The sequence below is a fragment of the Paenibacillus sp. UASWS1643 genome (assembly GCF_008693195.1).
GTDB lineage: Bacteria > Bacillota > Bacilli > Paenibacillales > Paenibacillaceae > Paenibacillus > Paenibacillus amylolyticus_B.
Genome location: NZ_VXKZ01000112.1, coordinates 115,343 through 230,685, shown reverse-complemented (window position 1 = coordinate 230,685; position 115,343 = coordinate 115,343). Strand labels below are relative to the sequence as shown.

Genomic DNA, 115,343 nt, shown 5'->3' with positions numbered 1-115,343 from the left:
ATTCGGAGCAGCCCCATCTGTAATAGATCTCGTCCTCCTCACTATCACATAGCCCTTGCTCTTTCATACTCGAAATGTGCCTAGCCAGGGATTCCTCGGTATTCACCGCCATAAACAGCGTTACCCAATCACTGTCCGTTCCAAATGCACAAGCATATACTTTCTCATGTTGCACCTCAGCCAGCGTCTGTTCCAGATCGGGCAGAAACCCGGCTAGAAATTGTTCTTCGAATTCATTTAAGAAACGGTCCATTCAGCTCGTCCTTTCATGTTTTATATAAATTGAATACCGAATAGTTACACTTGCCACTTCGCTGACAGAATAATCTTCCGATCACTGTTATCGTTCAAACCATTGCATTGTTTCAATTCTACTGCTTATTTGTTTCATATATGTAATCATTATGGTCTACTAAAATAATGAAAACAAGCGATGCTACGTTTCGGATCTTCCCTCAATTTATTGTTAACTCCCTTATTTTATGGTCCATTGCAGCAAAAAAGCCTTGCCCCATTCTTCATGACAAAGAATAGAGAAAGGCTTTCATGCTGCTACTTAATCCTAACTGTAATTCGCAACTAAATCTTCAGTTCTCCAAGCTTAATCAGCTCGACAACTGCCTGCGAACGACCCTTAACATTGAGTTTCTGCATCACATTTGAAATATGGTTTGAAACACACAAAAAAACTATAGCCTACCCAATACGGAATGGATCTCAACATTGTTTGATTTATCAACAGTGATATTCGAAACTAACTTTCGCAGAATCAGGTTTACTTGGTCTACTTCAGTAAATTGACTCAGATTAGACAATTCCTCAAGTGAAATGTTTATTGCATTAAATTGCTCATTGTCATTCAAAGCTCGTTCTAAATCAGTTTTCATCTTGGATAACTGTTCCTGTTTCTGTTTGATCTCTTGCTCATACTGTTCCTTCTCAAACTCATATTGCTCATCATCAATTTCATCGTTTAACTTTTGCTTTCGGATTTCAAAAAGCAATTTACGTGCATTCTGTATCTGCTTCTCATATTTAACGATTAACTTTCCGGTATCTTTTTTCGCTTTTTTAGTGAAGGTTACAGTCATCCCCGACTTTGTTTTACTTCTAAGTTTCTCGCTCAATCTTTCAATAAGAGCATCTTTGAAATCGTCGTATGGAATCCTATTGTGATTTTCACATCCAGTTTCACCCTGTCTTCTTCTTTTAGAACAAACTAAGTAACGATAGCTGTTCTTCTTGCCGTTTGATGTCACTATGTTTAATGATGATCCACAATGCTTACACTTGATTATACCAGCGAATACATTGACCTTGTTTCTTACCCCTCCACGCTTTCCACCGCCACGCTCTAACCGTATCTCCTGTGCCTTTCTAAATAGCTCCTCACTAACAATTGCTTCATGAGTCTGCTTACCGCTTTCTTCCCATTGCGCCTTGTCACGCTTAACCAACTTTCTAGATTTATCAGAGATATTGTTGATATCGTTATAAACCTTTACAACTGTAAATTTATTGAATATGTTTTTACCTGTATATATCTCATTCGTTAGTATACGCTCTACAGACGTTACTCCCCATTTCCCTCCTCTGTAAGAGGGAACTTTCTCTTTATTCAGATACTTTGTTATAGCTTTCTCACCCATCTTTTGATTGACATACATATCAAAAATGAGTTGAACGATCCTGGCACGTTCATTAGGTATAATGGTTTTCCTATCATCGACCTTTATTTTGTCATAGCCCAATGGTGCAATAGTACCTATATAATTTCCTTTCATTCCAGACTGACGTATACCTCTTCGTGATGATATGCTAATTTGCTCACTCAACTTTTGGTTAACTGCTGAGAATATTTGAAATTTAAACTCGTCATGATCAACTTGTGAATCATAGTTCTCGTCCAAGGATACAACCCTTAAACCAAGCTTATCCACAAGAATTCTCTTCAAACCTAACGAGTCATACGTATCACGAGAGAATCTAGATAAAGAAGAAAAGAGGATGGTTTTAAAGTAACCCTTACCTGCATCCTCAATTAGTGTCTGAATAGATGGTCTTCCAACAATGGATGTACCACTATCCCTGTCTACATATATGTACTCTTCACGAACCTTTAAACTTAGCTGTCTGGCTTTCTCTTCACAATCCATCCGTTGGTGTTCTGGACTGAACTTTTGTGACTCCTTTGTTGTGGATACCCTAACATATATTGCTGCATCCTCATATCTCATGTGACATTCCCCTCAGTCTGTAGATTTAATTGTGATATCATAGTCTGTAGCGGGGAAATTTTTGATCGCTCTTTGTACTACAGTATCAACTACAAATTGAATTGCTGCTTTTGCTTCTTCTTCGCTACGGTCATCATCTATAAAAATAAAGTTGAATGATTTAGATTTTTTCTGATTGTTTGTCTCCTTCATCCGTTGTACACCACCCGTATGACTTTCGTACGGATAATGTATGCGAATGCTGCTTGGACGAATGACAGACAATGTTTTTGCTGCACATTGGATATTCACTCACCTACTTACCTTGTATATTCGAGGTGATATAGTTGTCACCCTGATACCCCACGAGACTACTCAGTATTCAAAGGCATGTTCCATTTGTGTTTAGTGTAGCTTAGAGTGCAATGAATAGATGGATTACAATTGAGTCTAGAGATAACCTTACATGTTCTTTTGTTATGTATTTCTATTCTTAATCCTTCAACTTAATTTGCATTTGTTCAAAGGTAAACGGTTGATGCACATTGTATATTTGACCATCAATCTCTATCTGTCCTACTGGTATGTATCCTTTATACACTTTCTGTTCATTCTCATTACTGTTTACTTCAATGCTTTTTTGACCAGTCGTTGATTGCTCCGATTGATCAAAACTATTTTTCCATCTTGAGTGTTTTTAAAAACTCCAGTATCGTTTTCTAGCTTAGGTAAACCAAGTCTTTCTTTGCCTCTGTTATCGAATCATATCTTCTAAATGTGGGAATTACATTGGATTGCTTGTTTCTCATCTCAAATGCATAAACTGGCTTAGCCTGTGCCTTATATGAATTTTCCCCGAAAGTTAATATGGTAACACTGGGAATCCTTTGATTAGAAATGATTCCTACGTCTCTGATTCAGTCAACTTCGATAAGCTTAAGTGGGTAGTTGAATCCCCCTTCCTACATGGGAGAGTATTGAGAACCTTTATCCTCAGATGTTGAAAATGTACAATGAAGACTTGCTAGTTTTGAACAAATTGCAGAAGCCACTAAAACAGACTGGTGGACTATAAAACAAATGTATAAGGATAAGCGAACCATTTTGCTTACAACTAAAGAAAGAGGAGTAACAAGACGTGCTCGTAACTTTGAGAGGATATATGATTTGCACTTTGTTGATGGATTAGCTTTTACTCAAATTTATAAGGGATATGGATTAAGTCCAACTTACTGTAAACAGGTGCTCCGAGAAAACATACACAAGTTTAAAAAATGAAAAAAATACCCCTCAAGAGAATAATATCTCAAGAGGGGTTAAGTTTTACCTATATTTGTTATTTATTTATATTTGAGTGCTAAATTGCTTAACATTAGAACAGTTACAATTCCTCATCTCAAATTCATTCAGTGTATTATCAAGTTACTTATAAGTGTATTACCTATAATTTAACAAGTAAACATCATTAACTCCTTGTATTTATCACCATGCCATTATTCTATTATTAAAACGCCACCCAACCATTGGTAGGTGTCATATTAGAATGACTGGTTGTAAAAGAATAATATCTATGAGATGGCGTTGAAGCTTTAATATTTATTCCTAATGTATCGCTTATAAAGCCAGCAGCCCCTGTCGCTCTCATAGTCCAAGTGCCCGATGCATTGAAGTAGCCTTCAGAAATGAAACCAGGATTGTTGTTTGATGTTTCACTCAAAAGGTATAATGGGTTCTTATTCGTATGACCTTGTATGACTTGAAGAGGTTTTACTGCCACGCTTCCATTATGTTCCCAACTTACTGTCAGAGTGATAGTGGTTGTATCAATTCCGAAAACTGCTAATTTAACAGAGCGGCTAACTGATGCACGTTGGTTGGCTTGTGCAGCTAAAGCATTCGGTGAAAAATGATTTGATTGACTATCTTCTGTTGTGATAGTTTCAACATCAATAGAAATTTCCTTATACTTGTCTTCATATAATGAACCCTCCTTACCTGATAACATTTCGCCTACCGCATTTACATAATCTTCTGAAGCGATGAAGTTAAGGAAAGCGTTTTGTTTAGAGGGATCTAAGTTGGTAAATTGTTCTAGAGTCTCAGTTGCTCCTGTATCTCCCTCACTAATAAGTTGATTTAAATAATTTACATATTCCTCAACAGTGTATTCTACTGGTTCTGATGATGCATCTGCAAATGCTATAGATGCAAATAACATTGTTACAAGAAATAGTATGAGTGAACTTTTTGATAATTTCCTTAACATTGAATCAATTCCTTCAATTGGTTATATAGTAGTATAGGCAAGGTGATATTAATAAGTTGCCATTAATAAGGAATATTGAAACAAATATCCTAAAATATCTCAAAAAGGTGATGATAACTTGAAAAAAAATGGACTTATGTGGATTTTGATAGTTGTTGTAGCTATATTGGTCGTAATGGGAATTTTATATTTCTTCGTTGAATCCGCATAAACAATAAGGGAGACAGCTGAAAGACTATCTTTGGTCTCCCTTTGATTTTATAGTCTAAAGATAATTGTTAGTCATTTCACTCTAAGATATAGTTCTTTTATAAAATTACATTACCAAAGTATAAAAATGTACGTTGATTAATTTTTTTACTTGTCTTTGTCTTATTGAGAGATGGCTGATGGAGGGTTATTTTGTGTAGATCGATGGCAGCATGGTGAGTAAATTATTCATATTATTTTAATCATGCATTGTTAACCTTCGTGTCGAAGTGGAAGTGCTAGAGGTATATTTTATAAAATGGATACTATTTGAGATTTAAAATAGCCCCCACCAATTAATAGATCAGCTAATTCAACTTCATGAAACAATTACAAGTGCTACAGCACTATTTGGAAAATACCAGCTAATTTCAGGTGTAAATATACCCCATACATAATCAATCTCATATCTAAGATAATTCCCGAATCACAAAAAGCCTAAGCACATGACCTAGGCTAATGAATGTTCATATTCCTTTACCCTTCGATAGAATGTATTGGGCTTCATATCTAGTTCCTTCAACGTTCAGACTCAGCCATATATGATAAAAGTTCTAACACAATACTGCTTATAACCTTCTCTAATCCATTCTTGTATTGCCTTTTATCTAACAGTGGCATGTCAATTATGACAATGTGAGCACCTATGTTCTGGGCAATATCCTGCCATTCATTCTTTATCTCTTCTGCATTCCGTCCTAATCGATCCAGCTCTTTAACGAAGAGAATATCACCTTTACGAAGCACATTCTTCATAGCTTGATAATATGGTCTGTCGAAATTCTTTCCACTCTGTTTGGGACTAGATACTAAGCGCCTTAATCTGCTTCTCTGTGATGTCTACTGTAATTACAATTCCTCAGATTAGTATTTTTCCTATCACTGCACCCGTATCATTCTTTTGATTGTCCCTCTTGATGCATGGTTACAACCTACCCACATGTTATATATACTACTATTTAAAATAATATAGTCCTTCCGAATTATAGCATTTTTATTAGTAAACGCTCTCTTCATGTTATATAATATTTTGCTTTCATTCCTATTTTCCAGATATCCGTATAAATCAGTAAAAGTGCATATTGTTTGTGTCAGATTTATGCCGCTCAGTGTCATCCTTATTTAAGGTTTATTTACTCATTCTAACATTTGGACAATCCATCTGGACAATCACTATGATGAAAAGATAATTAAGCAAGATTGAAAGTTAACCTAATTAAGCCATTCAAAATGGAATTAGGACTTCAAAGGTTTCCCTTTGGTACTACAGCATGGATAAAAAGCGCGAGTCAAAGTGCTGAATTCGCCCCTGTAACCCGCGCCTTTTTATGCTTCTATACATCAATCACTGTCCTATTGAGTAAAAAATCAATTTATAACATCCATTAAGCTCTCATAGCCACATAATCAATGGACGTTGAAACTCCGCTCACTTTAAATGATACATTCGATACTTAGACATAAACTTTACAGATGGAGCGCTGAATTAGCAATGAGGACACCTATCAGCTTACTACGGGGTATGGTAAGAGCGGAAAATTCATGTCGGAAGGATCTTTACATACAGACTGCAATTAGTTAATTATTTCCTATAAAATCGTTATTATTCCATATATCAGGATTATTGATCGTTTGATTTTCTCCACGTACAGTGAAATCATAACTATCCTTTGCATTAGTATACCAGTCAACAATGACTAACTTTCCATTCGCACTTTGCACAAGAAATTCAGTAGGTTCAGCAAAACTGCCTACATCCTTTTTAACTTGTGCATCTAATTTAAGATAGAAAAAGTTCTTACCCTCTCCAACATACTTTACTTCTGCTGCATCAACATCAACGCCTGTCACCAAATTATGAGTAAGATTGTTCTTAAGGAACAAATCGTATTGAGAGGTGATTTTTTTTTGCGTATATTGTTTAAGGTTTTCGTTATCTATATAAGTATCCAATTCAATGTCAGAACCGTTCCAGATCGCCCTATAATATTCAGACAGAGCTTCCGTACACATTTTGTATGCTGTTTCAAAATCTGAAGCGGTTAGACCACTTTCGTCTTTCGCTAAAAAATAGGAGGAATCTTTTGATGAATTTCCTTTTGTTACAGGCGAAACTCTTGTGTTTTCAGCATTATTAATATCTCCAACAACGGGAACATTGTTATTTTCATTGTCACTAGTACTAGTCTGTTCGCATGCATTAAGAGTTAATAAAATCAATAATAACAGGTAAGCACGTTTCATTAAGTTTCCTCCTATGAAAATATTCTCGAACTACAGATAATTAAGGAGGAGAAATTAGTTTGATGCACAACGCCTCAAAAAACCAATGAAGTGTTGTGCATCTCCCCTCAAATTTTTCACTTGTAATAACCAGTCAATTTTATAACCCTTTTGCTATCACCAGGATAAATTTCCTCCGCCTTTTGGTTGTTGTTATAACTATTTTTACCAGAGCGTCCTGTAACCAATGCTCCAAGAACTGACATCGTATTAGTTTCGTAGTATTCAGTAATAATAGTCGAATGCCGCCAATTATTGTAAGATCCGCTCAAATAAAATTGCAATACATCTCCAATTTGATATGGATAGCCTGCACTAGCATTATATTTGAACGTTGAGTATGTAGTACCCGTCCCAGCCGGACCCTTCGTTGTGTTATTCACCAAAAAATTATACAGGTTTGGTACACCTGACCAGGATGAAGCTCGATTACTCAAACTTCTATAATACCAGCCTGTAGAGGCAATGCCTGTTCCATTAGTATCGTAAGTAATTGCACCACCAGCGAGTAATGCATGAGATACGAAGTTTGTACAGTCCCAATTTCCAGTTATTTGTGAGAAATCGTAGTAAGAAACATTCGAACCACCACTTGCAGGCTGATCTTTTGCTTTATTATTTTTCGCGTAATTTGCTATCGCTGTCTTATTTAATGAAGATAAGGTTGCAAAAGGCGTAATAACCTGATTAGATGATCCGTCATTTTCTAAACTATTGATTTGTACTGGAGCTTCGCGATCAACAGAAAAATAATCGGTGATTTTATCGTTTAATTCCTCTTGTCTTTTAGCGGTATAAGAGCTATCCAGCTTAGAGTTGATATTAACGAGATTACTTAAATGATCCCCTTCACCTCTAACATATTCATCATAATAGTCATATGGCATATACCAATCTGAAATAGTAAGCCCTGCATCTGTATTGCGAAATAACATTTTTGACACTTCGCCAAATCCAGACTCCACTTCCATACCCACGTAATTGAATGAGGCCTCAGTACCTATTGTCAAGAGGATGCCTTCTTCGGTAACTTCAGAGGACAGTAAATTGAATTTCAAGACGTAGTTTTCTTTTTGTGCATTTGCGGCATCTACCACAAATTGTTTTGTTTTCATTTTCTTTTCCAAGTAATCAGACAGTTCGGAATCAAGCAATTCTGTTCTGACAGTTGATTTGTTATCTAATTGCTTTGTTCCTAGATCGATATTTTCATAGTAATTCTTCAACAATTCTTTTGCAAGGGAATAACTAGTTGTCACGGCAGATAAGCTAATCGCTCTATCCTGAGTGTTCAATTCAATTTGTAATGGACTACTAGGTTCAACATACGAATCATCAAAATTATGGTCTGGTAGAATAATATCTTGAGTATCAATCTCAGATGGGTTACTTTGAGCCTGAGCAGCTGGAATATTCATGGAAAGTACAAGTGCACCTACAATCACATTGCTCATTATTTTTTTCAAAAAAAATCATTCCTCTCATCTCATTTGTATAAAAAAAAACAATACTACAAACATGAAATTAAAGTTTTTTTGCAATCACACCTCCTAGAACGATCATTAATAATAATCCTAACAATCGTTTCAATGAGCTATTTTTACGCCCTTGAAAAAAAAGTAAAAACATTACATTTTTTTTGAAATCTTTTCCAATATAAAATATCCCCTTAAATCTGTCAATTATAATAGAGAAAAACAATAATGTTATAGATTACAGTCCTTTAGCCTAAAGTAGAAGCCGCTGCTAAAAAGGAGAGCACTGTAGCAGAAAAAGTGGCGTATTACCAAAAGCAAATCAAGAAACTTAAACATTTGATCACTAAGGTACAAATCGAACGTAGTACAGAGGGTTAAAGGTTCAAAAGGTTATAGCAAGTCTTGAATTAGAAAGGAAATATATTAAGAAAAGTTTGTATTATTCAGAGAAAATTCTTGAACTTTATAATTAATCTGCAAGCACTCCATTGGGGTGGGGTGCTTCTATCGTTCCACTGTTGATTGTTTCGATGTCTATCATTGTGAGACAACTTAGTACATAATCTTCCCCGAAATGTTCGTGGAAGCTGTCCCTCAAATTTGAGGATCAGGTATGTGTACACTGAGTACACAGTTAAACTTGTCAGATTGTCATGTGGGTAGTATGGGAAATGGTTGATATGTATAGACTTATTCGGGGAATCCCGAAAAACTATGACAAACAGGAGGAATAGGTAAGGGGTGGAAAACTTTTCACAGGGTCAGAAAGGAATCGTCATATTGACGTATTGCATAATCGATAACTATTTCTTACGGGTACTTGAAGAGGGTACATAATATACTATGGAAAAGTTAATGTGTGACCCCCCTTTGTCTGATTCAAGTCATCATGGATCAGTGTTAACCAAGTTGGTTAGGACTCAACTTGCTTCGCTAAATCGCGATACGATAATCGAATTCAGACCTTCTGACTCCCTTCAATCTGACTGTGAAAAGTTGCGAAGTGAACGGGTTTACGTCACGTCAACCTGTAAAAATATACAACACACACGAACTCTTTTCCACCCGTTAATTCTGCCTATTTTATAAACAATTTCAAAATACATCACATTCGAAATATGGTTACGCACCGTTTTCTCGCTGATGAATAACTGCCCTGCGATGTCACGCGTTGTTTTGTCTTGAACCAGTAATTCGAATACTTCGCGTTCACGGTGGGTCAACAAAAATTTGCTTTTATGATCGATACCCTTCAATGTTCACCCCTCCTTGCTCGGGTTGTGTTGGTGTAACAAGGTTAAGGGGATACAGTCAACTCATCTTATGTCAGGTCAAGGGCGTTGGTTCAGTTTTATAAGAAAAATGGGCAGTAAACATGTGATTCATTGTCCAAAGAGAACGTATGCAATTGTATATGTATTGGATCATGTAAAACAAAACAAACATGCCTCTGCAGCGGATGTTACCATCTGCGCAAAGGCACCCTTGTTCATGTCTTAAAAAACTACCGATTCATTCTGTTCATCATGCCGCCATCATTGTGATTACGGTTCATCAGGCCATCGTCAAGGATGCCATCGCGGTGATTCATTCCTGTTCCGTTCGTTGGGAAAATGCGCTCCACCATCGATTGGAACGTATCGATCATGCCACTGACTGGCTTACCATCACGAATATCTGTGGCATAGTTCTCGACATGCTCCACAAATTCCGGATTGGCTGATACATATACATTCTCGATGTTTGGTGCAAACTGCTTGATTTTGGCTGAAATCTTACCCTTAATCTCAGCTGATGTGTTATCGTCCGTGCTATCTACACGTTGTCCTTCACTTTTCATACCATAATGCCCATCGTCCGTCCCACGTGCTTTGCCGCTGTTTGTCAGACCACGCATCATACCAATGGTGCCTGTGCCCATGGTTCCATAGATGCTGCGGTCATTCCCCATATGGCTGCGATCCGTAGCCGAATTTGTGTTCAGTCCTGGAGCAATTCCGCTAGTGCTGTATGGAGACATTGTGCCCGTACCACCATTCACACGCATACCACCCATATCGTGATTCATGTTGCCCCCACGCATGGTATCACTGGCACGATTACGCATTGTTCCATTCAGCATGCTCGTACGACCATTGGACTTGCTTTCCAACTTGCCTGCATGACCATCTGCCAAACGAACCGCCACATAAGCATTACTATCCGTTAACATGACACGGGCGGATTTAACTTCCTTCATCTCCGTGATGCGTTTTGCCAGCTCTTCACTGGATTTCAGGTCAGTAACATTGTGCATGCGATAACTTTTTGCACGGATGCCATCCATTCCATTTGTTTCCACACCATAACGGTTGATGCCGTTGGCTTGCTGACGAACACTTTGCGTATGCATATTGTTGGTATCCCGATTCGTGCCACAACCTGTCAAACCGGCCATTACAAAGATTGCAGTAGATAATGATAACGTAATAGCTGTTGCCTTTTTGACTGCTGGCATGTACTCATCCTCCAATGTTTGTTGGTTTTGGTCACAAAGATAGGATGCGCTTCTGTACGTACCGATATGCTGAAAGGATATGGTACCTTTCCCTGTAGATTCAGGTGTTTCTTCGCTATATAAAATAAAAAAAACAGTGCTGCGTTCGCAGCACTGCTCGAAATAATACTCGCATCTCAACACAATAATATCACTTATATTCCGCCCCGCTCATTTCCCGTCTGTTGATGGGGAAGTCGTTTTGTCATTTGCAGAACTCGATGACTCTTCTGAAGAAGTAGTTGATGCTTTAATTGTATCCGGGAATTTCTCGGCTTCCGTTAGACTTGTCGCATCCATGGCATATGCCCATTGACCATCCGGCGTAATGACCCAAATCTGATCCGGTTTGGATGGCACCGTAAGCCCCCGATACACATCTCGAACTTGTTGCCCATTTACCGTCTGTTCAACAGACAAGGTGAATCGTGGAACAGCACCTTTCAGCTTGGACGCTTTGCGCACATCATCTGCTGTTGACAGGTTTTTGATTTTACCGATTAGAGATACAGCATCTGTAGCTTCAATCGTTTTTCCATTCAGTGTCCAGGCCTGCTCTGCCGCATCGTTCTCCGATGGCGATGTTAACATCCAGGTAGCTGCTTCACCTTCCAACTCCAGAGACCCAACATTTGTCTCATCCATGTTAAAAGGTGTAGTGTCCAACAAATCACGACGAGACAAGGCTATGCTGGTAATCGCCTCTGTCTGCACGGCAACCACAGGGCCCGAATCAACACGCACATAACGTGCATCATCTGCTGGAAGCTGGCCGCCAATAGCCAGTTTGATCTCCCGATTATCTTTGAGTTTGATATCCATACGTGTAGCATCTGTCCCTAATCCGTACTTATTCAGATCCGCTGGCGCTTCTTCCACCACCAGTTCCTGATTCGCACCACTCAGAGCATCTAACCAACTGCTAACACTGTAACCGTTCAGAGGATAGGCTTTTGGCTCAACCATCTGCCATACACCATTTTCAAGCGTCAGGGTTGAAGATGCTGCTGTACCAGATGTCTCCTCCGTTGTGTCATGTATTGTGATAGATTGAATATCCCCGGATTGAATACCGAGCAACTTGGCTTGCACCGCTTCTTCTTCTCGAAAATAATTTTGACTGGCCGCGTACACCCAGCCCACAATCAGTACGATGACCACCAGAATTGTTGGGACCCATTTTCTCATACCCGTCTGCGCCTCCACCATAAGAGTACACCTATGATAACAAAGATGAGTGGGAATGCTACAATAGCCACGAAGAAAATCGTTCTGGCCTGTTCGCCATTCAGGTATGCCATCTCATACCCGGCTTGTACCCTTGGGCGAATCGTCAATCCATTTTCTTTCTCACTCAAATAGTTTACCGTATTCAAAATAAAGTCCCGATTGCCACCATTCGCAATTTCCGAATCCTGCATGAAAATGGACGAACCCAGAATAACCGCCTTCGGTTTGCCATCCGTCGTATCGGCTGCATATCCTAATTCAACGGGTCCCTGAATGTCCTCTTCGGCATCATTGGTTGTTTCATTCTGCAATAAGCCGCCGATATTCGTTTCCCCATAACTGTCATTCGAAGAATGCATTAACGGTGAGAGGGTATATTTATCCTGTTCTTTGCTGGTCAGCGCAATCGACAACGACAACATCGGATACAATTGGCTTGCAGCAAGTTTGTCCGTAATTGCATGTGTACCATACTCCGGCACCACCCATAGTGGCCCCATCGTACTGGCTTGCTGATTATCCACCATGACCGCATGCTCATCAACGACGCCATAGTCAGCCATGAGGGCATCGATGTTTTTCCAACTGGATTTCATATCTTCCACAAAGCCGAGGGATAATAACAGCTTGCCTCCATTACTCAGATATGTGCGAATGGCTTTCATTTCCGTATCACTGAGATCACGTTGTGGGCCAATAATGGCGAGTACATCTGCATCTTCCGGAACCTTCCCTGCTTGATTCAGCTGCAACTCTTCCGTCTGCACATTATTTTGTTCCAGGGAGGATTGCAGCGTAGTCATCTGAGCGAGACTCAGCTCTTCATGTCCAGTCAGAAAGACCATTTTATGCATCTCAGTGGATGACATATTCATGAGCGCCTGCGTAAGTTTTTCCTCACCTGTGAACTGATATGATCCGTCACTTCCGTCACCTGTCGCGGTGAACAAACTGGCGATATCGATCACTTTGTGTTGATCTCCCTGCTCCAGTACAATGGAGCTGCCTGTTATGCCGTATTTGGATGCAAGCGCAGGTTCCTGCGTCAGATTATATTGTTTTATTTTCAACTTGCTATTGCGTTTCGTGTATTCCTCGACCATATCCGTGACCTCACGGTTCAGGACGGTGTTGTTTGCATTTTCGACGGTTAACACCAGAATGTTGACGTCATCCTTCACATTTTTGATCGCAGTAAGAGACTGGTCTGATAACGTGTATTGTTTGTTCGAGGTCAGATCCAGCTGGAAGCCGCCAAGTGAATTCAGGAACAGTGTTAGCAAAATAAAGATGCCAATCACCGCTACGGACAACACGGTACTGTTGGTATGACTTAACCATTTTTTCATCTTCTCACCTCCACCGCTTCCGTTCCACAATTTGAATGCTTAACAGCAGAAACACACCCGAAAGGGTGACATAGTACAAGATATCCGGCCCACTAAGCACACCTTTCATGAAGCTGTCGAACCGGTTAGTCAGGGCAAACGGGTCGAGCCACTGCTGCAAAGCAGATCCTGTATTACCTGCGAATGAATCAAGCATCCACAAAACGAGCAAAATAATAAAACCCGCCACCGCAGACACCATCTGATGCTGGGATAATGTAGATGCGAACAGTCCAATCGCCATCATGCTTCCACCCAGGAAAAATAACCCTAGCGCAGACATCCATACCGTCGTCATATCCAATGTCCCATAGAACGACATGATGAATGGGTACACCAGACTGCACAGGATGAGTACGACAAGAATGGCCAGAGAAGCAAGATATTTGCCAAAAATAATTTCGGTTACGCGTGCGGGAGAAGTCAGCAACAATTCATCCGTGCCCTGTCTAAATTCCTCTGCAACCAGTCGCATCGTTAACAACGGCACAACAAACAGCAGCATGGACAACGTATCGCCCAACACGAGACGATAATCGACAATACTCGGCTGGTAATATACAAAGCTTGAATAGAACAGCAAACTGGTCATCAGTACATAGACGGCAAAAGCAAAATAGGACGTTGGTGACAGAAAATAAGCTTGCAGCTCTTTATTACATACCGCCATCATTCGTCTCATTTGGAGTCCTCCCCTTTGCGAGAATGGGGTGAAGCATCGGCTGCTGTACTAACTGATGTTCCCGATATACTCGACGAGTCGATGTCCGAAGTTACGTCCTGATCCATCTCTGACCCAGTAACCTTATCCACATCTGCCGAATTTGCGCCTGTGTCTGTTGCCTCGGTTGTGGTCAGCTTCAGGAAGATTTGCTCCAGACTCAGGTTCTCCTTCTTCATCTCCAGTATCGGTAATCCTGCACCTGACAAAAGGTAGAACAACTCCTCCCGGAAATCTTCCGAGTTATCTCCAGTAAGCAGCATTTTAACCGTTTCCGCTGAATCTGAAGTAGGTGAAGAATCTTTGCTGGTATTCACATCCGACGCTTGAATGACTTCACTCCGCACCTTCTCCCATGGTGTCAGCACATTATGTAATTGCTCAGCAGTGGCCTTCACTTCAATCGACACCTTGAACTGATCCCCCATTGCTGATCCGAAATGTTGAGGTGAACCATCCAGCACGAGCTGTCCCTGATTGATGATCAACATTCGATTACAGAGCGTGCTCACTTCAGGCAAAATATGCGTACTGAGCAGCACTGTATGGTTCTCCCCAAGTTCCCGAATCAGATCTCTAATCTCGATAATCTGATTTGGATCAAGGCCCGATGTTGGCTCATCCAGGACCAGCAGATCAGGCTTGTGAATAATGGCTCCTGCCAGCCCAAGGCGTTGCTTGTATCCTTTGGATAACCCACGTACCATTTGTCTTACCCGACCCTGAAGTCCCAGTCTGGTAACCATCTCACTGACCCGCAGCTTAACCTCACGTGCCGGGACATCTCGCAAATTGGCTACGAATTTAAGATAGGACTGCACCGTCATATCTGGATACAGTGGCGGCGTTTCAGGCAGGTACCCAATCTTCGAACGAACACGCTGGCCTTGCTCATGCACCGATACCCCATCCACCATAATGGAACCCGCGGTTGGATGCACATAGCCTGTAATCATACGCATCGTTGTTGTTTTTCCGGCACCATTGGGCCCGAGAAACCCAACAATCTCACCACGTTCCATGGTGAAATCCAGTTGATGTACGCCGCGCTGCCCTTCGTAAACTTTGCTGACCTGTTTCACTTCGAGCACATCATTCATCCTTTCCCGTTAAAATACCCGTGCACCATCGTTCGTTATATAAATTCAACTGAAAATATTTACACTTGCACTCCGATGGCAGAATAACCTTCCGATCACTGTTATCCCCAGATTTTTTTGATTCCTTCATTTCAGAAGGAAAAATCCGCTGATAAAGGTGAACGCTTCGCTTCTTCAAGTTATTTCTGCCCTCTCCGTTATCGTGTAAATGTTACGTTGAACTTATGTAATAGATGATAGACACGGGAAGTTCCTTGTATATTACGTGAGCTATCCTAGCCTCAGCTTAATGACACTTAAAAGACAGCTTAAAAATATTTGTCCAAAATGTGAACATTCTGACCAACACCCACACCCTGCGCTTAAAGCCAACGTAACATAGAGTACAGGAGAATGTGCTCCTGACCAAAAGTCAGAGGGTGAATCGTGTGAAAGTATTATTCACGTTTTATGTTCCAAGCGGTGGCGTGGATACGTTAAATCGACTGCGTACCGCTGTTCTGAAACGCCATGGCATTGAAGCGCACCTATTGTATCTCAACACAGGCTCGGGACTACAGAACAACAGTGATACGCCCATTTTCACCGCGTCCAGTGACGAGGATATTCATCATATCATTCATACTCATCATTATGATGCCATCATTGCCACTTCAGACATCGCTATGCCCGGACGCTTGAGAGGACTTGGTTATACCGGACGAATTATTTTTGAAGCGCAGGGACTCGGAACACGCGATCAAGCTCTGGAAACGATACAGATGGGTGTCCCCTACCTCCAAGCTCATTGTGATGCTGCCGTTATACCTCCCACAGATCACCTGCTGGATATGTTCATTCATATCTGTCCTTGGCTTCATCGGTTTGTTATTCCCAATATGCTGGATACGGACACCTTCTCACCAATCTTGGTGGATACCCCACCCTATCCGGTGCTGGCTTGGGTAGGACGACTTGAACACAACAAAAACTGGCGTGAATATTTAATCATATCGAGTGAAATCGTCAAAAAAAATCCGGAAGCCAGACTATGGTTATTCCACGATCCAACATTGGCTAATCCAGAAGATGAAGTCATGTTCCGGCACATGTTGGCAGAATACGGGCTTGAGGATCGGATTGGCATTTTTATCAATGTTCCTCATTCTCAGATGCCTGCATACTATTCCATGATTGCCGCTTCAGGGGGCATCATGTTATCCACTTCCCTGCTTGAAGGATTCGGTTATGCCGTCGCTGAAGCCATCAGTTGTGGCTGCCCGGTGCTCAGTACGGATTCGGATGGTGTGCGTTCATTTATCACACATAATAAGACTGGTAAGTTTTATCCAATTGGAAATGTAGAGGCCGCTGTAGCCGAAGCAAGGGACCTCATGAATAACAAGAAACTGCGTGAGTATATTCGCATTCAGGGCAGACAGCATATGAGCTTGTCTTTTTCACCAGATCGATATGCCATTTCTTTCCGTGAAATGATGACAGCACTGCGAATTTTCCATTGAGCATAGCAAAAAAGGCAGTTCAGCAAAAATTCTCTGAACTGCCTTTTAGTATGGCTTTTAAGAAATCTTAGTGTCCCATCATCATCGCGGGATCAGGCTTGTCGCCATTTTGAAGTTCTTCTTCCAGCATCGGCTTAGGTTTGCGCAAAATCAGACTGAGCAAACATCCGAACAATGCAATACAAGCGGCCAGGAAGAACGTATCATTGAAACCAGCCACCAAACCATGCACGATAGCGGTCGGCTCTGTACTCGTTGTATTGTCTGCGATTCTTGAAGTAAGGAAGCCTGTAAGCCCTGCAACCGCAAAGGACACAACCACTTGCTGTGCAGCGGCGGTGAGCGGTGTAACCCGTCCAACCAACTTGCGCGGTGCAGCATTTAATACATGTGTATTGAGTGGCATCATGGACAAGCCCATACCCAGACCCATCATGACCAGAGCCGTTATAATCAGGCCAAGACCTGTCTCTGCCGTAATGGAGGACAGAATAAACAATGCTCCCGAGATAATACCCAGACCCACGAAGGCCAAAGGTCTAGCACCGATTTTATCAAACAACCGACCACCAAGCGGCATACCTACTCCGGAAGCCAACGCCTGTGGCAGTAGAATCAATCCTGTTTCCAGTGCAGTGTATCCTTTGATCTGCTGCAAATAAAGCGGGATCAGGATCATCGCACCGAACAGCGCCACTTGTGACACCCATGCAAGAATAATTCCCCGTGAGAAATCAGATGATTTGAATACCCGGAGTTCAAGCAAAGGATTTTGATGACGAAGCTCCACAATAATGAACAAAATGAGCGCAACACCACCCACAATGACACCCGTCAAAGTTGTTGCAGACGTCCAGCTCGTTCCACCCTCACTCACACCGTAAGCGAGCATCGAGAATGCAATTGGCGCCAGAATCATGCCCAGCAGATCCAGTGCAGGCGTACGTCCACGGTCTGTATCGGGCAAAAACTTGATACATAGAATGAAAGCTGCAATACCAATGGGCAAGTTAATCAGGAAGATCCAGTGCCAGCTCAGTGATTCAATAAACCACCCGGACAACACCGGACCCAATGCAGGGGCAAGCAGCATCGGAATTCCCAGCATCCCCATGATGGAACCTCTTCGCTCAGGAGGAGCCAGACGAAAGACCATCGCCATACCAATAGGGGCAACCATGCCTCCACCAAGGCCTTGAATGATACGGTAAATGATCAATTGCTCAGGCGATTGGGCAATCGAGCATAATACAGAACCCAAGGTAAACATGGCAATCGTGAACAAGAACACTCTTTTGGCACCAAAGCGGTCCGTTAACCAGCCTGCCAGTGGAATAACTGCAGACAAAGCCAAGGTGTAACCCGTAACCGTCCATTGAATGGTCTTCAGGTCGGTCTCGAAATATTGAACGAGATTCGGAATGGCCACGTTCACCACCGTGCTGTCCAGAATAACCATAATCATTCCGACGATAATAGCCAGGAGTGGCAGTATAATCGTTTTGATTGAAAACTCTGCGGGCTCCTGGGATACTGCTGTTTGTTCTTTCACGTTCTCCACACTCTTTTCCAGCCAGGAGATCGCAGGCGTATCCATGCGTCTCACTCAGCCTATATTGACGACTAATTTCAAACTATCGTTTTAAATCGTCGTTTTAAACTTTCGTTTAATACTGATCTAATTCTAATGAAAATACCTTTGCTGTCAAGCTATTTTTTCAGACATTTCTACTATGGATGCACCACAAAAAAATGGAACAGGCACCTTCCCTGCTCCACACGTTGGTTAATCATGACTATGCAATGATGTCCATATCAATCTGCAAGCTTCATCATCTGATATTCTGACAGTATGCCCAATGTCTGACCGTGAATACTTCTGCAATATATTCGAATAACCAGATGCTTCGGTAAAGAGCTGTTGCTGATGATCCTCAGTTCATAAGGCTCGGATGACACATCCAGATTATGAATGACCTGATTACCGCACGCTCCCCCCGAATTTGACGTTAGGTGAAAAAGGTGTCGGTACAGTTCTCCGTGAATACTGGCTCCACCAACAAATACATCCGTCCCTTCCTCGCCGCCCACATAGGCCAACTCCACATCCATGTACTTGACGGGAACAAATGTCTGTAACAGATTCTCATGAATCTCAAGTAAATATACCGCCACTGTAGATCCCTCCTTCGGAGCACATGAACCTTCCTGTACATAGGATATGCTTCCTCTCGTCCATTGCCATTTGCATTCACCCATTTTCGACCAATTACACGGAAATGCCCGACCTTCCGGTCCTCTTTTTTCATAGAATAAAAGGATAGAAGCTCGGCCGGTGCAGGCCGTGACAAGGAGGTAGCTATGAAAGTTCTGCTCGTTACGTATTGGGAGCTTACACATATGGGAGGCATATGGACATATGTTAAACAACTGGCCGACAGGTTGATCACACTTGGTGTAGAGGTTGATATCATGGGCACAAATGGTGCCAATAACGAAGTATATGTTCGTAATCTGAACCGCGCTTTCTCCAAGGATAAGGTGTGGCCCATGCTGCAAGCCAAACTCAATCCGACTGATCTGCCACAATTCACTGCCGATCCTCTTCTCGCTTATTATGAACTGAATAGATATGCCTTCGAGATGGCAGCTGCTTATCTGGGGGTGGACCACTATGACGTTATTCATGCGCAAGATCCAGTAGCTGCCGTAGCCATAAAACGCATCTTGAACCGCAATATCCCACTGGTTACAAGCTATCATGGCGCTCTTGCACGCGAAGCCTTTTACGATGCACAAAATTCCAACCCACAGCTTACTCTCCCTTCATATTTGCAATCCAAGCGTGGACGTTATTTTCTCTCATTGGAAGAGCGAAGTGCAGCACAGTCCGAGCTCATTCTCGTGTCAAGCCACTGGATCAAGAGTACGCTTACAGAGCTTGCCGTTCCTGAATCAAAGTTCAGACAGATTCCCTATGCTGTAGATCTCCCAGCCTACCGTGCCTCAGCAGCTGTGAAGTTCCGCCAGCGACCACCTGCGGGCAAGAAAGTCATTGCCTTTACCGGACGACTTGAATACATCAAGGGCGTTCATGTGTTAATCAAGGCCTTAGCCAGTCTGAAAAACAAACGTTCCGATTGGGTCTGCTGGATCGCAGGAGAAGGCAATCTGACCGATGAATTGCGCTCACAGGCCGCGTCAACGGGTATTGGAGCCGATGTTGTGTTCTGGGGCAAGCTGGACAATATTCCTTCCTTCCTGCGCCATGCAGATATCTATGTCCAGCCCAGCCTGCAGGACACCCAGCCGTTCTCCGTTACCGAAGCGCAACTGGCGGGTGTACCTGTTATCGTCAGTGGTACAGCCGGCATGCCTGAGATGGTTGAACCTGGACGTACGGGATGGGTTGTTCCTCCGCAGGATGTCGACTCGCTCCGTGAACTGTTGGATGCACTGCTTGAGGATAATGTTACCCGGAGAACAGTGGGTGCGGCGGCGAAAGCCTGGGCTGAACAATATCGTTCACTGGAAGTGATGGGATTGCGTACATTTCAAGTCTACCAAGAAGCCATCTACAGAGGAGGACATACGATATGACGTTACTTGTACCGAGTGATCTGTACAATCGCTGGTTTTCGACTCCAGTTTCCACACCTCACATCGACGTGGATTACGCTGTAATGAATGAATTGATGAAGAAGCTGCCTAAAGGATATGTATTTCCCGATCCTGCATCCATGGCGATCATGAATTCAAAAGATTGAGTTGTCCAATGATATGCCTTCTTCATATAACATGCCGAAATATCAAACAAGGGGTGTCCCATCTGTCATATGAATGACTGAGGACACCCCTTGCTCGCTTCAAATGTGTTCTAACGGACCGAGAACACGCTATTACAGATCTCTCTAATCTGTCGCCAACTTGGAATACATATTCAGATCACTGAACGTTTCGCCTACCCTCTCGTATGCTCTGAGGGTACCTTCGCATGTGAAATTGAGCTTTTGTAATAGCTTGATAGAATTCACATTACCGGGATCAACCTTTGCTTCGATTCGATTCAGCTTCATAGTCGAGAATGCATGAGCTAACAAAGAAGAGATCGCTTCCGCAGCATATCCTTTCCCCCAGTGTGATCTGGCAATGTCATACCCGATTTCTGCTTTAAGATTGTCAAAATCCAGTGAATTATAACCACATGAACCTATGATTTCGTTGGACTCTTGCGCAAAGATAGAGAACCGAATGGCCTTATTTTCCTGAGAAAGATCATCCAGAAGATTAATCATGGCTATAGCTTGATTTTCATCCGTAAAATGAGTGATATTCATAAATCTAGTTACATCTGGATCAGACCAAATCTTAAACAAACTGGCCGAATCCGCTACATCCATTTTTCGCAAATATAACCGTTCTGTGTGTAACTCTGTAATCAATACTCTTACCTCCATTAGTTTATTAATAGTTGGGTTTAAGATATTGATATCTGCGCATAGTCCAGTCCCTTCCGTGTATGAATCATTTCATTATACAGAGACTTCAGCAATCGTTCACCTTTCTGTCCACGAATCTGTCCATAGAGCAAAAAAAGAGCTTACCACTTATAACACTTAAAAAATGTTTCATAAGGGTGCTCTCCTGTCCATTTAACATCTATTCCATTCAGCCATCATTGCCAAATCCATCTACTTCCAATACCCGCCAACCTGAAGCAAATTGAACAGAATCGGCCGATGCTTCGCCTGAACCCGTTTCATCTCGGCAACCAGTGCCTTGAAGTGACGTTTGGTTCCCATTGACTCATGCAATCGGTAGCACATCAGAGGTTCATTGTAGTAGAACAGCTCATACATTGGAAACAGCCTCATCCACATCTCATAGTCATGGGTGTAGCGAAAATCAGTGTCGAACAGTCCAAACCGCTCAAATGCTTCCATCTCTAACATGACAGTACAGCCGTTTATCGGACAACCTTCCAGCAGTACCTGCAACATTTCCAGACGACTTCCCACTTCCGGATGCACCGTATCCAACCATTCACTCTTCTCATTCACATAATGGTAGGCACCATGGCAGAATGAAGCCTTGACCTCTCGCATAAACTTCAGTTGTTTCTCTACCCGATCCAGCAGCATCACATCATCTGAGCTGAGCCAGACAAAGTAATCCCCTGTTGCATGCTTGATGCCCTCATTTAATGCTGTCGCTGTTCCACCGTTTTCTTTGTGAATATAGCGGATGGAATCCATGAATGGTTGTAGCTTCTCCACGTGCTCAGTTGACCCATCATCCACTACGATGACTTCGATATACGGATACGTCTGGTGAATGGCACTGTGAACAGCCTGCTCGATATAAGCACAATTGTAAAAAGGAATGACGATCGATACTTTTGGCTCCATTCGGGCCTTCCCCTCCTCTTACTGTCTTAGGTAAAATGCTGCGCAAAGAGGGCGTTAATCAGCCATCTTTTGGCTTTCATAACTGCCCTCCCTACGCTACCCGCCAAGCGTCGCTATTCGCTGCAACAGCGGTTCCCGATATCTGGACCATACCATGGATGCTTCTCTGCCGATGACATCCGCATGACGAACTGATCCCATTCCCCCATGCCACCGATAGGCAGTAAGCGGTTCGTTCAGGTATGGGAACCGATGACCATTCAGTACAATCCGCATCCAGAGATCCAGATCATGCGTGTAGGGCAGAAGCTCATCAAACAATCCCACTCCGCTGAACAGATCCTTGCGGATCATGACAGTACAACCGTTGACTGGATTGCCGTGGACAAACCGCCGCAGTAAGTCCAGATCCGACATCGGTTCAGGTCCACCATGCATTTTGGTAACGGCCGAATGCTCGTTGATATAGTGAAAGTTCGTATGAGAGACAAGCACATGCTCACGCTGCATAAACTCCAGCTGATGCCGGATTTTATCCGGGTACAGATAATCATCCGAACTGAGCCAGGCTACATAATCACCAGAGGCATGGCGGATGCCATGATTAAGTGCCGAAGCCGTCCCGCCATTGCTTTTGCCAAGCACATTAATATAAGGAAGATAGGGTTGAAGCAACTCTGCATGCCGGGTTGAACCGTCATTCACAACAACGATCTCCACATCGGGATACGTCTGGTTCAGTGCACTCTGAATTGCCTGAGGCACATAAGGACAGTTATAGAATGGAATGACAATGGATACTCTCGGATTCATCTTGTCGTCCTCCCTTGCTGGACACGAACATCACTCAGAATATCCTGAAGCGATGTGGCAAATGGAATCATCGGCTGCCAGCCAAGCTTGCGCAGCAGTGATAATTCCTCCTGTTTCCCCGAACCATCCGGACCAGAAGATGCCCCATCCCAGCGAACAGGGACTTCCGCTGCTGTCATGGACAATAGCAGATCTGCAATTTCACCAAGACTGCGCTCGACTCCAGACACCACCGGGTATACTGTACCGCTGGACCCGTGTATCAAAAGTGTCGCATACGCTCTGACGGCATCCCGCACATCCAGAAAGTCACGCGTATTGTCCCGTCCGGACAGACGGAATGCCTCGGTTTTGCCCGCCTGCTCACAGGCAACAACATGGCGTGCAAGCAGTGAACAGATGCCTGTGGAAGGACCCGCACCAATCAGATTGCCTGGCTCCGCCAGCATGATCTGTTGTCCGAAGAGCGACATCCACGACAAGGACACCATCTCTTCCAGCGCTTTACTGAGGCTGTATGGATGCGGAGGCTGGGGAATCCGCCCAGGTTCCGGCGTATATTTTAACCTCGATCCTACAATAACGGTTCGTGCTGTCGGACAACTGCGAAGCGCATCCAGCAGATACAGCACGGCCATCACATTGGTCTCCAGGACCAGTAGCGGATCAGACCACGAATCAGGCACTGAATTTTTGCCAGCGAGATGCAGCACATAGTCGGGCTGCACCTCGCCGATCAGATGACGCACTTGCTGTTTATCGTTCAGATCACAGACATGGACTTGTGCACCTTTACCAAATGAATACACATCCGGCCTCCGGACTACCGCCGCAACCACTGCACCAACTTCCCGAAAATAAGATACGGCATGTCGCCCGGTAAAACCGGAGGCGCCTGTAATCAGCACTTTCTTGCCTCTCAGCTCTGCTCCATCCATAATGCCAACTCCTTCAGCATTGTAGAATAATCCGGCAGGTCTGTCTTCACATCCTCGCGAGTGGACACCAGCGTACGGTCTTGCACTACACTGTCATCACGTACAATCGTCACATCCTGCTTATCCCAGGTCTGCTTGAATAACACAAGCAGGTCATGCTTGCTCACAGGTACCGGATGAGCTAGATGGATGAGACCACTAACGGGTGAAGCCAGGTAATGGTCTACCCATTTGGCCAGCTCAAGTGTGGTCACACCGTTCCAGAATACGCGGGTATACCCGCCGACTTCACCTGTGCTGGACATAAACCATTGCATCAGACCAATGCCGCCCTGCCGAATCTCGGGTCCAATGATGGACGTACGGATCGTCAGATGACCTTCATCCTGAACTTCGCCAAGTGCTTTGGTGATGGCGTAAGCTGAGGTCCCATCCGTAACATCATCTTCCCGGTATGCTCCCCGTTCCCCGCTGAACACACAGTCCGTGCTGATATGAATCAGGCGTGCACCAATCGTATCTGCAACCCGCCGCAGACGATGTGGCAGGAAACCGTTAATATGATATGCAGTAATTTTGTCCTCATCTGCGAAGTTGTTCAACACACCTACAGCATTAATAATCACATCCGGGTGCACAGCTTCTACCAATCGATCAACCATGAAGCTGTCGTTCACATCCAGGAGCAGACCATTGGGGTCCGTTACATCCCGAGATGTGTAGAAGACGCTGTGTACACCTTGACGGCGGAAATAGTCGACCAAAATATGGCCGGCCATTCCGTTTCCACCAAGTATCAGCAGTTTCATGACAAGAATCCTCCGCGCATCAGAATTTCACGAATCTCCTCTTTGGTCATGAGTTGGTGTTCAGAACTGAAACTGTTAAAGGAGACCGGGGGACAATTGGTATAATGTTCACGCAGACCCGGTATACCCAGGGTAGGCAGAATAACCAGGTACTGCTCATCGTAGACAACGGTGGTCATGCTCTCGAATTCACTCATCAATATTTCGTGGATTTTCTCTCCTGGACGAATGCCTCGTTCCACAATGCTCACATTCTCCACACCGGAATCCTCAATCAGCACTTCCGCGAGATCAACGATTTTGCAGGTAGGCATCGTCATGACAAAGATCTCTCCGCCGACACTTTCCACCGAAGCTTTGAACAGCAAGGTAATTGCATCCTTCAGCGTAAGAAAGAATCGAGTCATACTCATATCCGTGATGGAGACCTGCCCTTTCTGGCGGATCTGATTCTTGAACAGATGTACCACACTTCCATTTGTTCCTAGTACATTTCCGCCCCGTACCGTAACAAATTTGGTATCGCTGTGTAACAAGTTTGCATATACAATTAATTTCTCGCCGATCGCTTTTGTCATGCCATAGAAGTTGGACGGATTGGCAGCCTTGTCAGTCGAGATATAGATTACTTTTTCCACCTTGTTTTCAATAGCAGCCTCAATTACGTTTTGTGTACCAATCACATTGGTTTTGAGTGCTTCGTATGGTTGGTCTTCACACACCGGAACATGCTTGAGCGCAGCCAGATGAAATACATAGTCCACATGCTGGCAAGCCGCCGTCAAGGCGTCCTTGTCACGAATATCTCCAATCCGGAAATGAAGACGTGGGTCTTCAAATTCACGACTCATAGCCACTTGGCTGGACTCGTTCCGGGAATATACAATAATTTCTTTGGGCTGCTGGGGCAGTAGTTGAGCCACAAGTTCATAACCCCATGATCCCGTACCGCCAGTCACGAGTATACGCTTATTTTCAAACATGCATTTTCCCTCCAAGCAGAAATTTAACCACTTTACTGGATACATCTGTGGCTTTGTAACCTTGCGGGCAATCCCAGTCGCTAGACATCTTTGTCATGACTCTCACGCAATCAGCGATGCGCGCGGCATCCAGACCGGAGACTACATTGCTGCCGCAATCGACCGTTTCCGGCCGCTCGGTAGTTCGACGCATCGTTACGGTCGGCACGCCCATAATGCAACACTCCTCCTGCACGGTACCGCTATCCGTAAGTGCACAGCGTGCATGACGTTCAAGCATTACAAAGTCGAAGAATCCAAACGGCTCGTGAAACTCCACCAGCGGGTTCATCTCCAGTTGCAGATGCTCCGCAATCCGGATCGCGGTACGCGGATGAATACTGCAGATCACACGCAACCCGTGTTCCTCTGCGACCTGGTTCAGTCCTTTCATAATCTCCAGTAAATGAGGGGCATGATCCACATTCTCGGCTCGATGGGCAGTAACCAGGAAGTATTGCCCGGACTTCAGCTTGAGCTTTTTGAGTATTTTGCTGGAACTTACTTGCGCGTCGTAGTGCTGCATTACTTCATAGATGGGATTGCCCGTTAGCACGATGCGCCTGCTTGGTACCCCTTCGCTGACCAAATGTTTCTTGCTCTGTTCCGTGTAAGGCATATTAACGGTGGAGATGGCATCAATAACCTTACGATTTTTCTCTTCAGGCACATCCAGGTCGAAGCAACGATTGCCTGCTTCCATATGAATAACAGGAACACCCATGCGCTCAGCCAATACTGCACATAATGCGCTATTGGTATCGCCAAGCAGCAGCAATTTATCGGGTTTCTCCTGCAATATCAGATCTTCCATCTGCGTAAACATCGAGGATAGCTGTCGTCCCAGAGTGGCCGCTTCATCCTGAAGAACGTAATCCGGTGCGCGCAGGCCCATTTCCTTGAAAAAGAGACCGCTGAGACTTTCCGTGAAGTTCTGTCCCGTGTGCACCAGAATATGTTTGGACGCGTACTGGTCCAGCTTGGAGATGATCAGGCTGAGCCGTATGATCTCAGGTCTCGTACCCAGCACCGTCATGATCTTCATCGTAATCCCTGCCTTCATCTTGTATTGGAACCCTTGCGCCCTGCTCGGCTACGTCCTGCCTTGGCAGATTTGCGTCTGCGATTAGCCGATTTCCCCATATGTGGACGCGGTCCCTTCGTTGTACGGGTTCTCCCCTTACGTCTGCCAGTTCCGGAAGTACGTTTCAGCCCCTCACGGTCTCGGCGAGAATGAGGTGCAAGTGGCTTGCGACGACGTTTCCGCGTTTTGCCCCTCTGTTGAATCGGCTTTACAGCTGGGCCAGTACCTGAGGCAACAGGAGCATCGTGACCCAATGCGATTGGAGGTAATGAGGAATGTGGCAACGCCTGTATGACGGTCAGGGGGAATAATAGTGCCCGAACCGTAGTCGGCTCCAGAACCAGTACAGTGCGTAGTCCTCCCTCCCCATGGGTATACACAGGTCCATTCGGAGGTTGGATATAAGCAAACCATCCGGGAAAACGCAATAACCACTGTGTCACCATCGTATGCAGTTTCGTTCGGTAGGTTTCAACGCCGTAGAGCCTTTCCGCTTCTGTCCGATTGCGCCACCCCGTATTTGAGGCCAGCTCTGCATCATTCAGCAAGGTTGTTGCCAAGGTGACAAGCGCTTCGGTATCGCCCGGCGGGGCCAAAAATGCATCACTGCCTACGGATTCCATTAACTCCTTCAGTCCACCTTGGGCAAAAGCGATGACCGGTTTGGCAAAATAGAGACCCTCCAGTGCGGTCATGCCAAATCCTTCCTTGACCATGCTTGGGATGACCAGGATATCCATCGCGGTATACGCCAGAGATACGTTCTCTTCAAATGTGGTGAAGGTAAACCGGCGTGAATACCCGGATTTTCTCACCCGTGATACACACTCGTCGTAATACTTTTTATCCGATGGTGCCCCGATGATCCAGAAGCGACAGCGCGAATGCGTTTCACAGATCCTCAAGGCCATATCCACAAATGGTTTCAACCCTTTGGCATCATATATAAATGAAGAAATATAACCGATACAGGTCTGCGATGATTTGAAACCGAGCTCCTTACGCTTGCGTTCGCGCAGATGAACCCAGCGGTCCGGTGCAGGTAGTGCGGGTTCCCAAGTTGGGGAAATGATGGTTACTTTGTCAGCCATGCCGGCTTCTTGGAATGGGGCTACCGCTGTCTCGGATATACCGATAATCCAATCCGCGTAACGGCCAATCATCTGGATCGCCTCGGTTGTATGTTCATTCGTATGAATAATCTCGGTAATCTTCCAGATGACTGGAATCTGAAGGGACTTTGCCGCTACAGCCGGCATCACATTAACGCAGGTGTTCGTTAACACCATATCGGGAGCAGTCTCCCGTATGAGGGAGACCACTTCCTGATACGCTGGTGTATGACGAAGATGCTCCGCATCATCTGCAATGCCCAGGTAAGGTGTGTACACACCGTGAAGCATCGGCAAAGTGCATATTTTGACCTGAATGCCGAATCTCCGCGCAAGCCCCGCAAGCTTCCCCTCCTGAGGGGCTACGAGCACACATTCAAAGATCGCACCGATCTCTCTCATAAAATGAAGCAGCAGCTTCTCGGCGCCTGTAATGCTGCGAGTATTGCACACATGTGAAAATAACATCATCTTTGGTTTCGTTGCCATGGCCGCACGGACCCTGTACACGGGTATCGGATACAGGGTACTGTGCACACCTCCTCCCGGCCAGAATTAAGGGAATATGATGGTTAACATTTCATTAATTCTTTTGCCATACGTGTGGTCTTTCAGTGTACGTTCAAGTCCACGAAGTGCAATCTCACGGCGTTCCTTTTCATGAGTAAGATAATATTCCACTTTGTCGAGTAACTCCTGCGGCGAGGAATATGTCTCAATCTCCACACCCGGTTTGTAGAAACGAGCAATGTCATCCCGGGCGTCGGTCAGCTGTAGCGTCGTGGACGCGGCAATTTCAAACGTTCTCGGGTTCGGTGAAGCTGGCGCGATTTTGAGGTGATTATTATTGACGGAATCATCTTCGTGGGATCGATGCAGGTTGATGACAATTTTGGTTCCATTGTACACATCATTGGTCTCCGGCGGACTCATCCAGCGCCCAAGCTCAATCTTCTCTCCATAGGCAGTATAGTCAGGCAGACGGTCCCACCAGATTCCGTTAAATACCGTATTGTGTGACATCAACTGAGGCATGATCGGATTGAAGAAGTATACCCGGTTCCAGTAGGCCGAGCCGATAAAGCTGACATCCCGTTTTAACGGGGAAGGTGTTGTAATCGGAAAGTAATGATTAGTGAATGCGGCAAAAGGGAGGTAGTGAACTGACGCGCAGCCGATTTGTCGATATAGATCAATACAGTTCAGTTCCAACGTGAAGACATGGTCAAAATGTGTCACAATATCCAGCGTCATATCTGTATAATACGGGTCATCCGTGAGCCAGATCGCCGTCTGAATGCCCGCTTGGCGAATCGCATCGATATGCTCGATGGGGATATCCATTCCATCCAGCACAAGCACAAGATCAGGACGCGTCTGCAGCGCAATTTCAGAAACCGGTTGACGCGGATCAGAGAGGGTTACTTGAGCTACCATACCCTGTAGCGTGGCCATAATGGCCTCATCCAACGGGGAGTAAGGGAAGCCTTTACCCGAGGATACATACAGCACGTGAAGCTGTCGGAAAGGCAACGGTTCCTGTGCACAATTCACAATATAGTTGGCGCGACCGCGCAGATATCCTTCTTCCTTACCTGCGTCATATCCGGCATGTTGCCCATTTTTGCGTGCTTGATCAGCCAGGCTTAGTACGGGTGCATGGACCTTTTTGGTTTTACGGTGTTTGAGAGACATACCGCCACTCCTTTATTTTTTGGGATAGGGTTCTCGTTGGTGCTGCACTTCAGACGGGGATTACAAATGTTCCAGCAACTGACCGATCCGGCGAGTGAATGTATGCTGGTTCATCGTGGTGAGAAGTCCACGCCACGCCATCGCCTGTCGTTCTTCTTCATGCTTCAGATAATAGTGGATCTTGCGCTGAAGTTCTGCAGCGTTAGTGAACGTCTCGATGTCATATCCCGGCTTATAATAACGGGGTAAATCTGCACGTGCATCCGTAATCTGCATTGTGCCGCAGGCGCTGATCTCATACGTGCGTGGATTAATCGAGTGACCTTCAAGATGATGTGTGTTGCGATTGTCTTCCCCATTCTCGCAAGTCCGGTGAATGTTAATGACAATCTTGGCGCCATTGTAATAATCCACTGTCTCTCCAGGAGCAATCCATCCTTCGTGGATGAAACGGCCTAGTACATCAAAGCGTGCCAACCGATTCCACTGGCTACCCGCGATGAATACCTTTTTGTCCGCAAGAAAAGGGGCCAGCTCATCAAACAAGGCAATCCGGTTCCAGAATCCGGTACCGATAAAACAAATGTCGTGCTGATGCTGCGGTGCCGCGCGCCGCGGTTGAAACATGCCTGGATTCACCGCGAGTGGCATATAGATGACCTGGTTCGCTCCATGTGCCAGATAGAAGGGCACCGCGGCCTCTTCATGCGTGAACACGACATCATAGTGCTGGCAAAGGGACGTTGTATCTTCGGTGAAATACGGATCATCCACAAACCACACGGCAGTTCGGATACCGAGTGCACGTATGCCATTCACCTGCTCCACATGATCTGCGGGAAATACATGCAGACCATTCATGACGAGCACAACATCGGGCCGATGCTGACTGGCTTCCTGCAACATCGCTGCTGGCGATCCAACAACGCATTCACGTACAGATTGCTGCAGAGCCAAGGTGACACCTTCATCGATGGCATCGAATCCTTGCGGGATATATAACACTTTCATATCCCGCAGGGTCGGTTCAAACATCTGCACCCGCTCCATCATGGCTTGACAGCCGCCGAATCTGCGGCCTTCTGCATATCCGCCGCGGTAAGCCGTCTCCGCTTCGGTCAGCGGACGGTGCTTTCGTTTTGCCACATTCTTCACCCTGTCTTCCTTCAGGAGATCTCACTTCCAGACTCTCCCCGAGATTGGTCTTCCCTCTAAAGGATATGCCTCGGGGTCAGATGCATCATGGACGGGTGTCCTGCAAGGCGCAAAATTGGCGCTTGCCCTCCACATCCGCCTGTACGGGCATGTCCGCTTTTGCGGCGATGCAAATAACCCGGAGGGATCTGTCCCCCGGGCTAACTGCTAGACAGGTATCATTCCATGCAGAAATAATCCTGTCTACACGGTTACTGTGCTTTGTACGCCAGCTGATGTCCGTCCTCGAATCCCTTGGCGAAACCCGCGTTGAATCCCTCGTTGTACGCCTCGTTGTATCCCTGGCTGTACGCACCATCCGGGTTCGGATCGGTAGGGGTAGCCGGGACGACTGGTTGTACGGGCTTTGGACTCCGGTGCCGCCGTACCGCACGTTTCTTTTTTTTGAGCCACGCACTGCGTCCTTTAAGTGGGCGTTTGTGAAGAACACGTTTGGCTCTGAGCGCACGCAGTTTGCGAATTTTGCGCAGACGGGCTCCACGGATTAACAAAGCTCTTTTGGTTCTCAGTCGTATTTTCTTCTTCTTTAACATGTCAACATTCCTCCTGTATGTCCCGAACGATACGAATTGCACACCCGGGGTCTTTGAGCCACGGCAAGCCAGGCTCCCCATGCTGGATTCGGGCCAGCCTGATTCCCGTAACCATACGAGACATTTCTGCCTGATAACGACTCAGCAAACGAATGTTCTCTGCCAGACTGCGGGCAGATACTTCCGAATGAGCGGTTACACTGGCTACACTGTCCAGAATGCGTGCCAGCGCCTGCTGACTGTGTGCAATGGATTCAATGAGCGCCAGTTTGGCTTCCTGCTCACGCCGCATCAGACTCATTTTCCCATGTCTCCCAGATCCATGCCGCCAAACATGCCACCGTCCATACCGCCGCCATCTTCGCTATCGTTCTGCACCATCACCGCTTTGAGATTGTTGCACAGTCCGGTCTCCATCCGGGTTAATCCTTCCAGCAATTCCACCAGCTGATCATGCATTTTGAGCGGCTCGCCTACCTGATCCCCATGCGTCAGAAAGGTATCCCCATTCAAATGATTCAGCGTCCAGTTCCGTACCTTCTCGGCCTCAATCGCTTTTGCCTCCAGAATCAGGGCAATATTCCACTGCATTTTGGCTGCTGCGTCCAGCATCAGAATGAGGCTCTGTTCTCTACTCATGTTCCTTCACCCGCCTTCCGGGCTTATTCTTCTTCTTGAACCGCGATCTCCCGCATGACTTGGGTCAGCGTTTCGGCTACAGCCTCTTCCAGATCTGCAAGGCCCCCCAAGTAAGAGATAATGCTTTTGTTGATTTGCCCAGAGCTATCCAGCAGACCGTCAACGCCATCCAACTCCGGTTCGATATCTGGCAAATGATTGATGATTTCAGACATGCGTACAGCGACTTGGCGTTTGGCATCCAGCACACGTGCGATCTGCTGGTGAGAGTGTGCAATATGTGTGATAATTTCATCGATTTTGCTCTGCATGGTCCTCCTCCTTACCGTCACGGCCTGCTTCACCCATAGAAAAACCCGGCCTATCAGCATTTGCCTGTTACAGCATATGCCGGGCCGGGATCGTCAGTTACTACAGCTTGCGCCTATATCGTCAGATGACATAACTCCAGTCGGAAGAATATCGACTGAGGAATTGGCGAGTACGTTCCTGCTTGGGACGTACAAACACCTCTTCCGGGGTTCCTTCCTCCACAATGGAACCTCCATCCATGAAAACAACCCGATTGGCCACCTCACGGGCAAATCCCATTTCATGGGTGACTACAATCATGGTAATCCCCTCTTGAGCAATGGAGCGGATGACAGACAACACCTCACCCACAAGCTCGGGGTCCAGCGCTGATGTCGGTTCATCAAACAAAATCACTTCGGGATTCAGTGCCAATGCTCTGGCGATGCCCACCCGTTGCTGTTGCCCACCTGACAACATACTTGGATACTCATTGATTTTGGCGGACAGTCCGACTTGTTCAAGCACACGCAAGGCACGCGTGCGGGCATCGGCTTTGGACATTTTCTGGGCAATAATTAATCCCTCGGTGACGTTATCCAGCACCGTCTTGTGTTTGAACAGATTATAATGCTGGAACACCATCGCCGTTTTTCGTCTCAACTGCACAATGTCATGTTTGCGTGCATGCTTGCAATCGACGGTTAATCCACTGATCTGAACCTCGCCCTCATCGGCACGTTCCAGAAAATTAACGCAGCGCAGCAGCGTTGTTTTACCTGATCCGCTTGGTCCAAGGATCGCTACGACATCGCCCTGTTCCACGGTCAGATCAATTCCCTTCAATACTTCCTGCTTGCCAAAAGTTTTGTGTATGTTCGTTAGTGTAATCATGACACGCCTCCTTTGCTGTACACGGCAACCCGACGCTCAAGCAGAGCAGTGATCCGCTCCGCAATGATGGTCAGCCCCCAATAGATAAACGCTGCGGCGATAAAGGCCTCCAGAAACTTCAGACTGACGGATGCCACCACATCCGCTTTACCGAGGATGTCCATCTGAGACACGGTAAAAGCGAGTGTTGATCCATGCAGGAACCCAACAAACATACTGCACAGGTTAGGCAATACCGCCCCGATCGCTTGAGGGATGATGATACGCCTTAAAGCCTGGAATGTGCTCATGCCTACAGCGTGAGCCGCCTCCATCTGACCGATATCCACAGCAAGAATGCCTGAGCGGATAATCTCGGACATATAGGCGCCCGCAGTGAGCGAGAAAGCAATCAGTACAAATACGAGAATTGGAATCGACGAGGATTGGAAAGCCCAACCGTAACGTTCCGCCAGCTTATCGATAATCATCGGAATGCCGTAATAGATGAGGAATAGATGCATCAGCATCGGTGTTCCACGCAGAAATGAAACGTAGAAGTCAGCAATGCGGTGAATCCACCGCACGTGATATATACGGATCAGAGCCGTAGCCAGACCGATTCCGAAGCCTGCAATCAACGGCACAATCGTAATGACGAGTGTCAGTGGCAATGCCTTCAGGATTTGAAAAAAAGATGTATAGATAAACTGGAGATCAATCGACATATGCTCACCCCGCTATTCGTTTCAGGCGTTTGGCTCGAATTGCCGGTTTGTGTACAACCCTCTTGCGTTCATGACGCTGGAGTCTGCGTTCTGCAAAGGCAAATCCTTTTTCGAGTACAATGACAATGACATAATAGACCACAGACAGACTTATATACACTTCAAGTGCATGCGATGTAGCCGAAATTAACGTCTGCCCTCTGCCCACCATATCCATGACACCAATGGAGAAGGCCAGAGATGTATCTTTTAATGAACCGATTAACGTATTGGCCATGTTCGGAAAAGCAACAATCAGTGCCTGCGGAACAACAATCCGCCGAAAAGACTGGAATGTGGTCATACCCGCAGCATAGGCAGCTTCCGTCTGACCTTTATCCACACTGCGCACCGCTCCACGAAAGATCTCGGCAAAGGATGCCGCGTCACTAAGCGCATAGGTCACAATGACAAATAACAACGGGTCGGTTCTCGACAGGTCGATGCCAATGGGTTTGAGCAACTCGGGAAGTCCGTAATACACCAGGAACAATTTGATCAGGATCGGTGTGCCCCGCATGAATGAGACGTACAGGGTAGCCAACTGGCTTAGTACCGGAATCCGATACAGCCGGGGAATGGCCAGAAGCACGCCGCCCACCAGTCCGAGCACGATGGAACCACCCAGTACAATCAGTGTTATATGCAAATATCGTAGCAGTTCCGGGATGAAATCCAGAACCAATGACAGATCAAATGATTTTCCCATTACCGCTGCACACCTTTCTCAGACTACTCTTCAACCGTATAGTCAGCTCCAAGCCACTCTGTGCTCAGTTTGCCTAATGTTCCATCTTCCTTGATCGCTTTGAGCGCTTCGTCCACTTTGGTTTTGAGCTCCTGCTCATCTTTGTTCAGAATGAAGTACACTTTGGAGTTGGAGAGGGCATCGCCTACCGTTTTCAACTGGGCATCAACCGCCTTATTCTGATAATCAATGGCAAATTGGGTGCTGATCGTTGCATCCACCCTGCCTGTTTTGATCTGGGTAATGGTATCCTCACCTGCTCCGGAATAAACGATATCAATCCCGTTGCCGTTCGCTGCATTCCATTTCTCAGCAAGTACAGCCGCATTACTTGTTGCACCAACAATCAGTTTTTTCCCCTTCAGATCCTCAATCGATTTTACTTCCTCATTTTTCTGACTTACGACAATTTTATTTGGAAAAATATTATAGGCTTCATCATTAAACAGGAACTTGGCCTGTCTCTCATCATTCACTTCCATCTGGTGAGCGATCAGGTCAATTTTTTTCGTTTCGAGACTCAGCAGCAGATTTTTAAAATCCATCGTGCTGAATTCGAATTCATATTCAGGCAAACGTTTGTCGATCTCCCGGATCAGTTCCACATCATAACCTGTTAACTTGCCATTCTCATCAATGAAGCAGACATTTGGGAACTGTGTACCTGTTCCTACAATGATCTTTTTCACTTTGGTGTCGCCTGCTGCCGAAGCAGATTCTGAATCATTGCTTGCAGTTCCTGTGCTGCATCCAGCAAGTACCGCCAGCATTGTAATGAACAGCAGTGCTGTCCGGAATTTTTGAATCCCCCGTTTTTTAACCATTCCCAATCTCCTCCACAGGCTGTTATCACAGCGAATATGATGTGTACTCCTATTCCTCTAACCTATTAACAAACCATTCTTACTTGTATAGTCGGAATTAGGTTGAACAAAGAATATCACTACAAGTCATCTGAGGGCAATAACTAAACTAATAGGACATCCTGATATGGTTATAGGACTTCTCTATAGTACGAGAAAAAGCCATCCCCCATATCGATTGGTGGATGACTTCTTCTTGTATGACTCTCACTGATTATACCATTTTGGCGGTGCATCACTTGGTGTATACACTACTCATCTATCTGCGACTCGCCCATTTAATTTTACGTGCAACTTCCACTCGCTGTAATTGTAAGAGACCGATCCGTTCCTCGAACTTCTTGCGTTCATCCATGGAATGAGCGGCATGAATCTGGTGGCACAGACCTGTCAGTTTGCTGTTGATGTAATCAAACCGTGTCCATAATTCCTCTTCAGGTGTGCGTTGCTGCTCCGTCGCCGTCTGAAATATTTTGAGTTGGCGGATAAGGGATTGCTGCCATTCCTGATCCTGAATTTGGATGGCAAAATGCAAAAGATCCAGATAGTCATCGATTTGCAACGAAACGCCGCAATCAGGTTTAGTGTTCATCGTCGTCTCTCCTTATTTCAGTACTTGGCTGGAATCCATTACTTCTATCTTACAGGAACAAGCCCACTGAAAGCGAGTACTGAACGATTAAATTTTGGGAAATTTTTTATTTTTTTATGTTAAAAAAGCTTTACATTTCCATTAAGGTAAAATTCACATAACTTTGGTATTGATACATATTAAATCTGTGACGAAAAACCCGTATTAAGGAATCATTTCTTACCTTAACACGGGTTTTTCGTCATGTTTTATATAATATGCACACATGCAATGTCAGTTATTTTTTCCATCTCGCTGCTGTCTGGTCATCAGTAACATGATAAACGAGATGATGATAATAGAAACAGTCCACGCCCAGGCCATGGTCTGATTGCCCGAATCCACAGCGACATAGATTGCCGTAGGTACCGTTTGTGTTTTGCCCGGAATATTGCCTGCAATCATCAGTGTCGCACCAAATTCCCCGAGTGCACGGGCAAAGCCCAGGATGAAAGCGGTCATCAATGCTCTGCCTGCGAGCGGGAGGGAGATGTAACGAAAAACCTGCCACTCATTTGCCCCAATCGAACGGCCTGCATCTTCCAAATCCCGATCCACACCACTGAATCCCGATTTCATCGTCTGATACACAAGTGGAAAAGCAACCACCACCGAAGCAATCACCGCAGCCCACCAGGTGAAAATAACCGGTGCGGAGAATATGGCTTCAATCCATTGTCCAAACAGACTTTTACGCCCCAGTATGACAAGTAACAGAAATCCAACCACTGTCGGGGGAAGGACTAGCGGCAGCATAAATGCCGTTTCCAGCAGAATCTTTCCCCGAAATGAAGAACGTGACATCTTCCAGGCTATCGCGATTCCGAGCACAGTGGCCACCACGCTGGATAACAGCGCAACCTGAAGTGACAAGCGCACCGGTGACCAGAATACGGACCAGTCTATGGCTTTCACATTCATTCCGGAATTGTGAATCCGTATTTCGCGAAGATATCGAGCACTTCAGGGGTTTGTAAATACGCATAAAATTGTTCGGCCTCTGTACGGTGTTTGGTTCCTTCAATAATACCTATTGGATAATTGGCTGGTGTGTAGCTGTTCTTGTCCACCTCAAACGCAATTTTCACCTGATCCGAAGTAAGAGCATCTGTTTTATATACAAATCCTGCATCTGCATTACCTGTCTCTACATATTGAAGAACCTGTCTAACGTCTTTCCCCTGCACAAGTTTGCTTTCCAGTTCATCCCACAGCTTGGCATTGGTCAGAGCTTCCTTGGCATAGGTTCCCGCAGGAACACTTTCCGGAATCCCAATGGCTACCGTCTTGATGGAGTCGCTGGTGAGATCCTTTTCACTGGTTACTGTGTGGTTCCCATCTGCTGGCACTATGGCCACCAGTGAATTCTGTAGCAAATTCTTCTGATCACCCGATGCAATCAGGTTTTCATCTACTAGCGCATTCATATTTTTTGTTGCCGCCGATACAAAGACATCAGCCGGCGCACCCTGTTCAATCTGCTGTTGCAAGGCACCCGAGGCGCCAAAGTTAAAATTAAGTTCTATATAAGGATTAGCTAGCTCATAATTGGTTTCAATCTCTTTCATCGCATCGGTCAGACTGGCCGCCGCAGAGATCGTCAGATCTACTGTTTCCTGCGGATCGGTATTTCCTGCTGATGAACTTTCACCTGATGCCGCTGGCGTTGAGGTTGTTTGTTCTGCACCCGTGGATGTATCCGTAGTGCCCGTGCTTGCGCCGCAACCAGCCAATACAAGAGCCAATCCCAGTGACATACTTCCCAACACATATCCGATTCTCTTTCTCATTCATTTCTCCCCCAACGTTATCTTTGGTTATAACTAGTTATAATTGATTATATCTAATTATACACATGACAAAAAAAATGGGAAGGTGATTAAGATCACATTTGATTTTTGTTACCTGTCCTATGCGTTTATTGCGTGTTCTCAGGTTTATGGCATCCCTCAATTAATGATATAGTACAAGAAACATTCATAACAAAACCATAATTGCTCTATACCTTTGAAGGAGGATCTTCACTTATGACGGAGGAGCAATCCTACACAACCGAAGAAATATCCAAGCTGCTCAAAATATCGAAACTGACGGTCTATGACCTGATCAAAAAAGGAGACCTCGTCGCATACCGTGTAGGTAAACAAATGCGAATTGATGCAACCGATCTGGAAGCATATAAACGTCGCTCCAAGCAACTTCAGTCCTCAGGTCAGCGTATCCCGACTCCTCATCAGACCTCGGCATCAGAGACTCAGCCAGGTCAGGGTGATTTTCAGGGAACTTCCTTACTATCGACTACACCCGTTGGGTCTGCGCATGCGATTACTCCAGCGAGTTCTGCTCATGCAATAACTGCTGTACCACGGCATCTGGTCATAACGGGTCAGGACGTCAGTCTGGATATCCTAATGCGCCATATGGAAAAACAAACCCGGGACATCCGTCCGCTCCGCTCGTTCATGGGCAGTCTGGACGGGCTTATTTCGATGTATCGTGGTGAGTCCGATCTGGTCAGCACCCATCTGCTCGACGGAGATACCGGTGAGTATAATCTGCCGTATATTCGCAAAATTCTGACGGGGCGGTCCTATGTTGTGGTAAACCTGCTGTCACGTCCTGCCGGATTGTATGTACAGCGTGGCAATCCACAGAACTTACAGAATTGGACCGATCTGAGCAAGCCTGAACTTCGACTGGCTAACCGGGAGATAGGTTCTGGCGCACGAGTATTGCTGGATGAGCAACTTCGACTGCATGGAATTCCTGCCGCAGGTCTGATCGGATACGAAATGGAGGAAACCAGTCACATGGGCGTGGCTGCCAAAGTCAGTTCAGGTGAAGCTGATGTCGGAGTTGGCATTGAAAAGGCTGCACGACTTGTGGGTCAGGTTGATTTTGTCCCGCTCACTCAGGAGCGCTATGATCTAGTCATGCTGAGGAAACAAGATAATGAAGCCTGGGCCGAATTGGTCCTGCGGATTCTCCAATCGCCGGAGTTCAGGCAGGAACTGCAATCATTCGAGGGATATGATGTATCCCGGACAGGTGAAATTTTGTACGAAGCATAGGTATACGAAATGTAGACAATAACAGCCCATACTCAACGTGTATTCAACATTACATCATGCATATATAAAACGCCTTGCAATGGATGCAAGGCGTTTTTGGTGTTTCTTTCTATATATAACGCATGATATGGATGAATGAATTTCTTAATGTGGCAAATCGATCTCAAAAATGAACACACCATACGCGGGCATGTTGATCTCATTCTGAAGTGTTGTACCTGACAGTAACTCTTTTGCTTGCTTCTTAAGCTGAATGGGTACTTGTTGATCCGAGTAGTTGAGTAAAAATACATAAGCTTTATCCTTACCGGAACGGATACCAAGCTCAACCTCGGACGGTACCTCTACCAGGTCACCCACAGGTGAAGATAGCCCTATTTCATCTAGTAGAGCATCAACGACCGGTTCATTGTAAGCCGCTCCATAATACCATACTTGCCCCTGACCTACCGTAAGTTTGGTCAATGCAGGACTACCTGCATAATATTCGGATGTATACTCAGCGATGACCTGCACGTCAGCATGCTCCACATGAAGAACTTCGTTAAATCCGGTCGTTGACGTTCCCTCCTGAAGCCGCTCACTCGTCCCATTCCATTGCAGTTTGGCTGCTGGAATGGTTCCTTTGATTAAGGTAAAGTCCTCTACGGTTACACCACACAACTCAGCGACAGCCCCAGGGAAGGGTCTCATATAACAATGCCCCTTGAGATCCTTATATCCGGTGCGAGCACCGAAAAACAGAGTGCCTCCTTGACTGACATAGGCTTGGAGAAGTTCTGCTGTCTCGTCTGTCATGATGGCCGGGTGAGCATAGATGATCACCTTATATTCAGATAAATCCTCCAGTGTTGTCGTTGGTTGCAGTGTAACCATGTCCGTCGGAATATGACGATACTGGAGCTGCTTATACCAGGAGCGTACACTCTGTTGCTGAAGCGGACCGTGCCACTCGTCCAACTCCCCGTCCCAAAGGTTATCGTAATCCTGTAGGATCGCAACATCGGCTTGATATGTAGTGCCCGCAATAACACGCCCGATCTTGACAAACTCTTCCCCTACTTGTGCAACCTCGCGTACCCTTCTGTTGGGCTGATTATGGTAATCATTGATGCCATGCCAGTACATCTCGGTGCCAAATGTTGCCGTCCGCCAGCGGAAGTAGACGAGCAGATCCGTTCCGTGAAGAACAGATTGATACGACCATAATCGGATCTGTCCCGGTCTTGGCGTACCCATGCCTATACTGTCAACCCAGCCTCCTGGCCCAGACTGTTGTTCCATGACGCAGAAGTTCGGTGACATGTTACGAACGTTCGACAGTTTCATGCTCCAGGCCCGATCTTGTAATGAGTTATCATCTGTCCCAGGGAAGATCGTGGCAAACTGCGGATACGAATCATAAGAGAAGAAATCCAATAAATCCTCTGTCATTTCATGATTATCCAAGTGTCCAAACGTACCGTTTGTTGTGATCCAATGCTTCGGATCCAGTTCCCGAATGATGTCCACCTGAAGCTTGGCAAATGAAATGGTATTAGCTGAGATGAATCTCTTTTCATCTAGTGCCAAATGAGGATTTGGCGATTGGCTGACCATATTTCGGGTAAGGTGAACTTGCTCCCAGTCGGTATAGGTCTGACTCCAGAAAACGGTTCCCCAAGCCTGGTTCAGATTCTCCAACGATTCATAACGATTCTTAAGCCATTCACGGAAGGCGACATGGTCCGCCTCAGCATAGAAAACATCCATATGACAATTGAATTCGTTATCGATCTGCCATCCAATAAGAGCCGGATGATCTTTATAGGCAATCACCATATTGCGCACGATTTTTTCACATTGCTGTCTGTAGATTGGGCTGCTGTAATTGGTATGACGCCGCATACCGTGTTGATACAACACCCCGTCCTTATTTGCGTTTAATACTTCAGGATATTTTGATGTTAACCACGCTGGTGGAGTTGCTGTCGGTGTTCCCAAAATAACGCTCAAACCATATTGATGAGCCAGATCCAGTGCCTTCTGGAAAAAACTAAAATCAAACTGGTCTTCTTCCGATTCAAAGATGGACCATGCAAATTCAGCCATCCGAATAACTGTGATATTCATCTCTTTCATTCTACGGAAATCGTCCTCCCACAACGCTTCCGACCAGTGCTCAGGGTAATAACAGACCCCCATTTTTAATTCATCCATTTGGATTGATTTTGCCACCTTTAATTACCCCCTTAACCTGCCATATTGTCTCCATTCTATTGGAACCTTCACATATAATAAATGACAAGATTATGCGACTTATAATAAAATATTGTCATTGTTCAAGATTCAAATAACAGTAGACTGAATTGATTTTAGTTCACTACATAAAAATATTGCGTTCAAATGGAGGATGCACGTGAAAGAACACATCTTTCTCCCCAAGCCGATTTTCCCCAGACATGTATGTTTTCCCAATTTTATTGGAGGGTACAGTGACTTTCCGAAGCACCGTGTGCATCGAGAATATGGCACCACTGAAATTAACTTGGATCAATGCTACAATCTGCACCTTGTACTGAACGGCAAAGGATTCCTGGACACCGGAACCACACGATATGAGTTAATGCAAGGACAGGGTTTCCTCTATGGTCCCGGTCTCAGACAAACCTACTACTCCGATTTGGATGATCCTTGGAGTATTCGTTGGATTCACTTCTACGGCGTTCGTCTCGAAGAACTGTTAAATGGAAAAGGCGTTGACGAGCCCTGGCTGTTTCAATGTTCCAACTTCCCGGTGGTCACCGCGCTCATGGATCGAATACTGGAGCTCGGAAGAGGCTATCAAGTGGAGGACGAGCACAGTCTGGCAGCTACACTATATGAGCTTCTGACCCGATTGCAATCCGCAGCGAGCCAAATCAATGTTTCGTTGAATCACACTTCAGAGCGAATTCGTGAAGCAGGGAATTATATTCGTTCCCATAGTAACGAGCACATTACACTAGACCACGCTGCCGGGATTGCCGGATACAGTACAACATACTTTAGCCGAAAGTTCAGTCAGACGTTTGGAATCTCTTTCCCTGAATTCCTCTTGGAATCCAGGCTACTACATGCGAAACAGCTACTCGCAACAACCAACCTCTCCATTAAGCAGATTACGCTGGAAACGGGATTTTCACAGTCAAGCTACTTCATCCGCTGTTTTAAAACCCAGGAAAACGTAACACCTATGCAATTTCGAATGATGCACAATCATTCGTTATAGGCAGATGTTCCTTGAACAAGCTGACGCAAAAGAAGACTCTGCATACAACATGCAGAGTCTTCTTCGGTCATTTTTCACAAATGTTCATTTGTATCTTCGTCCTCGTCAGCCTTATATTCCAAAATATCTCCAGGCTGACAATCCAGTGCTTTACAGATGGCATCCAGAGTGGATAAACGGATCGCTTTTGCTTTTCCTGTTTTTAATATGGAAATATTGGCGATCGTGATCTCAACTCTCTCTGCAAGCTCGGTAACCGTCATTTTCCGCTTTGCCAACATCACATCAATATTGATTATAATGGCCATATATTCACCTCAGACCACTAGGTCATTTTCTGATTTGATATCAATCGCTTCCTGTAACAATCTTTGGAGCACAGCAGAAAACACTGCGATGACCAATGAAGCAAAAACAGGAATCATTCCCATTAGAATGAGGCCTGGGGCATCATCTTTCTCTGCTACAACATAAACAAAAGGCAACATCACAAAATAGAGACTACTGATTACAATAGCACAATATTTTATTGTTTTTAAGGATCTCACTGACATTAGAGAGAACGCTTCATTTTTGTCGATGTAGCTCAGCAGACGGAATGCCTGGTACAGTGCAACGATAAACGGAATAACTGACACATACATAATAATCACTATGGGGTATAGTGCACCTGCATAATTCGGATTTACCGGATTGTTCGCTAACCAGGGTATGCCGAATATACATAAGGCAAGAATGGGAACACCAATAAGCAACACGGCCAATTTTAAAAAGATGGTTGTACCTCGCTTCACAAAAAGCACCTCACTTGTTTTAAGTGATATGAATTTATCATAATATTTATCGTTTTACAATAAATTTTTATTGTAAAACATATTTTATTTATTCTTTTGCCCATTAAGGAAGGAAGATCAAAAGATCCCTCCTCTTTGCTTCAGTGATTCTTGGACACAAAAAAAGTCCAAAGATAGCCACTGAATGTGGTTATCTTTGAACTCGCTCACGTCCGCCAGAACAGCCCAGCCTCATCCCGCTCCACCTGCTCGAGCACATTTTCAAAATCGGAACAAGGTGTAATAACATCTACCGGATTCCAGCTGCTCTGTTCATCTCTGGCAAACACCTTCCACTGATTTTCTTCCCAGTAAAATCGGGCAATATGCATCTTCTCCCATTGATACCGTTCCTCGGCGGGTCTTTCTTCGGTCAGGATCAATTCATTATCATTCATCTCATATGTCAACTTCACCATCGTTCGCAGTGGCGCAGGAACCTTCTCGTGAATATAGCCATTCATCACCGATTGAATTCTTCGTAACGTAAACGAGTCCAACATGAAGATGCACACCCTTTCAGCAAAGTATCACCCCTTGATCATGTTACCAGCTGGATTTTGTTACACCAGGAATCTGTCCTTGATGTGCCAATTCACGGAACTTAATCCGAGATACCTTGAACTTGCGAAGATAACCCCGCGGGCGGCCTGTCACTTCACAACGGTTCTTCAAACGAGTCGGAGATGCATTCCGCGGCAATTTCTGCAATGCCTCGTAATCCCCTTTTTCCTTCAATTCCAGGCGCAGGTCCGCATATTTTGCCACGATCGCCTGACGTTGCTTCTCACGTACCACTTTAGATTTTTTAGCCATGAATTATAGCTCCTTTATCCATTGAATTTATGTTTATAAATTGAACTAAAGAATATTTACACTGCACACTCCGATGACAGAACAACCTTCCGATCGCTGTTATCCCCAGATTTTATTAATTCCTTTGATAAAGGGGAAATCCGGGGATAAAGGCGAAGCATATGCTTCCGATGCAGCTTTCTTTCAGAAAGCTTTTAGCTTCGCTTCTTCAGGTCCTTTCTGTCCTCTCTGACTTATACAGCTTCCACAGGCCATGGCAGTGGATTATCAAAATGGCCCCAGTCTGCCAGCATTTCTTCATCACTAAGCAGGCACTGGTCCAACTCATCTTCAATGCTCGCACGTTCCATGTCGATTCCGATCATGACAAGCTCCGTCTGGCGATCTCCCCACTGGGCATCCCATTTCTCCAGCACATCCGGTTCGTTACGTAAAATCTCTTCTTTGTCCGCTTCCGGCAACGCCGCGACCCAATGTCCTGCAGGACCAAATTGAATGGATGGTCCTGCCTGACTCAGGCTTGCAGCAACATCCCCTTCAGCCGCAAGCCATACTAAACCTTTGGCTCGTACCACTTCTTCCGGCCAGTAACTCATGAATTCAGCCAGACGGGAAGGATGGAACGGCTTTCTCCGGCGATAGACAAAGGAACCAATACCATATTCCTCCGTTTCCGGTGTATGCGACTCTTTCTCCAGCTCCTGAATCCACCCAGCGGACATGCTCACTTTCTCAAAATCAAAGCGGTTTGTATTCAGAATCTCGGACGGATTCACCTGTCCATTCTGGGTCCGAATGATCTTGGCGTTAGGCTGTAGCTTGCGGATGATGCCTTCGAGCTTGTTCAGCTCGGTGTCATCGACCAGATCACATTTGTTCAGCAGTAGCACATCACAGGTTTCGATCTGATCAATCAACAAGTCTACAACATCACGGGTGTCCTCATCTCCGGTCGCCTGGTTACGATCCAGAAGACTCTGTCCTGATCCAAAATCATGCCAGAATCGATTGGCATCCACCACCGTTACCAGACAATCCACTCGGGCCAGGCTAGTCAGGTCAATACCCGACTCCTCATCGGCATATGTAAAGGTCTGTGCAACTGGAACAGGTTCACTGATGCCAGTGGATTCGATCAAAATATAATCATACTTGCCTTCATTCACCAGCTTCTCAATCTCCTGCATCAGATCATCCCGCAAGGTGCAGCAGATGCAGCCATTCGATAACTCCACCAGCTTCTCTTCGGTTCGAGACAAGGTTGCCTCCCCCTTGACCAGCGCTGCATCAATATTGACCTCACTCATGTCGTTGACGATTACGGCAACCTTAAGCCCTTGTCTGTTGTTGAGCACGTGATTCAAAACCGTCGTTTTCCCTGAACCAAGGTAACCACTCAGTACGGTTACCGGAACTTGCTTTTGTGTCATAGAAATCTACTCCTTATATGTGCAGTCTGCGTGATTCAAACTTTAATAGTAATTATTACGATTAACAACAATGACTATAATCCTGTTGCACGGTCGTTGTCAAACTATTTTTACGAAATAGTCCAGAAAAATGGATAAGAAAAACATTTATCGACGTACTTTCACAAAAGGAAGACCGCGTTCAGTTGTAGTTTTTCTTGCGATAATCGAATTGTCCTGCTCCGCTGAAAACTTATAAATTCTAGATATAAAAAAGACTCATGATCTGTCTCCTTCAGCTTCGTATCCTGACGATACGTCCCGGAAAATTCAGTTCATGAGCCTTTACTTTACTATTCAGCTTGCTACCACAGATCTGGCCTTATTGCCCGCTTCCATCCGTTGCCTGAATATCAACACCAGAACCATCGCTGCAATAGAGAGCAACGTGCAGATCATAAACATGGTCGAATACGAACTTACCTGTACAATAAGCCCCATCGCCAGTCCGCCCAAAGAGAATCCAAGGTCATACGAGGACATGAAGATCCCCATGAGTACATATCTGGAATCTGCAGGCAACACAAAAGACAGGTATGTGGTTAATGTCGGGTACAACAGTGCCAAGGCAAAGCCGCTGAACACTGCGGAGAGATAAACCAACGGCCCGATGATCTCCATCAGGCTGAGCAACTGGGTCCCCAGTGCTGCACACAGCATTAGCCCTGCCATCAGCCAGGTATTCCAGCTACCATCGGACGGAATTTTTTTACGCAAAATAAACCTGCACAGGATCACAACCAATCCCTGTATCGTTAGAAATACCCCTGCACTCGCCAGTCCAGTGGATACCATATACAGGGGAAGAAAGGTCGCTGTCGCCCCAAAGACGCAGGACGCAAACAACATCACCACACTGCTGATCAGCAGTGGCGTACTGCGCCAAATGCCGCCGAATGAACGAAACATGTCACCCAAGGTGTACGATTTGTTCTGCACGGTACTCCGTGGCAGATCCACATTATATCCAATCAGAAGTGGCAAAGCCGCCAGTCCGATCATCAGCAGCGTAAACGCCAGATCACTGGCATTTTCCCAGATTTGTATGGCGAGGATCGGAATGACCAGAGAAGGAACCATCGTAAACAGGGTGTACATGGACAGCCCTTGTGCCCGGTCTTTGTCCTCCAGCTTTTCCACAATGCCTGCCTGCATCGTCATGGAGAAAAAGGCCGTAGCCACCCCTTGCAGGGCTCGCAACCACAGATACGTCTCCACACCAAAAACAACAAAAAGCAGCAACGTCCCGGCGTGTAAAAGCAATAGCCATTGCATCACACGAAGCGGCCCATGCTTACCCAGCAGCTGTGCTGCAAAAGGTCTCAATAGCATACAGGTGAACATATATGCCCCCATCATCAAACCAATCTCAGCCTGATTCAATCCCGCGGCTTCGCTTCTCAAAGGCAGAATAATCGTCAAAGCTGAATTTGCCGCAAAAAATAAAAAGGCCAGCATATAAAACCGGATAAACGAAAAGGATACCGGATTTAATTTTCCATTGGATGTTGCCGTCATTGAAGCCTTCAAACGTTCGTCACCACTTTCTCTTCTGGCAGTCAATTCATAGATGTACCTGTCACGGGTCTACGCCGTTCATAGGCAAAAACGATCATTACCGCTCCTAGGATAGCACAGATCATGTACATAAATGAATAGGAAGAGAAGTCAGCGACGGGTCCCATAATCACACCACCCAGAGAAATACCCAGATCCGCCATCGCAATAAATAGGCCGATCAGAACGTTCCGGTTCAGCTTAGGCAACACAAAAGATAAATAGGTCGTGAGTGTCGGATACAGGATCGCCTGACCGATTCCCATGAATACAGCGCCCACATAGAAAAAGACCACCCCGCCTGTCACGGCAAAACTGACACATTGCGCAGCTACGGCGAGTAGACACATGGTGCCCATCATGAAAGGAGAATGCCAACTGCCATCAGACGGAATCCTTTTCCTAAGCATGATTCGAGCCAGCACCACCGTCCCGGCCTGAAGCATCAGATACACACCCGCATTCCCATTTGGTACTTGACTCGCATACAGCGGGATAAAGGTGGTAATCGCACCAAATACAACGGAAGCGGCGAGCATTAACACACTGCATCGAAACAGAAACGGATTCTTCACCAACTGACCAAAGGATTCCCACATACTGACGTTCTGCTCCGAAAGATTCTCAGCAGGTTGCTCCTTGCTTGGTTCCATTTTGGCGGTATATCCGAAGACGCCGGTACAGACGGCAATGCCGATCAGAACAATTGTAAAATAATCCATACCACCCGTCTGCCAGATTCCTAACGCAATAACAGGCCCCACGATCCCCGGTATATAACTGAATAGCGAATAATACGAGATTCCCTGTGACCGATCTTTCTCCGGAAGTGCATCAATAATGCCAATCTGCAAAGCCATAGAAAAGAACGCTGTCGATACACCCTGCAAAATACGAGCAACCAAATAACCTCCGAGTCCCGTAAAGGTATATAAAATCAGCGCAAATCCATTGATGATTAGAATCAGACGCAATATTTTGATCGGACCATGCTTTTGAATAATCCGACCTGCCCATGGTCTGAAAAACATGGTTGTGAACATATAAGCGCCCATGATCAGTCCAATCGTTGTACCGCTCGCACCCAAAGACTCCCCTTGCAATGGGATGATCACGTTAAGAATGGCATTGGCACTGAAATATAGAAGAACCAGTATGTACAAGCGCAGAAAAGGCCAAGACATCGCTCCACTCACAATGGGTGTTCCCCCTGAAATGTAATTAAATGCTTCAATAATTTCTTCGCATAGTCTGACTGAACATCCTTTAGCTGCTCAATCGGAACGATCTCTTCAATCTGACCCTCTCTGAAAATGATCACCCTGTCACAGATATAGGCTGCCGCCTGTATATCATGCGTGATAAAGACGTAGCTCAGCTTGTAGATTTCCTTAAGCTCTTTCAACAGTTGCAGCACCTGAATCTGAACAGACACGTCCAGTGAGCTGATCGCTTCATCGAACACGATGCATTTGGGGGCGGTGGAGATGGCCCTGGCAATGCACACTCTCTGAGCCTCCCCGCCGGATAGTTCATGCGGATATTTGGATCTATAGGAAGGGTCCAGTCCAACTTGGTTGAGCAACAGATCCACCTTCGCTGAGTTACCCTGATCCTTTCGCAGCTTTTCCTGCGCTTGCATCGGTTCCATAATGGCAGCTTCCACATTAAGAAATGGATTGATCGAAGACGTATAATTTTGAAAAACGGCGCTGATGTTACCCATCCGTGCACGTCGATCCTGTACGTCTTTACCATCAAGCGAGATCGTTCCACGATCCGGCCGTTCAATGCCGAGAATCAGACGGCCCAATGTAGATTTACCGCTTCCGCTTTCACCAATGATGCCCAAACACTCGCTCTGCTGGCATTCAAAGGTAACTTGTTTCAATACCTGTTGTCTGTGCTTGGAGAACAGTCCGCCTTGGTTATATGATTTTTCAATACCTTCCACCTTTAGCATCTATAAGTCCCCCTGCATCAATGCCTTGAAATGATTGCTCAGCTCCAATCGGGTAGAGACCAGATACTGCGTATAGGCATGCTTCGGCTCTGTCAAAACAGAATGCATGCTGCCACGCTCGACGATCTTGCCGTCTTTCATGACCATCACGTCATCGGCAATCTTCTGCACGACGCCGAGATCATGGGAGATGAACATCATGGAACAGCCCATGCGTTCGCGTAATTGAATCATTTGCTCCACTACTTCATATTGGGAGATCGTATCCAGCGCCGTTGTCGGCTCATCCGCAATAATCAGATCGGGCTCAAGCACCAATGCCAGTGCAATCATGATTCGTTGCAGCATCCCACCGGACAGCTGATGTGGATATTGATTCAGAATCTCGCGCGGATGTCTGAGCATGACGCTTTCCATGGCATTGATGATTTTCCGCTCAATCTCGCGGGTGTTCCAGCCAAAATGCTGCTGAAGCGTCTCCCGAATATGAACACCAATGACACAGGAAGGATCAAATGCACTCATGCCATTCTGCAAAATCATGCATAGATGCTTGCCCCGCTTACGCCGCATCTCCGGTTCCGAAAGCTGGTTCAGATCTTCGCCCTGGAATAACATCTTGCCCGATTGGCGAATCCACGGCTTGTTCAGTCGCATGATGGCCCTGCACGTGACGGACTTGCCGCTACCACTTTCCCCCACGATGGCCATACAGCTTCCCTGCTTGACTTCGAATGAACTGTTATGAATGATCACTTTGTCTGTATTGGTGTCCCATACTTTCAAATGTTCAACCTCGACTATATTCATAAGCGGCCTTTCTCACCTCACTTTCGTAAGACTTGTCAGACTTACCTTGAGAGGTCATCAATTTGGGGTCCAGAGCCACTTGAAGGGCATCTGATAGAAAATTAAAAGCAGACACCACCACTACAATGGCCAGGCCTGGTGCCAACATCAATTCAGGTCTGGAGAACATGACTTCCCTCGCCTCATTAAGCATCATCCCCCACTCCGCATGCGGAGCCTGAATACCAAGCCCCAGGAAGGAAAGACCGGAGATCTGCAACATCATCGAACACATGGAACCGCTGGCAATGACAGCAATATCGGCAAAGGTAACCGGTACAATATGTTTGGTTATGATTCTCAGATTGGGCGTGCCGGAAGCTTTGGCGAATTTTACATAATCCATATCGGAGAATTGCATCACAGATGTTCGAATAACGCGGGCAAACCAGGCCCATTTCATCCACACAAAGGCAATCAAAATATTCTCCAGTCCTGCACCCAAAATGCCGACCACTGCCAGTGTCATCACATATCCTGGGAAAGATAGCATAATGTCACAGACTCTCATGATCCATGCATCCACTTTCCCCTTGAAGTAACCCGCGACGAATCCAACAATAGCCCCAATCAGAACAGACAGACTGAGCGCAACCAGAACCCATAACACACTTGGACGGATACCATAGATAAGCCGGGATAATACACATCTGCCCAGATGATCATTGCCTAATAAGTAATCCCAGGACGAGGAGGCATAACGAAGCTTCATATTCACCTGTCCCGGATCATGCGGTGCAATAAAAGGAGCGAAAACGCCCGCCATAATTGTGACGATAATCACCACCAAGGAGGTCATGGCAAGCTTGTCTTTGCTCAGATTTTTCAATATTCGCATCAGAATTCCTTTCTCAGACGGGGATTCATCGCCGCATTAATGATGTCGGATAACGTATTAAACAAGACAAAGGTGACAGCCAACATCAGAACATACGCCTGAATAATCGGAAAATCCCTGCTTAAAATGGATTTTACGCTGAGCCTTCCGAGCCCGGGCCAGGCAAATACATTTTCGATGACTACCGTACTGCCTAGCACAATCGGAATCGCCATACAAAAGATGGACACGGCCACCTGTAATGAATTTCTCAGAATATGCAAGGTGACTTTCTTCTCGCTCAGGCCGCTTGCCCTTGCATATAATACATAGTCCTCATTCATATTGCTCAGCATGGAACTTCGAACCGTTCGGAAGTAAATACCCGTATAACTCACCGTGATTACGATCACCGGTAGAATGTAGCTTCGATACGAGTCCATGCCACTAGTAGGTAACAGGTCCAGCTTGACGGAAAAATACCAGATCATCATGGCTGCAAGCCAGTAGGATGGCATGGCCGTAAGGAAAAAGGAAATGCCTCTGACCGATCGATCCAGCAGCTTGCCTTCTCTCATGGCACAGATCACACCCAGCAGAATGGACAGCGCAATAATGAATACCGATGAGACGAGCGTTAACTTCAATGTGTTCATAAAAGCCGGCCCCATCAATGACCATACGGGTTCACCAGATACATAAGAGTTGCCAAAGTCCAACTGCACAACAGCCATGATCCAGTTCACATACTGGATCATGAACGGCTGATCGAACCCCAATGCCTTGTTGGTCTGGGCAATTAATTCCTCTGTGATCTGTGGAACTTCCTGTGCCTGTAACACAACAACCGCCGGGTCCAAGGGAGATAGATTAATCAGAACGAACGTTATAAATGAAATAATAATCAGTAAAGGGATGGCTAACAGAATCCTTTTGACGATATAACTTCCCATATCCATCTCCGCTCTATTTAAAATTCATTTTTTCAAATGGCAGTTCATATTGGGTCTGCTTGAATGAGATTCCATCGAGATTCTCGGGAGCGACAACGGTGACACGTCCGTTGGTAATCGGAATGAACAACGCTTCATCATGGACGATCTTCATAATGTCGGCATACAGGGATTGGCGGGAAGCCTCATCCGTGGAGATCATGACCGCATCGATTTTCTTGTACAATTCATCCGCTTCGGCAATTCCGCTTGTCGTATGCTTGTATGCTGAATCTGACGTAAATGCAGCAATGGTACTCTGTGGATCATAGGCCAGTCCCCAGGTTTGATTAAAGAGCAGGTCATATTCCCCGGTGGCTCTCCGATTCGCAATGGAAGTGGACTCTTCGCCCAAGATTTCAAGCTGAATTCCCAATTCTTTCATGGAATACTGGATCAATTCGGCCTGTACTTTCTGTGAAGACGAATTGCTGTCATAGTATAATTTCATGGCTAAAGGCTGACCGTTCTTCGTTCTCACCCCTTTACCGTCTGCCAATGTCCAGCCAGCTTGGTCCAGAAGATTTTTAGCTAATTCCGGATCATACTCCCGTTTCTTAAGGTCTACCTTGGCGTAATTGACATTGGCCGAAAATAGCGTGTCCGCTACAGTCTGCGTTCCGTTGAAAATATCTTTACTGATCGTTTCGCGATCAATGGCATACCAAAGTGCTTCCCGCACTGCCGTTTCCTGAACCGGACTATTCTGGCGACTGCTGTTGGCTACGATCATATTGGTGTTCATCGCTTCACTTCGAACCACTTGATAATCACCAGATTCAGCCAATTGGTCCATGGCCTCGACATCGATACTATCTGCTCCCCGGTCATCGGTGAACACAAAGTTAATCTCTCCTTTTTGCAATGCCAGGAATGTTGTTTCTCCTGCCGGAAGAACCTTGGATGTGATCTTCTTGATTGCAGGTGCACCACCCCAATAGTCTTCATTGGCTTCAAACGTGGCGTTCTCTTCGACTTTATGAGCAGTAAGCTTGTAAGGTCCTGTACCGTGGAAACCACTTACCCCGTCTTTGGTTCCGTCATCTTTGAAATCCTTGGGTGATATGAAGACGTAAGGTCTTGTCATGGACAATTCCACCAGTGCCGGATAATAGGCTTCCGACAGCATCAGCTCCACCGTATGCTCATCGATAACTTTTACACTCGTGATTTTGGTAGACAGCTTGATCCAGGCATGTTTTTCGGCATTCGCCTGTACTGCATCGATATTTTGTTTAACCGCCTCTGCGTTGAACGGCTCTCCATCATGGAATTTCACATCTTGTCGCAGATGAAAGGTATAGGTCTTGCCATCCTCGGAGATATCCCATGATTCAGCCAGTAATGGCTTGATCCCATCAGGTGTGTTTTCCACCAGCGACTCATATACCATTCCTTGCGCAGGCATGGAACCTGTATACAGATGGGGGTTCATATCATTAATATCTTTGGCAGAAGCATAGATGAGTTCTGTTTGTACCTGGCTATTGGCAGGCTCCGTTTGGGCGCTCTCTTTCTCTTTTGGGCTCTGTCCGCATCCGGCGAGCAGCGCAATGGCAGACACCAGCAATAGTATGGATGTAAAAGTAAGACCCTTTTTCACAACATTTCCTCCTGATTAGTAAGCAAAACTAAAAATTTACACTTGCCACTTCGATGACAGAACAACCTTCCGATCGCTGTTATCCCCGAATTTCTTGAATCTATCTCCTAAAGGTAGTATTTCGGTGATAAAGGCGAGCGCTTCGCTTCTTCAGGTTTTTTCTGTCCTCTTCGTTATTGTGTAAAACTAAATTCAACTTACTTAAATTAATATAACTAGACCCAACTACTCGAAAGTCCGGTGCAGATCATGCGGATATCCTCGTCAAAGGATTGGATCACAAAGGCATCGGACAAGCGCTGATCTGGATGTGCGTCAGCCACTTCCTGAATCTTCGCCTCATACCTGGCGATAAATTGATCAATAGTTGGACAGCTCACTTCAAGATGTCTGGCTATGCCCTGAATGATTTTGATGCGGTAGTAATCTTCATTGGGCATACGGGGGATGTCCAGTTCCCCTTCGCGGTTCATGAACGTTTGACGGAATGGGACTGCTGAAAAGTCAAAATATTTGCCTTCCGAATCGGGTTCCGAGAATGGATCAATCAATAATGAGGTGTACCGTATGTATAATAAATACTCTTGATGAATGACCTGCAGCTGATTGAAATTCTCGATATCCTGGCGTGATATGCTCTCTAATCGAACCGGATAGTTGTCATCCGTCATGAATTGAAGCAGGTTCACTCCCGGGATATTGAGCCGTTCCGTAATATTCATAATCTCCTGCCACTGTGCCCGCATATCCCGTATCAAAACTTGAGTAATCGGACCTTCGGGATACATTTTATATACATATTTCTGAATATCCGATGCTCCAAAGATGGCCTCTAATGAGAAGTCATTCATGAACAAGGGTGGGTGCACATACAACGAAATATTTCTCGTTTCCGCCTCCAGTGGGGATCGCATCACTTCCAGCGCAATACCCAAACGCTCAAATACTTGGCATAGCTTACTCACCTGTTCAGACGGGTAAAGAGTGGAACCGATATAAACCTTTTTCTTCACCCCTGTAGTAATCACATGATTCGACGGATGTTCGTGCATCCAACGGGTATCTCCAAAGTAGGTAGAAAAACTGACCACTTCCGGCTCCGCATTCCGCTCTCTCATATAATGGGTCACAAGTCGATTCGACCCAAACGTTGGAGAAACCAAAATGATACATTTCAGTTGTTTGATGAATTCATTTTTCATTTGTTCCAATACATCGATATAAGCATCCGTTGTTACAGCCAAAATGAGTGTGTCCCACTCACCATCAATGGTGTCATATCCCTTGAACACATGATCAACGAAACATTCACCTGCGAGCGATTGATGTTTCTCATTTTGAATGCTGACCTGAATACGTTGATTGCTCTCTTCAAGGGCTGAAAAAATCGATGCTGAACGAACCGATTGTCTCCCCGCAATGCCTATACAGCAGTTGAGATGATCTTTGAGCGTTACCGCAAGCTGAATGGATGCAGGGCCGGTTCCGAGTATCAGAATTCGCTGAAGATTGCTCATATATGCCTCCTATATTCAAAGTTCAATCTGTAATCCCTTTGGACACACTTGGATGCACTTGCATACCTATGCTTTTTGGTACAACGCAATATCAAACACATCATCCGGGCGCAAGATCGTATCCACCAGCTTCCACTTGTTGCTGTCCGTCGCTTTCAGTGGATAATTGAACAAAGATTTCAACTGATCACCGTATCTCATGGCTACAACCACCTGTGTATTCGTCAGAGCATGCAGTTGATCGAGCAGCTCATATTTAGGGGCCACGGTCGAGCTGAAAATGATATGGGTTGCTTCCCTGGTATAATCCAGATTCTCCAGCAATGTTGACTCCAAACGAATCTTCAGACCCGTGCCCAGTGTCTCCACCACTTTTCGCCCGAGTGTGATGGATTCTTCATCAATATCGATCCCGACAACCTGTGCACCTGTTCGCTTGGCGATGAGTAATGGTGTCATTGGGAAGGAACCGGAGCCTACCAACAACACTCTGGAATCGGAGGTGACATGGAAGCTGCCGAATTCTTTATCGATACATTCTTCTATGTTTTTGAAATAATCGGCAATCTGCACATCCCCGTTCTCTAACTTCAATGCACGATATTTCTCCATGATCGCCACACACTGGGCGGATTTATTTCTTAACTGCCATACAAGCGAATCCAGTTCTTCCAACTCCGAATGCTCCAACTGTTCCCAGGCTGCCTTATTCTCCTGATTGGTCACAAAGCGGGAGTAGTCATTGATCACAGCTTCCAGCTCCGAACTATGCTGAATCGTATGATCATACTTGCTCGCGAGCTTATCGAATTTCTCTGCAAATTCACTCAAACATGTCTGAAAATGAACCAATGTGATCATTTCTTTTCCCCCAATACGTTGTCTCGATCATGTCATGTACCTCATGCGTTTATAACGCTCCATTCTGCTGGAGCATCTATGAAGGCTTTGCCTTGAGCCACGATGCCAACCGATCCTTCAATCGTAATACTCCCAAGTTCTGCGCCATCCCACTGGGCTACCACTTTGATCGCACCACCAGGCTGCTTGATGTACTGAGTAATTCCTCTCTGTTGGTTCCATGCGAGATAGGCTCCGACGGAGGCCGTACCGGATCCACATCCTCTCTCCCAGATCAGACTATCCAGCTCCGGAACATAGATGAGTGGGGCCATTTCTTCCAAGTGTGATTGATATAACAAGATACCGATCAGCTTATCTCCCAGGGTTAATCCCAGTAATCTTGCAAGGGTCTGTGCCCTCTTCTTCATCGTATCGTCAAAGTCATCGACTTCAATCACGATATGGATGAACTCAGCGTACCGGATGATCACCATATCGAGCTCGATGCCTTCATATCGAATTGTTCGCTGCTCGATCTGTTTGGGAACCGGCATGGTTACCTGACAGTTGTATTCATGCTGCTGCTTCTTCACATGGCACATGATCAATTGATCGGTTCCGGAAACCTCCAGCATGATATCCATAGACTCCTGTTGTGCCAGTCCTGCTTCAGATGCGTGGTGTGCTGCAAGTGCCATACAGGCATTGCCACAGAACTCTCCTCCGGCCATTTCCAGACGGGCCACAGCTTCCGGTCTCCTCGTTGGTTCAATGAATCCCACTTGTTCGGCGTAAACGTTATCATACGACATTAAACGGGTAGCAATATGATTGTATTTCTCTGCTGCATGATCCGTTTTAACCAGAATCGTCATGTTTTGGGTGGGACTGAACTTGATAAAATCGATCTCCTGTTTCATCGCAGCGACTACTCCTGTTCTTCTTTTTTATCTAATAGTAATTATTACGATTAAAGGTCGAGAAAAATATAGCACATCCTTTTGGGAAGCGTCAACAAATATTTCCATTAAAAAAAATAAAATTTAACAATACCTTTAGCAGCCCTTCCTATAAGAAAGCCCAAACAGAGCTGACGCTTCTCCGCCAGCCCTAGCCATAACTATACCGTCTGATAAGATTCAGCGAATCGTCGTTCCTACCCGCTCTCACTTAAAAAAGGGAATACGAAAAACGGCTGCCGTCGAACGGAACCGTTTCAATCTGGATATGATCCAGTGATTCACTATACTCATCACTCTTGATGTGCCTGCACATTGTGCAGTGCTTTCTCAGCCAGTGCAGCCAGAAGATGTGCTCCCAGCGGCAGCGCCTGTTCATCCACATCAAAGCCAGGGTGATGCCACTCATGCGGGCCAGAGGTGCCCAGGAAAAGGAACAGGCCGGGAGCTTCTTTTTGATAAAAAGAGAAGTCCTCACCTGCTGGAGAAGGTAGCGGTCTAACACTGTTTAATCCAATCTCACTTGCAACTTGCTCCGCCGCAGATGCCAGAGACTCATCGTTGACCACGGCAGGCGGTCCCTGAATCCAGCGAACCGTAGCCCGTGTGCCATAGGCTGCGGCCACACCGGCGACTACCTGATTGAAACGTTCGCGAATCCGTGCACGCACTTTCTCATCAAAGGTACGCACTGTGCCATCAAGGATCGCTTCATCGGGAATAACGTTCCAGGCTGTGCCGCTATGAAGCTTGGTGACGCTGATTACAGCACTCTCCTGTGCTCCCACATTGCGACTCACAATGGCCTGTAATGCCGTAACAATATGTGCGGCAACCACGATTGGATCAATGCCGGCTTCAGGCACGGCTGCATGGGTGCCTACACCTTCCACTTTGACAACAAAACCGTCTGCTGCTGCCATCAATGCGCCTTCCCGAATACCCACCGTACCTACCTGGAGATCAGGCTTGTTATGCAATCCAAATACGGCCCGAACATCGGACAATGCACCACTCTGGATCACTTGGCGTGCACCCGTTGCTTTTTCCTCCGACGGCTGGAATATCAACCGTACTTTTCCCGGCAAACTGGACTCGCGTTGTTTCAGTAATCGTGCAGCACCGATCAGAATTGCCGTGTGTGCGTCATGTCCGCAAGCGTGCATCTTTCCATCTACCTGGGAGGCAAATTCCAGCTTTGTCTCTTCCTGAATGGGCAGCGCATCAATATCTGCTCTTAGGGCAACCACAGGACCGTCCCCTTGACCCACTTCAGCGACAAGTCCTGTCCGCAGCCCATATTCGTCTGCAATACGGACGCCTTCCTCTTCCAGCCACCTGCGAATAGCTGCCGTCGTCTCCTTTTCCTCGCCGGACAATTCCGGGTTACGATGCATGTGCCGCCGAATGGTGATTAAACGTTCCGCGAATTCTTCCGCCCGTTCACCATGAAGTTCATGCTCGGGGCCCTGTACTTGTTGCTCAGCCTGCTGTTTAGGCTGTTCCAGATCACTTTTCATCACACGGCCTCCCATTCGTATATATTCACTGCTATATTCACTGTCTACTTCTATCCGATTGCTGCTTCTTCCTTGGATTCCAGTGCAAATTCGCTTAGTCCCTGCTCTACCAAAATTTCACGCAATAATTCGAATGAACGAATGCGCTTGGCAAAGTCCCGTGTAGCTGTAGTCACAATGAACTCTTCTATAGCAAACTCCTGCTGGAACTTCAGCAGTGCCTGACCTACGCTTTCCTTCGTACCCCGGGTCACACTTGGCTCCAAAATTTCGATCCGATAGGTTTCGTTTGATTGACGGCCGAATTCTTCTGCCTGTTCCACAGAACCAACCGTCAGCACCTTACCACTCTCCAAATGAATCTTCACCAGCATATGCTCGCTCGCAAGTCCTTCCGCTTCTTCCTCACTTTCGGCCACAATTAACGATATGGCTAGTGCAGGGTAAGGCTCTCGTCCTTGGGAACGATCGAATTGCTCACGATATACACGGATCGCTTGAAGTGCTACCTCTATATTACTGTTAATGAACAGTGAAAAGACATATGGAAGTCCCAGTTCTGCAGCCATGCCCGCACTATCAACACTGGCACCAAGTACGTACAGTTCCGCTGGAATGTCGGATAGAGGCGAAGCGCTGAGACCTGCAAGTGGATGCGATTGATCTTCAAGGGGCTCATTGTGGATGTATCGTTTCACCTGAACAATTTTCTCTTGAAGAGATGCGGCTTCCTGAATACCTTCCTGCAACGCCTGTGTCGAACGGGGCAACCCGCCTGGTGCACGACCGATTCCCAGGTCAACTCTTCCTGGTCCGAGCGCTGCGAGGATATTGAAATTCTCGGCGACTTTGTATGGGCTGTAATGCTGAAGCATTACTCCGCCCGACCCCAGACGAATCCGCTTCGTATGCGCAAGCAAGTGGGAGATGAGTACCTCCGGGGAGGAACCTGCAACATGCCCTGAATCATGGTGCTCCGATACCCAGAATCGATGGAATCCCAGCTGCTCTGCCCGCTGTGCCAGCTCAATCGTATGTCGAAAAGCATCTACTGCCGTTTCCCCTTCATAGATCGGGGTCTGATCCAAAATGCCAACACGAATACTCATATCCTTCTCCTCCTTGATTGTGCTGAACCGCTATTCTTGAATCACTATTAAGTTGAACTAGAGATGTTACACTTTATCACTTCGATTGCAGTACCATCTTCCGATCACTCTTATCCCCAGATTTTCTGTACTCCCTTGGTTCAAGGGAAAAATCTGTTGATAAATGCGCACGCTTCGCTTCTTCAGATTGGTTCTGCACTCTCCGTTTTGGTGTAAAAGTCAGATTCAACGTTAGACACTTTATAATTGCCGCAGCAGTTCCCCGAAGGGCTCTGCCAATGGCGAATATTCTTCTTTTAACGTGACGACGCTGATCTGCAACGATACACCTGCTACCTCATGTACCTGAATGGGGAACAGCTCCTGATTCTGCACTTCCTTCTTGACCGTGAGTCCCGGGAGAAAGGCAATGCCTGCCCCTTGCATAACCAGTTTCTTCGCCGTCTCCGAATTATCGACATGATATGTAATATTCGGCGGATGTTCCAGCGAGTCGAAAGCCCGGTGAATGCGAAGCCAGTCCAGTGAACCACATTCAAAAAAGACCAGCTGCTCATTCCGGATGGCTTCCATGCTGACATGCCCGCTCTCAATGAATGGATGCCCTTTGTACACATAGAGCTGGATCGGATCTTCATAAAAAGCAACCGTACGGATCGCAGGGTGCATGACCTTGCGCACAAAAGCAAGATCGATCTCCTGACCAAGCAGTTTGGCAATCAGCTGATCCGTCGTTGCTGTCGTCAGTTTGATATTAATTTCGGGGTAAGCATCCTTGATCTTGGGTAGAAAATCGGGAATCACATAATTGGATACCGATACTGTACTACCGAGCCGAAGAGCATCCGGTGTTGTCCTGCGCTGCTGAATCTTCTGCTTGCCCTTCTGAATCACTTGCAGCACTTGCTGCGCATACGGCAGGAATTTCCGACCTTCTTCTGTAAGCACGATTTGCTTGCCAAGCCGATCAAACAACTTGCAGCCCAGCTCCCTTTCCAGTGACTGAATGCGAGCTGTGACCGAAGGTTGGGACAGGAAGAGTACTTCGGCAGCCTTATTGAAGCTTCCATAATGATTGATATATACAAATGCTTCAATATTCTCGATATTCATGAGCGCCTCCGTATCCACGTCCGCAGACGTTTGATCTTATATCGATTTATCCAATACATTTACTTGGTTTTACGATATCGTAATCCCATCCTTTTCCAGTGTCAATAACAATTCATCCAGTGAGCGATCCAGACGTGTAATAATATCCGCAGAGAGCACAAATTTCCCATCATCCAGTCGTTCGATTCCCTGATCCACAGCATACACGCCACCCAGAATATGTCTTCCACCAAGGGCTGCCAGTACAGGCTTCAATGCATAATCAATGGCCAGCAGATGAGCAATGGAGCCACCGATGACGAGTGGGAGTATCAACTTACCCCGTAACCCTTCTTGCGGAATCAGATCCAGAAACAACTTGAGCACTCCTGAGTACGACGCCTTGTATACCGGCGTAGCCACAATAACTGCATCCGCCGCTTCCACGACAGCAAGTGCATCACGAATGAATGAGCTGTCAAACCGGGCTTGCACCAGATCCTCAGCGGGCAGATCCACAACGTGAATAACTTCGACGGTGATGCCTGCCTCCGTTAATTTTTGGCTGCTGTAATCCGTCAGACCTGTCAAACGCGAACGCTTGGAAGGTGATCCGGCAATAATGACAACATGTGACATGAATATCTCCTCCTTGGAATAGCGGTCAAGCCGCTCCTTTTACTTTGGGGTCCAGCCGATCGCGAATATCGTCTCCAATCAGATTAACCGCCAGTACAAACAAAGTGATCGCGAGACCCGGGAACGTACATATCCACCAGGCAACCGTCAGATAACCCCTACCTTGCGAGAGCAATGCGCCCCAATCCGGTATTTCCTTCAACACCCCAAGTCCCAGAAAACTGAGTCCGGAGCCGGTTAAAATTGATGTCCCTACGCCCAGCGTAGCCATGACCAGCAGGGGTGACAATGAATGTGGCAGTACATGTCTCCAGAAAATACGTGCATTGGAGCCGCCCAGTGAACGTGTCGCTGTAATGAAAGGCAGACCTTTAACTGATATGACCTGCCCACGCATCACCCGTGCGTAGCCGGGAATGGAGGAAACCGCAACAGCCAGTGCAATGTTCATCAGTCCTGGCCCGAGAGCAGCTGCAACAGACAATGCCAGGAGCACGCCGGGTACAGCCATCAGAATATCGACGGCCCGCATCGTGACGGTATCAACAACGCCTCCGGCATAACCGGAGATAATACCAAGCGCACTACCGACAATACCGCCCACAAGAACGGAAGCAAATCCAATGAGCAGCGAATCCCTGCTTCCATGCACAACCACACTGAAGATATCCCTGCCAAAATAGTCCGTCCCGAACAGATGCGCAGCAGAAGGAGCCTGCAGTATGGCATCCGTCATCATCTGAGTTGGATCATAGGGCGCAATCCAGCCCGGTACAATCGCACATGCCACGGTAAACACCACCACCAGCAATGCTGCATAAAAGAATAATCGGGATACCGCGAATGAGACGCGATAGCGCCAAGGGCGGCGATTCCACAGACGGATACGTCCTACACTGCCCGCCCATGCTTTTTTGTCACCAGCCAAAGGTTTCATGCTCATGAGCAACAACTCCTCCTTTCATACTCCGCGTCAGGACACTTCTGACTGTTCCATCCATGATTATGTGCGGACTGCACGCCGAACCCGTGGATCAATGTACGAATACGAGATATCCACCAGCAGGTTCAAGACAACGTAGATGATAGATGTAAAGAAAACCACACCTTGCACCACTGGAAGATCCTTGGCCATTAGCGCATCGGCAATAATTCGACCGATTCCTTGTCTGGAGAAGACAGTTTCCACCACAACGGTTCCCGCAAGCAGATCACCGATCAGCATGCCGATTACCGTTACTGCAGGAATAAGTGCATTACGCAGTGCATGACCATACATGATCGCACGTTCCGAAAGTCCTTTGGCCCGTAACGCCACGATAAACGGTTCATTGATCACTTCCAGCATGCTGTTCCGTACCATCCGTACGATAAATCCTGCACCCACGAGACCCAGTGTGGCAGCCGGAAGAACCAGTGAGCTGAATCCGTCGGAACCCATCGCCGGGAACCAGCCAAGCTGTACCGAGAATAACAGGATGAGCAGAATCCCCGTCCAGAAGGTTGGCATGGAAATGCCGAACAGTCCAACGAGCCGGGCGACGAAATCAATCACGCCATTGCGATGAATCGCAGACAGTACACCAAGTGTTATTCCAATCGTGATGGCAATGATTGAACTGAGTGCGGTCAGTGCCAGTGTCGCTGGAAAATGTTCTAGTATTTTTGGCAATACCGGATCCGAATTGATCATTGATTTACCGAAATCCCCACGCAGCATATCACCGAAATAGTTCGCAAACTGGATATAAAACGGTTGATCCAGTCCTAGCTGAACCCGCAGATTCTCGATCATCTCCGGGGTAGCCGAGGATGGGTCCAACATGAGCAGCACCGGATCACCCGGCAGAAGATACATGATGCAGTACACCAGCACCGAAGCTCCGAATATAACCAGAAGCGATGTTGCGAGTCGTGACAGTATCGTTTGAACCATACCGGGATATCTCCTTCCTGAATCTGGATTGGTCGTTCCTATAGTACGTGTTCAAAAAGACCAGTTTTCAGTACCGAGAAGATGGAATGAAGCTAGAAATGGAGTAGCGGAGCGTAGGAAACTACGTGAGCAACGGACATTTCGGCTGAATTTCATATTCGATGCTGATCATGCCATTAGGCATGACTCGTGATCAAAAGTGGACTTTTGAACAACCTCTGTTAAAGCTGAATACGAACATCATTAAAGAGTGGATAACCCAATGAATCAAACTTGATACCTTCGACCTTTTTGGATGCTGCGACGGTATACGGGAATACATAGATCGGTAGAATTACCGCTTGCTCAATCAGGTATTGCTGGATCTGATTGTATATCTCGACACGTTTATCGGGATCTGTCTCAACCGCTCCCTGCTCTAACAGTTCATCGATCTTTGGATCAGACAAACCGGACAATGTCGGACGCTCGCCCTTTGCACTCGTATGATAGAAAGCGTACAAGGCATTAGGATCAGAATTGACCTGACTGTTGCCATAGAGATCATAATCCCAGTTCTGATAGATGACTGTTGCGATATCTTTTGTAATCTCGACTTCAACGGCAATGCCAACCTGTTTCAACTGTTGTTGGATAATGGCAGCAATGTCATTGCGTTTCTCCCGATTGGGCGAACCATCAACATAACGCAGGGTCAGTTTCTGGCCGTCTTTGGCACGAATACCGTCAGCGCCTTTCACCCAGCCTTGTTCATCGAGCAGCTGATTGGCTTTGTTGATGTCCGGGTTAATGCTACCTTCCAGCGATGCATCATAACCCAGGATTCCAGGAGACAGTGCGGACCACGCACGTTCATAGTTGCCCAGATACAATGTTTTGACTATCGATTCCACATCTACGGCGGATTGTACCGCCTGCCTTACTTTCACATCATCCCAAGGGGCTTTGCGCAGATTGAAAAAGAGTGTGTACGGCAGTCCAACCGTATTGGCCTGTAACAATTGCTGGTTCGGATCGTTTTTTAATGCAGCGATATTTTGCGGTGGAACCGTCTCGGCAGCGAGTACCTGACTACTCTGTACACTTCCGATACGCGTTGCTTCTTCCGGTACAATTTTGAATGTGATCGTATCCACATGTGGTGCAGCTTTATTTTCAACCGTCTCAGGTCCCCATTTGTAATCCTTGTTTTTGGCAACGACGATGTCCGCATTTTCATCCCATTTCACAAAGGTGTACGGACCGGTGCCCACCGGATTTTTACCCAGCTGGTCGCCATATTTTTTGGCAGCTGTAGGGGATACGATCCCCAGAAGTGCCTGGCTCAAGTTGCCAAGAAAGGCTTGCGATGGTGATTCCAGATTTACCTTGATCGTATATTCATCAATGACTTCGGAGGAACTATAGGGTCTAATCAGGGCCAGAGAATTGGCAGCTTTGGTGGCTGGGTCGATCACCCGGTCCAGATTGTATTTCACGGCTTCCGCATTAAACGGTGTGCCATCGTGGAACTTCACGCCTTCACGCAACTTGAACGTATAACTCTTGCCGTCCTCAGATACGCTCCATTCCGTGGCAAGCCAAGGTTTGATGGAACCATCAGGCAGCTGCACGACCAGATTGTCGTAGATCGTTCGGATGGCACGCACCGTTACGGCAAGCCCACTGCGATGAGGGTCCAGCGTATCCGGTGAAGTTGCAAGTGCAAAAGTCAGGTTGCCTCCTTCCGCTTGCCCGGTCTGACCCCCGCCTGATGCCTGTGCCGTACTGTTCGCACTGCCTCCCGCTGCTCCGCAACCGGACAATACCATCACCAATACTGCTGCCAATGCCATATATTTCATCCATGAGATAGACCTGTTCATATCGCTTCCCCCTCTGTGTATACAGGTGTCATTAAATTGATGTTTATACCAATACTCTATATATCCTATGAGTTAAGTCGGTTTTAAGATGGTACGAAACGTAGTGTACATTGAATAGGGTTCATCTCAGTTATGCCAAATCAGATACAACTTGCTTCTTTGCAGCCGTGTAACGGTTAACCGGAATCTGTACCCCAAGATTCCCCCGCAAAGTATCGTGTTCATAGTCCGTACGATACAGACCGCGTTCTTGCAGAATCGGAACAACCAGTTCCACAAAATCAGACAATCCACTTGGCAGCTCCGAAGCAATAATGAAACCATCCGCGGCTTCCGTCTCAAACCATTCCTGAATCTTGTCAGCGACCTGCTCCGGTGTGCCCAGGAATTTGCTTCGTGGTGTTGCTGCCCGCAGAGCTACTTCACGCAAGGTCAATCCTTGCTCTTTGGCATCCTTCTTGATCTTGTCGGTTCCACTGCGGAAACTGTTGCTTCCAATGCCATTCAGCTCCGGGAATGGTTCATCCAGCGGATATTGGGAGAAATCATGATGTTCGAAGAAACGTCCCAGATAATCCAGCGCTTTATCAATGGTAACCAGGCTCGCGATCTCCTGATATTTCTGTTCAGCTTCCTCTTCGGTCTGTCCAACAATGGGATTGATGCCTGGCAGAATAACAATATCCTGTGAAGAACGTCCATAGGAAGCCGCACGTGTTTTGACATCCTTATAGAATGCCTGTGCATCTTCAATCGTATCGTGTCCGGTAAAGACAGCATCCGCTTCTTGCGCCGCCAGCGTTTTGCCATCTTCCGAAGAACCTGCCTGGAAAATCACCGGCTGTCCTTGCCGTGAACGGGCAATATTGAGCGGACCTTGTACGGAGAAAAACTCTCCTTCATGATTAAGCGTGTGCAGTTTGGATGGGTCGAAGAATACACCGCTCTCTTTGTCTCTTACAAAGGCATCATCCTCCCAAGAGTCCCACAACCCTTTGGTTACCTGTAAATATTCCGCGGCAATGCGATAACGTTCCGGATGCGAAGGGTGACTGCTCTTGCTATAGTTCTTCGCTGTACCTTCCAGCGGAGAAGTCACGACGTTCCAGCCTGCACGGCCATCACTGATCTGATCGAGGGAACCAAACTGTCTGGCTACGGTGAACGGATCACTATAGGATGTCGAGAGGGTACCCACCAGTCCAATGCGTGAAGTAACGGCAGCCAAAGCGGAGAGGATACTGATTGGTTCGAAGCGATTCAGGAAATGCGGAATGGATTTCTCGGTAATATACAGACCGTCTGCGATAAAAACAAGATCGAACTTGCCTTCCTCCGCTTTCAGTGCCTGACGTTTGTAGAATCCAAAGTTAACGCTGGCATCCGACAGAACCTCCGGGTGTCTCCATGTGGTGTTGCTTCCTCCAACCCCATGAATAATGGCTCCAAATTTCAAACTGCGTTTCGCTGTCATATGCACTCCGCCTTCCTTGGATTAGAATCTTCAAAAGAATGATCAAGGGCCAACTGAACTGATTACGTATGCGAAATAACTTAAAAGTTAACTATTCCTATGAGTTTGGTTTGTTTTAATTTCACAAATCTTATCACTGCCCCCCTAAAAGGGTCAACAGCGTGACTAATAGATTTTTTCTATATGAACATTGAAGATGTAAATAAGACCATTTACATCCCAAGTGAGCCTTAGGTTATGAACGTTCCGGCTGCTGTACAAATGCGATCTTGCATCATGCAGCAGCCGGAACGGCTTGCTCCAAAGGTATATATCAACTCCCGTTAGACTGCTGCCGCTTCGTCCGCTCGTGCCAGAAGTTCCGCCAGCTTCTCCAGATCAGGTTCCAGCAAGGCTTCAAACTTGCCGTCCCCTCCCACTTCAATGACAGGTACATGCCGAATGCCATATTTTGCTTCAAGCACATCACGCAGCACGTCATTACCCTGCACTTCAATGTTCTCAAAAGGCTGGTTTCGCTCTGTCAGAAATGCTTTCACTTCCCCGCAGAAATGACAGCCTGTTTTGCTCCACAGCACGACTTTTTTGGTTGATAATGACATCGACATACCTCCTGATTGTTTTTAAGATCAAGATCTGGGCGATTGAATATGAACGCCCTAGACCTTCAATTCCCATCCGTTAAATAAGAATTATGGCTCTAAATGTACTCCCGTGCCCTTCCTGCGTCAATGGATCTGCTAATAGAATAAACCTATAACCAAATAGAAAGATTAAATTATAAATTTGAAAGATGGCTTATTCTACAGGAATGAATCGCTATTGGCCCCTCCTAACCTGGTTAAAAGCTTGTTTTGCTAAATCAGTGTACAACTCGATCTGATCCGGACTTCGATCTATGGCCCACCTCAAGGTATCGAAAGCTTTCAATAACAACACATACCTGGCTTGATTCAGTTCACATTCTCGCTCTTGTGTACTTGTCCCATAGCCTTCTAAAAACGCTCTCAATTCTTCCTTGTCAGGACCCTCCCCCCTTAGCTGGCATTGCATGAGTTGAGTGATATCGCCATACGGCACGACGTTGACCTCCGCATTCCCCCAGTCCAGAAGGGTAATCTCACCCGTTGAACTTACGATTGTATTCTTCAAGGAGAGATCGCCATGGCATAAACCAAAGCGGAACTTTTGCAATTTCAATTGTTCGAACCATTGCCTTACGAACTGTGATTCCTTCATCGTCATCACACCAAGCTCGATCAGCGGGTCCTGCTCCGTCAGACTATTGATATTGTATTGCACATATCCTTGCCAACTTCCATCTGATCCTGCATGAGGGGGAGAGTAAAATTTGTTTTGTACGGGATCGTGCATTTCCCTTCCGAAACCTGCCACTGGGATGGATTGCATACGTTGTGTGTACTCACCGAGTTTCCTCCAAATCACGGACGGGGGCACTGTCGTATCCAATCCGTTATCCCCTTCCACAACCGTTTGAATCATATAGGCATGTTCAGCGTTGACCCCAACGGATAATGTCTGTGGCCCAGGAATACCGGCACTTGTTGCTCGTTCGATGCACCATTTTTCTTTCAAAAAGGTGGGATATGTATCTGGATTATTCATCCGTACAATCACTTTATGACTTGCCGTTTCCACCAGGCAGACCTGATTAACAAAACCTTTACCCACGATATGATGTGAGCATGTTACTTTTTCCAGCAAAAAATCACTGGCAATCTGTTCAGCTTGGTTAACTATAGAATTCTTCACCGTGCATCCTCCCTCAATCGCTATACTTTAAGTGGTCTATATAAGTTGAACTAATCATTTATACGATAACGAAGAGGACAGAAAAAAAACTGAAAAAGCGAAGCTACAAGCTTTCTGCAAGAAACCTGCCTCGGAAGCATACGCTCCCCCCGGATTTCCCCTTGAGAAAGGGGAATCGAAAAAATCTGGGGATAACAGCGATTGGAAGGTTATTCTGTCATCGTAGTGTCAGTATAAATAATCTTTAGTTCAACTTATATAGCTACCAACTCATATGTAATATTCGGATGCGGAATGAATCCGAGCGATTACACAGGGTACCGCCACATTTTCCATTCCGCATCATGCTGCTGATTCGTATAACTAGATCGCCTGAAATTACAGATCTGGGTTCAAGAGCTGAGGTGGGGCGATAATAGGCCAGCCTTCTTCCATCGAATTCAGTTGGTCCGCAGACACGCTGATAATATGCCCAGAATGTACACCCCAACGTTCTGCCGCATAGACCGATACAAATCGTCTCCGCTTGTCTCCGCTGATCTGATATCGAATCTCGGGTGCATCCACTGCAGCAACAATACTTCCTTCTGCCCAGCCATTGTGAGAACCATAAACCGCTGTCGTATGCACCTGTTGTGATTCCCTCGGCCATCCATGCAACTCCCCCGCTGATATCAGTGCTTCTCCGGCAGGAATGGCGAGCAGATCCGGCTTGGCAACCTGAACAGGAGATATTCCACGCGGTACAGGGATGTTCAGCTTACGCCGCCGACCGCCAGTTAAAGTATAGACATCTCCTTTGGCATCGGACAGGAACGAACCTTCCGGGTAGAAATCATAACTGTGTCTGAACTGTAATGCTGGATCTTGGCTGCCCTGCGTTGAGAATCGCTGACGCGGATCCATTGGGTTTGTGTCACCATCCTCTTGTTGACCGGATGGGGTACCAGAGGTTTGTTGTCTAGCCAAGCGGCAGGTTTCGGCAACCAGCGCATGGGGATCTCCCCACTTTTGGCTATAAAACTGCTCGTTATCCTTATTCACTACAGCAAAGTCTTGCTCACCCAAGGCTTTCATACTGACACTTCCGAAGTGGTGGATAAAAGCATCCCCGGCTACCGCAAGCTGGTATCCAGCCAGCTTCACCCGAATGATCCAGTCATCATCTTCGAAATTGCCCACCGCGTATCCTTCGTCCAGATAACCTACCCGTTCCAGCAGCTCCCGTGAGAACAGCCAGCAGAATCCGACCAGGCGATCGGTTATTCGATGTTTGTCTGCATCCGGACGATTATGTGTGGCGGCAAAAGACCACATCTCTTCTACCTCACGGTACGGAACCTCAATCTGCTGATCCCCGCCAATATAGTTGGTCACTGGACCCACCACACCAATCTTCGGATCACTTGCAAGACAAGTCATCATGTTATCCAGCCAGCCCGGAGTAACGAGCGTATCGTTGTTCAGCACGATGATATGTCGTCCTCTCGCCATCATCAGCCCATGATTGACACCTCCGGCTAACCCCCGGTTCTTATCGAGGGCAGCCACCCTCACCATACCACCTTTGCGGAGCATGGCCTCGGCAGTTCCATCCTTGGAGGCATTATCCACGACAATGATCTCGAAGGGGGCAGGGGTATGCTTTTCGATACTCGACACACATTGCAGCACATATTCCCGCTGATTGTACGTGGGGATAATGATGCTAACTCCTTCAAAAACAAGACCAAACGAGCTCTGTCCCTGGCGGACACCTTCGTTGTATCCTCTGGTATACCCCTGTTTGTAGAGCCTGGCGCCTTTGGCTGTGCGCCTGCTTTTGCCTTTACGTCTGGATTTCCGCATTGAGCGACGACCTGCTGCATGCAGGACTGCCATGGCAGGTCGCAAGACATCGTGCTGTGTGGCACGGCGGGCCACTTTTTTTTCGCTGCTCATGCTGCCATTCCGGTTGTTTTCACTGCGGCTGTTGTCACTGTGAGTGCTGATATTTGGAGTGATGTTGTGATGACTGTGGCCATTCCGACGGATGACGTTTCGAGCATTAACCTTGTTGTTACGACCATGACGTCCTTCCCCGCGCTGTTGATCGGGTGTGCTCATGTTGCTCCCTCCATTTCCACTTGTCCGTGAGGCTAACACGCACATGACCAGCCCCCGGACGGTCCACTAGAGTTGAAGCTCTCCTGTTACCAGTTTGTCAGCCAAATGTCCAAAATCCAGAGCGACCTTGCCGAGTTCACCTGCAATTCGCCGACACAGAATGACCGCCGGAATTCCCGCCGCCACCAAAGCGATATCAAAAGCATGTTCTGCGGTTTGCTGCATTACCCTCGGAATATCCATGACTCCCGCCACAGAACCAATGATACCTGTGACATGAATCCCCCGGTTATGCAGCAGTGCCGCAAGCTCTGGTGCCTGGCTGCCTATGAGCAGAACCCGCCGTCCTTGCAGCAAGGGCAACACCAGGCCGGACTGATGCAGACTGTAATTGATCGTGGAACTGGTCAATTTCAGCTGGGACCAGTCGATCCCGAAGTGGTGCAATACCGGAAATAACAGCCCCTGGAATGTCGGCGCCCGCGAGATCGGCACGCCAACCCAGTCGGCGGCCTGTATGGCTTCCGCAAGCATCGCGCGGATGTCTGGCGTTGAGCATGGCACCCCTGCATAGGGCAGAAACGGTGCCAGCTCCTGCACTTCCTGACCTGGCAGCACCGTATCGGCTGCCAGCGTGAGCAGTTCGCCATCTCCGAGGCGAACGACAGACAAGGGGCGCTGCGCATCCAGCGCCGCCATGATGTGTCCAGCCATCTCATGCGGGCTGGACAGCCGGGTCAGGCTGGGCGCATATTGGCGAAATCCCGCCGCGATCAGATCTGCCGCCGCCACGGCAGGCAGAATGTGATCCGGAGGGATGTGCTGCGCCACCAGCGCCTCCCCGCCGGCGAATACGCCGTCGCGGTAGCCCTCGGCGTAGCCGCCGGGCACGGCCTCCGCCTGCACTGCGTGTTCCGCGAGCTGTGCAGGCGCAGGCAAGCCCTTGGCGCTGCCCGCCTTCGCGCCAGCAGCGCCATCCCGCCCCGCGGGAGCGACACCCTTCGGATGTGTCGCCTGGCGCGGGGCGGGGCCAGCACCGCTGGCAGGCATCGCCTGTGGCGTGCTGGCTTGCGGTGCTGGCATGGGCGCACGGCGCATCGCCGTGCGCTGCTTGGCGCGGGCAGCGGCACGCCGGCCCCGCGCGGGTGCAGGCCTGCGCCAAGCATTGGCCTGGCGCAGGCCGGCTTTGCCTTTGCCGATGCGGCTGGCTCTTGCCGCTTTGCTCGCGCTCGCAGAGCCAGCTTTGCCTGCTCTGCCAACAACACTGCCCGTGTTGCTCGCTTTGCCTGCACGGACCTTATGCGCTGCGCCGGCAGATGTACCCGCTTTGGTCAGGGTACTGCGTTTCCCTGACTTCACACCTCTGACTCCAGCAGACCCTGTACCTGCTGCTACCGAAGTGCCACTGCCCATAAATACGGCCGGGTGGATGCCCCGGGGTTTACCCGACACGGAGGCCCTGGCGGCCCCGGTGCGTGTCACTACTCTCACGCCATTCCCTCCTTTGGCATGCACGAGGATTGTCGCTGCGCAAAGCGCCGGAGCATCCTTCCAGCTCCGGCGCAGAGTGTTCTGCTCCCATGGGGCACCGCACAGCGGCAGCATCAGTCGCATATATTTTAGGGCAATTGTCCTTTCATACGGACAGCTGCTTCCTGGAGCGATTCAAATGTACCTGCATCACTCCAGTATTTCTGCAAAATGTCGTATTCCAGTCCGCCAGCAGACGCGTAGTGATTATTCACATCCGTAATTTCAAGTTCTCCACGCGCAGACGGCGCAATGTTTCGAATCAGGTTAAATACATGATCATCATACATGTATATGCCCGTCACACAATAAGAGGTTTTCGGCTGGCTTGGCTTCTCCTCAATGTACGAGATTCGCTCTGGATGCTTTGGATCAAAAACAGGCACCCCGTAACGTCTTGCATCATCCACCTCTTTGAGCAGAACTCGCGCTGTACCAGCAGGTTGCTGCATGTAACGGTCCACATAAGGCTTCAGATCATCGCTGAAGAGATTATCACCGAGAAGCACTACAAATTTTTCGCCAGGAAGAATAAAGGAAGTTGCCAGATCCAATGCTTCCGCAATCCCGCCTGCCTTTTCCTGAATGCGATAAGTCAACTTCACCCCATGCTCCGCTCCTCCACCAAGATACTCTGTATATAACCCGGCGGAATGTTTGTTGATCACAATCAATAGTTCATCAATGCCTGCCTGGCGGAGCCTGTCGATGCCATACATAATCATCGGATGTTTACCGACTGGAAGCAGATGTTTGTTAATGAGCCGGGTCAGCGGATACAGTCTAGTTCCTGTTCCGCCGGCAAGAATTACACCTTTCATTCCACGTTCCCTCCTTCATCGGATATGTCCATATATTCAAGCGGATCGACATGCCATTTGTTCATAAAAATCGAACGATTACGCTCAAGCAGCTGTTTCCACGCTACCGGATCTGTCTTCTGGAAGCTGGCACTTCCCTGATGATGCACGAGAACATCTCCACATACCAGCAGGCGATATCCCTGCAATCTTGCTCTATAACAATAATCGTCATCCTCATAGTGTCCCGGTGAATATGCCTCGTCAAGCAGTCCAACCGATTCCACGACATCTCGTTTCATCAGCATGCACAGACCGACGATCCGGCGCACTTCTCTCCACCTTGAAGAATCCGCAATATTATTGGAATCGGCCAACTCCTGAAAATGTTCCATATCCCGAAACTGAAGTTCAATCTGCTGGATGCCGCTTGCATAATTCGTAACAGGACCCGTGATCCCAATACTTGCGTCACTGTACAGAGCCGTTCGCAGGTTCTCCAGCCAACGGGGCGTGACCGTAACATCATTGTTCAACAGCAACAGCTCATCCCCGCAAGCTGCACGAAGTCCAGCGTTACACGCTGCGGGAAACCCCCGATTGTCCGGGAACCTTACAAATCGAATTCGCTCCAGCGCACAATATTCAGCCGTTCCATCCGTCGAACCGTTATCTACCACGATAATTTCATATGACGCAGGATCGCCCGAGTATTGACGTATGGCATCGATGCAGGGCCTGATCAGATCCAGCCCATTGTAAGTTGGGATAATCATACTCGTCAGTGTCATTAGGCGTTCCTCCTGTAAGCCACTTCTACACGGGACAGTGTATGTGCCTGGGCTGGATTCCAACCTGTACCCAGCAATGTAGCCAGGGCCTCCAGATGATCTCCGATGATCAATTTGGCGACATCATTCCCACTTCCCGTGTTACCAGGACGCAACCGATTGGAACGAATAACATCCACCTGACTTGGTGCCGAGACGTTCATTCCATGCTGAATAGCTAGACTTTGTGCTTTAGGTGGAACGGCCAGTGATGCTGGCTTCACGGTCTGAATCATACGACGAGATAATGCATGAGGCACGGCTGTCATGGAGTTGGAACCAAGATCTGCCCTGCCTAATGTTCGGTTCAGATACGCTTTGATCCGGCTTACCTCATCCTGCCCGGCAAACGCAGGAAGCAAAGACGTCAGATTATTCAACGCCACATCCTGTCCCCGATCAACCGCGAACAGAAAGGGTGCAAGCTGTTCAGCCGAGACGACCATATCTCCATCCACAAAAAGTACCGTCTCCGCATCCGTCATCTTGACTCCAAGTGCCCGGCCCACATCATGTCCTGCCCTATCCGGTTCATAGATTACTGTAAGTCCCGGCTGCCTTAGTACCTGCTTCAAACTGTCATCTGTTGTTCCATTCAGTACCACAATAATATCCGTCAGAGGCAACCGCTTTAGTTGCAATAACACCTGCCCCAGCGTGTGTTCCTCATTACAGGCACAGACAACGGCAGCAGCCGAATGACGAAGAGGTAGCGGCAAGATCTGGAATGAATGCCCCGAGGCCTGAGCATAACCTTGCATAAATGCCTTACCTGCCTTCAGAGCTAGCTCGAAGTTGCTTAGCTCCGCAACGTTCGCCGCGTGTGCATTCCATACGAGACGTGCGTGCTTTTCTGATACTGTGTTGTTCGCCTTTGCCTCGCTTCCTGCAACTTGCCCCGCTTTCCACATCAAGTGCAGATCTACTTGGCCAGACTTTGATCGGCTTCTTTTCGTTTTTTTAATATCTAAATGTTTCTTGTTCCTAAGACGCTTGTTCATTACTGTTCTTCCTGCTGTCGTTTGTCTATTTGTTGTCCGCCTGCGGCGGACAACCCCTGAACGTCCTTTCATTTCCTCACCTCCAGCATGCTGCATCATCCGATGCGACATGCTTACCTCACCAGGTTGCGAACACGTTGCAGATCGGTATAACCTCCGCGGGGACCGAGCGTATCCGTAATCCACTTGATCGCTGCCATATGATCATTCAGTACCACTTGACTGAGCGGATCAGGTCCGCTTCGCTTCTTGATTCGTACTGCATTCATTCTACCCACAGGTACGTGATGAACAGCGCGTACCCGAAGTCCGCCGATCACTGCCTTCGCTTGTGCGAGTGGCGGAACTTCCAGTGAGGATATCCCCATGACCTCAAGTCCTTTTCGGCTTATTGCATGTGGAATAGCTGTCATGGATGCCCCCCGGAGATCGGATCTTGCGAGTATGCTGTTCAACATGTGTTTGGCCTCCACTACCGGATGAACGGGATGATGAGTGACCGGCCCATGGTAGTCGTTAAGCGCCACATCCGTTCCCTTCAGCACAGCCTTCACGTAAGGCGCAAGATGCTCTGCGGGAATTGCGATATCTGCATCAGTAAATAACAATACCTGACCGCGCGCCTCCGCTGCGCCTACTTTTCGCCCTCCATCATGCCCCAGCGCTTCTGCATACGTGAGCACTCGTGCTCCAGCCCGTTTGGCTGCGTTAGCCGTACCGTCTGTTGAACCATTCACAACGACAAGCACTTCAGCATCACGGCATATCCGCCGCGCTTCACGGACAACTGCACCAATCCTTTTCTCCTCATTCATGGCAGGAATAATGACCGAGAGCATCGGTCGCTGAGAAACATCCCTGTGTGAAGGAGCATCACTCATGCCATTTTCCGCTCCATTCTCTACTCTATCCTCAGCCTGTGACATCAGCTGTTTGGATGGAATAACGAACGTATAGGCCTTTGTACCCTTTTTGTGTCCAGACTTCCATCTTCGTTTCTTCAGCACTGTTTTTCTTCGTGTCACATTGGATCGGGTTGCATAACGTGCTGTGGTACGGGTTTTGCGCAACAGTTTCACCTCCCGCATTCGATCATCGGCATGCCAAGGGAGTACACGTTATTCTATGTATTCGTGGAGCAGTGGAAACGGCGTTTGTCCTTGCACTAAGCAGGTTCTCCCTGTGAACACGAGGGTACAGGCCTTGTTTTTAGACAAAATACGCCAAAATATGTAAAAAACGCTACCTCTCCCCTACTTCAGATACAATTTTAACAAAAATCTAAATTTGTATCTTTTCCAAAGTTTTACATTGTGATAATATACGTTCCAAGCAGTTTTATTTACAAAAATAACCTTGTGGTGAACATAAGTTCCCATATATTTTTTAAATCAATTTATTGACCTTAGGTTGATTAGATGATGAACTCATTCACAGAACCTGTTAAGCAGATACATTTTACTCTTGAGAGGAGTGATGCCGTTCAGAACACACTGCCTTTGTCATTTACGCAAACCCGGATTGAACACCCCAGTTTTCCGTGAAAGTATCTTCTACCTGCGCACTTGAACAACCCCCGGCTTTCTGAAAGAGGAACACAATAGACGATTAAACCTTCGGGCTGAACTGAATAAACGGTTATCCTTTTTGTTTGGTGTCGTGCTTAACACTTCCCGAGCTAAGGCCAAGCCGATTTTGTTCCAATCGTTTCTTGTCTTATTCCACGCTTCAGGTTCAGCCCCACGCTCCGCGCTGCCCAAGTTGCAGACGGAATTCCAACCGAGACTGGCATGAACATTTTCCAACCAAAAAATAAGTTTAAGAATGGGAGAGTTTACTATGAAATTCGCCAAAGTTATGCCAACAATTCTTGGAGGAGCTCTTTTGCTCGCTTCCGTATCCTCTGCTACTGCAGCTCCAGTGTCTGATCAATCCATTCCACTTCAGGCCCCTTATGCCTCTGAGGAGGGTATTCCATTGAACAGTGGAACAGATGACACCATCTTTAATTACCTTGGACAGCAGGAACAATTCCTGAATTCCGATGTGAAATCCCAACTCAAAATTGTCAAAAGAAACACAGATACATCTGGCGTAAGACACTTCCGCCTGAAACAGTATATTAAAGGTATCCCGGTTTATGGTGCAGAACAGACGGTCCACCTGGACAAAACCGGAGCCGTGAGCTCCGCACTTGGCGATCTTCCACCGATTGAAGAGCAGGCCATTCCGAATGATGGTGTAGCCGAGATCAGCGGAGAAGACGCGATCCGTATTGCAACCGAAGAAGCAACCTCCCGGATTGGAGAGCTTGGCGCCGCGGAAATCACGCCTCAAGCTGAATTGAACATCTACCATCATGAAGAAGATGGTCAGACGTATCTGGTTTACATTACGGAAGTAAACGTACTGGAACCTGCCCCTCTACGGACCAAATATTTCATTAACGCAGTGCATGGCAGTATCGTATCCCAGTTTGACCTCATTAACTTTGCCACTGGAACAGGTACAGGTGTGCTTGGAGATACCAAAACCCTGACAACCACCCAATCCGGCAGCACCTTCCAACTGAAAGACACCACTCGCGGCAATGGCATCCAAACGTACACGGCAAACAATGGCTCCTCACTGCCTGGTAGCTTGCTCACAGATTCGGATAATATATGGACTGATCGTGCAGGTGTAGATGCTCACGCTCATGCGGCTGCTACGTATGATTTCTACAAAAACAAATTCAACCGTAACGGTATTAATGGTAACGGATTGTTGATCAGATCAACCGTTCACTACGGCTCCAATTACAATAATGCCTTCTGGAACGGGGCACAGATTGTCTTTGGTGACGGAGACGGAACGACGTTCCGATCCCTGTCTGGTGACCTCGATGTTGTGGGTCATGAATTGACGCATGGTGTCATTGAGTACACAGCCAATCTGGAATATCGTAATGAACCAGGTGCACTCAACGAAGCCTTTGCCGATATTTTCGGTAATACGATCCAAAGCAAAAACTGGCTGCTCGGTGATGATATCTACACACCTAACATTCCAGGAGATGCGCTGCGCTCCCTCTCCAATCCTACATTGTATGGTCAACCTGACAAATACAGCGATCGCTACACAGGCACACAGGACAACGGCGGTGTCCATACCAACAGTGGTATCATCAACAAAGCTTACTACCTTGCTGCTCAAGGCGGAACACATAATGGTGTGACTGTCACCGGAATCGGCCGGGATAAAGCGATCCAGATTTTCTACAGCACACTGGTGAACTACCTGACACCAACGTCCAAATTTGCCGCTGCCAAAACAGCTACCATTCAAGCAGCCAAAGATCTGTACGGAGCAACTTCCGCTGAAGCTAATGCTATTACCAAAGCGTATCAAGCTGTAGGCCTGTAAAATCTTATTTTAATGAACTTATAATGTACTCATCATAAATGGTAACAAAACGTTCTGACACCCCTCACCGTCCGAACGGATTAAGCTTAGATCAACCAAAAGCGGTGTCCCGGACAACTCTGGACACCGCTTTTGTCATTTATTTATTACTGATACAATCCTGCACTATCCTTGCGAAGGTCCCGCAGCAATCCATGACAACAACCCGTACGTATGCTTGCAATCTGCTGTACGTGACACTTCAAGTACCGCTTCATCCTCACTCTGCGAGAGCAAGGAAATCTGGAATCCCCGATCATTACTCATGCCCACAATCACATAATGTTCTGAAGCAAATGACTCTTCAAAAACAACGGTTACCTCTGTGCTTCCTTCACTCTCTGGCAGTACAAAAGCTTCCATTCCGAATTGTTGTACAACCGGTTGCTTGCTTACGCTGCGAACGGGTTGGAAGGCCAGATGTTTGGCCTGAACTGCACCCGATTGCAACTGGCTGCTGCCCACGGCATCATTACACAGATGCTCTTGTGTAATCGATTGTTCACTCAACATAAACTCCGTAGTTCCAGCGAACTCCTGTGACCGTTCAAGCTGTGGTGGCTGAGCCTGATCTGCCTGCTCCGTCGTGAACAAAGCTGCCGATGGTTCGCCAAGCTGATCTGTTTGGGATATCAACTCTTGTTGTTGCTCCAGACCAGCACTCGGTAATGCCTCGACGATTACCTGCTGTGATTGCTGTACACCTTCATTTTCTGGTTGAAGCAATCCCTCTTGTCTTTTGATAGCTGCCAGTTGCTCCAGCGTTTCTCCACTGAACTGACGAATCGCATTCCATATCTCTTCGCTCAGATGCGCTGGACCTACAATCCCCGCATTCAAATGATTAGAGGTAATACTCTGCTCACTCAGTTTGCTGCCGTTCACGCTGCCATCGGCCAATTTGGCACTGGTGACAGACCCATTTTGCAGATGAACCCCGCTTACTGCTTCCTCTTCCAGATGAGTTGTGCGAATACTGCGCTCCTGAATATGATCAGCAAGGATCGTTCCATCCTGAATATGCCGAGATTGCACACTTTTGTCTGCCATATGGATAGCCGATACCGCACCCTCAAGCAATTTATTACCGTTTACACTGCCGTCAGCCATTTTGGCACTTGTTATGGAACCATTGTGCAGATGAATCGCACTTACCGATTCCGCTTTGAGGTGGGAGATCCCAATGCTTCGCTCTTGGATATGGTCAGCATGTATGGCTCTCTCTTGGATATGACGGGATTGCACACTTCCATTGGCAATATGGACATCCGACACCGCATCTTCAAGCAGTTTGCTGCTGCTCACACTGCCATCGGCCAGTTTGGCACCCGTTACGGACCCATTTTGCAGATGAATGGCACTTATTGCTTCTTCCTCCAGATGGGACGTACCAATGCTATGCTCCTGAATATGATCAGCAAGAATCGCTCCTGTCTGGATATGGCGAGTTTGCACACTTTCCGATGCGATATGGCTCCCCAATACAGTATCTTCGAGCAATTTGCTGCCGCTAATGCTACCGTCAGCCAATTTGGCACTTGTTACGGACCCATTTTGCAGATGAATCGCACTTACTGCTTCCTCTTCCAGATGGGCTGTGCCTATGCTTCGCTCCTGAATATGATCAGCTTGAATGGCTCCTGCCTGAATATGCCCGGATTGCACACTTTCCGATGCAATATGAATCCCGGATACCGTACCTTCGAGTAACTTGCTGCCTGTTATACTGCCATCAGACAGTTTAGCACTCGTTACAGATCCATTTTGCAAATGAATCGCACTTACCGACTCCTCTTCCAAATGTGCTGTGCCGATGCTCCGCTCTTGAATATGATCAGCATGAATGGCTCCTGCCTGAATCTTACTGGATTGCACACTATCGTCTGCAATGTGGATATCCGATACGGCTCCTTCAAGCAACTTGCTGCCGGTTACACTGCCGTCGGCCAACTTGGTACTTGTTACAGATCCATTTTGCAGATGAATGGCACTTACTGCTTCCTGTTCCAAGTGAAGCATGCCAATGCTGTGCTCCTGAATATGGTCAGCAAGGATTACTCCTGCCTGGATATGGCGGGATTGCACACTTTCAGAGGCGATATGGATTCCCGACACCGCATCTTCGATCAACTTACTGCCGGTTACACTGCCGTCGGCCAGTTTGGCACTGATGACAGACCCATTTTGCAGGTGAATCGCACTTACTGCTTCCTCCTCCAGATGGGTTGTGCCGATGCTGCGCTCCTGAATATGGTCAGCATGAATGGCCCCTGCCTGAATATGCCCGGTTTGCACACTTTCGGACGCAATATGAATCCCCGATACGGTTCCTTCAAGCAATTTGCTCCCGTTTATACTGCCATCCGCCAGTTTGGCACTTGTTACAGATCCATTTTGCAAATGAATCGCACTTACTGACTCCTCATCCAGATGAACTGAGCCAATACTGCACTCATGAATATGCTCAGCAAGGATTGCTCCTTCTTGGATATGACGGGTTTGCACACTTTCATTGGCAATGTGAGTAGCCGATACGCTTCCTGCGGCTAATTTGCTGCCATCCACACTACCCGTTGCTAGTTTGGAGCGTGTTACAGATTCATCCTGCAAAATAATCGTACTTACCGCTTCTTCTTCCAGATGAGACGTTCCGATGCTGCGTTCATGGATATGATGAGGAAGAATTTCACCATCTTGAATATGACGGGAATGCACAGCTCCTTGCTGCAGGTGAATAGCACTTGTCGACTCTGCCTGAAGATGCAAACCACTGATCAAACCTGGCTGAAGGTGAGCCGCTGTAATGGATAAAGGTGCCAGATGGTCTGTTTCGACAGCTCCAGGTGCCAAGTGATGCGATGTGACCACCTGTTCAGCAATATGCTCCTCATGAATGATGTCTGCCTTCAGATGCTGTGAGCTCACTACTTGAGTCCCCAAATGGTCAGATTTCACGCTGCCTTCAGCCAGATGGACGGATTGTACAACGGATGGCTGCAAGTGCTCGCTACCTACAGCAGCCTGTTGTAATTCTGTCCCGGATACCGAGTCTGCTGTCAAATGGTCCGCATTTATGGAGCCATGCCGAAGTTTGTTGCCGGTAATACTGCCATCAGCAAATAATTCCGGTGAGCGTATTTCTTCCGACAAATGTTCCAGTGAAACGGAATGCTGCTTCAGGTGATACCCACGAATGGTTCCTGCTGGAATATGTTTGGCGTTAATGCTTTCTGCCATAATCTTGGAAGAAGTCACGCTGCCGTCTGCCAGTTTAGCTGACGTGACAGCAAAATCCGCCAGTTTATCTGTTGCAACACTTTCTGGTGAGAGCTTGGGGGAGGTAACCGCATGATCTGTTAGATGAGGCGGAAAAATGGACCCACCCGCCAGCTGGGCTGAAGTTACACTATCAAGAGCCAATTTGTCAGTTGTGACCGCGGCCCGTGCAATTGCATCCGTTTCAACACTGCCCGGCTGGAGATGAGGTACACCTACGGCATGTTCTGTCAGGTGTTCCGATTTCACTGCATAAGGTCTCAGCGCCTCGGAACCCACGCTGCCTGGAGCCAGATGTGTACCCGTGACTCCACCACTCGCAAGATGCGAGGATATAACACTTCCCGGGGCAAGCGCTCTGCTACTTACCGATGCCGTTCCAAGCTTTTCTGTTGTCACACTTCCATCCGCGAGTTTAACGTCTGTAACGGCCGCATCCTGCAATTCATACGTACCCACGGCCGACTCTGCAAGATGTCGCTCACACACCACGTCGTCTGCAAGAGCGTCTCCGGACACACTTCCGGCAGATAGATGAGTTGCCTCGATGCTTCCACTTGCAATGTGAATGGAGTGAATTGCAGAATTGTCCACATGTACCGGTGTGATTCCCCGATTCGCAATGTGTTCCGCACGAATGGACCCCTTGGCAAGATGTTTACCTTGTACGGCTTCATCCGCAATTTTGGAAGAAATGACGCTCTGATCAGAGATCTTGGATGCCGTAATGGACTGCTCCAGCAATTTTGCTGTTCCCACAGACTGGTCTGCCAGTTTGCTGCTGGTTACTGCACCTTCCTTCAAATGCTCACTGCCCACTTCTCCATTGCCAATCTGCTCCTTGCCAACGGAATGAGCGCGAATCTGACTTGATCCGATTGAACCGTCCAGGAGATGTCTTCCAGTTAGTGAACCCTCAGCTAAATGTCTTGTTTGTATGGATCCATCCTCTATCTGGTCACTTCCAATACTGCCACTTAATAGTTGTGAACGACCGACAGACCCTTCTGCCAGATGTGTCTGTTTAACAGCACCTGCCTGAATGTGGTGAGACTCGATGGATAGTTCTTCGATTTTGCTGCCTGTGACTGCAGATTCCCGAATTTTGGAAGTAGTCACTGCATCGTCAGCCAATTTGGAGGTATTCACAGCTCCCCCCGTGAGATGTCTTGTATCCACCCCGCTAATCGCAATCTTGTCTCCAGTTACGGCATGATTCTTGATTAATTCTTCCGTTACCAGCATGCGGCTGAGATGCCTTGTGCCGATGGAACCGTCGGCAATTTTGGCCGAATCGATGACCTGATTGCCAAGCTTCTGAGAAGTAATACTGCCATCTCTGATTTTCTCACCGGCAATAGAAGCATTTCGTATTTTATGACCAGACACAGAGCCGTCAATCAGGTGCTCCTCAGATACAGACGCTTCCGCAAGTTTCGCCGAAACGATGGCCCCGTCGGCAATGTGAATGCTGGTCACCGCATAATCCTGCAATGCTTCACTGCCGACCGCATCTGGTTTCAGCTTGGAGGCATCCACAGAGAAAGGAGCCAACTTGCTCTCCGTAACAGCAAATTCACTCAAGTCGTCCGTGTAAATGTAGTGTCCGGTATGACCCGGCATCTGGTTTTGGTTCAGGATTTGCAGCCGATCCTTGTTTGTTATCTCCTGTTTGTTGATGTCCTGCTCTTCTTCCAGAGCAACCGGAGCCAAGCTGCTAACCTGAATCTGCTTTTCCGTGCTATCTTGTGTCTCAACTTCCTTGCTATCAGACTCTACGGGTTCCGGTTTGATTTTGGCTTCGATCTCTAGCTCTTCCAGCTCGTTTGTTGAAGCAGGTAGCTCCGTTGGTTCAAATAGGAATTCTTCCGACTCCTGAACAGCTCTCGAATCCCTTTTATTCGTATTCAAGCGTTCTTCCCTATTCACAGTGAAACCTGAGTTCATCTTGTCTGCCCGGCGATCGGTCAGTTCCAATTCCTTAAATTTCGGGCTCACATGCCGCAGTTTCGGCGTCGGAACCTTCTTTTTGCCATTTTTACTCATGCAGCTTGCTCCTTCCTCTAACGTTCGTCTCCGGCATCATATGCTTCCATATGGGCATCTGCCACTTCATTTATGACTTTTACGGATTCCAGAGCACGAATGTACAGGCGTCAAGACAGGAAGGTTCGATGATCTTCGTGGAAATAGGCGTGTCAGGGCAGCAGAGGAAAGGCGGCTGTCCACGCCCCCGTCCCAGTCATGTCATAGGATATTATATCTAGGTCGTGTCTGAAAACTCGCTGAAGTGCATCTTTCACCGTCTTTTCGCCCCCTGCTACGTCACTTTCCCTTGACGTGCCCCGGCACGCCTGCGGAAAACTTCCTTGCTTGGAACGAAAATTCGGCAAAACCTGCTTCCTTCGGAGTTTTAGACACGCTCTGAGCAAGCACTAGTGCTTGGCGATGCATCTTACACACCGGTCTGCGTTATCGCGATGTCTGAGCCATGCGGTGACAGGCCGGCATTCCATGAATGGACGATCCATGGTCGCGATAACATCGAAGGAGGAACGGTCATGCTCCAAGAAACGATCGGCATTATGTTCGATTCACGCATGTACCGGGGGATACCGGCCGGAAGGACCGGTCAGGAATCACTCGCGAATTATGAACAGGCAGCGGCCAGTTATGGATTAACTCCCTGCTTTTTGAGGCTGGAAGATATCGATTCGGATCAAAAAACATGTCTTGCCTATGTTAAAAAAGAAGGCAGATATGTTCGCGAGCGCATGCCACTGCCCTCCGTCATTCATAACCGATCACTCCAGCTTCGCCGGACGGAACAGCATCAGATTACCAAGCTGATGTTGCAGGGTATCCAGGTATTCAACGTTCGCAACCGGTACCGTAAAGATCACATTCATGACATGCTTCATCAGGACCTCGCCTTGCGAGAACACCTGCCCCATGCAGTTAAAGCTACGCCAGAGTCTCTGGCCTATATGATGGAACAATATGATGACCTCGTCATCAAACCATGCAGTGGCAGCATCGGTCATGGTATTATGCGAGTCTTTGAGCGAGATGGACAGTGGAAACTAACCTGTGAGACGAAGGCTGCACGCAAAGGGTGGGCTACCTTCCGATTGAGCAAAGGACAGCTTCCTTCCGCCACCCTAAGGCGGATCTTTCGCCATGCCTACCTCATTGAAGAGCGTATCCCACTGGTACGTTATGAGGGCAGGCCGGTAGATTTGCGGGTATCTGTACAACGTGGCGGCGATGGTCTTTGGGGAATAACAGGCATGTTTGCCAAAGCGGCTCCTGCCCATACGTTTGTCAGCAATATCGCCCAGGGAGGTAAAGTCATGAAGCTCGCAGAGGCCCTTGGATTAGGAGAATCTGGCTTTGACCTGGCTCGACTGGAATACAGAATCGGACTCGTTGCACTTCGAATTGCCCAGAACCTGGCGGCCAGTCTGCCACATCTGGCTGATCTGGGTCTTGATCTCGGGATAACGCGCAGCGGCCAGATCTATTTTATTGAATGCAATGGACGGGATCAACGTTACGGTTTTCGCAAGGCGGGGATGTCGGAACACTGGAAGGCAACGTACAGCAAACCAATGGCTTATGGGCGTCTGCTGCTGGAACAGAATTCGAGGATTCCGAGACAACCGCAGACATACGATAGGAGACTATATTGATTTCGTGTGCATTCTGTGTCAATATTATGCAGAACGGCCGGTCTTGCCGGCCTTGAAGTTCGCATTAACCCTAAGGGGGATATTCATGGCAAAAACGCTGTTGCGATTAATGACCGAGCTTTCTTCGCGCAAATGGATCTCCCGGACAGTGGGAGCCTTCTCCAAAAGCCGGGGAAGTAAGGCATTTATCCCTTATTTTGTCCGGACCTACGACATCCCTGTTCAGGAGGCCGAGAAAGACTGGAAGGAATACCGTTCACTGAACGATTTCTTTACCCGCAAATTAAAGCCGGGCATGCGCCCGTTGGAACTTTCAGAGCATGCACTGATCAGCCCGGTAGATGCCAAGATTACGGCAGCCGGTCCAATATCTGCAGGGACACTCCTGAATGTTAAGGGACAAAATTATACACTTGCTGAATTATTAAACCATTCTCCCCATCTGGAGAAGTACAAGCACGGGTACGGGTTCGTCCTCTATCTCAGCCCTCGCGACTATCACCGCATTCATGCACCTGTCAGCGGCCGCAAAATAGAGAGCGAACACATCAAAGGCAAAGTTTATCCCGTGAATGACTTTGGCCTGACCCATATGAGATCCGTGCTTAGTCGAAACGAACGGCTCATTACGTATATCGCACACGATTACGGTGAAGTGGCGGTTGTCAAAGTGGGTGCGATGAACGTGAGTAGCATACAGTATGCTAACGCGGACACAAGTACCTGGGCACAGGGCGATGATCTGGCCTATTTTGAATTCGGTTCCACCGTTGTGCTGCTGACGCAGAGTGGCACATTCGAACCAAACCCGGGCTTACAGCCAGGCGATTCGGTCAAAATGGGTGCATTGCTTGGTCGTTTGAAACCGAAGAACTAAATGAGTCATACGCAAATAAAGAGGATGGCGCAGCACCTGTAACCAGGTATTGCGCCATCCTCTTTATGCCTTCATATTGATCCATGTATACATGCAATACGAAGCTTCGCTCCGTCGTTATTGGTCTGCTGAGTTCTTCTCAAAACCACACATCTTGCAAGTCCTCTGCCGGTTTGAAGCGACGCAGACGGTTCCGGAAAATATTGCATCCCTTCGTAGAGCATCCCCGGTTGCGGACCCGACGTTTTCCGTTCATCACAAGTTCCCCCTTTTTGGTCATCTGGAATGCTAGATAATTACCCTTGCGTTCCAGACTTGAAACGGTTTCCTGTTCTTCACATCAGAATTTTAACGAATCTCGGACGGGCTTTTGCCGGTGTATTGCTTGAACTGACGACTGAAAAAGAAAATATCCCGGTAACCCAGAGCATCCGCCACTTCGGTCACATTCATGCCGGTATGCACCAGCAGATGTTCCGCCCGTTCAATACGCATGCGGATAATATAAGATTGCACCGATGATCCCACCAGTTCCTTGAACTTGATCGAGAAGTATCGGGGCGATAAGCCAGCCCGCGCAGCCAGATCTTCCACCCGATGCGTAATCCCCGGATGCTGACGCACATAATTGGCGACCTCCTGGATGACATCGGACAACTGGTTGCTTACCTTTTTCTCCACAGGTTCTTCTGTATCGGCGCGCAGCAAATGAATCATCAATTGTTTCAGAATCAATCGGCTCTCTTCATCGCGTCCGTACACATCCGATAAGAACAGTCTTACATAACGTGCCAGTAAGTGCTCAAATTCCACGGTCTCCTGTACTTCACGATAAGACTGCGGAACATCAGCAACAGGCACGTCCACATCAAAGTGAATATACGTAAGTACCAACGGTTTTTGCTTATTATGTGTCGCAGTAGGATGATCTCCTGGCCTGAACAAAAAACAACTACCCTTGCCAACTTCATATGACTGGTCATTCAGTACAAGCGTTCCTTCACCACTCCATACATAAAATAAATCATAGTTTTGCATCGGTTTTTCCCGTTTCTGCCACTTCCAGCCCGGTTCACAGACAATTTTGGCGACAGCGGGCAAAATAACAAATGATGACGGCGATGCCTGCAGCATGTCGCCACTCCCCCTTGATAGTTAATCTCTCTGCATATGGCATCATTCTGATCTGAATCTCACAACTTCAATCAAGGCCATATGTATTTCAGTATCTTGCATGATTAAATACAACTTGCTCATATATAATCTCTGCTCCTACAGGAGCGAAATGTCTTATCCCATTATACAGCGGAATTCACCGAAACGAAAATGTGCACTTCTCCCAGGCTAACCGCATTCGCCGGATTCCCTCTGTCATCTCTTCTTTCTCCAGATGTGCAAAAGCAAAGCAGGCCGCCGGATGACCTGAAGTCAGCCGATATCGCTCTGCATCACGGAACAATATGCCATCCTCCTCAGCAAGCTTTTTAAATCGCTGATAACTGTCCACATCGCCATTCCAGGTAGCGTAGATATGCAGTCCTGCATCACCAAGCTGCATCGTGAATGCTTCCGGCAACTGTAGTTCCATCTCTCGGACAAAAAAATCATGCCGTTCCCCGTATAACCGGGTTAACCGCCGTAAGTGCCTCAGGTAACCTCCTCTGGTCATAAATTTTGCCAGTGCGCGCTGCTCTAACAGCGCCGGAGGTACCGGTTCATACAACGCTTTGGCGGCAAGGAGAGGTTCTACCAGACCAGGTGGCAGTACAGCATAGCCAAGTCGGAACGAAGCAACCATCGTTTGTGAGAATGAACCAACGTAGATGACGCGCTGTTCACGATCAAGCACTTTGAGGGGTTCAATTGGTCTTCCGCCCCATCGGAATTCACTGTCATAATCATCTTCAATGATGACCCCATTCCGCTTTGAGGCCCACGCAAGCAAGGCACGTCTTCTATCCAATCCCAATACGGCCCCTGTTGGAAACTGCCGGGTAGGGGTGACAAATAACGTCTGTGCCTCCCAAGGCTGAGGAATAATGCCTGCGGCATCCACCTCTGCCGGGATGATATGCCCACCACAGGACTTGACGGCATGGGCAATGCCCGGGTAACCCGGATTCTCCAATACAACTGCTGTATTCTCCGTAATCAGCAATTGAGATAGCAGGGTGATGCCTTGCATTGAACCACTGAACAATACAATCTGAGAGGGTTCAGCCTGAATACCACGTGTCCATCTGAGATGGGAGGCGATGGCCTCACGCAGCTCCGGATCTCCCGCTACACCGCTGGATTCTCGCCAACCACTGCGATGAACCGCAGCGAGTGCGCTTTTCCACTCCCCTAACGGGAAATGTTCTGCAGGCATGCGCTGCATTTGAAAATTAATGACGGACGCCTTCGGTGAAGACATTGGAGTCCGCAGGACTTCATGTTGCGTATTCAACATCTGTACTCGTTCCCCCCAAGCAGACAGCTTGAGAACGGCTTCCTGTTTTTCATTTTCCTGAGTGGATAATGTTTCGGTGACAAATGTACCTCTTCCCCGATGTGCATGGACATAACCATCCGCAAGCAGCATGTCGTATACCTGAGCTACCGAACCACGTGACATCTCATATTGCTTTGCCAACTCACGGGTGGAAGGAAGTCTCGTACCTCCCACCAATGTGCCTGCATGAATGGCATCACGTAACGCATGATACATTGCCTCATACTTGTATCGATGCTGAGTTTCATAGTTATCCATAGGCAGCCACAATTCGATCATGCACCTCTCTTCATTGTATTCATCTGTGATCTCCAACTAATTGGCCTACTAAAGTGAATGTAAATTGGATCTATTTCATTGTCAATGTATGAACTATTGTTATCCATAAGAGATGGCATTCTATTATATATTGATGGGGGAATACGCATGAGACGGAAAGAATTCACAGTAGATGAAGAACAGGAGATTACCGAGTTTCTGGATCAGTGCTCCTTCGGGTTTCTGGGAACGGTCAGTCCGGATGGACAACCACGGGTTACACCGCTGAATTTCGTTTATATGGACGGTTGCTTTTATTTCCACGGCAGTCTGGCTGGCGAGAAGATGAAACAGATTAAACAGGATTCGTCGGTCAGTTTCACGGTAGCTGAGGAATTCTCCTTGATTCCATCCTATTTCAGTGATCCTGAGCTTGCTTGTCCGGCGACTTCTTTCTTCAAAAGTGTCATGGCCTTTGGTCAGGCAGAACCGGTTAAAGATCTGGACATCAAAGGTAAGGTGCTGCAACGATTTATGGAAAAACTCCAACCGCAAGGCGGATATGTACCGATCGACGCTAATGACTCACGTTACACAGGAAACCTCAAAGCTGTAGCCGTTGTAAGAATTATGCCGGAACGAGTCACTGCCAAATTTAAATTCGGACAAAATTGGTCCATTGAACGCTTGGATCACATACGTGGTGAACTGGAACAGCGCAATGAGGGACGAGATGCTGAAACCGCTGAGATGATGCGGAAATATTGTCCATTTCATCAGCAATAAGTTTCATTTCTTAAGGATTACTCCCAAGGTTGAATTCAACGATAACCCACTCGAAAACCCTCTGCAACAACGCGGTAAAGCGATATAACTGTCATATTGCGTAATTTCCGTGACGGGGGCATGTCAAGGTGATATAATGTTAGGCAGTTGAATCACAAAGACTTGGAAGGATGAAAAGAATGAATCCACTGGCTGAACAGTTGAACGAAAGTATTCAGACAGGCAGCAGTCACGTCTACTCCATGCTGTCACAGCTTGGCAAAGAAATTTATTTTCCAAAAGAGGGGATTTTGAGTCAATCTGCTGAAGCAGCAAGCTTGGCCAAGACCCATAATGCCACGATTGGTATCGCCCTGGAGGGTGGTGTGCCGATGCATCTTCAGGTTATTCAGGAGAAGCTGTCTGCATTCCAGCCAAAGGATCTGTATCCTTACGCTCCACCTGCAGGCAAACCTGAATTGCGGACCGTCTGGAGAGACAAGATGCTGAAGGAAACGCCTTCCCTGAAAGGCAAAACGTTTGGCAATCCAATTGTAACCAATGCATTAACCCATGGACTAAGTATCGTAGCCGACCTGTTCGCCGATGAAGGGGACGCTGTCATATATCCGGATAAAAACTGGGAAAATTACGAGCTGACCTTCGGAATTCGTCGTCATGGCCAGTTGGTTCATTATCCCCTGTTCGATGATCAGTTGAACTTCAACAGTGATGGTCTGCTTCAGGCTTTGCTTGATCAAAAGGACAAAGGTAAAGCGATCGTACTGCTCAACTTCCCGAATAACCCAACAGGTTATACGCCTGGAGCGGAAGAAGCAGATGCAATTGTGAACACGATTCTTCAGGCAGCTGAAGCCGGCGTTAACGTGGTTGCTGTAACAGATGATGCCTACTTCGGACTGTTCTTCGAAGATTCCATTCATGAATCCCTGTTTGGCAAACTTGCCAACATTCATCCACGTGTGTTGACTGTAAAAGTGGATGGTGCAACCAAGGAGGAGTTCGTATGGGGCTTCCGCGTTGGATTCATTACGTATGCCCATGAAGATGCAGCCGTTCTGCATGCATTGGAGCAAAAAACACTCGGTATTATCCGGGCAACGATCTCCAGTGGACCGCATCCTTCCCAGACTTTTGTACTGGATGCGCTCAAAGCACCGGAGTTTGAAGCACAGAAACAAGAGAAGTTCGAGATTATGAAAGGCCGCGCCAATAAGGTAAAAGCCATTCTCGATAGCGGTAAGTATGGAGATGCATGGGACTATTATCCGTTCAACTCCGGTTACTTCATGTGCCTGAAGCTGAAAGAAGTTGGCGCTGAAGAACTTCGAAGCCACTTACTTCACAAATACGGTGTGGGTACAATCGCCCTGGGTGAATCGGATCTTCGAATCGCCTTCTCCTGTATTGAAGAATCCGGATTGGAAGATCTGTATGAAACCATCTATCGTGGAGTTCAGGATCTGCGGACGACTTAGTTAAAACAGACAGTAATGAATTAACGCAATCTCAATAGCTCAGGGGAAAGAGGATCATGTCTGAACCCTGAATGATATAAGAACCCTCTGTATGCGGGAACGACGTTACATGTCTCCGAATATACAGAGGGTTCTTTTGGTGTTTTACAACTCAACAGATATCACTTACCACACCGGGACAGCTGCCCAAAAGCTCGAATTTCCAACTTTACCGGGCATCGGCCCAATCAGCCTAACCCCAAGGCACATAATATACGATGTACGCAAGGGCGTGCCAAACAACCACTTGAAAGGGGAATGACCATGTCTGGAGTTGAAGATACAAGAGGCGGTTATGGATGCGGCGGTTACGGAGGATTTACTAACACAGGTGCCATTCTCGTTCTGTTCATCTTGCTCGTAATTATCACTAAATCGTTCCTCTGTTAGTACCAATACACACTTGCGCGAGAACCAAGTGATCTGATTGCAGCAGTAAGAAGGGTATTCCGGGACACAGCCCGGAATACCCCTCTTTGTGTTGGTTGAACAATAACCACCGTCCAACTCGAACCACCATCTTGGCTGGCGAGAGGTGCACAGGTACGATCGATTGTTTACTCGTCCTCTTCTTCCTTCAACCACTTGTTACCTTGCGAACGCCGCATGATCACAATCACCAGTATACCCAAAATAAGGGCTATTCCGGTGACACTCAGTCCGGTTGCTCCGGCAGCCAGCATAGGCAACCACATGAGTAACGCAACCAGTGCATGTAGATGGAATATGAATCCCAACACCTGAGAACGACGACTTTCTCCCGAGATCGGATAGATCATAATCCAGAACGATTCACTATGACTGCGACGCAGCGCCCCCAACTGAACACCTGCAAGCAACAGGAAGAACAGATACACCCCGACACCAAAGTAGCTGCCTGCTGTCCACCAGGATAGTAACATACCCAGTACAACCAGACGTAATACAATGGAGAACACTTCGGTTCGAATAAACGTTTTGGTAATCAGATATCGGTAAGCTTTCCCTGCATTCCAGGGAAGACCGCTCCCCAATTTGCTAAGCCAGCGACGCGAACTTACTTTCTGTCCAGATGAAGGCACATCCACGAACCAGCCGAGCGTCCGCATAACCCTGCCAGCCTGCCCCCGCTCCACCTGAATCAGACGTTCCCACGCCACCCGATGTTTTACCGGGATACGCAAGGCAACGATATAAACGACAGCTAGCAACAACAGGAACCATACGCTTCGCTGTGGTGGTTGCCATAACCAGGCGCCAACCGCCAGTACAGCCAGTGCCCATCGCAAGAGACGGTATCCTCTTGATGCCCCGACCTGAACCATTCTTAGCTCTTGCCATGCTCCATAACTGGACAGCCCTTTCCACAGCAGCAGGAATACGATGAACCAGCCAAATGGCCGTGCATCCAGATCTGCTCTGACATAGAGAGGCCACAGTGTAACAAACACAAGCAGTAGGCCCAGACTTTTATAGATGATGCCCCGGGCAAAGCTGTTCTTCAAATATTCCTGCATCCGGTATTCCTGTGGCCGCAGGAATACAATATCTGCTGGAAGCAGGTATGTACGATAACTGCTAAACAGCACCAGTGGCGCCAGCAGCAGCAATGCAATCCAGCGAATCGGAAATTCCGCCGGAATGTTCTGGACAAACGATGTATACCAGGCGGAGAACGCAATGACGAGAAATAAAAAGACCATAGCTACACCGCTCTGGATCACATAACCCAGATAAGGAAGAATTCCGTTCCAGAATCCTGTGCGTCTTTGCTTCCATAGCAGCTTGAGATCCATGCTCAATCCCTGCCTTGTACGAGGGAATAGAACATGTGCTCCAGCGTGGCATCCGATTCCCCGAATTGGGAGCGCAGTTCATTCAGCGTCCCTTGAGCAATAACCTGTCCACGGTGCAGTACGATAAACCGGTCACAGTAATTTTCAATCGTGGACAGAATGTGTGAACTGAGCAGGATGGATGATCCCGAAGCTTTCATCTCCAGCATAAAATCAAGCAAGGAGCGAATACCTAGCGGGTCCAGCCCCAGGAAAGGCTCATCAATGATGTACAGTGGCGGTCCGGCCACAAAAGCACACATGATCATGACCTTTTGCCGCATGCCCTTGGACAGGTGAGTCGACAGACTTGTACTTTTTTCATTCATACGGAATAATTGCAGTAATTTCTCCGTACGTTGCTTGAAGTCAGCCTCCGACACATTGTACGCTCTTGCCGTAAACTCCAGGTGCTCCATTACCGTCATCTCATCATACAGTTCGGGTGATTCCGGTACGAATGCCATGGCCGATTGGTAGATCTGCGCATCCTCGTCCCGCTTCTTGCCCATCACTCGTACTTCACCCTGTTGAGGTGTCATCAAGCCGAGGATATGTTTCATGGTTGTACTTTTGCCAGCACCGTTTAAGCCGATTAGTCCAACCATCTCTCCACGTCCGACTTCCAGATCGATGCCGTGAAGGACCGGCCGTTTGGCACTATAACCTCCGCTTAACCCGCTGATTTGCAGAACAGGCGATTGAACATTTTCCATCTATCCCTGCACCCCTTTCGTCAGATTCTATTCTTCGGAGCGTGGCGTTTTGTCTTTACTCCACTTGGGTGCTCCCTTGTTTTTACGATCCTGATCGCGCTCCGTGCGTCCTGTATTGCCAGTAGGTTTGCTACCTGCTGGACGCGAATTGGAGATCGTAGCTCGGGTTCCCCCATTACGATTACCCTGACCTGGTTTGCGATCTCTGAATTGCCCTGGTTTTCTGGAGAAGGAATGTCCCTCAGGCCGCGTGTCCGGACGCGGGTCAGCCTCCAATACTTTACCGCCAAAGAGTACACGTTCTGACAGTTCGATTCCGAGTTCGCGTGCGAATTTACGCATAATGAAAATCTGTGTTTCATCCACAATGGATAGCACAATACCCGAACGTCCCATTCGGCCTGTACGACCTGCACGGTGAACATAATGCTCCGAGTCAAAGGCAGGATCATAGTTAATGACCATTGGCAATCCTTCGATATCCAGTCCTCTGGCAGCTACTTCGCTGGCAATCAGCAACTGAAGTTTGCCATTACGGAAGGCAGACAATACGTTACTGCGGGTCACTTTGTCAGCATCCCCATACAGCGCAGCAGCGGATAAGCCCAGATGATTCATTTTTGCTTCAACTTCACCAATATCTTCAGTTGCATTCACAAATACGATCGCCCGATCCGGATTGTACTGTCTAACCAGACGACGCAGCATGTCTATTTTGTTACGGTTTTCTTCTACAAAATAATAATGCTCAAGGCCCGCAGCGGTAGCTCGATCCGGTTCAATTCCGATCTGAACAGGCTCTTTCATCTCACGCTTTGCGAGTCCAGCTGTATGCTCATCAATGGTTGCTGACAGGAAGATCAGCTGACGGTCCCGCAATGCGCTCTTGAGTACAAAGTTCACGTCACTTACGCCGCCAAGTTGGAACACTTGGTCCGCTTCATCGATAACAATTGTAGAGACGTTGTGCATTTTCAGTTTTTTGAGTGTAATCAATTCCTTCAGTCGTCCTGGTGTACCCACAACCAATTGTGGATGCTCACGCAGCTTCTCGATCTGACGTTTAGCTGCTGCGCCTCCAATCAGACCCAATACGCCGATCTTACGTTCTTCCGCATAACGCTGCGCTTCACGAACAATTTGCATCGCCAGCTCTTGCGTAGGTGCAATAACGAGTTTCTGCGTGCCTTTGATATCCATTTTGATGGATTGTAACATTGGCAGCAAGTATGCCAGCGTTTTCCCTGTTCCCGTCTGGGATTTGGATACGACATCCCGGCCTTCCAAAATAACCGGTATGGTCTGAGCCTGTACAGGCGAAGGTTCGTTAATGCCATGTTTCGCCAGAACGGCCTCCAGATCCTGTTCCACGCCAATTGAAGCAAATGTTTGATTCGTCATGTATGTCCATCCTTTTAATTTATTCATTTTGATGTTATATAAGTTCAACTAATGAATATTTACACTGACACTACGAGGACAGAACAACCTTCCGATCACTCTTATCCCCAGATTTTTTTGATTCCTTTTTTTAAAGGAAACATCCGTTGATAAAGGTGAAGCTTATGCTTCCGATGCAGCTTTCTTTCAGAAAGCTTTTAGCTTCGCTTCTTCAGGTTATTTCTGTCCTCTCCGTTATTGTGTAAAAGTTTAGTTGAACATATAAGTTGCTTGTATAAAACCGAAGCCTGTCATCACATTACCTTTCATTATATGCGAAAAAAGCCCGTGCACCAAATCTTATTCCAGAATTGTATGTATACACGCCAAAAAAAGAAAAGCCCCTCGGCGGAGCCTTTCTTTCATTCCGTATATGATGCCTCGTATCACATTTACTTCTGATTCATTACACCGTGCGACAATCGATCTGCAAGACGAGGAAATAGCTGGTACAGCCATATGCCAGCAGAAGCAATTCTTGGCAGATTCACTTCTTCCTTGCGCTTTTTAATTGCCCGAATCATATGACCCGCAACGTCTTCCGGTTTCAACATCATCCAACGTACATTATTCACATAATTGCCAGATGGGTCAGCCCGTTGGAAAAATGGTGTATCAATCGGACCTGGATTAATCGTTGTCACCATGACGCCAGTCTTGCGAAGCTCTTGACGCAGCGCATTACTAAATCCGAGTACAGCGTGTTTCGTAGCTGTATAGGAAGCGGATTTGGCCGTACCGATTTTGCCAGCCATGGAGGCCACGTTCACAATCTGACCTTTGCCACGTTCCAGCATTTGTGGAAGCACTGCTTTGGTGCAGCGGACAATGCCCATGTAATTCACGTCCATCATCTCATCGAATTCCTGTACAGACATCTCTGTCATCGCTGCGAATTTCCCGTAACCTGCGTTGTTCAGCAAAATGTCGATTCGTCCGTATTTATGCAATATCGCATCCACAGCTGCCTGAACCTGCTCACTATCCGTAACATCAAGTGTGAGTAATTCATGCTGCCCTTTCAGCGAGGCACCAATCTCTTCCAGCTTGTCCCGTGAACGGGCAGCCAGAATCGGGATGGCTCCTTCTTCAATCAGCATCTGCGCACACAGCGCACCGATACCACTCGATGCACCAGTAATAAACACTACCTGATCTTTCAACATACCCGATGTCCTCCCGTATTGAACACATATTGCCTCTTGAGGCATATGGCTCTATTCTACGAGATCATGACCTGAATATCCATCTCACCAATGCCATCCATCAGCAAAGGAATGCTCAATGCTTTCGTTGCACTAAATGTAGTCAGATGTTCGGACTTCATCACTTGTGGAGGTGTAATATCGACAACAACACCTTGGTTTGACAGGATGGTGCTGGCATTACCACTGATCATATTACCCAGTTCCGAAATCGCACTTTTGCTCATTTCATCCATTTCTGTAATGACAAAACCACCCATCATCGCAGATACAATTTTCAATGCAACTTGTTCATTGATTCCAAATACAATGTTTCCGCTAAGTTGTCCGGTCATTCCGATCACGATCCAGACATGGTCTGCAATGTACTCTACATTTTTTACGCCAAGACTCCCGGTGGAAGGCGAAACCTGGATGAGCTGTTCAAATACGTTCCGTGCCGATTCCAGGAAAGGATTAATCACTTCCGCTTTCACTGTCTATGTCCCCCTCACACTGGGTTATTGGTCACACACCAAAAGTCCCATATTCATTAAATTTATTATACTTTATCACGTACAAGAATTCATTAAGAATTCGTTAAACCATGTGTACTATAATTTATCGTCATCCGTGGGGCAAATGTTTATAGCTGATTCTAGCGAATACACGGAGCTTTTCACTTCTTTTGAAGAAAGCATTTCGATCATCGTGCGTGGCAAAAGGCATTTAGGACTTTATTACTGCTTTCACCCAACTGTTAAAAAAATCAAATTCTTGTATTCGCATTTTTTTCACAGTCTCTTGAACTACTTTTGCTCCTGACAATTACCTTCATTGCTCTGCTGTCCTGAATCACCTATAATTTATGATAACGGAACAATAACCAGTTACGGGATTTCGTCACACCAAACACTACATAATCAAGATACTTTGCCTGCAAGGAGGTCACCTATGAACATAAGCCAACTGGAGACACTAATTACCATTTCCAAAACGATGAGCTTCCGCAAAGCGGGAGAACTTCTGAACCTAACCCAGCCTGCCGTCTCGGCCCAGATCAAAAGTCTGGAGGACGAATTCAGCACCGTTCTTGTGGACCGGAACCAACCCGTTACCCTTACAGACCGTGGACAGGTATTTCTGGAGCACGCTGAACGGATGCTCGACATCGTCGATGAGTTGAAACAAAAATTGTCCGATCTTGATGAAACGCCTCAGGGACGTATCGTGTTAGGCACAACAACTTCCATTGCTATTCAGATCTTGCCAAGGGTGTTATCCTATTTCCAAGATCAATTCCCGCTGATCAAAACCAGTATTCAGTCCCTTCCTTCATCACAGATCTATACCCAGGTCGAAAATGGTCTGGTTGATATTGGTATCGGTTATCTCACCGAGCGTAATCCCAACCTGAATACATCTGTGCTGTACTATGACACATTTGAACTCGTGGTATCTCCTTCCCATCCGCTGGCGAAGAAAAAACATGCTGCAGTCGATGTGCTCAGGAGTACACCACTGATTCTGTTGTCCCCTGATACAGTAGGACGAAGGTTTACGGAAACCATCTTTAAGAAACATAATATTGAACCTAATATTGTAATGGAGTTATCCAGCAGCGAAGAAGTGAAACGGATGGTCGAGATTGATCTCGGAGCAGCTGTCATCTCCAAACAATCTGTTGCGCATGAGTTGCGTCAAGGTACATTGCGTATGATACCCTTAAGTGAGCTGGAGGTCAGTCACCCTGTTGGTGTCATCTATAAGTCCAGTCGTTACCTTAACTCAGCGATGCAGCAATTTATAAGTGACCTCAAAGGCATGCCGGAAACCCAATTCATCAGTTCAGAATGACAATGAGCCATGAGAAAGGAAGGATTCCATATGAAATTTGATCTTCATACACATCATTTTCGTTGTGGTCACGCAGACGGCAACATCCGCGATTATATAGAGGCAGGTATTAAGGCAGGACTTCAGGCCATCGGTATCTCGGATCATACGCCATACTTTGGCAGTGAGCTTGAGCAAGCATTTCCCCGGATCGCAATGGGTAAGTCTGAATTGCAGCATTATGTGGAAGAAGTCCTTGCTTTGAAAGAAGAGTACGCTGGTAAAATCGATGTACTGCTCGGCATTGAATCCGACTACTTCCCTGCCTATGCAGAATTGTACCGTACCACACTGGGACAATATCCTTTTGATTATATTATCGGTTCAGTTCATCATACCGAGGATGTAAGTATCTTCAACAAAACCCGGTGGAATGGACTAAGCAATGCTCGCAAAGTTGAAGTGAAAGAGAGTTATTATTCACTAATCCGGGAATCGGCTCGCAGCGGTATGTTCCAGATTCTTGGACACATTGATGCGATGAAAGGAAACTATCCACCTTTCTCCGAAATTATCGCTGATCAGGCCATTGATGAAACGTTGCAGGTCATTGCAGAATCCAACGTAGCGATCGAAATTAACACATCTGGCAAAACCAAACTCAGCGGTGGATGGTACCCTTCGGATGCCATTCTGGAACGCGCCCATCATTATGGAGTGAAGGTGACATTTGGATCGGACGCTCATAAACCACAGCGCGTTGCAGACGAACTGGATGACGTTCGTACACGTCTCAAGGAGATCGGATTCACCGACTGGGTGTATTTCAAAAAGAAACAGATGCAGGTTGTGTCACTGTAAAATAGAGTAAACACAAAGCCCCCCACAGCGCGCTTGTTCACGCCGTGGGGGGCTTTGTAGGCTGCATCGGAAGCATACGCTATCAACAGATTTTCCCTTTTCAAAAGGGAATCAAAAAATCTGGGGATAACAGCGATCGGAAGGTTATTTTGTCATCGGAGTGGCCAGTGTAAATGCTCCACAGTTAACTTATATGGACAAAAAAATGAACCCGCTCGCGCGGGTCCCAACAGCATTATCTATTATCAAAAAGGGGGTCATGAGATAAGTTTACCCCCTGTCTGTTAGAGTTCAATTGCAGCTATATTTCAATTGTGTAACAAATGATTGAAGTTCGATTCATTCAGGTTTGACTACTCTTACTTTATGTCATTGCGGCTTGTCAGATACCAGGGTTTGCAGGTCTTTTTCCTGTAGCGGGCGGGCGTATTGTTCCCGGTACATACTGTACACTTTAACATCCATCAGGGATTCTGATCCCTCGTCATCCTCATCATGCAGTCCGAACGAGGGAAGACTCCGCTCATAGGACATCCCTATTTTGTTTAACACCCGTTGTGAAGAAACATTGGCCTCATAACAACGTGCTTCCACCCTCCCCAGATGAAGATCGTCAAATCCAAACTGCAGCAGCCGCTGTACCGCCTCGGTAGCCACACCCCTGCCCCAACAGGACCTGTTCAGGATATAACCAATCTGTGCGGTACCATTCTGATCATTCCAGTGTTGAAATGAGGTGATCCCAATCACCTGTTCCTTGCCTCTCCAGCAGATCCCATAATGTAACGAATCCAGCTTGGTGCTGCTGCTCCGTATCTGGTTCAATAACCGTCTCGCCCTGATTGGCGTGGGCTGGCTTCCCCTATTCACATATCTTATGACTTGAGGATTGGAAAAGAGTTCCGATAATGTGCTGTAATCACTTTGACGTAATGATCGCAGGACAAGGCGCTCTGTCCACAAAGCCGGCAGACCTTGAACCAGCATTTTTCGGGTAAGCATGACAATCGCTCCTTTTGCCTAAACGGGCTCTAGTCCGGTAAGACAAGCATGCTCTGATGATGATCCGGCGTAATACCATTTGAACTGATCCACGAACTTTAGTATTCGCATTTTAGTATTAATATATTGCAACATTCAATTCCTCACGCTAAAAGACCCAGATGCTGACTACTCCTGCAGCCCGCGATAGATACCCGTACGAATCTCACGAATATAGAAATCCAATGCAGGAACATTCGCCGACTGTGCGACCTGTACTTCTTGCTCAATATCATAAGGCACCCGCACAAATTGAACATTGAATGAGGTATTGTTATCGTTGCTGTCTTCACCCTCCAGAATGCAGTAGGAAGCCTGTGGAAGATCGAGTGGATTACCAACACTGCCTGCATTAAACAGTAACTTGCCGTTCATATACTGCAAGTATGCATTATGCACATCCCCATAACCTACAACATCTGCAACACCTTGCTCAGGCTCATCAGCCGGAGGATCAAACATTGCCAACCTCTTTTCCATCGCATCCCACGGCTGTACACGATGGTACACACTTTGAGGTGAAGCATGGACCAGACGGATGGTGCGACCGCTCAGTTGAAATTGATGACTGAAGGGTAGGCCCGCCAAGTACGTCAATCGTTCCTCACCCAACCGTTCTGCTTGCCACGTAAAGTTCTCGTTGTCTTGGTTAACCGCAACCAGTTCATCCCAATTGCCACGGATGACAAGTTCGCACGTTGCTCTCACCTGATCCACAACCTGTACCGGTTCTGGCCCCTTGCCCACGAGGTCACCAAGACAAAAGATTCGCTCCACGCCACGACTTCGGATATCTTTTAACACTGCTTCCCAGGCAGTCATGTTGCCATGAATGTCGGATACAATCGCAATTCTTTCCATCTGGATAACCTCCATTCATGTTGAATCCTTTATGTTGTATATTCATCTTATATTCTTTTATGTTGTTGATCCTTTAAGCTCAAAAACCGTTAATTCTGGTCTGCACAGAAAACGAATCGGCAGTTGAGTCATGCCAAAACCACGATTCACATACACAGGCATTTGTGTCTGGGTGCTGTAATATACCCCCTGGACATCCGTGTAATACAATCCTTGAACATACTTGTGTGAACCTCGCGGAGTTGTCAGTGCCCCGATCCAGGGAAAACGCACCTGTCCACCATGGCTATGACCGGAAAGTTGTAATCCGAAACCATAGGGAGTGGCAATGTCGGCATAATCCGGTTCATGCATAAGTAACAATTTCCACACATCATGATCCAATCCCTTGATGGCTTGGGCAGGATCTGGCCTGCCTGTAAGTGCGTCATCCAGGCCAGCTATGGCCAGACGTTCGCCTCCTTGTTCAATCACCACATGTTCGTTCCGTAACAAAGTGAATCCGGCTTCACGGAACATGGTTGTCACTTCATTCTGCTGTCCGCCCCGATAATCATGATTCCCCAAAACAGCAAATTTGCCATACTTCGCTTGCATGGAGGCGAGTACCGGAATACATTCACGCATCGGCTCTGCTTCCCTCTCGACGATGTCTCCGGTAAAACAAATCAAGTCCGGTTGCTGCTCCTCAATCGTTGCTGCCAGCTTCTTCAGCTCTTTCACCCCGGTATGAAAACCAAGATGGGCATCGCTGAACTGAACTATACGCAAACCGTCAAATGCCTTTGGAAACTTCGGAAGTTTCAGCTCCACTTGCTTGATCTCCAAACGACGCGGTTCCCATAGCCAGGCATAACCTCCTGTAAGCAAACTGGCACCCGCTGTCATCAAAACCATGCGCAATAAGAAACTTCGGCGAGAGGGATCATGATCCTTTTCTTCCCCAGGAAACACAGACTCTTCTGCGCCTGGTGCTTTGTGCGAGCGCTGGGACGGCGAGTTGTTGCTGCCCTGACGCGGTGTCTCTGCCATATCTCCCCCTCCTTCTACGCTCTTAATCCATCCCCTTAGTATACCATATTCTGCATGGGTAGCCCGGTTCCTCTGCTTCATTACAAAAAGAAGTCGGGATCTCCGGCATGTTGCTGCACGGGATCACGACTTCTTCTAAGTTGCAGATTACACTTCTGCACATGTTATGACGAGTTTATACACCCAACCAGCGTTTGAACATATGCTTGGTCGTTTGTTTGTTCATTTCGGCAATGGAGGTTGTCAGTGGAATGCCTTTTGGACAGGATTGCACGCAGTTCTGTGAGTTACCACAGCCCTCAATGCCTCCGTCTTCCATCAACGCTTCCAGGCGATCATCGGCATTCATCTCCCCTGTTGGGTGAGCGTTAAACAGGCGCACTTGGGACAGTGCTGCTGGACCGATAAAGTCTGTTTTCTCATTGACGTTCGGGCATGCCTCCAGACATACACCACATGTCATACATTTGGACAGCTCATATGCCCACTGACGCTTCTTCTCAGGCATCCGTGGACCTGGACCGAGGTCATAGGTACCATCGATCGGAATCCATGCTTTTACGCGTTTCAGGGCGCTAAACATCCGGCTACGGTCGATGACCAGGTCACGCACCACCGGGAATGTCTTCATCGGTTCGATACGAACAGGCTGTTCGAGCTTGTCGATCAGGGCTGCACATGCTTGACGTGGCTTGCCGTTGATGACCATGGAGCAGGCACCGCAGACTTCTTCGAGACAGTTGGAATCCCAGCACACGGGAGCAATGGATTTGCCATCTGTATTGACCGGGTTCCGCTGAATCTCCATCAGGGCGCTGATCACATTCATGTTGGGACGGTACGGAAGCTCAAATTCTTCGTTGTACGAAGATGACTCCGGGCTGTCCTGACGGGTGATGATAAACTTGACGGTTTTGTTGGCTGTAGCTTGTTCCGCCATATCGTTGTCCCCTCCTCTGGTGACGATGATTGTATTGCTGATGCGCAAAGTTACTGGTTTGGTGCACGGCAGACGCTTCGTCAGCGGAATGCCCCTCTGATCGCTGTTATCCCCGGATTTTTTGATCAACCCTTCCCAGGGTTAAAATCCGGTGATAAAGGCGAGAGCTTCGCTTCTTCTGGGCATTTCCGCTTCCTCCGCTACGTCGTGCACTGAGTCACTTTGCTGGAAACTGCATTCCACTCATGCTGGATGGGCAGTATTCAAGTTCTGAAGCATCGTTAAGCCCTTGCTTCTTCTGGGCATTTCCCTCACGTTAATGGCAGTAACTTTGAAGAAGCTCTGCTTCTTCAAAGTTCTCCTGCCTCTTCGTTCAGGTGCTTAATATTTAACCTTATAAATAAATCCGTGATATTTAATCCTTGGAGTAATCCCGGATACGTGGTGGGATCAGGGATACGTCTACTGGCTCGTACGAGATTTTCGGGCCTTCCTTCGACCAGCTTGCGATGGTCGTTTTCAGGAACTCTTCGTCATTACGTTCCGTGAATTCCGGTTTGTAATGCGCGCCGCGGCTTTCATTACGGAGCAGTGCGCCGAGAGTCATTGCTTCTGCCAATTCAATCATGTTCCACAGTTGGCGGGTGAATGCTGCGCTCGGGTTATTCCAACCGGAGCTGTCATACATGTTGATTTTGCCATAACGCTCTTTCAATTCCTTGATCTTGCCAATCGTGGCTTCAAGCTTGTCGTTGTAGCGCACAACCGTCATGTTGGCTGTCATCCACTCGCCAAGCTCTTTATGAATGACATAGGCATTTTCCGTGCCCTGCATTTTCAAGATACCTTCGTATTTGTCGCTTTGTTGTTTGGTGTGTTTCTCGAATACGGAAGATGGGATATCAGCAGACGATTTTTTAAGTCCTTTGATATATTCAGCCGCTTTTGGTCCAGCCACCATACCACCATAGATCGCAGATACCAATGAGTTTGCACCCAGACGGTTCGCACCATGGTATTGATATTCACATTCACCAGCTGCGAACAGCCCCGGAATATTAGTCATTTGATTGTAATCTACCCACATGCCGCCCATGGAATAATGGACTGCCGGGAAGATTTTCATTGGGATTTTACGCGGGTCATCACCCATGAACTTCTCATAGATTTCAATGATTCCGCCGAGTTTAACATCCAGTTCCTTTGGATCTTTATGAGACAGGTCGAGATAAACCATGTTCTCACCGTTCACACCCAGACCCATATCTACGCAGACGCTGAAGATTTCACGAGTCGCGATATCACGTGGAACCAGGTTACCGTAGGATGGATATTTTTCTTCAAGGAAGTACCAAGGTTTTCCGTCTTTGTACGTCCAGATCCGTCCACCTTCACCACGCGCGGATTCAGACATGAGACGCAGCTTGTCATCCCCTGGAATGGCTGTCGGGTGAATCTGAATGAACTCCCCGTTGGCGTAATTTACACCTTGTTGATACACCGCACTTGCCGCTGTACCTGTGTTAATTACAGAGTTGGTCGTTTTACCGAAGATAATCCCCGGACCACCACTCGCCAGAATAACCGCTTCTGCCGGGAAGGTCTGTACCTTCATCGTTTTCAGATCCTGAGCCACGATCCCGCGACATACGCCTTCATCATCCAAAACCGCCTGCAGGAACTCCCAGTTCTCATATTTCGTAACCAGGCCAGCTGCTTCCCAGCGACGTACCTGCTCGTCTAATGCATAGAGCAATTGTTGTCCTGTTGTCGCTCCGGCAAACGCTGTACGGTGATGCTTCGTTCCCCCGAAACGACGGAAATCAAGCAAACCTTCCGGTGTCCGGTTGAACATTACGCCCATACGGTCCATCAAGTGAATGATGCCTGGTGCCGCTTCGCACATCGCTTTAACAGGAGGTTGGTTCGCAAGGAAGTCACCGCCGTATACCGTATCGTCAAAGTGTACCCACGGGGAGTCACCCTCACCCTTGGTATTTACCGCTCCGTTAATGCCGCCTTGTGCGCATACAGAGTGGGATCGTTTAACAGGAACCAGTGAAAATAAATGAACATGGACTCCGGCTTCAGCCGATTTGATCGCCGCCATCAATCCCGCGAGACCGCCGCCCACAATAATTACATTCGTTGATGCCATTGCTGTTCACTCCCTTATAAGTCAGCATTTATACACTAAATGCTTAAATTAGAACTGTTTTTACTGCGTCAATCATTGAAGTTGCTACCTGGAAATCAATGCTCCGGAAAGCAAATAGTGAAGCAATAAACATGATGGAAACAATTGCGAACAAGCTCATACATACGTAAGAGGATACACGCTGCGCACGCGGACCAACTGTAATTCCCCAGCTAACGAGGAACGACCACAGACCATTGGCAAAGTGATATGATGCCGCAACCACACTGATCATATATATCGCAAAGGTTATCGGATTCGTCACCGCATCATGTATGACGCCGCCAATCTCTTCATGGGATACGTTTCCCAGCGCAATCTGTACACGCGTTTCCCATACGTGCCAGATGACGAATACAAACGTAATGATACCGCTTATCCTCTGCAACGTGTAACGCCAGTTGCGCTCATTGCCGAAACGGCCCACGTTAGGCTTGGCCTGATAGGCAATATAAAGACCATAAACACCGTGATAGAACAACGGCAGCCAGATAAGTAACGCCTCGATCACAATAACAAGAGGCAAACCGTTCAGAAATGCAACGGCACCGTAAAAAGCTTCTTTGCCGCCTTCAACTGCTGTGAAGTTTGTCACCAAATGCTCAGCAAAGAACAGACTGAGCGGAATGACGCCAAGCAAGGAGTGCAGCTTTCTGGAGTAAAACCCTTTCATAAAATGTCGATCCCCTTTCGCTAAATACAACGTTTTCATAAATGATTTCACTTATCATGACACGAATCCTTTTCCATGAAAAGGTTCGACAAATTGTTCCGTTTTCCCCAGGTGTGAACAACTTGTGTCACGATTCATGTTACTCCTTTTTTTCTTATAAGGGAATTGCAATATAATTATTAAATGTTATACCCTATAGGTATAAGCAGTGAAACATTGGGTTTACAGGCCATACAACATGGAAAACGATTAAGCAAGGGCAAGAATCACATTCATGGAAAAGAGGTTATTGTTCATGTTTGAGGAGTTAAATGCATTTGCAGCGGTCGTGGAGCAGTCCAGCCTGAACCGTGCATCCAAGTTACTGAACTTGTCCCAACCCGCACTCTCACGGAAAATTTCCAAATTGGAGGATGAACTCGGGGTTGCCCTGTTCCACCGCCGTGGCAAACGGCTGGAGTTAACCAGTGTGGGCCAATTCACCTATACCTACGCTGTAGAACAGAAGCAGCAGCAACAGAAGTTCCTCACCATGCTGGCCCAATATAAAGACGAAGAACAGAGCACCATTACACTCGGAGCCAGTCTGACGACGCTTCAAACTACGTTACCACCTCTCGTCAATGCCTTTATGGAGAAACATCCAAATGCCGAACTGAAATTGTTGACGGGTAAAACACATGAGATTGTGTCGTTTGTGCGTGACAAAAAAGCCGATGTGGGCATTGTCGCCTCCTCCATCAGCGAAGTGGGGCTTAACTGTGTGCCGCTCTTTGACGATCACCTGGAGCTGGTTGTGCCGCTCACACACCCCTTGTCCGGTAAGGAAGCCGGGATGGAGCATTTGCAGGATCTGCCGATGATCACGTTCTCCAAAGGCACCTGGTACCGCAAATTAACGGACGATCTCTTCCAGCGCTGTGCCGTGATGCCGGATATTCGCATGGAGATTGATTCCTTTGAAGCGATCATCCGCCTCCTGCCTTCCGCCAAAGCTGCTGCTCTATTGCCCAAGTCATATCTTCGTCCACAATTGCTTGCAGACAATGATCTTGTTTCTGTTCATTTGCCTCAATTACAGCAAACCCGCAGAACAACCTGTATGATCTATGGGGAAAAAGAGGACCTCAGCGAGACCTCCAGACAATGGGTCAAGGAGACGGCTGCACTATTTACAGCAAAGGCGCCATTGCCCTCACGGAGGACTACGACGCCTTAGCTTTGATCTGAATCAGCCAGGCTCTGACGCCTGGCTTCCATATTTAACTCATCTTAATTATCAGCTCTCCTGGCTGATAACCTCTTCTTCAAATCGGTCGATATCTGCATTATTACCAATAATGACCATGATATCCCCCATTTGAAGCGAATCCAGTGCCGTCGGAGCGATAATGACCCCGGCTTCTTTCTGTAACGCTACAATGCTGCAACCAAAACGTACACGTGCATTCAGGGTTGAAAGTGTTTTGTTGTGCAGACAGGCGGGAACCTTCATCTCGACAATACTGTAATCATTGGATAATTCAATGTAATCCAGCAAGTTCGGGGTAACCAGCTGGTGGGCAACCCGAATGCCCATATCCCGCTCAGGATAAACGACACGATCAATCCCCAGTTTATCCAATGCTCGTCCGTGAAGGACGGATATGGCCTTGGCCACGACCGTCTTGACGCCCAGCTCTTTTAACAGAATCGCGGTGAGAATGCTCGTCTGAATATCATCTCCGATGGCTACGATACCACAATCAAAATTGCGAATACCCAGAGAGCGCAACACTTCCTCATCTGTGGCATCCGCTACAACGGCATGGGTGACCAATTCACTCATGTCTTCGACGACTTCTTCATTTTTATCGATTCCAAGCACCTCGTAGCCGAGTTCCATTAATTCCTGTGCCAGACTGGAGCCAAACCGCCCAAGCCCAATCACGGCAAACTGCTGTGTTTTCATTGTTCTTCACGAACCCCTTATCCAAATCAATTTCATAACTCACTAAAATAGATTTATCCAATAATCATTTTGCCTTCCGGATACCTGTATAACTCTTTACCCTTTTTCTGCCCAAGTGCATACGCTAATGTGATCGGTCCAAGCCTTCCTGCAAACATCGTAAAACAGATCAGGAGCTTGCCCAATGTAGTCAGCTTCAGCGTCAGTCCGAGCGATAATCCCACGGTACCAAAGGCTGATGTCGTTTCAAATAAGATCATCATAAAACTGGCGTCTTCTGTGGTACTCAGTGCCATCGTTACAGCTATGATGAACAAAAGCGCCAGCAATGTAATGGTAAGCGCCTTGAAAATCCGCTCCTGTACAAGCCGATAGCGGAAAAACACGATATCTTCACGTCCACGCATCATGGCGATGACCGCTCCAGCCATAATCATAAATGTCGTTGTTTTGATCCCGCCTCCGGTAGAACCCGGCGAAGCACCAATGAACATCAGAATGATCATAAAGAACTGTGTTGCCTGTCTGAGTCCGGCAATATCTACCGTATTGGCTCCTGCTGTTCGCGGCGTAATGGACTGGAAGAATGAACCGAGAATTTTGCCACCCCAGTTCAGGCCACCCAGTGTCCGCGGATTGCTAAATTCAAATACGAAAATGACAAGTGCACCAAACACAATTAACAATCCAGTCATTAACAGTACAACTTTGGAGTGCAGAGACAGCTTCCGCGTTTTGCGGTAATCCACCAGGTCTGACAGCACTACAAAACCAATACCGCCAGAGACAATCAGGAACATCGCTGTAAAATTAACCAACGGGTCATACACATAACCGGTCAGACTGCGGAATTCCCCAAACATATCAAAGCCCGCATTGTTGAACATGGAGATCGCATGCCAATAGCCATAATAGATCGCCTGTCCGACTGGCATGTCGAACGACCAGCGGATGGCAAACAGTGTGCCACATATGCCTTCGATAATGAGTGAGTAAATCACAACTTTCCGAATCAGCCGGACGATTCCCTCCATCGTGCTCTGGTTCATCGCTTCCTGTAGAATCAACCGCTCTCTAAGCGAGATCCGCCGTTTGAACGCAATGGCAACCAACGTGGACATTGTCATGAAGCCCAGTCCGCCAATCTGAATCAGAATCGCGATCACAACCTGACCAAGCACCGAGAAATGAGTCCCTGTATCAACCACAACCAAACCAGTGACACAAACAGCCGAAGTTGCTGTAAAGAGCGCATCAATAAATGCAAGACTGTCACCGTTACGGTTGGATGCCGGAAGCATTAACAACAGTGTGCCTACCAATATGATGCCAGCAAACCCTAACACAAGAATACGGGGTGGCGATAGACGCATCCATTGAACATTCAGTTTCACTTGAGTATCTTCCACCTATTCTAAAATGAAAATAACTCCACACCCGTGGAGCATTCTTCATTTGAAATGCTGTTGCCAAACGTTAAACAAGTATGATTCAGATTAAAACGACATATATAATGAAGTTGGAATATATTCTATTCGTTCCCTTGTTGGGCAAAAGACATGCGAATCATTGCACATTTGCTTCAAAATTATAAGCGCTGCGACGTTTGTAGACAAAACGTTTTTTGTGTAAATAGCATCGAATTCAGCCAAAAAGGGAAGAACTCAGATATGGCGACGGATGGATCAGATTCATTCGGTCCTTTTCATTCATTTTCAAGGATTTACACCTGTTTTCGTTACATCATTGGCATTCGGTGCTTGGCCTGTGCTATGTTAACTTTAATATCCATATTAAATAAGGAGGAACAACATTACATGAATCCCTTAGGGCAGCCTTTGCAACTCAAGGCTAACTTCAAGCGGCTGGGGTTGTTTGCGGCGATTGGCCTGATTCTATTTTTTGTATTTCAGATCTTTCCTGCTACCTCATCACAAACGACAGAAATTCCGTCCACGTCCTTCATAACCAAGGAGCAGGCGACGCAATCCGCACGATCATTCGCAGCTTCTGTGAATGACTATACACTGCCAAATGATGATGAAAAAACCCTGGTAACCTACCAGACTCATTCCGATATCTACGGGTATATGGCCAAAACCAAACAACTTGATACCTATAACCAGAAATGGGAAACAAGCTATCCTTACGATGTATTCCGCGTTCGTTTGCCTGATCAGGACAAAGGCGGATATCTTAATGTTGACGTACATATGAAAACAGGAAAAGTGGTCGGCTTCAAACGGGAACTGCCTTCTTCCCTCTATACCGCCATTGAGGCGGAGCAGGTTAGTGGACGAGTGACCACATCGCAAGTACTTGCTGAAGGCAATATATCTCTGGACGAGAAACAACAGCTCGCTGCTGGTGTTCTGACTGAATTCGGTTATGAAGTGCCAACACTTCAATTGGATACTCGCGATGGTGAAGCGGGTCTGAAATATACAGATTCTGCAAAAGCCATCGGAGACTCCAAGCTTGAACTGAATTTTACGTTTGAAGAGGGTGCGGTACGATCGTTCGATCCTGGCTTCTCGGTCCCGGAATCCCATACTGATTATGTGAAAGATCAAACGCGTCAAGCCAATTGGATGACTTATGGCGGCTATGCATTCCTGACCTTTGTACTGGGCGTGCTGGCAATCATCTATAGCATTCTGACCCGAGCACATACATCTTTCAAACGCGGGATCATTCTCTCACTGGTGTATTTCGCAGCTTCGGTAATTGGTACGCTGAACATGATTCCACTCTTTCAGGCACAAGGGCTCTCCAGCTTCATGTTAGCGTTCCTGATGTTAATGCAGACGGGTATTACACTGGTCATGAGTGCAACCATCTATCTGTCCCTTGTTGCCGGTGACGGCATGTGGCGTAAAATAGGTCTAAACCCATGGCCTCGCGCCAAAGAACCCGGATATGGAAAATATGTACTTCACAGTATGTATGCTGGTTACCTGTGGGCATTCATTCTACTGGGTGTGCAATCCATCCTGTTCTTCATTCTGGAGCGAAGCATCGGCACTTGGTCAACGACGTCAGCAGATCAATCTACATTTAATATGTCCTATGCCTGGCTCTTCCCGATCATGGCCTGGATGGCCGGTATTGGTGAAGAAACTGTTTATCGACTGTTCGGCATTCGCATGATGCAGAAGATTGTGCGTAACACGTTTATTGCCTGTCTGATCCCAACCATCATTTGGGCACTTGGACACACATTGTATCCAATCTATCCAGTAATCACCCGTCCCATTGAGCTGATGGTGATTGGATTGCTGTTCAGTCTGATCATGCTGCGCCACGGCTTCATTGCCGTTGTATTCGCCCATGTGATCTTCGACAGCTTGTTGATGGGACTCAGCTTGGTCTTTATGGGCGATGCTCTGAATATGGCTGCGGGACTCTTCTGGATTGTACTCCCGGCCATTGTTGGATATGTGGTCTACAAATTGAATCCAAAACAAAAAGAGAAGCCGTATGTTACGACTCCTCATCACGAAGTGCTGCAATAATCTGATTTGCCAGTTTGTCACCAATAGATAGAGGCCGGAAGTCTTCGACGCTGGCCTCTTTTATTTTGCGCAAAGAGCCAAAATGCTTCAACAGTAGCTTACGCCGCTTCTCTCCAATACCCGGAATGGCATCCAAACGTGATGTCACCATCGATTTGCCACGCTGTTCCCGGTGGAACGAGATCGCAAAACGGTGGACCTCTTCCTGTATCCGCTGCAACAGGTAGAATTCCTGACTATCCCGAGGCAGGGAGATGACTTCCGGTGGATTGCCGATCATCAACTGTGAAGTCTTATGCTTCGCATCCTTCACCAGACCACATACCGGAATAAACAGCCCCAGCTCATTTTCCAAAATATCAACCGCAGCCGAGATCTGTCCTTTACCACCATCGACCACAATCAGGTCAGGCTGGGGCAGATTTTCTTTTAATACCCGCTCGTAACGGCGACGGATGACTTCTCTCATCGTTTCATAGTCATCCGGTCCTTCAACCGAACGGACCTTGTACTTCCGATATTCCTTCTTATCCGGTTTACCATCGGTAAATACGATCATGGCAGATACCGGGTTTGTACCCTGGATGTTCGAGTTATCAAACGCTTCAATACGGTGAAGCTGATCCAGTCCAATAAAACGTCCCAGTCCTTCGGCAGCTTTGGATGTACGTTCTTCATTTCGCTCAATCAAACGGAACTTCTCTTCCAATGCCACACGTGCGTTATCCACGGCCATGGTGATCATCTGGCGTTTCAATCCACGTTGCGGGATGAGCACTTTGATCTCCAACCACTCTTGTAAAGCAGCGGCAACTTGAGTTGGGTCTTCCAGACCTGCTGGGAGCTTTTCAGTTGAATCAGTTGAGTCCATTGTTGGAGCATCCTCTTGCATACTGTCAGGTTGTTCACCTTCTGCCTCAGTGGAACCTCCGTAAGCTGCACGAGCCTCAGCAACCAGTGGCTGGGAAGCGTTACTGTGCTCCACTTGTCCCGCCTGCTCAAACTCTACCGTAACTGCGGCAGGTACCGATCCATCATCAACAGATAACATATCCAAACTGTCGTTATCCGTTGCAAGATCCTTGGGCATTTCCGGCAACAAAATTTCTTGTGGCAATGCCGGATTATCGCTGTAATATTGCGTTACATAGGACATGAAGTCACTGTACGCCTCACCGTAGAACGGGAAGGTAGATACGTGACGTTCAATCATTTTACCCTGACGCATATATAGTATCTGGACACACATCCAGCCTTTATCAATGGCAAAACCAAATACATCACGGTCTCTGGCATCGGCCATCGTAATTTTCTGTTTTTCCATCATTGCATCGATGGCGATTACCTGATCGCGCAGCTCCTTGGCACGTTCAAAATAAAGATCCTCCGCAGCCTCTTGCATCTTACGCTGCAAATCCTTCTTGATCTCTTCGTGACCACCGCTCAGAAATGAACCAATCTCTTGGGAAATCTGGTCGTACTGCTCCTTCTCCACTTCCTTCACACAAGGGGCGAGACACTGTCCCATGTGATAGTACAGGCACACTTCTTTGGGCATTACACCACATTTGCGCAGTGGATACATGCGGTCGAGCAGTTTTTTCGTTTGATGTGCCGCATATGAGTTCGGATAAGGTCCGAAATATTTGGCTTTATCTTTCAGCACACGCCGGGTTACTTCCAGCCGGGGGTGCTTTTCATTTGTAATTTTAAGATACGGGAATGTTTTGTCATCCTTAAGCAACACGTTGTACCGCGGCATATGTTTCTTGATCAGGTTACACTCCAGAATGAGTGCTTCCATGTTACTGCCTGTCACGATATATTCAAAATCACGGATTTCGGAGACCAGTCGCTGAGTCTTTCCGTTATGACTACCGATAAAATAAGAGCGTACGCGGTTCTTCAGAACTTTAGCCTTACCTACATAGATAATGGTGCCTTCACTATTCTTCATCAGGTAACATCCAGACATATCTGGCAGCAAAGCGAGCTTGTGACGAATCTGCTCCAATGCCTTCTCCTGATCCTGCAAATCATTCATGAATTGATCCATAATTCGGTGAATCCTCCTTCCCGAAAAAGCTGAAATCCTCACGTTACATGAGTTACTCCGATGACAAAATGATCTTTTGATCGCCGTAATACAAGAATTTTAATACCTTTATATCAGTTAAACTAAAGATAATTCACACTGACACTACGATAACAGAACAACCTTCCAATCGCTGTTATCCCAGATTTTTTTGATTCCCTTTTTTAAAAGGGAAAATCCGGTGATAAAGGCGACCGCTTCGCTTTTTCAGGTTTTTTCTGTTCTCTCCGCTATTGTGTGAGTAATTAGTCCAAAACATATTAAAGGTGAAACTCGGATAAAAATTGCAACGGCTATGCTTCTACAGCTCATTTCTGTCTTCTCCGTTATCATGTAAATTTCCAGTTTCATTTTATATAAATAGTATACTTTATATTGTCCTATATAAAGGTATTCGACGCAAAACGCCCCCGGCATGTAAACCGGAGGCGTATGTGTAAGCCTGTAAATTATTGGTGTTTTGCGATAATTCCTTTGAGCGCATCTTTCGAGTTCAGACCAACCACTTTATCTACCGGTTGACCGTCTTTGAAGAAGATCAAAGTTGGAATGCTCATTACGCCAAAGCGGGAAGCAGATTCCGGATTTTCATCCACGTTAACTTTAGCAATTTTCACTGCATCGCCAACTTCTGTGGACAGCTCTTCCAGGATTGGAGCGAGCATTTTACAAGGACCACACCAAGGCGCCCAGAAATCAACAAGAACCGTTCCTTCGCCTTCTACTTCAGCGTTGAAGGATTGATCGGATACGTTAACAATAGCCATGAAATTGTCCTCCTTATATATACTTACGGTTTTATTTTAACCTGTAACGTCGTGAACGACACTTCCAGTATAACACAGGTACGTCAAACTTGTGAATTGAACGCTGCAATGTTCATCTTCCCAACATCAAATCTTCACAATTACAGGATGTGGCATACCAACTTCAAAATCTTTACAAACGCTTTCTTTTCCAAGTATACTAAAATTACTCCGGGTTTCAGCCCCCATACGGGCAAGCTGTTTCCCCATAAGGAGGCAATAACATGGATGCAAATGTGCGGATCAGCGACCCGCGTGAACATGTGAACGAGGAACCCCGCAACGATCTATTTGATCTGATCGCGGGTGTTGCGGGCATGGCCGGCCTGATGACAGTGATCTTTTTCGGTATGGTTATCTTCAAATTCCTCACCGAATAGGACACTCACAGGTCTCACGCAGGACCAGAAAAGCCCGGTTTTCGCGACAATGCGAAAGCCAGGCTTTTTTTGGGACTACTTTAGCTTTGGATTGCAATCAGCTCAGCTTCTAAATCGTAAACTTCACAGATAATCTGAAGATTAACCTGGTTCAGAACCATTTCGTTCAATTAGATCGGTTCAACGTTTGCCACGCTGATTCTCACCCCTAACGGAGATGACATCCACAAACGGACGAATCCGGTCCATGAGACGCTGGCCTTTATTCATTTCCTCGCCGTCCCGATTAGTGAAACTAAGATGTTTTTCAAGCCCATCCAGATTGTAATTGGACGTATAGAACGTAGGTTTGCGATTCATCCGATAGTTCAGAATAGACCCCATCACATGATCCCGAACCCAAGGGTTCAGATTCTCTGCCCCGATATCATCAAAGATGAGCAGATCACAACTTTTCAAAATATCCGTCATTTCCTTCAGCTTCTGCCCTTCACTGATCATGGATTTCAGATCCTCCACAAAGTCAGGCATATAGATGATGACACCCGTATGGCCTGCAACCGCCAGTTCATGCAGCAGATAACACATCAGAAACGTCTTGCCTGTCCCGAATGTTCCTTCCAGAAACAGTCCTTGCGGAGATAATCCATTCTCCTTGGTCTCCCTAATATAACGAAGCACCTGATTCACTGCCGGAGCACGCATCCGATCCTTGCCCATAATCTCAACGTCGTTGTACCCAGCACTGAGCGCACGCTCGTCCACATAGAAACTGCGAATGCGTTGCTTAATGACATGTTCATTTTGCCGGGCGATATGTTTGGAACAAGGCGCCTTTATATCTATGATTTCGGGTTTACCGTTAAAATGTTCTACTTCCAGTTTGCAAAAGTGGCCCTGAAAATCGTTAGGACAGTTGTCGAGTCCCGGACAATTCGCACAGTTCTTAGAGTCTTTGGCGTACTGAAACAGCTTGCTCAGATCGGTCATGAGCTGTGCATCTTGCAGTTCAGGATGACCTGCGCGGAATTCG

Annotated in this window: 104 protein-coding genes and 1 pseudogene (2 of these 105 running past the window's edge); 17 read left to right on the top strand and 88 right to left on the bottom strand. The window is 47.1% G+C overall.

The window, feature by feature from the left end; genetic code table 11:
* The 14 genes and pseudogenes from FE296_RS20225 to FE296_RS20160 all read right to left on the bottom strand — a co-directional run.
* Window positions 1-253: the 5' end (the start) of a DUF4303 domain-containing protein gene (locus tag FE296_RS20225; RefSeq protein ID WP_150366101.1), read on the bottom strand. It extends 287 nt beyond the left edge of the window; 253 of the gene's 540 nt are visible here — the first part of the coding sequence; its start codon is at window positions 251-253; its stop codon lies beyond the left edge, outside the window.
* 326 nt (window positions 254-579) lie between these two features.
* Window positions 580-678, bottom strand: a pseudogene (locus FE296_RS20220) (LuxR C-terminal-related transcriptional regulator); the annotation flags it as partial.
* An 11-nt stretch (window positions 679-689) separates the two neighbouring features.
* Window positions 690-2,237 carry a recombinase family protein gene (locus FE296_RS20215; protein WP_150366100.1) on the bottom strand — a complete coding sequence of 516 codons (1,548 nt, stop codon included), beginning with the start codon at window positions 2,235-2,237 and terminating at the stop codon, window positions 690-692.
* Window positions 2,238-2,249: 12 nt separating this feature from the next.
* Window positions 2,250-2,429 (bottom strand): hypothetical protein, encoded by a 180-nt coding sequence (locus FE296_RS20210; protein ID WP_150366099.1) that lies wholly within the window; start codon window positions 2,427-2,429, stop codon window positions 2,250-2,252.
* A gap of 1,291 nt (window positions 2,430-3,720) precedes the next feature.
* Window positions 3,721-4,482, bottom strand: a complete 762-nt coding sequence (locus FE296_RS20205; RefSeq protein WP_150366098.1) for a hypothetical protein — start codon at window positions 4,480-4,482, stop codon at window positions 3,721-3,723.
* Window positions 4,483-5,250: 768 nt separating this feature from the next.
* Complete coding sequence (locus FE296_RS20200; protein WP_223868959.1) at window positions 5,251-5,487, bottom strand: recombinase family protein; 237 nt, start codon at window positions 5,485-5,487, stop codon at window positions 5,251-5,253.
* Between the two features lie 822 nt (window positions 5,488-6,309).
* Window positions 6,310-6,975 (bottom strand): hypothetical protein, encoded by a 666-nt coding sequence (locus FE296_RS20195; protein ID WP_150366097.1) that lies wholly within the window; start codon window positions 6,973-6,975, stop codon window positions 6,310-6,312.
* Between the two features lie 116 nt (window positions 6,976-7,091).
* Window positions 7,092-8,468, bottom strand: coding sequence for an amidase domain-containing protein (locus FE296_RS20190; protein WP_190945385.1), 1,377 nt, complete (start codon window positions 8,466-8,468; stop codon window positions 7,092-7,094).
* A 1,037-nt stretch (window positions 8,469-9,505) separates the two neighbouring features.
* Window positions 9,506-9,748, bottom strand: coding sequence for a helix-turn-helix domain-containing protein (locus FE296_RS33955; RefSeq protein ID WP_307542483.1), 243 nt, complete (start codon window positions 9,746-9,748; stop codon window positions 9,506-9,508).
* A gap of 248 nt (window positions 9,749-9,996) precedes the next feature.
* Complete coding sequence (locus FE296_RS20180) at window positions 9,997-10,989, bottom strand: YhcN/YlaJ family sporulation lipoprotein (protein ID WP_150366095.1); 993 nt, start codon at window positions 10,987-10,989, stop codon at window positions 9,997-9,999.
* Window positions 10,990-11,199: 210 nt separating this feature from the next.
* Window positions 11,200-12,216 (bottom strand): DUF4340 domain-containing protein, encoded by a 1,017-nt coding sequence (locus FE296_RS20175; RefSeq protein ID WP_190945383.1) that lies wholly within the window; start codon window positions 12,214-12,216, stop codon window positions 11,200-11,202.
* The gene (locus tag FE296_RS20170) at window positions 12,213-13,607 is read right to left on the bottom strand and encodes a GldG family protein (protein ID WP_150366093.1); all 1,395 of its coding nucleotides are present in this window, start codon (window positions 13,605-13,607) and stop codon (window positions 12,213-12,215) included. The genes FE296_RS20175 and FE296_RS20170 overlap by 4 nt, the downstream gene beginning before the upstream one ends.
* Window positions 13,608-13,611: 4 nt before the next feature.
* On the bottom strand, window positions 13,612-14,328 hold the full coding sequence (locus tag FE296_RS20165) for an ABC transporter permease subunit (RefSeq protein ID WP_017692528.1): 717 nt from the start codon (window positions 14,326-14,328) through the stop codon (window positions 13,612-13,614).
* Window positions 14,325-15,458 carry an ABC transporter ATP-binding protein gene (locus FE296_RS20160; RefSeq protein WP_150366092.1) on the bottom strand — a complete coding sequence of 378 codons (1,134 nt, stop codon included), beginning with the start codon at window positions 15,456-15,458 and terminating at the stop codon, window positions 14,325-14,327. Before FE296_RS20160 ends, FE296_RS20165 begins: the two co-directional genes overlap by 4 nt.
* Window positions 15,459-15,895: 437 nt before the next feature.
* Between FE296_RS20160 and FE296_RS20155 the strand changes: the two genes are divergently transcribed.
* Window positions 15,896-16,969 carry a glycosyltransferase family 4 protein gene (locus tag FE296_RS20155; RefSeq protein WP_223868958.1) on the top strand — a complete coding sequence of 358 codons (1,074 nt, stop codon included), beginning with the start codon at window positions 15,896-15,898 and terminating at the stop codon, window positions 16,967-16,969.
* A 67-nt stretch (window positions 16,970-17,036) separates the two neighbouring features.
* On the opposite strand, the gene FE296_RS20150 is transcribed toward FE296_RS20155, so the two are convergent.
* The gene (locus FE296_RS20150) at window positions 17,037-18,566 is read right to left on the bottom strand and encodes a DHA2 family efflux MFS transporter permease subunit (RefSeq protein WP_223868963.1); all 1,530 of its coding nucleotides are present in this window, start codon (window positions 18,564-18,566) and stop codon (window positions 17,037-17,039) included.
* Between the two features lie 218 nt (window positions 18,567-18,784).
* Window positions 18,785-19,144 (bottom strand): hypothetical protein, encoded by a 360-nt coding sequence (locus FE296_RS20145; protein WP_124117646.1) that lies wholly within the window; start codon window positions 19,142-19,144, stop codon window positions 18,785-18,787.
* A gap of 186 nt (window positions 19,145-19,330) precedes the next feature.
* On the opposite strand from FE296_RS20145, the gene FE296_RS20140 reads away from it, so the two are divergent.
* Together FE296_RS20140 and FE296_RS32890 are read left to right on the top strand one after the other, a co-directional pair.
* Window positions 19,331-20,569 carry a glycosyltransferase family 4 protein gene (locus tag FE296_RS20140; protein ID WP_124117644.1) on the top strand — a complete coding sequence of 413 codons (1,239 nt, stop codon included), beginning with the start codon at window positions 19,331-19,333 and terminating at the stop codon, window positions 20,567-20,569.
* Complete coding sequence (locus FE296_RS32890) at window positions 20,566-20,736, top strand: hypothetical protein (RefSeq protein WP_167483784.1); 171 nt, start codon at window positions 20,566-20,568, stop codon at window positions 20,734-20,736. The genes FE296_RS20140 and FE296_RS32890 overlap by 4 nt, the downstream gene beginning before the upstream one ends.
* Before the next feature lie 144 nt (window positions 20,737-20,880).
* Here the strand turns inward: FE296_RS32890 and FE296_RS20135 are convergent, their stop codons facing one another.
* From FE296_RS20135 to modA, 21 genes are all read right to left on the bottom strand, one after another.
* Entirely contained in the window at window positions 20,881-21,411 is a 531-nt protein-coding gene (locus FE296_RS20135; protein WP_150366091.1) for a GNAT family N-acetyltransferase, read from the bottom strand.
* A 249-nt stretch (window positions 21,412-21,660) separates the two neighbouring features.
* Window positions 21,661-22,377 carry a glycosyltransferase gene (locus tag FE296_RS20130; RefSeq protein ID WP_150366090.1) on the bottom strand — a complete coding sequence of 239 codons (717 nt, stop codon included), beginning with the start codon at window positions 22,375-22,377 and terminating at the stop codon, window positions 21,661-21,663.
* Window positions 22,378-22,473: 96 nt separating this feature from the next.
* A complete protein-coding gene (locus tag FE296_RS20125) occupies window positions 22,474-23,190 on the bottom strand; it encodes a glycosyltransferase (protein ID WP_124117638.1) in 717 nt (238 codons plus the stop codon).
* Complete coding sequence (locus tag FE296_RS20120; RefSeq protein ID WP_150366089.1) at window positions 23,187-24,128, bottom strand: NAD-dependent epimerase/dehydratase family protein; 942 nt, start codon at window positions 24,126-24,128, stop codon at window positions 23,187-23,189. Before FE296_RS20120 ends, FE296_RS20125 begins: the two co-directional genes overlap by 4 nt.
* Window positions 24,110-24,937 carry a dTDP-4-dehydrorhamnose reductase family protein gene (locus tag FE296_RS20115; protein WP_150366088.1) on the bottom strand — a complete coding sequence of 276 codons (828 nt, stop codon included), beginning with the start codon at window positions 24,935-24,937 and terminating at the stop codon, window positions 24,110-24,112. Before FE296_RS20115 ends, FE296_RS20120 begins: the two co-directional genes overlap by 19 nt.
* Window positions 24,934-25,920 (bottom strand): polysaccharide biosynthesis protein, encoded by a 987-nt coding sequence (locus FE296_RS20110; protein WP_124117634.1) that lies wholly within the window; start codon window positions 25,918-25,920, stop codon window positions 24,934-24,936. Before FE296_RS20110 ends, FE296_RS20115 begins: the two co-directional genes overlap by 4 nt.
* On the bottom strand, window positions 25,913-27,004 hold the full coding sequence (gene wecB, locus FE296_RS20105) for a non-hydrolyzing UDP-N-acetylglucosamine 2-epimerase (RefSeq protein WP_150366087.1): 1,092 nt from the start codon (window positions 27,002-27,004) through the stop codon (window positions 25,913-25,915). Before wecB ends, FE296_RS20110 begins: the two co-directional genes overlap by 8 nt.
* Window positions 27,005-27,018: 14 nt before the next feature.
* On the bottom strand, window positions 27,019-28,644 hold the full coding sequence (locus FE296_RS20100) for a glycosyltransferase family 4 protein (protein WP_150366086.1): 1,626 nt from the start codon (window positions 28,642-28,644) through the stop codon (window positions 27,019-27,021).
* A 66-nt stretch (window positions 28,645-28,710) separates the two neighbouring features.
* Window positions 28,711-29,850 carry a CgeB family protein gene (locus FE296_RS20095; RefSeq protein WP_047841233.1) on the bottom strand — a complete coding sequence of 380 codons (1,140 nt, stop codon included), beginning with the start codon at window positions 29,848-29,850 and terminating at the stop codon, window positions 28,711-28,713.
* A 60-nt stretch (window positions 29,851-29,910) separates the two neighbouring features.
* On the bottom strand, window positions 29,911-31,005 hold the full coding sequence (locus tag FE296_RS20090) for a CgeB family protein (RefSeq protein ID WP_091020899.1): 1,095 nt from the start codon (window positions 31,003-31,005) through the stop codon (window positions 29,911-29,913).
* 251 nt (window positions 31,006-31,256) lie between these two features.
* A complete protein-coding gene (locus FE296_RS20085) occupies window positions 31,257-31,598 on the bottom strand; it encodes a FliH/SctL family protein (RefSeq protein ID WP_051446920.1) in 342 nt (113 codons plus the stop codon).
* A gap of 1 nt (window position 31,599) precedes the next feature.
* A complete protein-coding gene (locus tag FE296_RS20080) occupies window positions 31,600-31,899 on the bottom strand; it encodes a hypothetical protein (protein WP_017692511.1) in 300 nt (99 codons plus the stop codon).
* Window positions 31,896-32,237 carry an alpha-helical endospore appendage domain-containing protein gene (locus FE296_RS20075; RefSeq protein ID WP_017692510.1) on the bottom strand — a complete coding sequence of 114 codons (342 nt, stop codon included), beginning with the start codon at window positions 32,235-32,237 and terminating at the stop codon, window positions 31,896-31,898. Before FE296_RS20075 ends, FE296_RS20080 begins: the two co-directional genes overlap by 4 nt.
* Window positions 32,238-32,260: 23 nt before the next feature.
* Window positions 32,261-32,548: a hypothetical protein gene (locus tag FE296_RS20070; protein WP_017692509.1), complete on the bottom strand. Its 288-nt coding sequence runs from the start codon at window positions 32,546-32,548 to the stop codon at window positions 32,261-32,263.
* Between the two features lie 121 nt (window positions 32,549-32,669).
* Window positions 32,670-33,422, bottom strand: a complete 753-nt coding sequence (locus FE296_RS20065; RefSeq protein WP_124117626.1) for an amino acid ABC transporter ATP-binding protein — start codon at window positions 33,420-33,422, stop codon at window positions 32,670-32,672.
* Window positions 33,419-34,129, bottom strand: a complete 711-nt coding sequence (locus FE296_RS20060) for an amino acid ABC transporter permease (protein ID WP_150366085.1) — start codon at window positions 34,127-34,129, stop codon at window positions 33,419-33,421. The genes FE296_RS20065 and FE296_RS20060 overlap by 4 nt, the downstream gene beginning before the upstream one ends.
* Window positions 34,130-34,133: 4 nt before the next feature.
* Window positions 34,134-34,877, bottom strand: coding sequence for an amino acid ABC transporter permease (locus FE296_RS20055; RefSeq protein ID WP_150366084.1), 744 nt, complete (start codon window positions 34,875-34,877; stop codon window positions 34,134-34,136).
* A 23-nt stretch (window positions 34,878-34,900) separates the two neighbouring features.
* Entirely contained in the window at window positions 34,901-35,722 is an 822-nt protein-coding gene (locus tag FE296_RS20050; RefSeq protein WP_036673581.1) for a transporter substrate-binding domain-containing protein, read from the bottom strand.
* A gap of 316 nt (window positions 35,723-36,038) precedes the next feature.
* Window positions 36,039-36,371, bottom strand: coding sequence for a hypothetical protein (locus FE296_RS20045; RefSeq protein ID WP_124117622.1), 333 nt, complete (start codon window positions 36,369-36,371; stop codon window positions 36,039-36,041).
* A 273-nt stretch (window positions 36,372-36,644) separates the two neighbouring features.
* On the bottom strand, window positions 36,645-37,331 hold the full coding sequence (gene modB, locus FE296_RS20040; protein ID WP_190945381.1) for a molybdate ABC transporter permease subunit: 687 nt from the start codon (window positions 37,329-37,331) through the stop codon (window positions 36,645-36,647).
* Window positions 37,328-38,200: a molybdate ABC transporter substrate-binding protein gene (gene modA, locus FE296_RS20035; protein WP_150366083.1), complete on the bottom strand. Its 873-nt coding sequence runs from the start codon at window positions 38,198-38,200 to the stop codon at window positions 37,328-37,330. The genes modB and modA overlap by 4 nt, the downstream gene beginning before the upstream one ends.
* 237 nt (window positions 38,201-38,437) lie before the next feature.
* On the opposite strand from modA, the gene FE296_RS20030 reads away from it, so the two are divergent.
* The gene (locus FE296_RS20030; RefSeq protein WP_150366082.1) at window positions 38,438-39,481 is read left to right on the top strand and encodes a substrate-binding domain-containing protein; all 1,044 of its coding nucleotides are present in this window, start codon (window positions 38,438-38,440) and stop codon (window positions 39,479-39,481) included.
* A gap of 144 nt (window positions 39,482-39,625) precedes the next feature.
* On the opposite strand, the gene FE296_RS20025 is transcribed toward FE296_RS20030, so the two are convergent.
* Window positions 39,626-41,698, bottom strand: coding sequence for a beta-galactosidase (locus FE296_RS20025; protein ID WP_150366081.1), 2,073 nt, complete (start codon window positions 41,696-41,698; stop codon window positions 39,626-39,628).
* A gap of 181 nt (window positions 41,699-41,879) precedes the next feature.
* Between FE296_RS20025 and FE296_RS20020 the strand changes: the two genes are divergently transcribed.
* On the top strand, window positions 41,880-42,731 hold the full coding sequence (locus FE296_RS20020) for a helix-turn-helix transcriptional regulator (protein ID WP_124117614.1): 852 nt from the start codon (window positions 41,880-41,882) through the stop codon (window positions 42,729-42,731).
* A gap of 74 nt (window positions 42,732-42,805) precedes the next feature.
* On the opposite strand, the gene FE296_RS20015 is transcribed toward FE296_RS20020, so the two are convergent.
* The 31 genes from FE296_RS20015 to FE296_RS19865 all read right to left on the bottom strand — a co-directional run bounded on the left by FE296_RS20015 (window position 42,806) and on the right by FE296_RS19865 (window position 75,703).
* Window positions 42,806-43,039, bottom strand: a complete 234-nt coding sequence (locus tag FE296_RS20015) for a helix-turn-helix domain-containing protein (protein ID WP_076211193.1) — start codon at window positions 43,037-43,039, stop codon at window positions 42,806-42,808.
* Between the two features lie 9 nt (window positions 43,040-43,048).
* A complete protein-coding gene (locus tag FE296_RS20010; RefSeq protein ID WP_124117612.1) occupies window positions 43,049-43,525 on the bottom strand; it encodes a DUF2975 domain-containing protein in 477 nt (158 codons plus the stop codon).
* Between the two features lie 206 nt (window positions 43,526-43,731).
* Complete coding sequence (locus FE296_RS20005; protein ID WP_091020885.1) at window positions 43,732-44,067, bottom strand: DUF3024 domain-containing protein; 336 nt, start codon at window positions 44,065-44,067, stop codon at window positions 43,732-43,734.
* Between the two features lie 43 nt (window positions 44,068-44,110).
* Window positions 44,111-44,380 carry a 30S ribosomal protein S14 gene (gene rpsN / locus FE296_RS20000; protein ID WP_124117611.1) on the bottom strand — a complete coding sequence of 90 codons (270 nt, stop codon included), beginning with the start codon at window positions 44,378-44,380 and terminating at the stop codon, window positions 44,111-44,113.
* Window positions 44,381-44,613: 233 nt separating this feature from the next.
* Window positions 44,614-45,810, bottom strand: a complete 1,197-nt coding sequence (locus FE296_RS19995; RefSeq protein WP_150366080.1) for a GTP-binding protein — start codon at window positions 45,808-45,810, stop codon at window positions 44,614-44,616.
* Window positions 45,811-46,146: 336 nt separating this feature from the next.
* Window positions 46,147-47,412 (bottom strand): staphylopine family metallophore export MFS transporter CntE, encoded by a 1,266-nt coding sequence (gene cntE / locus FE296_RS19990; RefSeq protein WP_317889421.1) that lies wholly within the window; start codon window positions 47,410-47,412, stop codon window positions 46,147-46,149.
* Window positions 47,409-48,602 carry a staphylopine family metallophore export MFS transporter CntE gene (gene cntE / locus FE296_RS19985; RefSeq protein WP_150366079.1) on the bottom strand — a complete coding sequence of 398 codons (1,194 nt, stop codon included), beginning with the start codon at window positions 48,600-48,602 and terminating at the stop codon, window positions 47,409-47,411. Before cntE (FE296_RS19985) ends, cntE (FE296_RS19990) begins: the two co-directional genes overlap by 4 nt.
* On the bottom strand, window positions 48,599-49,369 hold the full coding sequence (locus FE296_RS19980; RefSeq protein ID WP_150366078.1) for an ABC transporter ATP-binding protein: 771 nt from the start codon (window positions 49,367-49,369) through the stop codon (window positions 48,599-48,601). The genes cntE (FE296_RS19985) and FE296_RS19980 overlap by 4 nt, the downstream gene beginning before the upstream one ends.
* Window positions 49,370-50,179, bottom strand: a complete 810-nt coding sequence (cntD, locus tag FE296_RS19975; RefSeq protein WP_150366077.1) for a staphylopine uptake ABC transporter ATP-binding protein CntD — start codon at window positions 50,177-50,179, stop codon at window positions 49,370-49,372.
* Complete coding sequence (gene cntC, locus FE296_RS19970; RefSeq protein WP_150366076.1) at window positions 50,160-51,056, bottom strand: staphylopine uptake ABC transporter permease subunit CntC; 897 nt, start codon at window positions 51,054-51,056, stop codon at window positions 50,160-50,162. Before cntC ends, cntD begins: the two co-directional genes overlap by 20 nt.
* The gene (gene opp1B, locus FE296_RS19965; protein WP_150366075.1) at window positions 51,056-51,988 is read right to left on the bottom strand and encodes a nickel/cobalt ABC transporter permease; all 933 of its coding nucleotides are present in this window, start codon (window positions 51,986-51,988) and stop codon (window positions 51,056-51,058) included. Before opp1B ends, cntC begins: the two co-directional genes overlap by 1 nt.
* Before the next feature lie 13 nt (window positions 51,989-52,001).
* Window positions 52,002-53,630 (bottom strand): staphylopine-dependent metal ABC transporter substrate-binding lipoprotein, encoded by a 1,629-nt coding sequence (gene cntA, locus FE296_RS19960; RefSeq protein WP_150366074.1) that lies wholly within the window; start codon window positions 53,628-53,630, stop codon window positions 52,002-52,004.
* 215 nt (window positions 53,631-53,845) lie between these two features.
* Window positions 53,846-55,147, bottom strand: coding sequence for an opine metallophore biosynthesis dehydrogenase (locus tag FE296_RS19955; protein WP_124117598.1), 1,302 nt, complete (start codon window positions 55,145-55,147; stop codon window positions 53,846-53,848).
* A gap of 66 nt (window positions 55,148-55,213) precedes the next feature.
* Window positions 55,214-56,008 carry an SAM-dependent methyltransferase gene (locus tag FE296_RS19950; protein WP_124117596.1) on the bottom strand — a complete coding sequence of 265 codons (795 nt, stop codon included), beginning with the start codon at window positions 56,006-56,008 and terminating at the stop codon, window positions 55,214-55,216.
* Between the two features lie 41 nt (window positions 56,009-56,049).
* Window positions 56,050-56,910, bottom strand: coding sequence for a histidine racemase CntK family protein (locus tag FE296_RS19945; protein ID WP_124117594.1), 861 nt, complete (start codon window positions 56,908-56,910; stop codon window positions 56,050-56,052).
* 332 nt (window positions 56,911-57,242) lie between these two features.
* Entirely contained in the window at window positions 57,243-58,469 is a 1,227-nt protein-coding gene (locus FE296_RS19940) for an amidohydrolase (RefSeq protein WP_223868957.1), read from the bottom strand.
* Window positions 58,470-58,519: 50 nt separating this feature from the next.
* Window positions 58,520-59,578, bottom strand: a complete 1,059-nt coding sequence (locus tag FE296_RS19935; protein ID WP_124117592.1) for an LLM class flavin-dependent oxidoreductase — start codon at window positions 59,576-59,578, stop codon at window positions 58,520-58,522.
* Window positions 59,579-59,818: 240 nt separating this feature from the next.
* Window positions 59,819-60,691, bottom strand: coding sequence for a LysR family transcriptional regulator (locus FE296_RS19930; RefSeq protein WP_091020874.1), 873 nt, complete (start codon window positions 60,689-60,691; stop codon window positions 59,819-59,821).
* Between the two features lie 69 nt (window positions 60,692-60,760).
* Window positions 60,761-61,309, bottom strand: coding sequence for an NADPH-dependent FMN reductase (ssuE, locus tag FE296_RS19925; RefSeq protein ID WP_124117590.1), 549 nt, complete (start codon window positions 61,307-61,309; stop codon window positions 60,761-60,763).
* 25 nt (window positions 61,310-61,334) lie between these two features.
* On the bottom strand, window positions 61,335-62,252 hold the full coding sequence (locus FE296_RS19920; RefSeq protein WP_124117588.1) for an ABC transporter permease: 918 nt from the start codon (window positions 62,250-62,252) through the stop codon (window positions 61,335-61,337).
* Between the two features lie 60 nt (window positions 62,253-62,312).
* Window positions 62,313-63,245: an ABC transporter permease gene (locus FE296_RS19915; protein WP_036605816.1), complete on the bottom strand. Its 933-nt coding sequence runs from the start codon at window positions 63,243-63,245 to the stop codon at window positions 62,313-62,315.
* A 221-nt stretch (window positions 63,246-63,466) separates the two neighbouring features.
* Window positions 63,467-65,110 carry an ABC transporter substrate-binding protein gene (locus FE296_RS19910; protein ID WP_150366073.1) on the bottom strand — a complete coding sequence of 548 codons (1,644 nt, stop codon included), beginning with the start codon at window positions 65,108-65,110 and terminating at the stop codon, window positions 63,467-63,469.
* 130 nt (window positions 65,111-65,240) lie between these two features.
* Window positions 65,241-66,584: an LLM class flavin-dependent oxidoreductase gene (locus tag FE296_RS19905; RefSeq protein ID WP_124117584.1), complete on the bottom strand. Its 1,344-nt coding sequence runs from the start codon at window positions 66,582-66,584 to the stop codon at window positions 65,241-65,243.
* Window positions 66,585-66,907: 323 nt separating this feature from the next.
* Window positions 66,908-67,186, bottom strand: coding sequence for a glutaredoxin family protein (locus FE296_RS19900; protein WP_124117582.1), 279 nt, complete (start codon window positions 67,184-67,186; stop codon window positions 66,908-66,910).
* Between the two features lie 217 nt (window positions 67,187-67,403).
* Window positions 67,404-68,357: an aminoglycoside phosphotransferase family protein gene (locus FE296_RS19895; protein ID WP_150366072.1), complete on the bottom strand. Its 954-nt coding sequence runs from the start codon at window positions 68,355-68,357 to the stop codon at window positions 67,404-67,406.
* A gap of 378 nt (window positions 68,358-68,735) precedes the next feature.
* Window positions 68,736-70,463: a glycosyltransferase family 2 protein gene (locus FE296_RS19890; RefSeq protein ID WP_223868956.1), complete on the bottom strand. Its 1,728-nt coding sequence runs from the start codon at window positions 70,461-70,463 to the stop codon at window positions 68,736-68,738.
* A gap of 66 nt (window positions 70,464-70,529) precedes the next feature.
* Complete coding sequence (locus FE296_RS19885) at window positions 70,530-71,177, bottom strand: GT-D fold domain-containing protein (RefSeq protein ID WP_263364246.1); 648 nt, start codon at window positions 71,175-71,177, stop codon at window positions 70,530-70,532.
* 905 nt (window positions 71,178-72,082) lie between these two features.
* The gene (locus FE296_RS19880; protein ID WP_124117579.1) at window positions 72,083-72,814 is read right to left on the bottom strand and encodes a sugar phosphate nucleotidyltransferase; all 732 of its coding nucleotides are present in this window, start codon (window positions 72,812-72,814) and stop codon (window positions 72,083-72,085) included.
* Window positions 72,811-73,584 carry a glycosyltransferase family 2 protein gene (locus FE296_RS19875; RefSeq protein WP_124117577.1) on the bottom strand — a complete coding sequence of 258 codons (774 nt, stop codon included), beginning with the start codon at window positions 73,582-73,584 and terminating at the stop codon, window positions 72,811-72,813. Before FE296_RS19875 ends, FE296_RS19880 begins: the two co-directional genes overlap by 4 nt.
* Complete coding sequence (locus tag FE296_RS19870) at window positions 73,584-74,696, bottom strand: glycosyltransferase family A protein (RefSeq protein ID WP_167483783.1); 1,113 nt, start codon at window positions 74,694-74,696, stop codon at window positions 73,584-73,586. The genes FE296_RS19875 and FE296_RS19870 overlap by 1 nt, the downstream gene beginning before the upstream one ends.
* Window positions 74,697-74,737: 41 nt before the next feature.
* Complete coding sequence (locus tag FE296_RS19865) at window positions 74,738-75,703, bottom strand: glycosyltransferase family 2 protein (RefSeq protein ID WP_223868962.1); 966 nt, start codon at window positions 75,701-75,703, stop codon at window positions 74,738-74,740.
* Between the two features lie 580 nt (window positions 75,704-76,283).
* Here FE296_RS19865 and FE296_RS33810 point away from each other — a divergent pair.
* Together FE296_RS33810 and FE296_RS19860 are read left to right on the top strand one after the other, a co-directional pair.
* Entirely contained in the window at window positions 76,284-76,418 is a 135-nt protein-coding gene (locus tag FE296_RS33810) for a hypothetical protein (RefSeq protein ID WP_263364237.1), read from the top strand.
* Window positions 76,419-76,463: 45 nt separating this feature from the next.
* Complete coding sequence (locus FE296_RS19860; protein ID WP_150366070.1) at window positions 76,464-78,029, top strand: M4 family metallopeptidase; 1,566 nt, start codon at window positions 76,464-76,466, stop codon at window positions 78,027-78,029.
* A gap of 165 nt (window positions 78,030-78,194) precedes the next feature.
* On the opposite strand, the gene FE296_RS19855 is transcribed toward FE296_RS19860, so the two are convergent.
* On the bottom strand, window positions 78,195-83,390 hold the full coding sequence (locus FE296_RS19855; protein ID WP_150366069.1) for a WIAG-tail domain: 5,196 nt from the start codon (window positions 83,388-83,390) through the stop codon (window positions 78,195-78,197).
* 515 nt (window positions 83,391-83,905) lie between these two features.
* On the opposite strand from FE296_RS19855, the gene FE296_RS19850 reads away from it, so the two are divergent.
* Both FE296_RS19850 and asd read left to right on the top strand, forming a co-directional pair.
* Window positions 83,906-85,036 (top strand): YheC/YheD family endospore coat-associated protein, encoded by a 1,131-nt coding sequence (locus FE296_RS19850; RefSeq protein WP_091020862.1) that lies wholly within the window; start codon window positions 83,906-83,908, stop codon window positions 85,034-85,036.
* Window positions 85,037-85,121: 85 nt separating this feature from the next.
* On the top strand, window positions 85,122-85,913 hold the full coding sequence (gene asd, locus FE296_RS19845) for an archaetidylserine decarboxylase (protein WP_150366068.1): 792 nt from the start codon (window positions 85,122-85,124) through the stop codon (window positions 85,911-85,913).
* A gap of 348 nt (window positions 85,914-86,261) precedes the next feature.
* Here the strand turns inward: asd and FE296_RS19840 are convergent, their stop codons facing one another.
* Entirely contained in the window at window positions 86,262-87,047 is a 786-nt protein-coding gene (locus tag FE296_RS19840; RefSeq protein WP_036605807.1) for an AraC family transcriptional regulator, read from the bottom strand.
* Between the two features lie 178 nt (window positions 87,048-87,225).
* Entirely contained in the window at window positions 87,226-88,686 is a 1,461-nt protein-coding gene (gene pdxR, locus FE296_RS19835) for a MocR-like pyridoxine biosynthesis transcription factor PdxR (RefSeq protein WP_223868954.1), read from the bottom strand.
* Window positions 88,687-88,833: 147 nt separating this feature from the next.
* On the opposite strand from pdxR, the gene FE296_RS19830 reads away from it, so the two are divergent.
* From FE296_RS19830 to FE296_RS33485, 3 genes are all read left to right on the top strand, one after another.
* Entirely contained in the window at window positions 88,834-89,451 is a 618-nt protein-coding gene (locus tag FE296_RS19830; protein WP_124117565.1) for a pyridoxamine 5'-phosphate oxidase family protein, read from the top strand.
* 179 nt (window positions 89,452-89,630) lie between these two features.
* Window positions 89,631-90,929 carry an aminotransferase class I/II-fold pyridoxal phosphate-dependent enzyme gene (locus FE296_RS19825; RefSeq protein ID WP_105601251.1) on the top strand — a complete coding sequence of 433 codons (1,299 nt, stop codon included), beginning with the start codon at window positions 89,631-89,633 and terminating at the stop codon, window positions 90,927-90,929.
* 303 nt (window positions 90,930-91,232) lie between these two features.
* Window positions 91,233-91,358: a YjcZ family sporulation protein gene (locus tag FE296_RS33485; protein WP_206759599.1), complete on the top strand. Its 126-nt coding sequence runs from the start codon at window positions 91,233-91,235 to the stop codon at window positions 91,356-91,358.
* Between the two features lie 167 nt (window positions 91,359-91,525).
* On the opposite strand, the gene FE296_RS19820 is transcribed toward FE296_RS33485, so the two are convergent.
* The 5 genes from FE296_RS19820 to FE296_RS19800 all read right to left on the bottom strand — a co-directional run bounded on the left by FE296_RS19820 (window position 91,526) and on the right by FE296_RS19800 (window position 96,619).
* Window positions 91,526-92,743, bottom strand: coding sequence for an ABC transporter permease (locus FE296_RS19820; RefSeq protein ID WP_124117563.1), 1,218 nt, complete (start codon window positions 92,741-92,743; stop codon window positions 91,526-91,528).
* A 2-nt stretch (window positions 92,744-92,745) separates the two neighbouring features.
* The gene (locus FE296_RS19815) at window positions 92,746-93,498 is read right to left on the bottom strand and encodes an ABC transporter ATP-binding protein (protein WP_091020857.1); all 753 of its coding nucleotides are present in this window, start codon (window positions 93,496-93,498) and stop codon (window positions 92,746-92,748) included.
* Between the two features lie 27 nt (window positions 93,499-93,525).
* Window positions 93,526-94,899, bottom strand: a complete 1,374-nt coding sequence (locus FE296_RS19810) for a DEAD/DEAH box helicase (protein WP_124117561.1) — start codon at window positions 94,897-94,899, stop codon at window positions 93,526-93,528.
* A 431-nt stretch (window positions 94,900-95,330) separates the two neighbouring features.
* Window positions 95,331-96,104, bottom strand: coding sequence for an SDR family NAD(P)-dependent oxidoreductase (locus FE296_RS19805; RefSeq protein WP_150366067.1), 774 nt, complete (start codon window positions 96,102-96,104; stop codon window positions 95,331-95,333).
* Window positions 96,105-96,160: 56 nt separating this feature from the next.
* Window positions 96,161-96,619: a chemotaxis protein CheX gene (locus tag FE296_RS19800; RefSeq protein WP_036605799.1), complete on the bottom strand. Its 459-nt coding sequence runs from the start codon at window positions 96,617-96,619 to the stop codon at window positions 96,161-96,163.
* A 457-nt stretch (window positions 96,620-97,076) separates the two neighbouring features.
* Between FE296_RS19800 and FE296_RS19795 the strand changes: the two genes are divergently transcribed.
* Together FE296_RS19795 and FE296_RS19790 are read left to right on the top strand one after the other, a co-directional pair.
* On the top strand, window positions 97,077-97,979 hold the full coding sequence (locus tag FE296_RS19795) for a LysR family transcriptional regulator (protein WP_036605798.1): 903 nt from the start codon (window positions 97,077-97,079) through the stop codon (window positions 97,977-97,979).
* 30 nt (window positions 97,980-98,009) lie between these two features.
* The gene (locus FE296_RS19790) at window positions 98,010-98,819 is read left to right on the top strand and encodes a histidinol-phosphatase (protein ID WP_124117557.1); all 810 of its coding nucleotides are present in this window, start codon (window positions 98,010-98,012) and stop codon (window positions 98,817-98,819) included.
* A 369-nt stretch (window positions 98,820-99,188) separates the two neighbouring features.
* On the opposite strand, the gene FE296_RS19785 is transcribed toward FE296_RS19790, so the two are convergent.
* The 6 genes from FE296_RS19785 to FE296_RS19760 all read right to left on the bottom strand — a co-directional run bounded on the left by FE296_RS19785 (window position 99,189) and on the right by FE296_RS19760 (window position 105,563).
* Entirely contained in the window at window positions 99,189-99,821 is a 633-nt protein-coding gene (locus FE296_RS19785; RefSeq protein WP_150366066.1) for a GNAT family N-acetyltransferase, read from the bottom strand.
* Between the two features lie 168 nt (window positions 99,822-99,989).
* Window positions 99,990-100,721, bottom strand: coding sequence for a metallophosphoesterase family protein (locus FE296_RS19780; RefSeq protein ID WP_124117554.1), 732 nt, complete (start codon window positions 100,719-100,721; stop codon window positions 99,990-99,992).
* A gap of 57 nt (window positions 100,722-100,778) precedes the next feature.
* Complete coding sequence (locus FE296_RS19775; RefSeq protein WP_124117553.1) at window positions 100,779-101,753, bottom strand: metallophosphoesterase; 975 nt, start codon at window positions 101,751-101,753, stop codon at window positions 100,779-100,781.
* 175 nt (window positions 101,754-101,928) lie between these two features.
* Entirely contained in the window at window positions 101,929-102,693 is a 765-nt protein-coding gene (gene sdhB, locus FE296_RS19770; protein ID WP_036605794.1) for a succinate dehydrogenase iron-sulfur subunit, read from the bottom strand.
* Window positions 102,694-103,108: 415 nt separating this feature from the next.
* Window positions 103,109-104,851: a succinate dehydrogenase flavoprotein subunit gene (gene sdhA, locus FE296_RS19765; RefSeq protein ID WP_036673387.1), complete on the bottom strand. Its 1,743-nt coding sequence runs from the start codon at window positions 104,849-104,851 to the stop codon at window positions 103,109-103,111.
* Window positions 104,852-104,894: 43 nt separating this feature from the next.
* Window positions 104,895-105,563: a succinate dehydrogenase cytochrome b558 subunit gene (locus FE296_RS19760; RefSeq protein WP_124117763.1), complete on the bottom strand. Its 669-nt coding sequence runs from the start codon at window positions 105,561-105,563 to the stop codon at window positions 104,895-104,897.
* Between the two features lie 295 nt (window positions 105,564-105,858).
* On the opposite strand from FE296_RS19760, the gene FE296_RS19755 reads away from it, so the two are divergent.
* A complete protein-coding gene (locus tag FE296_RS19755) occupies window positions 105,859-106,782 on the top strand; it encodes a LysR family transcriptional regulator (protein ID WP_124117550.1) in 924 nt (307 codons plus the stop codon).
* A 60-nt stretch (window positions 106,783-106,842) separates the two neighbouring features.
* On the opposite strand, the gene FE296_RS19750 is transcribed toward FE296_RS19755, so the two are convergent.
* Together FE296_RS19750 and FE296_RS19745 are read right to left on the bottom strand one after the other, a co-directional pair.
* Window positions 106,843-107,514 carry a potassium channel family protein gene (locus FE296_RS19750; protein ID WP_091020848.1) on the bottom strand — a complete coding sequence of 224 codons (672 nt, stop codon included), beginning with the start codon at window positions 107,512-107,514 and terminating at the stop codon, window positions 106,843-106,845.
* A gap of 53 nt (window positions 107,515-107,567) precedes the next feature.
* On the bottom strand, window positions 107,568-108,887 hold the full coding sequence (locus FE296_RS19745; RefSeq protein WP_411860592.1) for a TrkH family potassium uptake protein: 1,320 nt from the start codon (window positions 108,885-108,887) through the stop codon (window positions 107,568-107,570).
* Between the two features lie 444 nt (window positions 108,888-109,331).
* On the opposite strand from FE296_RS19745, the gene FE296_RS19740 reads away from it, so the two are divergent.
* Complete coding sequence (locus FE296_RS19740) at window positions 109,332-111,029, top strand: CPBP family intramembrane glutamic endopeptidase (RefSeq protein WP_124117546.1); 1,698 nt, start codon at window positions 109,332-109,334, stop codon at window positions 111,027-111,029.
* Here the strand turns inward: FE296_RS19740 and uvrC are convergent.
* Window positions 110,998-113,085, bottom strand: a complete 2,088-nt coding sequence (uvrC, locus tag FE296_RS19735) for an excinuclease ABC subunit UvrC (RefSeq protein WP_124117544.1) — start codon at window positions 113,083-113,085, stop codon at window positions 110,998-111,000. The genes FE296_RS19740 and uvrC overlap by 32 nt on opposite strands.
* A 488-nt stretch (window positions 113,086-113,573) precedes the next feature.
* On the bottom strand, window positions 113,574-113,891 hold the full coding sequence (gene trxA, locus FE296_RS19730; RefSeq protein WP_017692451.1) for a thioredoxin: 318 nt from the start codon (window positions 113,889-113,891) through the stop codon (window positions 113,574-113,576).
* 263 nt (window positions 113,892-114,154) lie between these two features.
* Here trxA and FE296_RS19725 point away from each other — a divergent pair, with 263 nt between their 5' ends.
* Complete coding sequence (locus tag FE296_RS19725) at window positions 114,155-114,310, top strand: hypothetical protein (RefSeq protein WP_017692450.1); 156 nt, start codon at window positions 114,155-114,157, stop codon at window positions 114,308-114,310.
* 180 nt (window positions 114,311-114,490) lie between these two features.
* Here FE296_RS19725 and dnaI read toward each other — a convergent pair whose 3' ends face one another.
* A protein-coding gene (dnaI, locus tag FE296_RS19720; protein ID WP_150366065.1) for a primosomal protein DnaI crosses the window boundary here: on the bottom strand, window positions 114,491-115,343 show its 3' portion. Its footprint extends 98 nt past the window's final position; the window shows 853 of its 951 coding nt (coding positions 99-951); its start codon lies beyond the right edge, outside the window; the stop codon is at window positions 114,491-114,493.

What these genes read in the sequence shown, in the direction of transcription:
- FE296_RS20085 (WP_051446920.1), bottom strand. Translation starts at nt 31,598, where the DNA reads ATGTTAAAGAAGAAGAAAATACGACTGAGAACCAAAAGAGCTTTGTTA.
- FE296_RS19745 (WP_411860592.1), bottom strand. Translation starts at nt 108,887, where the DNA reads ATGCGTCTATCGCCACCCCGTATTCTTGTGTTAGGGTTTGCTGGCATC.
- FE296_RS20110 (WP_124117634.1), bottom strand. Translation starts at nt 25,920, where the DNA reads ATGTTTGAAAATAAGCGTATACTCGTGACTGGCGGTACGGGATCATGG.
- FE296_RS19920 (WP_124117588.1), bottom strand. Translation starts at nt 62,252, where the DNA reads ATGAGCATGAAACCTTTGGCTGGTGACAAAAAAGCATGGGCGGGCAGT.
- FE296_RS19785 (WP_150366066.1), bottom strand. Translation starts at nt 99,821, where the DNA reads ATGCTTACCCGAAAAATGCTGGTTCAAGGTCTGCCGGCTTTGTGGACA.
- FE296_RS19855 (WP_150366069.1), bottom strand. Translation starts at nt 83,390, where the DNA reads ATGAGTAAAAATGGCAAAAAGAAGGTTCCGACGCCGAAACTGCGGCAT.
- opp1B (WP_150366075.1), bottom strand. Translation starts at nt 51,988, where the DNA reads ATGGGAAGTTATATCGTCAAAAGGATTCTGTTAGCCATCCCTTTACTG.
- pdxR (WP_223868954.1), bottom strand. Translation starts at nt 88,686, where the DNA reads ATGATCGAATTGTGGCTGCCTATGGATAACTATGAAACTCAGCATCGA.
- FE296_RS20080 (WP_017692511.1), bottom strand. Translation starts at nt 31,899, where the DNA reads ATGAGTCTGATGCGGCGTGAGCAGGAAGCCAAACTGGCGCTCATTGAA.
- FE296_RS19820 (WP_124117563.1), bottom strand. Translation starts at nt 92,743, where the DNA reads ATGGATCTCAAGCTGCTATGGAAGCAAAGACGCACAGGATTCTGGAAC.
- FE296_RS20070 (WP_017692509.1), bottom strand. Translation starts at nt 32,548, where the DNA reads ATGCAGAGCAAAATCGATGAAATTATCACACATATTGCACACTCTCAC.
- FE296_RS33485 (WP_206759599.1), top strand. Translation starts at nt 91,233, where the DNA reads ATGTCTGGAGTTGAAGATACAAGAGGCGGTTATGGATGCGGCGGTTAC.
- FE296_RS19805 (WP_150366067.1), bottom strand. Translation starts at nt 96,104, where the DNA reads ATGTTGAAAGATCAGGTAGTGTTTATTACTGGTGCATCGAGTGGTATC.
- FE296_RS19875 (WP_124117577.1), bottom strand. Translation starts at nt 73,584, where the DNA reads ATGACACTGACGAGTATGATTATCCCAACTTACAATGGGCTGGATCTG.
- FE296_RS20175 (WP_190945383.1), bottom strand. Translation starts at nt 12,216, where the DNA reads ATGAGAAAATGGGTCCCAACAATTCTGGTGGTCATCGTACTGATTGTG.
- wecB (WP_150366087.1), bottom strand. Translation starts at nt 27,004, where the DNA reads ATGAAGATCATGACGGTGCTGGGTACGAGACCTGAGATCATACGGCTC.
- FE296_RS20120 (WP_150366089.1), bottom strand. Translation starts at nt 24,128, where the DNA reads ATGGATGGAGCAGAGCTGAGAGGCAAGAAAGTGCTGATTACAGGCGCC.
- FE296_RS20150 (WP_223868963.1), bottom strand. Translation starts at nt 18,566, where the DNA reads ATGGATACGCCTGCGATCTCCTGGCTGGAAAAGAGTGTGGAGAACGTG.
- FE296_RS20180 (WP_150366095.1), bottom strand. Translation starts at nt 10,989, where the DNA reads ATGCCAGCAGTCAAAAAGGCAACAGCTATTACGTTATCATTATCTACT.
- FE296_RS20060 (WP_150366085.1), bottom strand. Translation starts at nt 34,129, where the DNA reads ATGTCGATTGATCTCCAGTTTATCTATACATCTTTTTTTCAAATCCTG.
- FE296_RS20140 (WP_124117644.1), top strand. Translation starts at nt 19,331, where the DNA reads ATGAAAGTTCTGCTCGTTACGTATTGGGAGCTTACACATATGGGAGGC.
- FE296_RS20065 (WP_124117626.1), bottom strand. Translation starts at nt 33,422, where the DNA reads ATGATTACACTAACGAACATACACAAAACTTTTGGCAAGCAGGAAGTA.
- FE296_RS19905 (WP_124117584.1), bottom strand. Translation starts at nt 66,584, where the DNA reads ATGACAGCGAAACGCAGTTTGAAATTTGGAGCCATTATTCATGGGGTT.
- FE296_RS19910 (WP_150366073.1), bottom strand. Translation starts at nt 65,110, where the DNA reads ATGAACAGGTCTATCTCATGGATGAAATATATGGCATTGGCAGCAGTA.
- modB (WP_190945381.1), bottom strand. Translation starts at nt 37,331, where the DNA reads ATGAATGTGAAAGCCATAGACTGGTCCGTATTCTGGTCACCGGTGCGC.
- cntD (WP_150366077.1), bottom strand. Translation starts at nt 50,179, where the DNA reads ATGAATATAGTCGAGGTTGAACATTTGAAAGTATGGGACACCAATACA.
- FE296_RS20095 (WP_047841233.1), bottom strand. Translation starts at nt 29,850, where the DNA reads ATGTCTCTCAAACACCGTAAAACCAAAAAGGTCCATGCACCCGTACTA.
- FE296_RS19935 (WP_124117592.1), bottom strand. Translation starts at nt 59,578, where the DNA reads ATGAGTATTCGTGTTGGCATTTTGGATCAGACCCCGATCTATGAAGGG.
- FE296_RS19980 (WP_150366078.1), bottom strand. Translation starts at nt 49,369, where the DNA reads ATGCTAAAGGTGGAAGGTATTGAAAAATCATATAACCAAGGCGGACTG.
- FE296_RS19790 (WP_124117557.1), top strand. Translation starts at nt 98,010, where the DNA reads ATGAAATTTGATCTTCATACACATCATTTTCGTTGTGGTCACGCAGAC.
- FE296_RS20055 (WP_150366084.1), bottom strand. Translation starts at nt 34,877, where the DNA reads ATGGGAAAATCATTTGATCTGTCATTGGTTCTGGATTTCATCCCGGAA.
- FE296_RS19870 (WP_167483783.1), bottom strand. Translation starts at nt 74,696, where the DNA reads ATGAAAGGACGTTCAGGGGTTGTCCGCCGCAGGCGGACAACAAATAGA.
- FE296_RS19880 (WP_124117579.1), bottom strand. Translation starts at nt 72,814, where the DNA reads ATGAAAGGTGTAATTCTTGCCGGCGGAACAGGAACTAGACTGTATCCG.
- FE296_RS19760 (WP_124117763.1), bottom strand. Translation starts at nt 105,563, where the DNA reads ATGAAAGGGTTTTACTCCAGAAAGCTGCACTCCTTGCTTGGCGTCATT.
- FE296_RS19840 (WP_036605807.1), bottom strand. Translation starts at nt 87,047, where the DNA reads ATGCTGCAGGCATCGCCGTCATCATTTGTTATTTTGCCCGCTGTCGCC.
- modA (WP_150366083.1), bottom strand. Translation starts at nt 38,200, where the DNA reads ATGAGAAAGAGAATCGGATATGTGTTGGGAAGTATGTCACTGGGATTG.
- FE296_RS20190 (WP_190945385.1), bottom strand. Translation starts at nt 8,468, where the DNA reads ATGAGCAATGTGATTGTAGGTGCACTTGTACTTTCCATGAATATTCCA.
- FE296_RS19995 (WP_150366080.1), bottom strand. Translation starts at nt 45,810, where the DNA reads ATGACACAAAAGCAAGTTCCGGTAACCGTACTGAGTGGTTACCTTGGT.
- FE296_RS20210 (WP_150366099.1), bottom strand. Translation starts at nt 2,429, where the DNA reads ATGAAGGAGACAAACAATCAGAAAAAATCTAAATCATTCAACTTTATT.
- rpsN (WP_124117611.1), bottom strand. Translation starts at nt 44,380, where the DNA reads ATGGCTAAAAAATCTAAAGTGGTACGTGAGAAGCAACGTCAGGCGATC.
- FE296_RS19810 (WP_124117561.1), bottom strand. Translation starts at nt 94,899, where the DNA reads ATGACGAATCAAACATTTGCTTCAATTGGCGTGGAACAGGATCTGGAG.
- FE296_RS20005 (WP_091020885.1), bottom strand. Translation starts at nt 44,067, where the DNA reads ATGTTGGACTCGTTTACGTTACGAAGAATTCAATCGGTGATGAATGGC.
- ssuE (WP_124117590.1), bottom strand. Translation starts at nt 61,309, where the DNA reads ATGTCACATGTTGTCATTATTGCCGGATCACCTTCCAAGCGTTCGCGT.
- FE296_RS19725 (WP_017692450.1), top strand. Translation starts at nt 114,155, where the DNA reads ATGGATGCAAATGTGCGGATCAGCGACCCGCGTGAACATGTGAACGAG.
- FE296_RS20030 (WP_150366082.1), top strand. Translation starts at nt 38,438, where the DNA reads ATGACGGAGGAGCAATCCTACACAACCGAAGAAATATCCAAGCTGCTC.
- FE296_RS19775 (WP_124117553.1), bottom strand. Translation starts at nt 101,753, where the DNA reads ATGGCAGAGACACCGCGTCAGGGCAGCAACAACTCGCCGTCCCAGCGC.
- FE296_RS20045 (WP_124117622.1), bottom strand. Translation starts at nt 36,371, where the DNA reads ATGAACACTAAACCTGATTGCGGCGTTTCGTTGCAAATCGATGACTAT.
- FE296_RS19815 (WP_091020857.1), bottom strand. Translation starts at nt 93,498, where the DNA reads ATGGAAAATGTTCAATCGCCTGTTCTGCAAATCAGCGGGTTAAGCGGA.
- FE296_RS20130 (WP_150366090.1), bottom strand. Translation starts at nt 22,377, where the DNA reads ATGGAGCCAAAAGTATCGATCGTCATTCCTTTTTACAATTGTGCTTAT.
- FE296_RS19825 (WP_105601251.1), top strand. Translation starts at nt 89,631, where the DNA reads ATGAATCCACTGGCTGAACAGTTGAACGAAAGTATTCAGACAGGCAGC.
- FE296_RS20100 (WP_150366086.1), bottom strand. Translation starts at nt 28,644, where the DNA reads ATGGCAACGAAACCAAAGATGATGTTATTTTCACATGTGTGCAATACT.
- FE296_RS32890 (WP_167483784.1), top strand. Translation starts at nt 20,566, where the DNA reads ATGACGTTACTTGTACCGAGTGATCTGTACAATCGCTGGTTTTCGACT.
- FE296_RS20215 (WP_150366100.1), bottom strand. Translation starts at nt 2,237, where the DNA reads ATGAGATATGAGGATGCAGCAATATATGTTAGGGTATCCACAACAAAG.
- FE296_RS20200 (WP_223868959.1), bottom strand. Translation starts at nt 5,487, where the DNA reads ATGAAGAATGTGCTTCGTAAAGGTGATATTCTCTTCGTTAAAGAGCTG.
- FE296_RS20075 (WP_017692510.1), bottom strand. Translation starts at nt 32,237, where the DNA reads ATGAGTAGAGAACAGAGCCTCATTCTGATGCTGGACGCAGCAGCCAAA.
- FE296_RS19860 (WP_150366070.1), top strand. Translation starts at nt 76,464, where the DNA reads ATGAAATTCGCCAAAGTTATGCCAACAATTCTTGGAGGAGCTCTTTTG.
- FE296_RS20195 (WP_150366097.1), bottom strand. Translation starts at nt 6,975, where the DNA reads ATGAAACGTGCTTACCTGTTATTATTGATTTTATTAACTCTTAATGCA.
- sdhA (WP_036673387.1), bottom strand. Translation starts at nt 104,851, where the DNA reads ATGGCATCAACGAATGTAATTATTGTGGGCGGCGGTCTCGCGGGATTG.
- FE296_RS20205 (WP_150366098.1), bottom strand. Translation starts at nt 4,482, where the DNA reads ATGTTAAGGAAATTATCAAAAAGTTCACTCATACTATTTCTTGTAACA.
- FE296_RS19780 (WP_124117554.1), bottom strand. Translation starts at nt 100,721, where the DNA reads ATGGAAAGAATTGCGATTGTATCCGACATTCATGGCAACATGACTGCC.
- FE296_RS19830 (WP_124117565.1), top strand. Translation starts at nt 88,834, where the DNA reads ATGAGACGGAAAGAATTCACAGTAGATGAAGAACAGGAGATTACCGAG.
- FE296_RS19955 (WP_124117598.1), bottom strand. Translation starts at nt 55,147, where the DNA reads ATGAGCAATCTTCAGCGAATTCTGATACTCGGAACCGGCCCTGCATCC.
- trxA (WP_017692451.1), bottom strand. Translation starts at nt 113,891, where the DNA reads ATGGCTATTGTTAACGTATCCGATCAATCCTTCAACGCTGAAGTAGAA.
- FE296_RS19750 (WP_091020848.1), bottom strand. Translation starts at nt 107,514, where the DNA reads ATGAAAACACAGCAGTTTGCCGTGATTGGGCTTGGGCGGTTTGGCTCC.
- FE296_RS20125 (WP_124117638.1), bottom strand. Translation starts at nt 23,190, where the DNA reads ATGAATCCGAGAGTATCCATTGTCATTCCATTCTATAACTGTCCTTAT.
- FE296_RS19885 (WP_263364246.1), bottom strand. Translation starts at nt 71,177, where the DNA reads ATGGCTGGACACATCATGGCGGCGCTGGATGCGCAGCGCCCCTTGTCT.
- FE296_RS19900 (WP_124117582.1), bottom strand. Translation starts at nt 67,186, where the DNA reads ATGTCATTATCAACCAAAAAAGTCGTGCTGTGGAGCAAAACAGGCTGT.
- uvrC (WP_124117544.1), bottom strand. Translation starts at nt 113,085, where the DNA reads ATGGATCAATTCATGAATGATTTGCAGGATCAGGAGAAGGCATTGGAG.
- sdhB (WP_036605794.1), bottom strand. Translation starts at nt 102,693, where the DNA reads ATGGCGGAACAAGCTACAGCCAACAAAACCGTCAAGTTTATCATCACC.
- FE296_RS20015 (WP_076211193.1), bottom strand. Translation starts at nt 43,039, where the DNA reads ATGGCCATTATAATCAATATTGATGTGATGTTGGCAAAGCGGAAAATG.
- FE296_RS19915 (WP_036605816.1), bottom strand. Translation starts at nt 63,245, where the DNA reads ATGGTTCAAACGATACTGTCACGACTCGCAACATCGCTTCTGGTTATA.
- FE296_RS20165 (WP_017692528.1), bottom strand. Translation starts at nt 14,328, where the DNA reads ATGAGACGAATGATGGCGGTATGTAATAAAGAGCTGCAAGCTTATTTT.
- FE296_RS19740 (WP_124117546.1), top strand. Translation starts at nt 109,332, where the DNA reads ATGAATCCCTTAGGGCAGCCTTTGCAACTCAAGGCTAACTTCAAGCGG.
- cntC (WP_150366076.1), bottom strand. Translation starts at nt 51,056, where the DNA reads ATGCGAATATTGAAAAATCTGAGCAAAGACAAGCTTGCCATGACCTCC.
- FE296_RS20115 (WP_150366088.1), bottom strand. Translation starts at nt 24,937, where the DNA reads ATGAAACTGCTGATACTTGGTGGAAACGGAATGGCCGGCCATATTTTG.
- FE296_RS19890 (WP_223868956.1), bottom strand. Translation starts at nt 70,463, where the DNA reads ATGAGCACACCCGATCAACAGCGCGGGGAAGGACGTCATGGTCGTAAC.
- FE296_RS19940 (WP_223868957.1), bottom strand. Translation starts at nt 58,469, where the DNA reads ATGAAAAGTGATCTGGAACAGCCTAAACAGCAGGCTGAGCAACAAGTA.
- FE296_RS19950 (WP_124117596.1), bottom strand. Translation starts at nt 56,008, where the DNA reads ATGATCACATTGGTTCATTTTCAGACATGTTTGAGTGAATTTGCAGAG.
- FE296_RS19945 (WP_124117594.1), bottom strand. Translation starts at nt 56,910, where the DNA reads ATGAAACAGGAGATCGATTTTATCAAGTTCAGTCCCACCCAAAACATG.
- FE296_RS19755 (WP_124117550.1), top strand. Translation starts at nt 105,859, where the DNA reads ATGTTTGAGGAGTTAAATGCATTTGCAGCGGTCGTGGAGCAGTCCAGC.
- FE296_RS19930 (WP_091020874.1), bottom strand. Translation starts at nt 60,691, where the DNA reads ATGAATATCGAGAATATTGAAGCATTTGTATATATCAATCATTATGGA.
- FE296_RS19850 (WP_091020862.1), top strand. Translation starts at nt 83,906, where the DNA reads ATGCTCCAAGAAACGATCGGCATTATGTTCGATTCACGCATGTACCGG.
- FE296_RS20170 (WP_150366093.1), bottom strand. Translation starts at nt 13,607, where the DNA reads ATGAAAAAATGGTTAAGTCATACCAACAGTACCGTGTTGTCCGTAGCG.
- FE296_RS19795 (WP_036605798.1), top strand. Translation starts at nt 97,077, where the DNA reads ATGAACATAAGCCAACTGGAGACACTAATTACCATTTCCAAAACGATG.
- asd (WP_150366068.1), top strand. Translation starts at nt 85,122, where the DNA reads ATGGCAAAAACGCTGTTGCGATTAATGACCGAGCTTTCTTCGCGCAAA.